The 115,343-nt window shown below is 54.7% G+C and carries 107 protein-coding genes and 3 tRNA genes (1 of these 110 running past the window's edge); 80 read left to right on the top strand and 30 right to left on the bottom strand.

The window, feature by feature from the left end:
• From QLG21_RS01130 to yedD, 10 genes are all read left to right on the top strand, one after another.
• Positions 1-74 carry the final stretch of a tape measure protein gene (locus QLG21_RS01130; RefSeq protein WP_282483700.1) on the top strand. 2,527 nt of this gene lie to the left of the window's left edge, so only the last 74 of its 2,601 coding nucleotides appear in the window; its start codon lies beyond the left edge, outside the window; it ends in the stop codon at positions 72-74.
• Positions 74-571, top strand: a complete 498-nt coding sequence (locus QLG21_RS01125; protein WP_282483699.1) for a hypothetical protein — start codon at positions 74-76, stop codon at positions 569-571. The genes QLG21_RS01130 and QLG21_RS01125 overlap by 1 nt, the downstream gene beginning before the upstream one ends.
• Positions 571-1,041, top strand: a complete 471-nt coding sequence (locus tag QLG21_RS01120; protein ID WP_282483698.1) for a hypothetical protein — start codon at positions 571-573, stop codon at positions 1,039-1,041. The genes QLG21_RS01125 and QLG21_RS01120 overlap by 1 nt, the downstream gene beginning before the upstream one ends.
• Positions 1,004-1,420 (top strand): NlpC/P60 family protein, encoded by a 417-nt coding sequence (locus tag QLG21_RS01115; RefSeq protein WP_282483697.1) that lies wholly within the window; start codon positions 1,004-1,006, stop codon positions 1,418-1,420. Before QLG21_RS01120 ends, QLG21_RS01115 begins: the two co-directional genes overlap by 38 nt.
• Positions 1,407-3,884 (top strand): host specificity factor TipJ family phage tail protein, encoded by a 2,478-nt coding sequence (locus QLG21_RS01110; RefSeq protein WP_282483696.1) that lies wholly within the window; start codon positions 1,407-1,409, stop codon positions 3,882-3,884. The genes QLG21_RS01115 and QLG21_RS01110 overlap by 14 nt, the downstream gene beginning before the upstream one ends.
• A gap of 58 nt (positions 3,885-3,942) precedes the next feature.
• On the top strand, positions 3,943-5,931 hold the full coding sequence (locus QLG21_RS01105) for a hypothetical protein (protein ID WP_282483695.1): 1,989 nt from the start codon (positions 3,943-3,945) through the stop codon (positions 5,929-5,931).
• Between the two features lie 68 nt (positions 5,932-5,999).
• Positions 6,000-7,106 carry an acyltransferase gene (locus QLG21_RS01100; protein ID WP_282483694.1) on the top strand — a complete coding sequence of 369 codons (1,107 nt, stop codon included), beginning with the start codon at positions 6,000-6,002 and terminating at the stop codon, positions 7,104-7,106.
• Positions 7,107-7,321: 215 nt separating this feature from the next.
• Positions 7,322-7,561, top strand: coding sequence for a hypothetical protein (locus QLG21_RS01095; protein ID WP_282483693.1), 240 nt, complete (start codon positions 7,322-7,324; stop codon positions 7,559-7,561).
• Positions 7,561-7,884, top strand: a complete 324-nt coding sequence (locus QLG21_RS01090) for a hypothetical protein (RefSeq protein ID WP_078310102.1) — start codon at positions 7,561-7,563, stop codon at positions 7,882-7,884. The genes QLG21_RS01095 and QLG21_RS01090 overlap by 1 nt, the downstream gene beginning before the upstream one ends.
• A 232-nt stretch (positions 7,885-8,116) precedes the next feature.
• A complete protein-coding gene (yedD, locus tag QLG21_RS01085; RefSeq protein WP_102890552.1) occupies positions 8,117-8,530 on the top strand; it encodes a lipoprotein YedD in 414 nt (137 codons plus the stop codon).
• Between the two features lie 83 nt (positions 8,531-8,613).
• Here yedD and amyA read toward each other — a convergent pair whose 3' ends face one another.
• The 4 genes from amyA to fliD form a co-directional block, all read right to left on the bottom strand.
• Positions 8,614-10,101, bottom strand: coding sequence for an alpha-amylase (gene amyA, locus QLG21_RS01080; protein ID WP_088208196.1), 1,488 nt, complete (start codon positions 10,099-10,101; stop codon positions 8,614-8,616).
• A 103-nt stretch (positions 10,102-10,204) separates the two neighbouring features.
• Complete coding sequence (gene fliT / locus QLG21_RS01075; protein ID WP_137849276.1) at positions 10,205-10,564, bottom strand: flagella biosynthesis regulatory protein FliT; 360 nt, start codon at positions 10,562-10,564, stop codon at positions 10,205-10,207.
• Complete coding sequence (gene fliS, locus QLG21_RS01070; RefSeq protein WP_137849275.1) at positions 10,564-10,974, bottom strand: flagellar export chaperone FliS; 411 nt, start codon at positions 10,972-10,974, stop codon at positions 10,564-10,566. Before fliS ends, fliT begins: the two co-directional genes overlap by 1 nt.
• Positions 10,975-10,998: 24 nt before the next feature.
• Positions 10,999-12,399, bottom strand: a complete 1,401-nt coding sequence (gene fliD / locus QLG21_RS01065) for a flagellar filament capping protein FliD (protein ID WP_282483692.1) — start codon at positions 12,397-12,399, stop codon at positions 10,999-11,001.
• 238 nt (positions 12,400-12,637) lie between these two features.
• Between fliD and QLG21_RS01060 the strand changes: the two genes are divergently transcribed.
• The 3 genes from QLG21_RS01060 to QLG21_RS01050 all read left to right on the top strand — a co-directional run bounded on the left by QLG21_RS01060 (position 12,638) and on the right by QLG21_RS01050 (position 18,480).
• Positions 12,638-13,570, top strand: a complete 933-nt coding sequence (locus QLG21_RS01060; protein ID WP_282483691.1) for a flagellin — start codon at positions 12,638-12,640, stop codon at positions 13,568-13,570.
• Between the two features lie 182 nt (positions 13,571-13,752).
• Positions 13,753-14,685, top strand: coding sequence for a flagellin (locus QLG21_RS01055; protein ID WP_282483690.1), 933 nt, complete (start codon positions 13,753-13,755; stop codon positions 14,683-14,685).
• Positions 14,686-14,964: 279 nt separating this feature from the next.
• Positions 14,965-18,480 (top strand): glycosyltransferase, encoded by a 3,516-nt coding sequence (locus QLG21_RS01050; protein WP_282483689.1) that lies wholly within the window; start codon positions 14,965-14,967, stop codon positions 18,478-18,480.
• Between the two features lie 58 nt (positions 18,481-18,538).
• On the opposite strand, the gene QLG21_RS01045 is transcribed toward QLG21_RS01050, so the two are convergent.
• On the bottom strand, positions 18,539-19,375 hold the full coding sequence (locus QLG21_RS01045; RefSeq protein ID WP_282483688.1) for a methyltransferase domain-containing protein: 837 nt from the start codon (positions 19,373-19,375) through the stop codon (positions 18,539-18,541).
• Between the two features lie 237 nt (positions 19,376-19,612).
• On the opposite strand from QLG21_RS01045, the gene QLG21_RS01040 reads away from it, so the two are divergent.
• The 10 genes from QLG21_RS01040 to sdiA all read left to right on the top strand — a co-directional run bounded on the left by QLG21_RS01040 (position 19,613) and on the right by sdiA (position 28,667).
• Positions 19,613-20,740 carry a DegT/DnrJ/EryC1/StrS family aminotransferase gene (locus QLG21_RS01040; RefSeq protein WP_282483687.1) on the top strand — a complete coding sequence of 376 codons (1,128 nt, stop codon included), beginning with the start codon at positions 19,613-19,615 and terminating at the stop codon, positions 20,738-20,740.
• Between the two features lie 6 nt (positions 20,741-20,746).
• Positions 20,747-21,910: a hypothetical protein gene (locus QLG21_RS01035; protein ID WP_282483686.1), complete on the top strand. Its 1,164-nt coding sequence runs from the start codon at positions 20,747-20,749 to the stop codon at positions 21,908-21,910.
• Positions 21,888-22,667 (top strand): hypothetical protein, encoded by a 780-nt coding sequence (locus tag QLG21_RS01030; protein ID WP_282483685.1) that lies wholly within the window; start codon positions 21,888-21,890, stop codon positions 22,665-22,667. The genes QLG21_RS01035 and QLG21_RS01030 overlap by 23 nt, the downstream gene beginning before the upstream one ends.
• Before the next feature lie 312 nt (positions 22,668-22,979).
• Positions 22,980-23,699: an RNA polymerase sigma factor FliA gene (locus QLG21_RS01025; RefSeq protein ID WP_042320109.1), complete on the top strand. Its 720-nt coding sequence runs from the start codon at positions 22,980-22,982 to the stop codon at positions 23,697-23,699.
• A gap of 53 nt (positions 23,700-23,752) precedes the next feature.
• The gene (gene fliZ / locus QLG21_RS01020) at positions 23,753-24,304 is read left to right on the top strand and encodes a flagella biosynthesis regulatory protein FliZ (protein WP_058610161.1); all 552 of its coding nucleotides are present in this window, start codon (positions 23,753-23,755) and stop codon (positions 24,302-24,304) included.
• 86 nt (positions 24,305-24,390) lie between these two features.
• Positions 24,391-25,191: a cystine ABC transporter substrate-binding protein gene (gene tcyJ / locus QLG21_RS01015; RefSeq protein ID WP_006176124.1), complete on the top strand. Its 801-nt coding sequence runs from the start codon at positions 24,391-24,393 to the stop codon at positions 25,189-25,191.
• A 106-nt stretch (positions 25,192-25,297) separates the two neighbouring features.
• Positions 25,298-26,284 carry a D-cysteine desulfhydrase gene (gene dcyD / locus QLG21_RS01010; RefSeq protein ID WP_137848878.1) on the top strand — a complete coding sequence of 329 codons (987 nt, stop codon included), beginning with the start codon at positions 25,298-25,300 and terminating at the stop codon, positions 26,282-26,284.
• A gap of 21 nt (positions 26,285-26,305) precedes the next feature.
• Positions 26,306-26,974, top strand: coding sequence for a cystine ABC transporter permease (gene tcyL, locus QLG21_RS01005; protein WP_006176122.1), 669 nt, complete (start codon positions 26,306-26,308; stop codon positions 26,972-26,974).
• A complete protein-coding gene (gene tcyN, locus QLG21_RS01000) occupies positions 26,971-27,723 on the top strand; it encodes an L-cystine ABC transporter ATP-binding protein TcyN (protein ID WP_282483684.1) in 753 nt (250 codons plus the stop codon). The genes tcyL and tcyN overlap by 4 nt, the downstream gene beginning before the upstream one ends.
• A 221-nt stretch (positions 27,724-27,944) precedes the next feature.
• Positions 27,945-28,667 (top strand): transcriptional regulator SdiA, encoded by a 723-nt coding sequence (gene sdiA / locus QLG21_RS00995; RefSeq protein ID WP_006176120.1) that lies wholly within the window; start codon positions 27,945-27,947, stop codon positions 28,665-28,667.
• 65 nt (positions 28,668-28,732) lie between these two features.
• Here the strand turns inward: sdiA and QLG21_RS00990 are convergent, their stop codons facing one another.
• Complete coding sequence (locus QLG21_RS00990; RefSeq protein WP_006176119.1) at positions 28,733-28,957, bottom strand: DUF2594 family protein; 225 nt, start codon at positions 28,955-28,957, stop codon at positions 28,733-28,735.
• 467 nt (positions 28,958-29,424) lie between these two features.
• Here QLG21_RS00990 and uvrY point away from each other — a divergent pair, with 467 nt between their 5' ends.
• From uvrY to QLG21_RS00955, 7 genes are all read left to right on the top strand, one after another.
• Entirely contained in the window at positions 29,425-30,081 is a 657-nt protein-coding gene (gene uvrY, locus QLG21_RS00985) for a UvrY/SirA/GacA family response regulator transcription factor (protein WP_006176117.1), read from the top strand.
• Positions 30,078-31,910 (top strand): excinuclease ABC subunit UvrC, encoded by a 1,833-nt coding sequence (gene uvrC / locus QLG21_RS00980; RefSeq protein ID WP_282483683.1) that lies wholly within the window; start codon positions 30,078-30,080, stop codon positions 31,908-31,910. Before uvrY ends, uvrC begins: the two co-directional genes overlap by 4 nt.
• A 56-nt stretch (positions 31,911-31,966) precedes the next feature.
• On the top strand, positions 31,967-32,515 hold the full coding sequence (gene pgsA / locus QLG21_RS00975; RefSeq protein ID WP_006176115.1) for a CDP-diacylglycerol--glycerol-3-phosphate 3-phosphatidyltransferase: 549 nt from the start codon (positions 31,967-31,969) through the stop codon (positions 32,513-32,515).
• Between the two features lie 151 nt (positions 32,516-32,666).
• Positions 32,667-32,742, top strand: a tRNA-Gly gene (locus tag QLG21_RS00970).
• Between the two features lie 51 nt (positions 32,743-32,793).
• Positions 32,794-32,867 (top strand) — tRNA-Cys (locus QLG21_RS00965).
• A gap of 11 nt (positions 32,868-32,878) precedes the next feature.
• Positions 32,879-32,965, top strand: a tRNA-Leu gene (locus QLG21_RS00960).
• A 280-nt stretch (positions 32,966-33,245) separates the two neighbouring features.
• Positions 33,246-34,106 carry an alpha/beta hydrolase gene (locus QLG21_RS00955; protein ID WP_088208239.1) on the top strand — a complete coding sequence of 287 codons (861 nt, stop codon included), beginning with the start codon at positions 33,246-33,248 and terminating at the stop codon, positions 34,104-34,106.
• Between the two features lie 60 nt (positions 34,107-34,166).
• Here the strand turns inward: QLG21_RS00955 and QLG21_RS00950 are convergent, their stop codons facing one another.
• From QLG21_RS00950 to QLG21_RS00930, 5 genes are all read right to left on the bottom strand, one after another.
• Entirely contained in the window at positions 34,167-34,883 is a 717-nt protein-coding gene (locus QLG21_RS00950; protein ID WP_042320101.1) for an ABC transporter ATP-binding protein, read from the bottom strand.
• Positions 34,880-35,755: an ATP-binding cassette domain-containing protein gene (locus QLG21_RS00945; RefSeq protein ID WP_282483682.1), complete on the bottom strand. Its 876-nt coding sequence runs from the start codon at positions 35,753-35,755 to the stop codon at positions 34,880-34,882. Before QLG21_RS00945 ends, QLG21_RS00950 begins: the two co-directional genes overlap by 4 nt.
• Positions 35,752-37,041, bottom strand: a complete 1,290-nt coding sequence (gene livM / locus QLG21_RS00940; protein ID WP_282483681.1) for a high-affinity branched-chain amino acid ABC transporter permease LivM — start codon at positions 37,039-37,041, stop codon at positions 35,752-35,754. Before livM ends, QLG21_RS00945 begins: the two co-directional genes overlap by 4 nt.
• A gap of 11 nt (positions 37,042-37,052) precedes the next feature.
• Entirely contained in the window at positions 37,053-37,967 is a 915-nt protein-coding gene (locus tag QLG21_RS00935) for a branched-chain amino acid ABC transporter permease (RefSeq protein ID WP_058610251.1), read from the bottom strand.
• Between the two features lie 100 nt (positions 37,968-38,067).
• Complete coding sequence (locus QLG21_RS00930; protein WP_282483680.1) at positions 38,068-39,189, bottom strand: branched-chain amino acid ABC transporter substrate-binding protein; 1,122 nt, start codon at positions 39,187-39,189, stop codon at positions 38,068-38,070.
• A 417-nt stretch (positions 39,190-39,606) separates the two neighbouring features.
• On the opposite strand from QLG21_RS00930, the gene QLG21_RS00925 reads away from it, so the two are divergent.
• A complete protein-coding gene (locus QLG21_RS00925) occupies positions 39,607-40,275 on the top strand; it encodes a YecA family protein (protein ID WP_006176107.1) in 669 nt (222 codons plus the stop codon).
• A gap of 32 nt (positions 40,276-40,307) precedes the next feature.
• Here QLG21_RS00925 and tyrP read toward each other — a convergent pair whose 3' ends face one another.
• The gene (tyrP, locus tag QLG21_RS00920) at positions 40,308-41,519 is read right to left on the bottom strand and encodes a tyrosine transporter TyrP (protein ID WP_058610167.1); all 1,212 of its coding nucleotides are present in this window, start codon (positions 41,517-41,519) and stop codon (positions 40,308-40,310) included.
• A 197-nt stretch (positions 41,520-41,716) separates the two neighbouring features.
• Here tyrP and QLG21_RS00915 point away from each other — a divergent pair, with 197 nt between their 5' ends.
• A complete protein-coding gene (locus QLG21_RS00915) occupies positions 41,717-41,953 on the top strand; it encodes a YecH family metal-binding protein (RefSeq protein ID WP_282483679.1) in 237 nt (78 codons plus the stop codon).
• A 36-nt stretch (positions 41,954-41,989) separates the two neighbouring features.
• On the opposite strand, the gene ftnA is transcribed toward QLG21_RS00915, so the two are convergent.
• The 3 genes from ftnA to QLG21_RS00900 all read right to left on the bottom strand — a co-directional run bounded on the left by ftnA (position 41,990) and on the right by QLG21_RS00900 (position 45,291).
• The gene (ftnA, locus tag QLG21_RS00910; RefSeq protein WP_282483678.1) at positions 41,990-42,487 is read right to left on the bottom strand and encodes a non-heme ferritin; all 498 of its coding nucleotides are present in this window, start codon (positions 42,485-42,487) and stop codon (positions 41,990-41,992) included.
• Positions 42,488-42,691: 204 nt separating this feature from the next.
• On the bottom strand, positions 42,692-43,030 hold the full coding sequence (gene yecR / locus QLG21_RS00905; RefSeq protein WP_058610169.1) for a YecR family lipoprotein: 339 nt from the start codon (positions 43,028-43,030) through the stop codon (positions 42,692-42,694).
• A gap of 104 nt (positions 43,031-43,134) precedes the next feature.
• Positions 43,135-45,291, bottom strand: a complete 2,157-nt coding sequence (locus tag QLG21_RS00900; RefSeq protein WP_237658016.1) for an HD domain-containing phosphohydrolase — start codon at positions 45,289-45,291, stop codon at positions 43,135-43,137.
• Between the two features lie 247 nt (positions 45,292-45,538).
• On the opposite strand from QLG21_RS00900, the gene QLG21_RS00895 reads away from it, so the two are divergent.
• The gene (locus tag QLG21_RS00895; protein WP_006176101.1) at positions 45,539-46,177 is read left to right on the top strand and encodes an RpiB/LacA/LacB family sugar-phosphate isomerase; all 639 of its coding nucleotides are present in this window, start codon (positions 45,539-45,541) and stop codon (positions 46,175-46,177) included.
• 37 nt (positions 46,178-46,214) lie between these two features.
• On the opposite strand, the gene QLG21_RS00890 is transcribed toward QLG21_RS00895, so the two are convergent.
• Complete coding sequence (locus tag QLG21_RS00890) at positions 46,215-47,639, bottom strand: MFS transporter (protein ID WP_282483677.1); 1,425 nt, start codon at positions 47,637-47,639, stop codon at positions 46,215-46,217.
• A gap of 212 nt (positions 47,640-47,851) precedes the next feature.
• Here QLG21_RS00890 and azuC point away from each other — a divergent pair, with 212 nt between their 5' ends.
• Positions 47,852-47,935 carry a stress response protein AzuC gene (gene azuC / locus QLG21_RS00885; RefSeq protein ID WP_014832437.1) on the top strand — a complete coding sequence of 28 codons (84 nt, stop codon included), beginning with the start codon at positions 47,852-47,854 and terminating at the stop codon, positions 47,933-47,935.
• A 105-nt stretch (positions 47,936-48,040) separates the two neighbouring features.
• The gene (locus QLG21_RS00880; RefSeq protein ID WP_006176098.1) at positions 48,041-48,292 is read left to right on the top strand and encodes a DUF2766 family protein; all 252 of its coding nucleotides are present in this window, start codon (positions 48,041-48,043) and stop codon (positions 48,290-48,292) included.
• A gap of 81 nt (positions 48,293-48,373) precedes the next feature.
• On the opposite strand, the gene QLG21_RS00875 is transcribed toward QLG21_RS00880, so the two are convergent.
• Together QLG21_RS00875 and QLG21_RS00870 are read right to left on the bottom strand one after the other, a co-directional pair.
• Positions 48,374-49,717 carry an anaerobic C4-dicarboxylate transporter gene (locus tag QLG21_RS00875; RefSeq protein ID WP_282483676.1) on the bottom strand — a complete coding sequence of 448 codons (1,344 nt, stop codon included), beginning with the start codon at positions 49,715-49,717 and terminating at the stop codon, positions 48,374-48,376.
• A gap of 156 nt (positions 49,718-49,873) precedes the next feature.
• Positions 49,874-50,377 carry a non-heme ferritin-like protein gene (locus QLG21_RS00870; protein ID WP_042320087.1) on the bottom strand — a complete coding sequence of 168 codons (504 nt, stop codon included), beginning with the start codon at positions 50,375-50,377 and terminating at the stop codon, positions 49,874-49,876.
• Positions 50,378-50,895: 518 nt separating this feature from the next.
• Between QLG21_RS00870 and QLG21_RS00865 the strand changes: the two genes are divergently transcribed.
• The 6 genes from QLG21_RS00865 (at position 50,896) to otsA (ending at position 57,720) form a co-directional block, all read left to right on the top strand.
• Positions 50,896-51,453: a DJ-1/PfpI family protein gene (locus QLG21_RS00865; protein ID WP_282483675.1), complete on the top strand. Its 558-nt coding sequence runs from the start codon at positions 50,896-50,898 to the stop codon at positions 51,451-51,453.
• Between the two features lie 317 nt (positions 51,454-51,770).
• The gene (gene araF, locus QLG21_RS00860; RefSeq protein ID WP_282483674.1) at positions 51,771-52,760 is read left to right on the top strand and encodes an arabinose ABC transporter substrate-binding protein AraF; all 990 of its coding nucleotides are present in this window, start codon (positions 51,771-51,773) and stop codon (positions 52,758-52,760) included.
• A gap of 71 nt (positions 52,761-52,831) precedes the next feature.
• Positions 52,832-54,346 carry an L-arabinose ABC transporter ATP-binding protein AraG gene (araG, locus tag QLG21_RS00855; RefSeq protein ID WP_006176093.1) on the top strand — a complete coding sequence of 505 codons (1,515 nt, stop codon included), beginning with the start codon at positions 52,832-52,834 and terminating at the stop codon, positions 54,344-54,346.
• A 14-nt stretch (positions 54,347-54,360) separates the two neighbouring features.
• Entirely contained in the window at positions 54,361-55,341 is a 981-nt protein-coding gene (gene araH / locus QLG21_RS00850) for an arabinose ABC transporter permease AraH (protein WP_042320084.1), read from the top strand.
• A 176-nt stretch (positions 55,342-55,517) separates the two neighbouring features.
• Positions 55,518-56,321, top strand: a complete 804-nt coding sequence (gene otsB / locus QLG21_RS00845) for a trehalose-phosphatase (RefSeq protein ID WP_282483673.1) — start codon at positions 55,518-55,520, stop codon at positions 56,319-56,321.
• Entirely contained in the window at positions 56,296-57,720 is a 1,425-nt protein-coding gene (gene otsA, locus QLG21_RS00840; RefSeq protein WP_282483672.1) for an alpha,alpha-trehalose-phosphate synthase, read from the top strand. Before otsB ends, otsA begins: the two co-directional genes overlap by 26 nt.
• 15 nt (positions 57,721-57,735) lie before the next feature.
• On the opposite strand, the gene uspC is transcribed toward otsA, so the two are convergent.
• A complete protein-coding gene (gene uspC, locus QLG21_RS00835; protein WP_282483671.1) occupies positions 57,736-58,164 on the bottom strand; it encodes a universal stress protein UspC in 429 nt (142 codons plus the stop codon).
• Between the two features lie 803 nt (positions 58,165-58,967).
• Between uspC and flhD the strand changes: the two genes are divergently transcribed.
• The 6 genes from flhD to cheW all read left to right on the top strand — a co-directional run bounded on the left by flhD (position 58,968) and on the right by cheW (position 64,394).
• Complete coding sequence (flhD, locus tag QLG21_RS00830) at positions 58,968-59,318, top strand: flagellar transcriptional regulator FlhD (RefSeq protein ID WP_042320082.1); 351 nt, start codon at positions 58,968-58,970, stop codon at positions 59,316-59,318.
• 3 nt (positions 59,319-59,321) lie between these two features.
• Positions 59,322-59,900 (top strand): flagellar transcriptional regulator FlhC, encoded by a 579-nt coding sequence (flhC, locus tag QLG21_RS00825; RefSeq protein ID WP_137848863.1) that lies wholly within the window; start codon positions 59,322-59,324, stop codon positions 59,898-59,900.
• Between the two features lie 122 nt (positions 59,901-60,022).
• Entirely contained in the window at positions 60,023-60,910 is an 888-nt protein-coding gene (gene motA, locus QLG21_RS00820) for a flagellar motor stator protein MotA (protein WP_152081445.1), read from the top strand.
• Positions 60,907-61,836 carry a flagellar motor protein MotB gene (gene motB / locus QLG21_RS00815; RefSeq protein ID WP_137848862.1) on the top strand — a complete coding sequence of 310 codons (930 nt, stop codon included), beginning with the start codon at positions 60,907-60,909 and terminating at the stop codon, positions 61,834-61,836. The genes motA and motB overlap by 4 nt, the downstream gene beginning before the upstream one ends.
• A gap of 4 nt (positions 61,837-61,840) precedes the next feature.
• Positions 61,841-63,871 carry a chemotaxis protein CheA gene (gene cheA, locus QLG21_RS00810; protein WP_282483670.1) on the top strand — a complete coding sequence of 677 codons (2,031 nt, stop codon included), beginning with the start codon at positions 61,841-61,843 and terminating at the stop codon, positions 63,869-63,871.
• A gap of 19 nt (positions 63,872-63,890) precedes the next feature.
• Positions 63,891-64,394 (top strand): chemotaxis protein CheW, encoded by a 504-nt coding sequence (gene cheW / locus QLG21_RS00805; RefSeq protein WP_006176083.1) that lies wholly within the window; start codon positions 63,891-63,893, stop codon positions 64,392-64,394.
• A gap of 95 nt (positions 64,395-64,489) precedes the next feature.
• Here cheW and QLG21_RS00800 read toward each other — a convergent pair whose 3' ends face one another.
• On the bottom strand, positions 64,490-65,749 hold the full coding sequence (locus tag QLG21_RS00800) for a dicarboxylate/amino acid:cation symporter (RefSeq protein ID WP_282483669.1): 1,260 nt from the start codon (positions 65,747-65,749) through the stop codon (positions 64,490-64,492).
• A 426-nt stretch (positions 65,750-66,175) separates the two neighbouring features.
• Between QLG21_RS00800 and QLG21_RS00795 the strand changes: the two genes are divergently transcribed.
• The 16 genes from QLG21_RS00795 (at position 66,176) to QLG21_RS00720 (ending at position 84,552) form a co-directional block, all read left to right on the top strand.
• Entirely contained in the window at positions 66,176-66,748 is a 573-nt protein-coding gene (locus QLG21_RS00795; RefSeq protein ID WP_282483668.1) for a spore coat protein U domain-containing protein, read from the top strand.
• A gap of 12 nt (positions 66,749-66,760) precedes the next feature.
• Positions 66,761-67,309 carry a spore coat U domain-containing protein gene (locus QLG21_RS00790; RefSeq protein ID WP_282483667.1) on the top strand — a complete coding sequence of 183 codons (549 nt, stop codon included), beginning with the start codon at positions 66,761-66,763 and terminating at the stop codon, positions 67,307-67,309.
• 16 nt (positions 67,310-67,325) lie between these two features.
• A complete protein-coding gene (locus QLG21_RS00785) occupies positions 67,326-68,087 on the top strand; it encodes a molecular chaperone (protein ID WP_282483666.1) in 762 nt (253 codons plus the stop codon).
• Positions 68,063-70,447: a fimbria/pilus outer membrane usher protein gene (locus QLG21_RS00780; RefSeq protein WP_282483665.1), complete on the top strand. Its 2,385-nt coding sequence runs from the start codon at positions 68,063-68,065 to the stop codon at positions 70,445-70,447. Before QLG21_RS00785 ends, QLG21_RS00780 begins: the two co-directional genes overlap by 25 nt.
• A complete protein-coding gene (locus tag QLG21_RS00775; protein ID WP_042320074.1) occupies positions 70,444-71,406 on the top strand; it encodes a spore coat U domain-containing protein in 963 nt (320 codons plus the stop codon). The genes QLG21_RS00780 and QLG21_RS00775 overlap by 4 nt, the downstream gene beginning before the upstream one ends.
• Positions 71,407-71,489: 83 nt before the next feature.
• The gene (tar, locus tag QLG21_RS00770; RefSeq protein ID WP_282483664.1) at positions 71,490-73,157 is read left to right on the top strand and encodes a methyl-accepting chemotaxis protein II; all 1,668 of its coding nucleotides are present in this window, start codon (positions 71,490-71,492) and stop codon (positions 73,155-73,157) included.
• A 44-nt stretch (positions 73,158-73,201) separates the two neighbouring features.
• Positions 73,202-74,809, top strand: a complete 1,608-nt coding sequence (gene tap / locus QLG21_RS00765; protein ID WP_282483663.1) for a methyl-accepting chemotaxis protein IV — start codon at positions 73,202-73,204, stop codon at positions 74,807-74,809.
• A 19-nt stretch (positions 74,810-74,828) separates the two neighbouring features.
• Positions 74,829-75,695, top strand: a complete 867-nt coding sequence (gene cheR, locus QLG21_RS00760; RefSeq protein ID WP_058610181.1) for a protein-glutamate O-methyltransferase CheR — start codon at positions 74,829-74,831, stop codon at positions 75,693-75,695.
• Complete coding sequence (locus QLG21_RS00755) at positions 75,692-76,741, top strand: chemotaxis response regulator protein-glutamate methylesterase (RefSeq protein WP_006176073.1); 1,050 nt, start codon at positions 75,692-75,694, stop codon at positions 76,739-76,741. The genes cheR and QLG21_RS00755 overlap by 4 nt, the downstream gene beginning before the upstream one ends.
• A 16-nt stretch (positions 76,742-76,757) precedes the next feature.
• A complete protein-coding gene (cheY, locus tag QLG21_RS00750) occupies positions 76,758-77,147 on the top strand; it encodes a chemotaxis response regulator CheY (protein ID WP_006176072.1) in 390 nt (129 codons plus the stop codon).
• A gap of 10 nt (positions 77,148-77,157) precedes the next feature.
• Positions 77,158-77,802, top strand: a complete 645-nt coding sequence (gene cheZ / locus QLG21_RS00745; RefSeq protein WP_042320066.1) for a protein phosphatase CheZ — start codon at positions 77,158-77,160, stop codon at positions 77,800-77,802.
• A 149-nt stretch (positions 77,803-77,951) separates the two neighbouring features.
• The gene (gene flhB / locus QLG21_RS00740) at positions 77,952-79,100 is read left to right on the top strand and encodes a flagellar biosynthesis protein FlhB (protein WP_058610185.1); all 1,149 of its coding nucleotides are present in this window, start codon (positions 77,952-77,954) and stop codon (positions 79,098-79,100) included.
• Positions 79,093-81,171 carry a flagellar biosynthesis protein FlhA gene (gene flhA, locus QLG21_RS00735; RefSeq protein WP_006176067.1) on the top strand — a complete coding sequence of 693 codons (2,079 nt, stop codon included), beginning with the start codon at positions 79,093-79,095 and terminating at the stop codon, positions 81,169-81,171. Before flhB ends, flhA begins: the two co-directional genes overlap by 8 nt.
• Entirely contained in the window at positions 81,171-81,563 is a 393-nt protein-coding gene (locus QLG21_RS00730; RefSeq protein WP_088208254.1) for a flagellar protein FlhE, read from the top strand. The genes flhA and QLG21_RS00730 overlap by 1 nt, the downstream gene beginning before the upstream one ends.
• A 261-nt stretch (positions 81,564-81,824) precedes the next feature.
• Complete coding sequence (locus QLG21_RS00725; protein WP_282483662.1) at positions 81,825-83,408, top strand: MFS transporter; 1,584 nt, start codon at positions 81,825-81,827, stop codon at positions 83,406-83,408.
• Positions 83,409-83,412: 4 nt separating this feature from the next.
• Positions 83,413-84,552 (top strand): glycoside hydrolase family 105 protein, encoded by a 1,140-nt coding sequence (locus tag QLG21_RS00720; RefSeq protein ID WP_282483870.1) that lies wholly within the window; start codon positions 83,413-83,415, stop codon positions 84,550-84,552.
• A 52-nt stretch (positions 84,553-84,604) separates the two neighbouring features.
• On the opposite strand, the gene argS is transcribed toward QLG21_RS00720, so the two are convergent.
• On the bottom strand, positions 84,605-86,338 hold the full coding sequence (gene argS / locus QLG21_RS00715) for an arginine--tRNA ligase (RefSeq protein ID WP_058610187.1): 1,734 nt from the start codon (positions 86,336-86,338) through the stop codon (positions 84,605-84,607).
• 239 nt (positions 86,339-86,577) lie between these two features.
• Between argS and QLG21_RS00710 the strand changes: the two genes are divergently transcribed.
• Together QLG21_RS00710 and cutC are read left to right on the top strand one after the other, a co-directional pair.
• Entirely contained in the window at positions 86,578-87,147 is a 570-nt protein-coding gene (locus QLG21_RS00710) for a VOC family protein (protein WP_006176060.1), read from the top strand.
• Between the two features lie 69 nt (positions 87,148-87,216).
• Positions 87,217-87,960, top strand: coding sequence for a copper homeostasis protein CutC (gene cutC, locus QLG21_RS00705; protein WP_006176059.1), 744 nt, complete (start codon positions 87,217-87,219; stop codon positions 87,958-87,960).
• Between the two features lie 270 nt (positions 87,961-88,230).
• On the opposite strand, the gene cmoB is transcribed toward cutC, so the two are convergent.
• From cmoB to QLG21_RS00680, 5 genes are read right to left on the bottom strand one after another with little or no spacing between them, the layout of a single operon-like run.
• Entirely contained in the window at positions 88,231-89,202 is a 972-nt protein-coding gene (gene cmoB / locus QLG21_RS00700) for a tRNA 5-methoxyuridine(34)/uridine 5-oxyacetic acid(34) synthase CmoB (protein ID WP_282483661.1), read from the bottom strand.
• Positions 89,199-89,942 (bottom strand): carboxy-S-adenosyl-L-methionine synthase CmoA, encoded by a 744-nt coding sequence (gene cmoA / locus QLG21_RS00695; protein WP_006176056.1) that lies wholly within the window; start codon positions 89,940-89,942, stop codon positions 89,199-89,201. Before cmoA ends, cmoB begins: the two co-directional genes overlap by 4 nt.
• Before the next feature lie 40 nt (positions 89,943-89,982).
• The gene (locus tag QLG21_RS00690; protein ID WP_006176055.1) at positions 89,983-90,378 is read right to left on the bottom strand and encodes an MAPEG family protein; all 396 of its coding nucleotides are present in this window, start codon (positions 90,376-90,378) and stop codon (positions 89,983-89,985) included.
• 51 nt (positions 90,379-90,429) lie between these two features.
• Positions 90,430-91,248 carry a DUF72 domain-containing protein gene (locus QLG21_RS00685; protein ID WP_058610189.1) on the bottom strand — a complete coding sequence of 273 codons (819 nt, stop codon included), beginning with the start codon at positions 91,246-91,248 and terminating at the stop codon, positions 90,430-90,432.
• On the bottom strand, positions 91,245-91,811 hold the full coding sequence (locus tag QLG21_RS00680; protein ID WP_153681706.1) for a hydrolase: 567 nt from the start codon (positions 91,809-91,811) through the stop codon (positions 91,245-91,247). The genes QLG21_RS00685 and QLG21_RS00680 overlap by 4 nt, the downstream gene beginning before the upstream one ends.
• A gap of 264 nt (positions 91,812-92,075) precedes the next feature.
• Here QLG21_RS00680 and aspS point away from each other — a divergent pair, with 264 nt between their 5' ends.
• The 6 genes from aspS to ruvB all read left to right on the top strand — a co-directional run bounded on the left by aspS (position 92,076) and on the right by ruvB (position 97,332).
• A complete protein-coding gene (gene aspS / locus QLG21_RS00675; protein ID WP_006176051.1) occupies positions 92,076-93,848 on the top strand; it encodes an aspartate--tRNA ligase in 1,773 nt (590 codons plus the stop codon).
• 1 nt (position 93,849) lies between these two features.
• Entirely contained in the window at positions 93,850-94,293 is a 444-nt protein-coding gene (nudB, locus tag QLG21_RS00670; protein WP_006176050.1) for a dihydroneopterin triphosphate diphosphatase, read from the top strand.
• 27 nt (positions 94,294-94,320) lie between these two features.
• Positions 94,321-95,061, top strand: coding sequence for a YebC/PmpR family DNA-binding transcriptional regulator (locus QLG21_RS00665; RefSeq protein ID WP_137848846.1), 741 nt, complete (start codon positions 94,321-94,323; stop codon positions 95,059-95,061).
• A 37-nt stretch (positions 95,062-95,098) separates the two neighbouring features.
• Entirely contained in the window at positions 95,099-95,620 is a 522-nt protein-coding gene (gene ruvC, locus QLG21_RS00660; RefSeq protein ID WP_282483660.1) for a crossover junction endodeoxyribonuclease RuvC, read from the top strand.
• Positions 95,621-95,701: 81 nt separating this feature from the next.
• Positions 95,702-96,313 (top strand): Holliday junction branch migration protein RuvA, encoded by a 612-nt coding sequence (gene ruvA / locus QLG21_RS00655; RefSeq protein ID WP_006176047.1) that lies wholly within the window; start codon positions 95,702-95,704, stop codon positions 96,311-96,313.
• A gap of 8 nt (positions 96,314-96,321) precedes the next feature.
• Positions 96,322-97,332: a Holliday junction branch migration DNA helicase RuvB gene (gene ruvB / locus QLG21_RS00650; protein WP_137848845.1), complete on the top strand. Its 1,011-nt coding sequence runs from the start codon at positions 96,322-96,324 to the stop codon at positions 97,330-97,332.
• A 94-nt stretch (positions 97,333-97,426) separates the two neighbouring features.
• On the opposite strand, the gene znuB is transcribed toward ruvB, so the two are convergent.
• Both znuB and znuC read right to left on the bottom strand, forming a co-directional pair.
• Entirely contained in the window at positions 97,427-98,212 is a 786-nt protein-coding gene (gene znuB / locus QLG21_RS00645) for a zinc ABC transporter permease subunit ZnuB (protein WP_282483659.1), read from the bottom strand.
• Complete coding sequence (gene znuC / locus QLG21_RS00640; protein WP_006176044.1) at positions 98,209-98,964, bottom strand: zinc ABC transporter ATP-binding protein ZnuC; 756 nt, start codon at positions 98,962-98,964, stop codon at positions 98,209-98,211. Before znuC ends, znuB begins: the two co-directional genes overlap by 4 nt.
• Before the next feature lie 77 nt (positions 98,965-99,041).
• On the opposite strand from znuC, the gene znuA reads away from it, so the two are divergent.
• The 3 genes from znuA (at position 99,042) to lpxM (ending at position 102,411) form a co-directional block, all read left to right on the top strand.
• Positions 99,042-99,986, top strand: a complete 945-nt coding sequence (znuA, locus tag QLG21_RS00635) for a zinc ABC transporter substrate-binding protein ZnuA (RefSeq protein ID WP_042320059.1) — start codon at positions 99,042-99,044, stop codon at positions 99,984-99,986.
• Positions 99,987-100,001: 15 nt separating this feature from the next.
• Positions 100,002-101,321, top strand: a complete 1,320-nt coding sequence (gene mepM, locus QLG21_RS00630; protein WP_282483658.1) for a murein DD-endopeptidase MepM — start codon at positions 100,002-100,004, stop codon at positions 101,319-101,321.
• Between the two features lie 118 nt (positions 101,322-101,439).
• Positions 101,440-102,411 carry a lauroyl-Kdo(2)-lipid IV(A) myristoyltransferase gene (gene lpxM, locus QLG21_RS00625; protein ID WP_058610194.1) on the top strand — a complete coding sequence of 324 codons (972 nt, stop codon included), beginning with the start codon at positions 101,440-101,442 and terminating at the stop codon, positions 102,409-102,411.
• A 59-nt stretch (positions 102,412-102,470) separates the two neighbouring features.
• Here the strand turns inward: lpxM and pyk are convergent, their stop codons facing one another.
• Both pyk and QLG21_RS00615 read right to left on the bottom strand, forming a co-directional pair.
• Complete coding sequence (pyk, locus tag QLG21_RS00620) at positions 102,471-103,913, bottom strand: pyruvate kinase (RefSeq protein ID WP_006176040.1); 1,443 nt, start codon at positions 103,911-103,913, stop codon at positions 102,471-102,473.
• Positions 103,914-104,035: 122 nt separating this feature from the next.
• On the bottom strand, positions 104,036-104,905 hold the full coding sequence (locus tag QLG21_RS00615) for a MurR/RpiR family transcriptional regulator (RefSeq protein WP_006176039.1): 870 nt from the start codon (positions 104,903-104,905) through the stop codon (positions 104,036-104,038).
• A 358-nt stretch (positions 104,906-105,263) separates the two neighbouring features.
• Between QLG21_RS00615 and zwf the strand changes: the two genes are divergently transcribed.
• The 6 genes from zwf to QLG21_RS00585 all read left to right on the top strand — a co-directional run bounded on the left by zwf (position 105,264) and on the right by QLG21_RS00585 (position 115,251).
• Positions 105,264-106,739: a glucose-6-phosphate dehydrogenase gene (zwf, locus tag QLG21_RS00610; protein ID WP_282483657.1), complete on the top strand. Its 1,476-nt coding sequence runs from the start codon at positions 105,264-105,266 to the stop codon at positions 106,737-106,739.
• 233 nt (positions 106,740-106,972) lie between these two features.
• Positions 106,973-108,784, top strand: a complete 1,812-nt coding sequence (gene edd / locus QLG21_RS00605; RefSeq protein ID WP_282483656.1) for a phosphogluconate dehydratase — start codon at positions 106,973-106,975, stop codon at positions 108,782-108,784.
• Between the two features lie 39 nt (positions 108,785-108,823).
• A complete protein-coding gene (gene kdgA, locus QLG21_RS00600) occupies positions 108,824-109,465 on the top strand; it encodes a bifunctional 4-hydroxy-2-oxoglutarate aldolase/2-dehydro-3-deoxy-phosphogluconate aldolase (protein WP_006176036.1) in 642 nt (213 codons plus the stop codon).
• A 450-nt stretch (positions 109,466-109,915) separates the two neighbouring features.
• Positions 109,916-112,429: a type VI secretion system tip protein VgrG gene (gene vgrG / locus QLG21_RS00595; RefSeq protein WP_282483655.1), complete on the top strand. Its 2,514-nt coding sequence runs from the start codon at positions 109,916-109,918 to the stop codon at positions 112,427-112,429.
• On the top strand, positions 112,426-114,534 hold the full coding sequence (locus QLG21_RS00590; RefSeq protein ID WP_137848840.1) for a DUF3274 domain-containing protein: 2,109 nt from the start codon (positions 112,426-112,428) through the stop codon (positions 114,532-114,534). Before vgrG ends, QLG21_RS00590 begins: the two co-directional genes overlap by 4 nt.
• 9 nt (positions 114,535-114,543) lie before the next feature.
• Complete coding sequence (locus QLG21_RS00585) at positions 114,544-115,251, top strand: hypothetical protein (protein WP_137848839.1); 708 nt, start codon at positions 114,544-114,546, stop codon at positions 115,249-115,251.
• Positions 115,252-115,343: the final 92 nt, after the last annotated feature.

Raw genomic sequence — 115,343 nt, 5'->3', positions numbered from 1 at the left:
ATAATGGCGGGCCGATTAGCAGCGGTATAACCAGCAACTTCAATGTCAAACGCACGCCAAGAGGACAGGGATAATGCCGATAATTGATTACCCTGACTGGCTTCCTCTCGCGCAGAAGGCCAGCAAGAATATGACGCTGGATACCGGGTTCCTGACTGACCAGCCAGCGGTCGGCCCGGCAATTTTCCAGAGCCAGACCGACGATCTGAAAGTGACCTGGTCACTTACCTGGATATTTACCCTGGACCAGGAGAAGGCCTTCCAGCAGTGGCTGCGCAGCCCGAACTACCTCAACCGTGGCCTGAACTGGTTCCGCATGCCGGTTAATATCGGAGGCAGTGGCCTGCAGCTGCAAGAGCTTCACTTCACACAGATGCCGGTGCAAACCAGTATCGACGGCGGGGTGGTGACCTGGACGGGAACCGTTATTGCCAACCATCTCTACAACGCCGACGACGAATTCGACGACATTATTGTTGAGCTGCCGCCGCCGTGGGATTCGTGGCTGGATATCGTTGTCACGGGTTATCCGGATGGGCGCGATCCGGAATCACTACCGAGGGTGCCGTAATGCCGAGCTTCAGGGAGTATAAGCAGCAGCGGCCGACGCGCGGGCTGTACGACACCATCACGTTCTACCATCCATCCTTTGGCTACGTCCGCCTGGTCGATAAGCAGTTCTTCCCGAAGGCACTAGGAGGCCAGACGTACACGCCAGCGCGCTTTGAAATCGAAGAGAGCCAGCAGAGCGGCACTCCGGTGATCGACGCGACGGTGAAGTTAGGGCGGCTTTCGTCGGACATCAAAGCACTGATGAAGCAGTGGAAGGGCGCGGCCAGGCTGGCAGCTATCACGGCCACGCGGCAGATATTCGATAGCGGCGATGTGTCGGTGCCGATAAAGTCCTGGCAGTTATACGTCAAGACGGTGGATATCGATGCTGACTCAGCATCGGTCACCCTGTCAGTCACCAACCCGCTGAACAACAACATCGGAAGGCTCTATGACCCAACGGAATATACCGGCCTGCAGTACCTCTGATTTTGTTCGGAAGGTGATCGGCGTGCCGTGGGCGAACCGGGCCTGCTCGTTCGAGAAAGTCGACTGCTGGGGATTGTGCGTGTTGTATTACCGCCATGTCCTCGGCATTGAGTTGCACCAGACGCCGGACTACGAAGCCGGGGCCGACTTCTTCACATGCTATCAGGGAGATATCGTTTTCTGGCGCCAGGTCGATAAGCCCGTCGAGTGCGGGATATTCGTCGGGTACCGCGGCGCGCAACCGGCGCATGTTGGTCTGGTACTTAACAGACAGGCGCTGCACTCGCGCGGCGAGAACGGAAGCGTGCGCATGGACTCGTTGCTGGTCATTCAGCGGGCATTCACTAAAGTGGAGTTTTTCGAATATGGCGCTGGTTGAGATATCGAATTTTCCAGGAACGCCTAAGCTGCGTTGCAGGGTGCCAAACGGCACCCTTTTTTATGACTGGCTGGCGGCCAATGACGCTACCTTTCACAGCGATCTGCTGATCGTCCGCAACGGCGTAAAGCTGGGCGACGATGATGAGTTGGCGTTTGAACTGACTGAACTGGACACCGTCCAGATTTTCGATCAGCCAAAGGGCATTGTCGGCGACATCCTGAGCCCGATCTTTAAAGTAGTGGGACAGGTATTTTCGTTCCTGGCACCGAAGCCAGCCATCGCAAACACCGGCGGAAACTCTGTCGACTCGCCCAATAATAGCCTGACCGGTCAGACAAACACGGCGCGAGTATATAAAGCCAAACCGGATATTTACGGCCAGATACGTTCATTTCCCGATCTGATTCAGGAATCAGTATTCGAATACGTTCACCAGACGGCTAACGACGGCGGCCTCAAATACGTCACGGAATGGATGTGCATCGGAATCGGTAAATACGATTACGAGTCCGTGCGCTACTCAGAATCCAGCCTGGGCTCTCTGGCAGGCGCTGAATTCCAGTTCTTCCAGCCGGGAGAAGTCATCCCGCAGATCGTCGAGGGGTACGGGTTCGATGACGTAGACGGGCAGGAGGTGCCCGGGCAGAACGAAGCGAGTGATTTTCCGGTAGAGAGCGCCACCGCTAACACAGTGGTTAGCGGAACGTATTCCGGCGGCCAGATAGCGATGAAAATCATTAAGCAGTCAGATTTCGACTATTTCATGGGCCTGGTACTGCCGCACGCCGTAACGTTCACAATCAACGTGACGTACAGCACTGCATCAGGCAACGTTACTACTGACGCGACATTCTCCGGCACGCTGATCTCCGCTGTTGAAACAAACGACGGCGCAGTGGTGAATCCGGTTCGCTGGTACACGTTTACGATGAACCAACTGGATGGGCCGCAGGATATCCCGGCGAACGCCACGATCAACACCACGAAATTCATCCTCAACGATAACGAGGCGCTGGTGGTTGGGCCGTTCTTCTCCCCGGTCGAGTCGACGCAGCTGTGGCTTCACACGCAATCCAGCCTGGGCGGGAAGAAAGAGACCAACTGGAAAGTGGTCATCTGGAAAATCGACGACGACTACAACCAGGTACCGGGAACGCAGCAGACGTTTACGTACCGGCAGACAACGCCGCACCAGTCGACGAGTGAGGTGTTTTATCGCACTGACAAGATCACTCCGACCGGCGGGTTCGGGAAGTACGCGGTCAGCTTCCAGCGAACGGATAACTCCGGCGACGCGTCACTGCTGAAGGTCGAAGAGATCCACAGCATCAACATCAGGACGAATGTGGTTCACCCGACTGACACGCTGGTGCGGGTGAAAGTGAGGGCGACCGAGAACGCGCTGGGTAGCCGTGAGCGCAAATATAACGCGCTGGTGACGCGACATACAATCACATACGACCTCGACACCGAGACTGTGGATTACACGCTGCGGCCGTCTCGCTCGTTCGCTGATGCGGTGGCGCACACCTGGCTGATTATGGGCGAGCAGCCGGTAAGCAGCATTGACCTGTACGGGCTGTACTCGATTGCTGAAAGCCTGCCTGACGAGCGTCTGGGTTACTTCGACTACACATTCGACGACGAGAATGACTCGCTCGGCGATCGCGTGCAGGCGATATGCAATGCAGCGTCGGTCGTGGCGTACTGGGATGACGGCGTACTGACCTTTACTCGGGACCAGAAGGTTGACTACCCGGCGGCCGTTTTCAACCGTGCCAACATGAAGACGGGCGAGTACAAAATGACGTACGAGGCCACGCTACCAGGCGGTTATGACGGCGTGCAAGTCTCCTATGTCCACCCGACCACGAACAACAAGACCTATATCAACTACCGCGTGCTAAACGGCGCAATCGTCGAACAGGAAGCGGAAAACCCCAATAAGTTGGAGATCGTCGGCTTTCGTAATGAGTATCAGGCTCGGGAGCGCGCGCTGCGTGAAACGAAACGTCTGATTTACTCGCGCGTGAAGATGAACGCCAAAGTGTTTGAGGACGGCATTATCCAGGTCGGTAGCGTCATCCAGATGCCTGACATCTACGACAGCAACCAGCAAGGCGGCTACGTCACCGGTCGCTCCGGGAATAACTTCGATACAAGCGAGCCGATCACCTTCAGCGGCTCGATGTATGTGCTGGTGACCGACAGCCTGGGCAACCCTACGCTGCGCTATCCGGCGACGGCTCGCGCCGACACGAAGTACGGCTTCACCGCAGCAATTCCCAGTATTCAGCTCAACATATGGAACGGAGACACTGTGCAACTCCCGTCGCGCTATCTCATAGCTACCGTGGAAGAACTGGACAGCCAACTATGGACGGTCAACAGCATCAAACCGAACACAGATAACACGGTATCTCTGACCGTCGCGGAATACAGCGACGCCATCTACCAATAAGAACCGTCCCCGACCAACCGAACCCGGCCACCGTGCCGGGTTTTTTTATGGAATCAATATGGCTACTACACCAACCAATAATCCCGTACCAAGCGAATCGCCGCGCGACCTGAAATACAACGCCGGGAAAGTTGATGAATTCGTGACCTCGCTGGTTAACACCTATGTTGACCGCTTTGGTAACGAACATTACACCATTGAAGGCCTTCGCTGGCTTGCTCAGCAGGCTATTGCGCAATATGGGTGGATCCTTGTCGACTCGTTCCAGGACGGAGCGGACCTCACACTGCCAAATCAGGCCCTTCGTGACGAAGATAGTGGCGAATACTATCGCTGGGATGGTGCATTACCCAAGCATGTTGATGCCGGGTCAACACCAACTACATCTGGCGGGATTGGCGTTGGTGCATGGATAGGAATTGGTGATGCGAGCCTGCGCGCGATGCTGGCTACGTCTTCCGGTGCGGGCATGATCGGCGGGTTAAATGGTGCTGGAGACCCGTCTACTGTCCAGGGGATTCTTGATGAACACCAGGGCGACATCGATACTATTACCTCTCAGGTGTCATTAACAAGTGGAAGGGTGCAGTATTTATACAATGACAGAAATAAGGTGTTCAGCTCGTCAGAAGTAGATAAGCAATACGCTGCATTCTGCGATTCATGTATTGTGTTAGGGAAGGAAACATTCATTCATCGATGCAGCACTTCGCATCTTGACGATGGTGGGGGTGTATCTTCATTGGTAATAATGCAAAAAGAAAATGGGGAGCTGGCGCAGAAGTTTATAATTGCCCCAATTGCCGGTTATGATTTCCGCGATCCATCCATAATGTATGATCCTGTATCTCGCCGTATAGTTGTATCGGTGCAAGCATTTAACGTTACTGCTGGAACATATAACGGCGGTAGTATATATATTTTCAGTACAGATCTCGCTCTACAATCTTCTTCGTCTGTTGGAGCTACAGGCTACTTTCAGTGGGGAAAGGTTCTTCGCACGCCTGCTGGAAAAATGCTTGTTGCCTGCTATGCAGTTTCCGGCGGTGGTATTCGACTGTATACCAGCAGTGGAAACTTTGACACGCCCACCAGTTTTTCTCTTACCGCAAATATTTTAAATACTGACGCTACTGTTTTTACCACTGAAGTGAGCTTGTTTTACTGGAAAGAATTTCTTGTTGCCGCCGCAAGGACGCAACTGGTATCTGATCAGTCTATTCAAAACCTGCGCTACACATACACCAGGGATTTATCTGGTAGCAGTGGATGGGTAGCTCAATCAGTTCTCCCTGCCGCGTTATGGGTAGCACCAAGGATGGTTCAGATGTCAGACGGAGCACTGTGCATAACCGGAGGATCTATCTTCAGTGGGTTTAGGGGGAGTGTGGCAGCAACCATAACTTATGATTTAACGACTTTCTCAACGACAACAACGATTTTTAGGGTTACAACGGGTAACGGAGGTTACCACGGTGTTATGTTGACTAGGCAAGGACTGGCAATTTACAGCTACATCGAGACAGTGTCTTTAACGAAATCAGATACATTCTTGTGTTATCTGGATGAATCCGTTGTTCAAATGATGGCACGGCAACCATCTGCGCCGTTATCTTTCTTCTCTCCTAATAACGTTACTTATATCGGTGGTCAGCCATTTGGAACAGCCGCTACTACGGGTGGTGGATATGTGACTATCTTTTTGAAAAACACGATTAATAACTGCAGGGGCCTTGTGCTTAACCTGGGTGGGTCGACAGGTGGTAGTGCTCAGAGCGTACTCCTACAAAATAGTGATGGTACTCTCTTTGCAACAATGGGTGGCGTTAACGTATCGTCTACTGGGACATATTACGCATCCCATGCCGGAATCAACATCCCTGCTGGTACATACAGAATTACCATTGCTGGAGCATATGTCGCTACTGGAACGCGGATTAATACAAGCATCGACACCCTACCAGACAATAGAGTATATGGCCTTGTGAATGTTAACGGAACGGCAGCCGCCGCCGCACAGGACGTATTTATAGGATTTGCTGTATAAGACGTGGAGATCTCATACCATTGTTTGTAGAATGTTTGTATCAGCAGCTTCCCAATGGACTATTGGAAATGAGAATCCACAGCATCGACTATCTGAGAGGGCTTATGGCCCTCTCTATACTTTTATACCACCTCACGGCATGGACAGTAGGGGTGCCTCAAGCAGATACTATTCTTGGGAAACTTGGGATTTATGGTGTGTCTATATTCTATATAGTTAGCGGCATGTCGATGTACATCTCATACAAAAGCACTGCGTGGACATTCAAATCAACAGTATCTTTTTTTGTGAGAAGGTTCGCGAGACTTGCGCCTGTTTATTGGATCGCAATGGCGCTTGTGATAGGCCTTGCAGTGATCACCGCTCCGGTGCTACGTATTGATTGGCCGGTATACATTTACAATTTCACATTAACATTTGGCATTTTTGAACCAACTAAATATATGGTCACTGGTGGGTGGTCAATAGGCAACGAGGTTGTCTTTTATTTGTTTTTCCCTGTATTGATATTGACATCAAGAAATCGTTATGCCTTCTTGGCTTCAAACATATTACTGTTCTACTTCTATATTTATTTCTGCTTTATCGCTATAAATCCAGGGTCGAACGTCGGCGCGGAATGGGCTAAATATATCAATCCACTCAATCAAGTGCTTCTGTTCTCTGGGGGAATGGCAATAGCTCATATATCTATGAAACTCAATCCATCGATGCCAAACAGATACAACGCCATGCTGATCGCATTTTTCGCTGTGGCTTTCTGCCTAATCCCGGCAGAGGGAAATCAGATATCTATTATCACTGGATGGAACAGGCTGTTGTTTACATTAATAATCCTTTCTCTGTCATATTTCGTTTTTAACCTGAAGACGAACGAAAAGACGATCATTGAGAAGGCACTCAAGTTTCTTGGTGATGTGTCGTACCCGGTTTATCTTCTTCATGGCATCCTGTTCATTATCACAAGCAAATACATCTTTCCACTGCTTGGAAACATCACGAAAGATGCAAGGCTCGCGTTCTGCCTATTTGTATTTGCTCCAGTTGTGATGCTCATTAGCTATGCAATTTACCGCCTGATCGAGATTCCGGCAATAAGAGCAGCCAAAGCAGTGACAGTCATTGATAAAAGAACACGCATTGTAGAAGTTGAAGCAGGTCAAAAGGCAGCATAAAAAACCCTCGCACCCGCTAAGGTTCGAGGGAAAAGAGTAAAAAGGTTTAATGCACAAGTAGATTAGCACATCATGCCAAAACCCGCTTCTGCGGGTTTTTTTCAACTAAATTTCCAATAATCCCCGCCACTTAAATATCATTTCTCTCGTCTCGCTTGATCTGCACCCATGAGTAATAATACTGTATATATATACAGTTAATTTGTGAGGTGAACATGCCACGCACAGCAGACATTCATGCCGCCTTCGTTGCGGCCATACAGCTCAACCCCAAGGGTTATCGCTACCTGAGCACAGACAGCTTCATTGAAAAGCTACGGGAGTACAACTGGCACTACACGCGCGAAGACGCGAACGCCTGGATAGAGCGCTATCAAAAAGACTTCGCTGACAAGACCACCGACGGCAGCGACAACCGGTACTGGATCTTACGCAACATGGGGAGGGTGCAATAATGGGGTTTGCATCACCTGCTAACGATTACGTCGAGCGCCAACTCTCGCCAGAAGTAATCTGCAATATTGGTGCTGAGAGCAGAGTGCTTGAAACAGATGTTGGCTTTGCCATCATCGAGCCGGCAGCCAAAAGCGCGCCAGGAGATGTTCTGCTCATTTTATGTGAAGGCAGGACCCAGTTCGCCAAGCTCATGGGGCAAGCTCTCATCACCGATGACGGGGAGGCGATAGAAGGGGTAGCGCTGGAGGAGGTTGAGGTGCTGGGCCGGGTATCGTTCTTCATCAATCGCGCGTTTAACGATGACGGGTGCCCGGTGATGTGATGGGGCATATGTGGGGCAAGAAACAGCACTCGTTCTAAGGTGAACTTAGACGACTGATGTTTTCGACGACTGCAACCATCTGTTATTTAGTGCGCTCTTGGACGATCTTTGTCGTTTATGAAAATTACATGGTCATATGATGTCGATGCAGGTGTAGCCCCAACGCATCTTACGCTGGCGGCCTCAACGCTTTAATGCCACAATATTTTTTTCTTCGCACGCGGGAAAGATGATGAAAAAAATAGCATTTGCTGGCGCACTGCTGGCATTGACCGGATGTGTACAGGTCGAGAATTACCAGGACGTGATTAAGCATCCTGCTCCGGCGCAGCTGACGGGGTACTGGCAGTCAAAAGGGCCGCAAAGCAGCATGGTAAGCCCGGAGGCGATTGCCACGCTGGTGGTGACGCAGGAGGGCGATACGCTGGATTGCCGCCAGTGGCAGCGCGTTCTGGCGGTGCCGGGCAAACTGATGCTCCGTTCGGATGACTACTATAACGTGACCCAAAAGCGGGATGTGTATCCGCTTGAGCTTGACGATGGCGTGCTGGAGTATGACGGCATGGAGCTTCACCGGGTTGACCGTCCAACGGTCGAGTGCGCTGACTTCCTCAGCAAACATCCGCTGGAGAGTCAGCTACCTTAGTGTTTTTAGCCGGGTGGCGGCTGCGCCTTACCCGGCCCACAAAACCCTTGCCCGAAAGGTCTTAGCGCCACCCGGCAAAGTATTTACAACGCGTCCTCAATCACCCACACGCTTACGCTTCCGCCATTGCAGGTAAAGGTGCCTTCGCCATCCGCTGCGGTAGTCACCGTCTCTTCCCGGTTGCCAAGAAAATCACGCCAGGTTTTGTTGCCGTAGTTCTCGCCAAGGCAGATCGTCTTCTCACCGTCATCGCCATTGGAAAGGACCACCACGCAGCCGGGGTCGTCTTCGGTTCCACTGCGGCTAAACGCAATGCAGTTGGGATGATCGAAGAACAGGGTTTGTACCCCGTGGGCAAAACGCTGGCGGGCGAGGATCAGCTCGTGAAGCTGTTCAATGACTGGCATCTCAATGTGATACGTCTCGCCGTCACCGCCGGTGTCGTCGTAGGTCGCACCGAACAAATCGGGATAGAACACGCTCGGAACGCCGTTCTCGCGCAGCAGAATAAGCGCATACGCCAGCGGTTTGAACCAGGCTTCTACCGGCGCTTCCAGCGCCTGCAGCGGCTGGGTGTCGTGGTTAGCCACCAGGGTGACGGCGTGGAACGGGTCCGTTTCAACCAGGGTGCCGGTAAAGATCTGGCTCATGTCGTAGTCGCGGCCCATGCGCGACGCTTCGTGGAAATTCATCTGCAGCGGGGCATCGAACAGCATGGTTTTGCCCTCGACCTGATCAATATAGTTCTTCAGCGCGTCGACGTCGTGTGACCAGTATTCTGCCACCACGAACAGCGGTTTTTCCGACACTTCCTGAACGTGTTCAATCCACTCTTTATAGAACCAGGCGGGAATGTGCTTAACCGCATCCAGACGGAAGCCATCGCACTGCGTCTGTTCCATCACCCAGCGTGCCCAGTATTTGATCTCTTCGGTAACGGCACGATTGCGAAAATCGATGTTTTCACCCATCAGGTAGTCGAAGTTACCCATTTCATTATCGACCTGATCGTTCCAGCCATCGCCGGTGTAATCGTTAACGATTTTAAAGATGCCGTCTTCGTTGGGGTTTTCGATATGGTCAATGCCGCTGAAACATTTATAGTCCCAGACGAACTGCGAATACTGCCCCGCGCGAACGGGGAAGCTGTAGCGGGTCCAGGCCTCACACTCGATGATTTCATCGTCAATCTGCGTGCGATCCTCCTGATTCACGCGCTGCACGCGAACAGGCTCTTTCTCGTCTGCCCCCATTTTGTGGTTAACCACCACGTCCAGCAGCACCGCAATGTCGTTGCTTTTCAGGGCGCTGATGGCCTCAAGCAGCTGGGCCTTGTCACCATATTTCGTGGCTACGCTGCCTTTCTGGTCAAACTCGCCAAGGTCGAACAGATCGTACGAGTCGTAGCCCACGGAATAGCCGCCGGATGCGCCTTTATACGCCGGGGGCAGCCAGACCATATTGATGCCGATTTCATTCAGATTTGGGGCTAACGCCGTGACCTCGGGCCATAACTCGCCGCCAGTAGGGTAGTACCAGTGAAAACATTGTAATAGGGTGGGGTTTTTCATCGTCCGTGCTCCAGATTGAGATCATAGAGAGTATGGGCGAGGCGGGAGAAAAACGCGGATGAAATAACAAAATATTATTCATCCGCTTACTGTCATACCCTGATCAGAGGTCGGTAGGGTAAAGAACATTTCCTGATAAACGTCCATAGGTTGCATTCAGATTATGTTGTCTCGATGTCTGTCCAACCAGTGCTCGCAGCTCTTCCATGCGCTGTTGCAGTAAGGTTTTTAGCTCCACTTCATTATCGAGGATTTGTCGTAGAATAGGGCGGATCTGTGCCTGCATGGCCGCAGGAATATCGCTGGCATCCTGAAAAAGAGTAAGCTTTTCGACCGCCGTCAGGTAATCAACTTCGTAAGCAATAAGATCGTCCCACCGTCCGGCTTTGGTCAGTGCGAGCATGGTCGTGCTGGTTTTTAACAACTGCTGATAGTGTTGGAGCAACCCGAGATTGACGTCCATTAGTAATTGTCCCGCATGTTTTGAGAATGGGGGCCTATCTCTTTCCAGGCTTCAGCGATGTTGTTCAGCAACTCCACCACTTCATTAATGGCATCGATGTCATTATGGAGGTTGGCCTGTAAAAGACGCCTTGTCATATAGTCGTAAAGACTATCAAGGTTTGCAGTCAAATCGCCGCCAACATCATGATTAAGACCTGACTGCAAACCGTTGCTGATAATATTGATTGCTTTACTTAAGGCCTGCCCTTTACCGGGAATATCGCCTTGTTCAATCAAAATGGCGGCTTTTTTCATGGCGCTTAATGCGCCATCAAAAAGAAGTACCACCAGTTGATGCGGGCTGGCGCTCAGGACGGCAGATTCAACACCGACCTGGGCGTAAGCCTGAATTCCCGATTTTGTATACATGGTAAAACCTCAATTCATCATTCATTAACTGTTCATGGCATTGAACTGTTGGGTCAGGTAGCTTCCCGTGGAGTCCATCTGCGACACCAACTGACTCAAACTTGTAAACTGCGTTTTGTAGCGCGCCATGGTGGCGGTAATCTGCGCATTGACGCGATCGTACTCTTCGGACAGATTTTTCAGCGTCTTGTTAATACCATCGGTGGCGCTTTTAACCGAACCGTCGTTGCCCAACATGGTTTTCAGCAGGTTGCTGGTTTCCGTGGCGAACCCGGTGGTTTTGCCATCTCCCGACAGGAATGAAACCACGTCGGCCGATTTTTCATTCAGCGCTTTGTTGAGTTTGGTACTGTCTACGGTAAGCTTGCCGGTAAGATCCTGAGTGACGCCGAGCTGAGACAGTAATCCCAGGTTGCCGCCCTGTGAGCTGGAAAGCTTTGAACGAAGCTGCGTTTGAATGCTGCGCAACGTGCCATCACCTAACAGATCACCGTTACTGGTGTCTTGCGTACCGCTGCCCTGATCGACCGAGGTGTACTTCGTCTGATTAGTGATCGTCGTTTGCAGCGAGTTATAAGCATCCACAAACGCCTGGATCGCATCCACCATCGGCTGGTTATCTTTCACCACCGTCAGGGTTTCCGGGTTACCTGTATTCGTTTTAGTCAGGTTAAGCGTCACGCCTTCCGGTGCGTCTGTAATAGTGTTGCTGCTACGGGTGATTTCAATCCCGTTAATTTTCACCACGGCGTCTGACGCTTTAACCTGCTCCGTCATCGCACTGGATGCACCGCTCTCGTCGTAGCTAATGTACTGCGCTAAGGCTGCATCATCGGTTGAGACGGTCATTTTATTCGTCGTACCGCTGTCGCGTGAGGTCAGCGACAGGTAGTAGCTGTTATCGTCCGCTTTAATGATACTTGCGGTAACGCTGCCCTGTTTGGCGTTGATGGCATCGCGCACGTCAGCCAGGCTGGTTTTATCACTCGCCAGCGTCACGGTCATCGGATCTTTCTGGCCCGGCTGGGAGATCGTGATGGTGCGCGAGCTCATGCTGCTGTCGCCAAGATCGGTATCTTTACTCGCCACTTTCGGGCTGAGTAACGATTGCGCCGCGGCAAGCTTGTTTACCTCAACAGAATAGGTTCCTGCTGTCGCGTTATTCGCAAGCGATGCGCTAAACGCAGTATTAGTGCTGGACACTTTTGCCTGAGCAATTGACGACGTATTTTTCAGCGCGTCAGTCGCGGTCTGTAATTTGGTTAATGATGTCTGCACCACGTTCCAGGCCGTCAGCTTTGCTTTATACGAGGTCTGCTGCGTGGTAATCGGCGTCAGCTTGGTTTGCTCTGCTGTTTGTAAGTTGTCATACAGGGTGCTGAGTCCAAGATTGGTACCTGCGCCGAGCGAACTGATACTTGCCATTTTTTCATCCTTTATTGAGACAATCACTGGATGCACTATCGGCAGAAACGAGAAAAAGATTAGCGTTATTTTTTAAATCCAATGCCGGAATAAAGCGGGGGAATATCGGGCAGTTTGCGTCTTTAAAAAAATGATCTTTTTTTCTAAAGATCGAGAAAGGGGTGTCGATAATCTGATTGACGGTGAGAAAGCCGTAGGCAGATGCCTGATATCGACAACTTTTTCAAAGGAATACACCATGGCTGTTATTAATACTAACACCCTGTCTCTGATGACTCAGAACAACCTGACTAAGTCTCAGTCTTCCCTGGGCACCGCGATTGAGCGTCTGTCCTCCGGCCTGCGTATTAACAGCGCGAAAGATGACGCTGCAGGCCAGGCAATCGCCAACCGTTTCACGTCTAACATCAACGGCCTGACCGTTGCTGCACGTAACGCCAACGACGGTATCTCTCTGGCGCAGACCGCTGAAGGCGCGCTGGGCGAAATCAACAACAACCTGCAGCGTATCCGTGACCTGACCGTTCAGGCGCAGAACAGCTCTAACTCCGCATCTGATATCGACTCCATTCAGGCGGAAGTGAACGAGCGTATGAAGGAAGTTAATCGCGTTACGTCCCAGACCGACTTCAACGGCATCAAAGTGCTGAACACCGGTTCCGGCACCAGCAACTACAGCTTCCAGGTTGGCGCGAAAGATGGTGAAACCATCGGCATCACCCTGAGCGCGAGCGACAGCTTCAACCTGGCGGCTGCTGGCGCGTCCGGCGGTGCACTGAACACCAAAACCATGGCATCTGGCGATACCGTTAACGGTACCCAGCGTTCCACTCAGGCTGTGGGCTTTGACGTGTTGAAAGGTGCGGTAACAGGCGGCGCAAGCGGCGCAGCATCTGGCTCCGCTCCGCTGGCAGACATCGATGCGGCGATCAAAGCGGTTGACTCCCAGCGCAGCCTGCTGGGTGCGTCTCAGAACCGTTTCGAGTCCACCATCACCAACCTGAACAATACCGTGAACAACCTGTCTGCTGCCCGCAGCCGTATTCAGGATTCCGACTACGCGACAGAAGTGTCCAACATGTCCCGCGCGCAGATCCTGCAGCAGGCTGGCTCTTCCGTACTGGCTCAGGCCAACCAGGTTCCGCAGACCATGCTGTCCCTGCTGCGTTAAGAGTATTAACGCCACAACAAAAGCGCCGCATGTCGGCGCTTTTTTCGTTTAAAATCAAAGAAAAAAAAGAAAATAAGAACGAAAGTTCTAAAGTTTGCAGAGGCCTTGTCGATAACCTTTATGAAGGCGATGAAGCCCCTGGCCGCATGCCGTAACTCAATACTTTACTAAGGACAACTATTATGGCAGTGATTAATACTAACACTCTGTCGCTGATGACTCAGAACAACCTGAGCAAATCTCAGTCTTCTCTGGGCACCGCGATTGAGCGCCTGTCCTCCGGCCTGCGTATTAACAGCGCGAAAGATGACGCTGCAGGCCAGGCAATCGCCAACCGTTTCACGTCTAACATCAACGGCCTGACCGTTGCTGCACGTAACGCCAACGACGGTATCTCTCTGGCGCAGACCGCTGAAGGCGCGCTGGGCGAAATCAACAACAACCTGCAGCGTATCCGTGACCTGACCGTTCAGGCGCAGAACAGCTCTAACTCCGCATCTGATATCGACTCCATTCAGGCGGAAGTGAACGAGCGTATGAAGGAAGTTAACCGCGTTACGTCCCAGACCGACTTCAACGGCATCAAAGTGCTGAACACCGGTTCCGGCACCAGCAACTACAGCTTCCAGGTTGGTGCAAAAGATGGCGAAACCATCGGCATCACCCTGAGCGCGAGCGACAGCTTCAACCTGGCGGCGGCTGGCGCGTCCGGCGGTGCACTGAACACCAAAACCATGGCATCTGGCGATACCGTTAACGGTACCCAGCGCTCCACTCAGGCTGTGGGCTTTGACGTGCTGAAAGGCTCCGTTACCGGCGGCGCAAGCGGTGCAGCATCTGGCTCCGCTCCGCTGGCAGACATCGATGCGGCGATCAAAGCGGTTGACTCTCAGCGTAGCCTGCTGGGTGCGTCTCAGAACCGTTTCGAGTCCACCATCACCAACCTGAACAACACCGTGAACAACCTGTCCGCTGCCCGCAGCCGTATTCAGGATTCCGACTACGCGACAGAAGTGTCCAACATGTCCCGCGCGCAGATCCTGCAGCAGGCTGGCTCTTCCGTACTGGCTCAGGCCAACCAGGTTCCGCAGACCATGCTGTCCCTGCTGCGTTAATATAAAACGCGTAAAAGCCCCGGCCCTATGGCCGGGGCTTTTTTATGCGTCTTGCTCACAGAAACTCAACGTATTTGGCGTTAAGCCAGCATTCAGCCAGTCTTACGGCCATTTTTCTCTCCAGCCTTAACCGCGATCTACGTCCAGAGACAAACGTCAGGAAACCATGAGTTTTCACCGTGTGTTATCGGGATTGAATCAGTATCAATCCAGTATCGTGCTTATCATAAACGGATGCCGATACCGTGGTGTCCAGGAGCCATCATAGGGAATCTCGTTATGTCGCCATCCACGCTGGTTAGCCTTGTCCTGCCTGCCTATAAGTCATCCTGGTTCGAGGAGGCATTACGGTGTGCTTTCGCGCAAGATTATGACAATATTGAAATCATAGTTTCAGACGATTGCCCCAATAATGACATTTCTGACATTGTCTCCCGGTATCAATCCCTTTCTCCTTTCCCGCTGACTTACATCCGAAACGTACCCGCTCTGGGCGAAGCCAAAAACGTGATGCAATGCATCCGCGAGGCGAAAGGGGAGTACATCAAGTTTCTGTACGATGACGATACGATCGAGCCGCAGTGCGTTTCGTCCCTTGTAAAAGCCTTACAACAATTTCCGTCGGTACGACTCGCGACATCCCGGCGCAGCCGAATTGGTGTGTATGGTGAACGCCTTTGTGATATTGGCGCAACCGTCCCCATCGTGGCGGAAGATTCAATCCTCAATGGCCGGGATATCGTCAGTTACCAGTTACAGGAGATCGTCAATTTCATCGGCGAACCCAGCACGGTGCTGATGTATCGACAGGATTTACTGGATCTTATGGAACAGCCTGATGGGCTGTTTGCGCTTGATGGTTTGGTGATGCATTTCCTTGGCGATCTGACCATCTATATGAAGATCCTTCAGAAAGGGGACGTAGCCTACCTCGTTAAGCCGCTTTCTTCTCTGCGTGTCTCCCGCCAGCAGGTCAGCCAGCTGGGACGTGAACGCGATTCACGCGCAGAGAAAACCCACATTGAATTTCCAAAACGGCTCAAGCTTCTCGACATGGGGGATGAGACCACAACGCCGCTTCGCCATATACGCGTAGCGAGTTTTACGAAGCCCGACCAGTTTGTCCTGCGTGATATCTCCAGCGAGATCCAGGCGGGGATGAAAGAGTCGCAACTCGCCGACTGGTTGCAGCAGCGTCAGGTTCCCACTGCGCAACAAAGCTTGATGGACGAGCGCAATGCAAGCGTGGACGCTGCTGACCTGACCGTAGTGATCTTTGGCGGACGCGGCGCTCAGGATGTTGAGAAGACGCTCGCCTCCCTGATGCACAAACGCTATAGCGGGTTAACGATTCATCCGGTCGTCGTAGGCATGGAAAACGTCGAACATGTTCGCACGTTCCCGGCATCGGTAGGTCTCCATCATGCACTGGAAGAACTGGCTACCGAGCGCCCGCGCGGCTGGTTTATCGCCTTCGAGGCAGGCGGAGAGTTCTATGATTCCGGTTTGACGTCTCTCGCCTCGACGCTTATCGAGGCAGAGTCTCTGTCTGCCATTTATGGCGATGAAATTTTCACCATCGACCAGAAGGTCATTGGGGGTAAATTCAAATCGGATTTCAACCTTGACCTTTTTCTGAGTCAGCCGCAGATGCTGGCACGCAGCTGGTTCCTGCGCGGTGAAACGATCACTCAGTTCGGGATCGACGCCAGCATGGGCGCGGCGTTTGAGTTTGACCTCCTTATTAAGCTTATCGAAAGCCAGGGATTTGCTCCGCTCGGTCATTTGGCGGAGCCGCTGTTCCTGGGGATGAACCCCGCTGCCGCGCCGGATCAGGAACAACGTATCCTGCTGCGTCACCTGCACAATCGCGGCTATGCCGATGCGCAGATCGAGGTCGATATTTTCGGCCATTACCATATCCAGTACGGTCATGCCGATGTGCCTTTGGTCTCAATCATTATTGCTGCAGGGGACCGCGTCGCCCCGCTGGTCACCTGCGTGACCTCGGTTATCGAAAAAACGCAGTGGCCGCATTATGAGATGATTGTGATCGCTGACCAAACGGCACCCTCCGAGGTGACGACCTGGCTCAACGGTCTGGCGGAAATCGATCCTGCCCGGATCAAGGTGTGTTATGCAGAGGATATCACCTCACATGCCCGGGCATACAATCAAGCATCGACGGTGGCGCAAGGGCGATATGTTGCGTTTGTGCATCCGGATCTGGTTATCACGCAACCCGGCTGGCTAAATGCATTGCTCAATCACGGGCAGCGCCCTGAAGTGGGCGTAGTGGGTGGAAAACAGCTTTACGGTGACGGAACGGTTCGCCATGCCGGATATCTGTTGGGGGTCAATGGTGTTGCTGGCGAAGCTTTTTATGGCACGGATGACAGCTTTAAAAGCTACATGGGAAGGCTGCACGCGGATCAAAACTACAGCGCTGTCTCAGGCGATTTCATGCTGGTGGATAAACAGGCTTTCGATGCCGCGGGCGGCATCGATGATGCTTTAGATTCGTTCTGGGACATAGACCTGTGCCTGCGTATTCGTGAGCAGGGCTGGTTTACTGTGTGGACACCATCCGCAACCGTGCTGCGGACGGTTGGGCCGAAAGAGGCACTTTCCGAGCGAGAAAAAACAACCTTGCGCGAGCAAAAGGAACGTGAAGAGGATGAGATGTTTCGGCGCTGGATGCCGATCCTCTGTAACGATCCGGCGTACAACATCAACCTTTCGCTGAGCAGCGAACAGTTTATGGTGAACCCGGACAGTAAGCTTAGCTGGCGGCCCTTATCCTGGAACCCGTTACCGGTTGTGATGCCGCATATGGGTGATTATGCGGGCTGTGGTTACTATCGTATCATTAAGCCGTTTGAATCCATGGTTGAGCATCAGCGTGTCGACGGCAAACTCTCGCCCGGACTGGCGAGCATGCCCGCGCTGGCACGCTACAAACCTGACAGCATCATTATTCAACGGCAATTCACGCCGGAGTTTCAGCAATGGATGCGGGTCGTGAAAAAACGCACCGGGATCTTCAGCGTGTTCGAACTGGATGATTACCTGCCTAATATTCCAGTGAAGAACCAGCACAAGCAGGAATTTGACAGCGATACGTTGAAAAACCTGCGTAAGACGCTCAGTTACATGGATCGTTTTGTGGTTTCGACGCAACCTTTAGCAGATGCTTTTTCACCTTATCATCCTAATATTGTCGTTATGCAAAACAGGGTCTCCGCTGACTGGTGGTCTGGCTTAACCAGCCTTCGCCAGCAGGGTCGCAAGCCCCGGGTAGGCTGGGCAGGGGGATCAAGTCACCGCGGCGATCTGGAAATGATTGCCGACGTGGTAAAAGCTTTCGCCAGTGAAGTGGACTGGATCTTTTTGGGCATGTGTCCGGATAAACTTTTGCCGTACGTGCATGAGTTTCATCATGGCGTGGATATCGAGGTTTATCCGCGCAAGCTCGCATCGCTTAATCTCGATCTGGCGATTGCTCCGGTGGAAGACAATCTGTTCAATGCCTGTAAAAGTAACCTTCGCCTGCTGGAGTATGGGGCATGCGCGATCCCGGTTATTTGTAGCGATGTTGAGTGTTACCGCTCAATAGATGAGGTGACGCGCGTGCGAAACCGCTATAAGGATTGGGCCGACGCGCTGCGTTTCCATCTGGATAATCCTGCGCAGAGTGAGCGAATGGGTAAAGCCCTACAGACCACGATTTTCCGCGACTGGATGCACAATGCCGACAGCGCTGCCCTGTGGGCTAAAGCCTGGTTACCTGATTAATATGTTAAGGGCGGATAATCCGCCCTTTTTTAGGCGCTGCCCCGGCAAGCGAATCGGCCTAACGTGTTTTCCAGTAATCCATAAACCCGTCTTTGCCATAAAACCAACAGGTCTGCAGCTCGTCATTAATCTGCTCGATGCGTGGCTTAACCGTGGCGTAAGGCTCACGTAGCAAGATCCAGCATTTACTTTTAGGGCTATATATCGACGATCTATAACCCCACTGTTCCATCAAAATGTTCATACTTTTATTGGTATGGACAACCGTATGCACTGGAACGTCTGTATAAAACCAGGCGGGATCCTTTGGTATGCGATCAACCACTACGGTGTGGATCAGCAGCGAACCGTTATCCGAGACGAGGTCGTTAACGTCGTCCAGATCCTGCCGGGTAAGCACATGCTCGAACATGGCTGAGTTGATGACCATTGACCAGTTTTTTTTCTGCGGTTCATCGATGTAATGATGCTCCGGATTCCTCACATACTTATCGTAACAGGGAATATCGCGGTTAAAGTACTTGCGTAACAAATGGCTCAGCCTTCCGTAACCTGCGGCATAGTCAAGCACGCTGCTGACATCGACAACATTATGCCGGGCCAGAAGTTCAATCATCAGCGCTTGCTCTATATAGGGCGGTGCGTTGAACCCACTTACACTTCTTCCGCCGGATTCGCTGTGGTGATGGTGATAATCGGTATTGAGTTTTTCCCATCGCTGAAACGGTATTTCTTTATGTGTTTTTGAGCTGAGAAAATGGCATCGTGGGCACTCATAAAAAAGCACAGGAACCAAATCGCGGGTAAGAACATCCATTGAGGGTGCATGGTATTTATCTTTCTGGAAATAAAACTGCATTTCCGAATCACAAATCAGGCAGGTTGGCGTAGTCATAAATTTCCTGTGAGCATCAGTTTGTAGCAAAGAGTGACACAAATGTCGAACACCCAGCGGTGGAGTATCCATCACTTTTAGTCATATTTTTACGGATTGGCGCTGCAGGAAAGGGCTTGCCTGATGGGTAAGTTATCAGTTGGTTTAACCCTGTTTCACCGCGTTTATAGAGCGATTAGCGCGCCTGCAAGAAAATATACTGTCAGGTAGATTAAGCTGATGCTGGGTTGAACTGAAATGAACAAGAATGTGATGGTGACAAGCCCGTTGCTGCCTCCTCTGGAATCGTTTATTCCCTATCTGGAAGAGATTTGGCAAAGCAAAAAACTGACCAACGGTGGGCCATTTCATATTCAACTTGAGCAGGCGCTGACGGAATATCTTGGGGTTGGTCATATGAGCCTGTTTGCAAACGGGACGCTGGCGCTCATGACCGCGCTTCAGGCGCTTCGTATTTCAGGGGAAGTCATTACCACGCCTTATTCATTTGTGGCCACTTCCCATGCGTTGCTGTGGAATAATATCAAACCCGTATTTGTGGATGTCGATCCCGCCACGTGTAACATGGATCCGGCAAAGATTGAGGCGGCAATTACGCCCGCGACCACGGCCATCATGCCGGTGCATTGTTATGGCCTGCCGTGTGACGTTGAGGCGATCCAGCGCATTGCAGACAATTACGGTCTACGGGTTATTTATGATGCAGCCCATGCGTTCGGCGTTAGCGTGGGCGATAACAGCATCCTGAATCACGGCGATCTGTCGGTACTGAGTTTTCACGCCACGAAAGTCTTCAATACCTTCGAAGGGGGCGCGATTATTTGCCCTAATGACAAGGTGAAAAAGCGCATCGATTATCTAAAAAACTTTGGCTTTGCTGATGAAACGACGGTTGTCGCTCCCGGGATTAACGGAAAAATGAATGAGTTCCAGGCCGCTTTTGGTTTGCTGCAGCTGGAACATATTGAAGAGGCCTTGATTAAGCGCAGAGATATTTTTCAAAATTATTATGAAGCGCTGAGTCACATTCCTGGCATCTCTTTTATTCATACCCCTTCCGAGGTTAACTGGAACTACGCGTATTGCCCTGTGTTTATTGATGATAACGTTTTCCCATTGACCCGCGACGAGCTTTACCAGCAACTGAAAGAGCACAACGTATTCACTCGTCGCTATTTTTATCCGTTAATTTCAGAATTCCCGATGTATAAGGGGCTGACATCGTCGCATCCTTCTAATTTGCCGTGCGCGCATCATGTCTCCTCTGGCGTATTGTGTTTACCACTCTATCCCGATCTACAACGTGACGAGATTGAACGGATAATCGGTGTGATTGTAAACCTAAGCCATTCAAGGGCGGCGTGATTTCCTATGGATCAGCGATTCGTTATGTTCAGCGGGGCGAATGAACGCGCAATTATTGCCTGCTGCCGTCATTTCAAACGTGCCGGGGCATGTTTCTCGATTATTTCACGCCCTTCACGCGACAAAATTTTTTATACAGCCTATAAAAACAGGGTCGATGCCCGTCGCACGTTAGACCGATTAGACGCCGATGATATGGTCCGTCAAATCGAAATCCTTCGGAATAACTATCCGGCCGATAAGTTGATTTATGTACCCACGGCTGAATCCGTTAACCGTGTGATGTTAGAGCATCGTGCGAGATTTACCGCGAGCGGATTAACCATTCCGCTTTGTGACGAAAGTCTCTATGCCACACTTTCCGATAAATCCACCTTCAATGCGTTAGCCGCGACGTACGGTATTTTGCTACCGGAACCGCTCGATGTTCCTGATAACACGGGTCTTCCTTGCGTTGCCAAACCAAAACAAGAATTTTCAACCGTGACGGGTGAAAAGATTTATCCCCAGCTGCTGTTTACCCCTCGCGATCTGCAGGATTTTTCATCGAGCCATGCGTCGAGCGACTATTTTTTCCAGAAGTATATCGACGGTGAAAGCTATTATCTTCTGCTGTTCATGTCCGGTGGGATAGTCAAAAAACTGTGGCAAAAAAATTTATTACAGCAGGCCGAAGGCAAATCCATTATCTCTGCCGAAATATGCACCTGCCCGGACGAGGTGGTTGAGTCGCAAATACTCACGTTACTCCAGTCAACGGGTTATGCGGGTTTTATCATGGTCGAAATAATGAGAGAAAAAGAGCAATCTTATCTCATTGAAGCGAATCCCCGCCTGTGGGGTCCCTTTGAGCTGGCCGTTTCTCATGGCTTCAATCCCGCGTGGGTTAGCATGAGCGGTACCTGTCCCGACGCGCCGCACCGTCCCCGGCGCTATCTCTGGCTCAACGGATGGTTGCAGAACCGGGCTTCGGGGAAAAATGTGCGGCTGTTTTTGTCTCCGGGACAATCCCCGGCCAGGTTTATTACGCGGTTGTGCCTGAGCGATATTTACCTACAGCGTGACACGTTACGGCTTTTCGCGCATGAGGGTATAACCGCAGTTAAATCGTTTTTGAAACGTAGGTCTTCTGTTTTACGGAGTGAGCATGTCACAGCCAGCGCTGATTGAGTCATTAAAAACACGATTAAGATCCGAATCAGATTCGGGAAAACATGCGCAGTATCAGGTTTTACCTGCTGAGTTATCACGACTCCTGGGTGGTGATATGCATCAGCCTTCATCTCGTTACGAACAACAGCGTTTCGACTATATCGCGCAGCGGGTTGATTTTAAAAACAAGGTTGTCGCGGATATTGGCTGCAATATGGGTTTTTTCGCCTTTTCCTCGCTGATGGCAGGGGCGAAGAAAGTCATTTGCTATGAGGGAACACGTCCCCATGCTGAGTTTGTTAAAGACTGTGCCACGCTGCTAGGGCGTGAAGCATCTTGCGACGTTCATGCCCGCTATTTTGAATTTATCAATGAGCAACTGGATGTTGATACCGCCATTCTGCTGAACGTATTGCACCATCTGGGCGATGACTACGGCGACTCGCAGTTAAACAGAGAACAGGCCCGAAAAGAAATCATCACGCATCTTAACAGCATGCAGGGTAAATGCCGGACGCTCATATTTCAGTTAGGTTTTAACTGGCGGGGAGACAGGAATTTACCTCTGTTTGCCACGGGCACCAAGGCTGAATTAATAGAGTATGTCACCACCCATACCTCTTCCTGGTGGGATATAGAACACATTGGGATAGCCGTAAATATGAATGGCACAATCGTGTACCAGGATATGAATGACAAAAATATTGCACGGCGGGATGACATGGGTGAGTTTTTAAATCGTCCCGTGTTTATCCTGCGAAGTAAGCAACGCTAAAAAAAGTAGAACGCACCTTCGGGTGGGTTGCATAAGGCGAAATAGCTTCAGGTGGGGATAGTGTGCATTCAGCGCAATGGCATTATCGCTCATCCTGAGGTTATTCAAGGATGTAACGCTAATTAAAAAGGAAAAACGCCGGTTTTACGCCGTGCGTTGACCACCTTTTTTATCCTGCATTTTGTTACATCTCCCTTTTTTACCGGCGCAACTCATAAATAAACTGCTTTTTCACCCACTATTCACCCGATTAAAACCCCTCCAGAATCGGATAATCATGCCGATAACTCAACTAACGCAGGGCTGTTTATCGTGAATTCACTCTATACCGCTGAAGGTGTAATGGATAAACACTCGCTGTGGCAGCGTTATGTCCCGCTGGTGCGTCACGAAGCATTGCGCCTCCAGGTGCGGTTGCCGGCGAGCGTGGAACTGGACGATCTGCTACAGGCGGGCGGTATCGGGTTATTGAATGCAGTTGACCGATACGACGCTCTGCAAGGAACGGCATTTACGACTTACGCAGTTCAGCGTATTCGTGGTGCGATGCTGGACGAGTTGCGCAGCCGCGATTGGGTGCCGCGCAGCGTTCGCCGCAACGCGCGCGAAGTGGCACATGCAATGGGACAGCTGGAACAGGAACTGGGGCGCAACGCGACGGAAACAGAAGTGGCGGAGCGTCTGGGTATTGCTGTTGAAGACTATCGTCAGATGTTGCTCGATACCAATAATAGCCAACTCTTCTCTTACGACGAGTGGCGCGAAGAGCATGGCGACAGTATCGAGCTGGTGACGGATGAGCATCAGCAAGAAAACCCGTTACACCATTTAATGGAAGGTAACTTACGCCAGCGCGTGATGGAAGCGATTGAAGCGTTACCAGAACGTGAACAGCTGGTGTTGACCCTTTATTACCAGGAAGAGCTTAATCTCAAGGAGATTGGCGCGGTGCTGGAAGTAGGGGAGTCGCGGGTTAGCCAGCTGCACAGCCAGGCCATAAAACGCTTACGGACAAAACTGGGTAAGTTGTAGGTGATTCATTCACCTGAAAATGCCGCACAACGTATTGACAACCAGGAGTTATCATGACGGTGCAGCACGCTAAAAGACGGCCTCTAAGCCGCTACCTGAAAGACTTTAAACACAGCCAGACGCATTGCGCCCACTGTAACAAGCTACTCGACCGTATCACGCTGGTACGTCGCGGTGAAATCGTGAATAAAATTGCGATCTCTCGCCTTGATACCTTACTGGATGAAGCCGCCTGGCGCGAAGAGCAAAAAGAGTGGGTAGCGCTTTGCCGTTTCTGTGGCGATCTCCATTGCAAAGAGCAAAGCGACTTCTTTGATATCATCGGCTTCAAACAGTTCCTGTTTGAGCAGACCGAGATGAGCCACGGCACCGTGCGTGAATATGTGGTGCGCCTGCGCCGTCTTGGTCAGCATCTCACTCTGCAGAACCTTTCCCCTGATCTGCTGAAGACCGGTTATCTGGATGAGAATCTGGAGCCATGGTTGCCTGCCACCAGCACCAACAACTACCGCATTGCGCTGCGCAAGTACGCGCAATATAAGGTACAAATGCCGGTGGCGTTACAGCAGAAAGTCCACGCCGAGACAACTTCTGATATATATTAAAAATGAATAAGATGTAGCGCAGTCGCCTTTGACCTTGCAGGCGATTTCTCTACACTACTCAAAAATTCCACTGTATCGGGGTATATATGAAATTAGCACTTCTGGGTCGTCAGGCGCTGATGGGTGTGATGGCCGTTGCGCTGGTCGCAGGGATGAGCGTGAAAACGTTCGCGGCGGAAAATCTGCTGAATAAAGTCAAAGAGCGCGGCACGCTGCTGGTTGGGCTGGAAGGGACCTATCCTCCGTTCAGCTTCCAGGGTGACGACGGTAAACTGACCGGTTTTGAAGTCGAGTTTGCCGAAGAGCTGGCGAAGCACCTGGGCGTCAAAGCCTCTCTCAAACCGACCAAATGGGACGGGATGCTGGCCTCGCTGGACTCTAAACGCATCGATGTGGTGATCAATCAGGTGACCATTTCTGATGAGCGTAAGAAGAAATATGATTTCTCCACGCCGTACACCGTGTCGGGTATCCAGGCGCTGGTGAAGAAAGGTAACGAAGGGACCATTAAGTCCGCGGCTGACCTGAAAGGGAAAAAAGTGGGCGTCGGTCTTGGGACCAACTACGAAGAGTGGCTGCGTCAGAACGTTCAGGGTGTAGATATCCGTACCTATGATGACGACCCGACGAAATATCAGGATCTCCGCGTCGGCCGTATCGATGCCATTCTGGTTGACCGTCTGGCCGCGCTGGACCTGGTGAAGAAAACCAACAATACCCTGGCCGTTGCGGGTGATGCGTTCTCTCGTCAGGAGTCTGGTGTGGCGGTGCGTAAAGGTAACGACGATCTGCTGAAAGCCATCGATGGCGCGATTGCAGAGATGCAAAAAGACGGCAGCCTGAAGGCGCTGTCTGAGAAGTGGTTCGGCGCCGACGTGACCAAATAAGCTTTGTGTGACAAAAAAAGGCGCTTTTAAAAGCGCCTTTTTTATTTATGACGTGACTACGTGCATAATAAAAATATCAATTCTTGTATGCGTTAACGGAGAACCCATGTCACTGCAGAATGTAACGCGCTTCCCCCGCCTGGAATTTATTGGGGCACCCACGCCGCTGGAGTACCTGCCGCGTTTTTCTGACTATTTAGGACGCGATATTTTCATCAAACGGGATGACGTGACGCCAATGGCGATGGGCGGCAACAAGCTGCGCAAGCTGGAATTCCTCGCCGCCGATGCCCTGCGCGAAGGGGCGGATACGCTGATCACCGCCGGGGCCATTCAGTCGAACCACGTTCGCCAGACGGCCGCAGTGGCGGCGAAGCTGGGGCTGCACTGCGTGGCACTGCTGGAAAACCCTATCGGAACACATGCGGAAAACTATCTGACCAACGGCAACCGCCTGCTGCTGGATCTGTTCAACGTGCAGGTTGAAATGGTCGATGCGTTGAACGATCCGAATGCGCAGCTTGAGGAGCTGGCCACGCGGCTGGAAGCTCAGGGGTTTCGGCCCTATGTGATCCCGGTCGGCGGTTCGAATGCACTGGGGGCGCTGGGTTATGTGGAGAGCGCGCTGGAAATCGCGCAGCAGTGTGAAGGCGCAGTGAGCTTATCCTCGGTGGTGGTTGCCTCCGGCAGCGCGGGCACGCATGCCGGGCTGGCGGTCGGACTTGAACAACTGATGCCGGACGTTGAACTGATTGGCGTGACGGTGTCCCGCAGCGTGCCCGAGCAAAAACCGAAGGTCGTTACATTACAGCAGGCGGTGGCTGAGCAGCTAGAGCTGAAGGCAAAAGCCGAGATCCTGCTGTGGGATGACTATTTTGCGCCGGGCTATGGCACGCCAAACGAAGAGGGTATGGAAGCGGTCAAACTGCTGGCGCGTCTGGAAGGTATCCTGCTTGACCCGGTCTACACGGGCAAGGCGATGGCAGGCCTGATTGACGGCATTACCCGCAAGCGCTTTAAGGATGAAGGCCCGATTTTATTCGTACACACGGGCGGAGCGCCCGCGCTGTTTGCCTATCATCCGCATGTTTAAAAATCAGGTCGAAAAATAATAATGCAAGAAAGTATTCAACTGGTTATTGATTCACTGCCCTTTCTGCTGAAGGGAGCGGTGTTTACCCTCCAGCTCAGCATCGGCGGGATGTTCTTCGGCCTGGTGCTCGGGTTTGTGCTGGCATTGATGCGCATGTCTCATGTCCTGCCGATTCGCTGGCTGGCACGGTTCTACATTTCCGTGTTTCGCGGTACGCCGCTTATCGCGCAGCTGTTTATGATTTACTACGGTTTGCCCCAGTTCGGCATCGAGCTTGATCCGATCCCCGCAGCGATGATTGGCCTGTCGCTGAACACCGCGGCATACACCTCCGAAACGCTGCGGGCGGCCATCTCGTCCATCGATAAAGGACAGTGGGAAGCCGCGGCCAGTATCGGGATGACGCCCTGGCAGACGCTGCGAAGGGCGATCCTGCCGCAGGCGGCGCGGGTGGCCTTGCCTCCGCTCAGCAACAGTTTTATCAGCCTGGTGAAAGATACTTCGCTTGCCGCGACGATCCAGGTGCCGGAACTGTTTCGTCAGGCGCAGCTCATCACGTCGCGCACGCTGGAGGTCTTCACCATGTATCTTGCGGCCTCGCTGATTTACTGGGTGATGGCGACCGTGCTCTCCGCGCTGCAGAACTACTTTGAAAACCAGCTTAACCGCCAGGAGCGAGATCCGAAATGAGTGCAATCGACGTTAAAAACCTGGTGAAAAAATTCCACGGTCAGACGGTGCTGCATGGCATCGACCTGGAAGTGGAAGAGGGCGAAGTGGTGGCGATCGTCGGCCCCAGCGGTTCGGGGAAAACCACGCTGTTGCGCAGTATTAATTTACTCGAGCAGCCGGAAGGGGGGACGATCCGCGTGGGTGATATCACCATCGATACCGGGAAACCCTTCGGGCAGCAGAAAGGGCTGATCCGCCGTTTGCGACAGCATGTGGGTTTTGTGTTTCAAAGCTTCAATCTTTTCCCGCACCGCACGGTGCTGGAGAACATCATTGAAGGCCCGGTCATCGTGAAGGGCGAGCCAAAGGAAGAAGCCACGGCCCGCGCGCGTGAGCTGCTGGCAAAAGTGGGGCTGGCAGGAAAAGAGACCAGCTACCCGCGACGTTTGTCCGGCGGACAACAGCAGCGCGTGGCCATTGCCCGTGCGCTGGCGATGCGCCCTGAGGTGATATTATTCGACGAACCTACTTCCGCGCTCGACCCGGAACTGGTGGGGGAGGTGCTGAATACTATCCGTCAGCTGGCACAAGAGAAGCGCACAATGGTGATCGTTACGCATGAAATGAGCTTTGCGCGTGACGTAGCCGACCGGGCCATCTTTATGGATCAGGGCCGCATCGTTGAGCAGGGGCCAGCTAAGCGCTTATTTGCTGACCCTCAGCAGCCGCGAACCCGGCAGTTCCTGGAAAAGTTCCTCATGCAGTAGCATATTGCACTAATTTGCTCCAGAATTTTCCGCTGGAGCAAATTATTCTCCACTGACCTCTTCCGGCAAACTTTTTTATACCATTCAGTTCGGTTAAACCGTATTAAAGCTGAAGGCAATTGCGAATTTGCCGATATTTTGCAGTTATAAATAAGATTTATGTGGTAGTTTATATTCACCATAAGAATGATTATCTTTATCAGGGGCTTCATCTAATAAGTATGAGGGATTCAGACTTTTTCACGTGGCGACGGAAATGCTTCCTTCGCTTTCAGGAGTTGACCTGTGCTGACGAGGTTTATCAGGAACTTCAGCAGCAAACACAGGCGCTCGAATTTGATTACTTCTCACTCTGCGTTCGACATCCGGTGCCGTTTACGCGCCCGAAGATTTCTGTACATTCCAGTTATCCCGATCGGTGGATGGCGCAATATAAGTCTGAGAATTATTTCGCGGTCGATCCAGTGCTTAAACCGGAGAACTTTATCCAGGGCCATTTACCCTGGACCGATGAATTATTCGCGGATGCCCAGGAATTATGGGGCGGGGCGCAGGACCACGGCATTCGCAAAGGCATAACGCAATGTCTGATGCTGCCGAATCATGCGCTCGGGTTCCTTTCGGTCTCCCGAACCAGCCTGCGCGAAAATGCGATCCACCATGAAGAGATCGAACTGCGACTGCAAATGCTGGTGCAAATGGCGCTGACGTCGTTGCTGAGGTTCGAACATGAGACGGTCATGCCGCCCGAAATGAAATTCAGCAAGCGCGAGCGTGAAATCCTGAAGTGGACAGCGGAAGGGAAAACCTCGGCGGAAATAGCCATCATTCTCTCGATTTCGGAGAACACGGTTAATTTCCATCAAAAGAATATGCAGAAGAAATTCAACGCGCCGAACAAAACGCAGATTGCATGCTACGCGGCAGCGACAGGACTGATTTGACTGAAAAAACGTTCTGCGTGGCAGACAAGACAACGGCTGAATGCTTTGCATCCAGCCGTTTTTTATTACTGACGGTAAGCCTGTTTGATCTGCTTAACCGTATTGGCAAATACCTCTGACTCTGCCTGATCTTCCATCTGCGCGATCTGTTTTTCCATTTTAATGATCACACGTCCCGCGTCCGCCTGACCCATGGCCTGTAGCATAAGCGTCAGCAGCGATTTCAGACAGTTTACTTCCTGTGCCAGTTCCTGGTTATTCTCCGCAGTGGCAAATTCAGGTGTGCTCATTTATTTTCCTCAATATAAAACAGCGCGCGAGCGCGACGATGAAAGTTATGGCGCCGGAGTATATCACAAGCTGAGACAAAAAAAGCAGTGGTTGTTTTTTGTACTTTTCCGCATTTTGTTTATTTGCGTAAACAGAACGTCGCAGTAATCTGGCCATCCGCGTAAGACAATTAATTGTTTAGCGCCGGTTCGACTGTCGTTAATTGTTGTTACAAAAAGTTAAGAACTGTTTTTGGGCGAAAGTTATTAACGAATTTTTTGTAACCTTTTGAATACAGATGCTTAAAAATAGACTTAAAAGCCCATTCCATGCGGGTTCGCTTTCCACGTGCTGTACAAGCTAATTTCCAAAAACGAGAGCGTAATCGAATAGCCGCTTTTTTAACGATTTAATCTTGCGAGGAAAACCGTTAATATAAAGGCAATAAGCAGTCAGTAGCGTTATCCCTATTCTGGAGACATTTCCTTTGATCAACGTCCTTCTTGTTGATGACCACGAACTGGTGCGCGCAGGGATACGACGCATTCTTGAAGATATAAAAGGCATCAAAGTGGCCGGTGAGGCCTGCTGTGGCGAAGACGCGGTAAAATGGTGCCGCGCTAACTCGGCAGACGTTGTGCTGATGGATATGAACATGCCCGGTATCGGTGGGCTTGAGGCCACGCGCAAAATTGCCCGCACCTTTGTTGATACCAAAGTCATCATGCTGACCGTGCATACGGAAAACCCGCTTCCTGCCAAAGTGATGCAGGCGGGAGCTGCCGGATACCTGAGTAAAGGCGCCGCACCTCAGGAAGTGGTCAATGCTATCCGTTCTGTTTATGCCGGGCAGCGTTACATCGCGTCGGACATTGCACAACAAATGGCGTTGAGTCAGATTGAACCGGAAAAAACAGCATCGCCCTTTGCCTGTTTGTCTGAGCGCGAATTGCAGATTATGCTAATGATCACTAAAGGTCAGAAGGTGAATGAGATTTCCGAGCAACTGAATCTCAGCCCGAAAACGGTCAACAGCTACCGCTATAGAATGTTCAGTAAACTGAACATTCATGGTGATGTCGAATTGACTCACCTGGCCATTCGTCATGGTCTGTGCAATGCGGAGTCGTTAGTAAGTCAGTGAATGAAGCGTTCGATTCAAAATCATTTCTAAAAACCGTTACGAGCCAGCCTGGCGTCTATCGTATGTATGACGCTGGCGGCACGGTTATCTATGTGGGTAAGGCAAAAGACCTCAAAAAACGCCTTTCCAGCTACTTTCGAAGCAATCTTGCCTCCCGTAAGACCGAAGCGCTGGTCGCATTAATACATAATATTGATGTCACCGTGACCCATACGGAGACCGAAGCGCTGCTGCTTGAACACAACTACATTAAGCTTTATCAGCCGCGCTATAACGTCCTGCTGCGCGATGATAAGTCCTATCCGTTTATCTTCCTGAGCGGAGACACCCACCCACGCCTGGCGATGCACCGTGGTGCCAAACATGCGAAGGGTGAATATTTTGGGCCATTCCCTAACGGCTATGCGGTGCGCGAAACGCTGGCACTGCTGCAAAAAATCTTCCCTATCCGCCAGTGTGAGAATAGCGTCTACCGTAACCGTTCGCGCCCGTGCCTGCAGTACCAGATTGGTCGCTGCCTGGGGCCGTGCGTTGAGGGGCTGGTCAGTGAAGAAGAGTATGCCCAGCAGGTTGAATACGTACGTCTGTTTTTAGCCGGGAAGGACGATCAGGTTCTGACGCAGCTTATTGCGCGCATGGAAAAATCCAGCGGCGCGCTGGAGTTTGAAGAGGCGGGGCGCATCCGCGATCAAATTCAGGCCGTTCGCCGCGTCACCGAGAAACAGTTTGTCTCCAACACCGGTGACGATCTCGACGTGATTGGCGTTGCTTATGATGCCGGTCTGGCCTGCGTGCACGTGCTCTTTATTCGTCAGGGTAAAGTGCTGGGCAGCCGAAGCTATTTCCCGAAGGTACCGGGCGGTACAGAGATGGGGGAAGTGGTCGAGACGTTTGTTGGTCAGTTCTACCTGCAGGGAAGTCAGATGCGAACGCTGCCCTCGGAGATCCTGCTCGACTTTAACCTGGACGATAAAACGCTGCTCTCAGAGTCGCTTTCCAGTCTCGCCGGACGTCGGGTTAACGTTCAGACCAGGCCGCGCGGCGACCGTGCGCGTTATCTGAAGCTCGCCCGAACCAATGCGGCCACCGCCCTGACGACCAAACTTTCTCAGCAGTCGACGGTTCATCAGCGTTTAACCGCGCTGGCGACGCAGTTGAAGCTGCCGGAAATCAAACGTATGGAGTGCTTCGACATCAGTCATACGATGGGTGAACAGACGGTCGCCTCCTGCGTAGTATTCGATGCTAATGGTCCGCTGCGGGCAGAGTATCGCCGCTATAATATTACCGGGATCACCCCGGGTGATGACTATGCGGCGATGAACCAGGTGCTGCGTCGGCGCTACGGCAAAGCCATCGAAGAGAGCAAAATCCCGGACGTTATTCTGATCGACGGCGGGAAAGGGCAGCTCGGCCAGGCAAAGGCGGTTTTTGAATCGCTTGATGTGGAGTGGGACAAAAACCATCCGCTGCTGTTGGGCGTGGCGAAAGGGGCGGACCGCAAAGCCGGGCTGGAGACGCTGTTCTTTGAGCCAGAAGGAGAGGGCTTCAGCCTGCCGCCGGATTCCCCTGCGCTGCACGTGATCCAGCATATCCGCGATGAATCACACGATCACGCGATCAGCGGGCACCGTAAGAAAAGAGCGAAGGTTAAAAACACCAGTACCCTTGAAACCATTGAGGGCGTTGGGCCAAAGCGTCGCCAGATGCTGCTGAAGTATATGGGCGGATTGCAAGGATTACTCAATGCCAGCATGGAAGAAATTGCAAAAGTGCCGGGTATTTCGCAAGGGCTGGCAGAAAAGATCTACTACTCGTTGAAACATTGAGGGCTCTGTAGCAACATAGAGCTAAATTTTACTGACAACAGACAGTTACCGTCATTATGCGATTTAATATCCCTACGTTGCTCACCCTTTTTCGCGTCGTACTTATCCCGTTCTTTGTGCTGGCATTTTACCTGCCGGTGGTATGGGCACCGTTTGCCTGTGCGCTCATCTTCCTCGTGGCGGCGGTCACGGACTGGTTTGACGGTTATCTGGCGCGTCGCTGGAACCAGAGCACGCGGTTTGGCGCTTTCCTCGATCCGGTCGCCGATAAAGTGATGGTTGCAATCGCGATGGTGCTGGTGGCTGAGCATTATCACACCTGGTGGGTAACGCTGCCGGCGGCAACAATGATTGGCCGTGAGATCATCATCTCCGCGCTGCGCGAGTGGATGGCGGAGTTGGGTAAACGCAGCAGCGTGGCGGTATCCTGGATCGGTAAAGTCAAAACCACCGCACAAATGGCTGCGCTGGTATGGATGCTGTGGCGTCCAAACGCCTGGGTTGAGTGGGCAGGAATCGGTCTGCTGTGGGTTGCAGCTGTGCTGACGCTGTGGTCGATGCTGCAATATCTGAACGCTGCACGCGGTGATTTGCTTGAACAGTGATCGTTTCGGCGCAATTTTCAGCAAACGATCCTGAGATGCAAAAATAACGTTGACTCACCACGTCATATCAGTAGAATGCAACGCATCGAACGGCGGCACGGTTTGCCGGACGATAATGAAATCAAGTGGTTAGATATCAACTTGATGACATGCGGGAATAGCTCAGTTGGTAGAGCACGACCTTGCCAAGGTCGGGGTCGCGAGTTCGAGTCTCGTTTCCCGCTCCAGATAAAATGCATCGGCAATCGCGGGTGCAGGTCGAAAGACAGAAGATTTACGGCGCGTTAGCAAAGCGGTTATGTAGCGGATTGCAAATCCGTCTAGTCCGGTTCGACTCCGGAACGCGCCTCCACTTTCTTCCCTGGCCGGATGGTGGAATCGGTAGACACAAGGGATTTAAAATCCCTCGGCGTTCGCGCTGTGTGGGTTCAAGTCCCACTCCGGCTACCATGGGAAAGCAAAGAATAATCAAAGCAATAAGCAGTGTCGTGAAACCGCCCCTAAGGCGGTTTTTTTATATCTTTTTTCCACCGCTTTAATAACTGCACCGCTTTACGTCCTCCTCCAAACCTTATTCCCTTCACCAATAAAAATCCCTGACGCTGAAACATCTCATAATACATATTGTTGATTTATAAACATTTGATTAATCATAACCTGGATGAATGTCAAAAAACGCTCTCGGGCAAACTGATACGCTTTCTGCTCCGATAGTAAGGGAAGTGTATGTATGTTATTGACTAAACATAAATTAAAAGATGATATCGCTGTAACATTACGCCGCCCCGCTGATTCTGTTAAGGCTCCGGTTGTGATCCTTTGCCATGGATTTTGCGGTATTCAGGAAATTTTACTGCCACGCTATGCTGAGGCGTTTACTCAGGCGGGCTTTGCCACCATCACCTTCGATTATCGGGGCTTTGGTGAAAGCGGAGGGGAACGCGGAAGGCTGGTTCCTGCATTGCAAATCGAAGACATTTGTTCGGTTATCGACTGGGCTGAGGCGCAGTCAGAGATCGACGGGCACCGCATAGCGCTGTGGGGCACTTCGCTGGGCGCCTGCCATGTCTTCGCCGCTGCGGTTGAGCGCCCCCGGATCAAAGGCATCATCAGTCAGATGGGCTTTGCGGATGGCGAGGCCATCGTCACTGGCAAGATGGACGAGCAGGAGAAGCAAGGATTTGTCGCAACGCTCGACAAGATGGTGGAAAAACGCGAGCGTCTGGGCAAGGAAATGTTCGTTGCCATTACCAAAGTGCTGGGGGATGAAGAGTCGAAAGCCTTCTTTGAGGCCAATAAAGAGCGCTATCCATCGATGGATATCAAAATCCCGTTCCTCACGGTGTATGAAACGCTCAATTATAAACCGTACCAGAATGCCGAAAAGGTTAACTGCCCAACGCTGGTGGTTGTAGCCGGCAACGATACGGTAAATGAACCGCAACAGGGCGTGGCGTTATATGACTCTGTGAAAGCTGATGATAAAACCTTATACGTTGAAGATGGCGCTAAGCATTACGATTTGTATGATGGCAAGCACTTCGACAATGTGATCAACCAGCAGCTGGCATGGCTCAAAGGCCGCCTGTAAGCGGAGCCAGCCGTTTAATTCAGCCCCGCAACGGCGGGGCTTTCCGCTACCCAAACCGCGTTATGCCCCGCCCAGATACGCCTTCCTGACCTCCTGGTTCCCCAATAACTCTGCGCCGCTGCCGCTTAAACGAATTTGCCCGTTCACCATGACATACCCCCGGTCCGAAAGGGTTAACGCATGGTGGGCGTTCTGCTCGACCAGAAAAATGGTCATCCCGTTACGGGCCAGCTCCCGAAGCGTCTGGAAAATCTGCTTCACGACGATGGGGGCCAGCCCCAGGCTTGGTTCATCCAGCAGCAACAGTCTGGGGCGGCTCATCAGGGCGCGGGCGATGGCTAGCATCTGCTGTTCACCACCGGACAGGGTCATCGCCCGCTGGTTGCGCCGCTCCTTAAGACGCGGGAACAGCTCAAACATGCTTTGCATATCCTGGGCGGCATACTGATTGCCGACAGGGATCGTGCCCATGAGCAGGTTCTCTTCAACGGTCATATCCGGGAAGATGCGCCGTCCCTCAGGTGCCTGCGCAATGCCGCCGGAGGCAACGTAGTGCGTGGACTTGTGGCTAATATCCTCATTGCAAAAAAGGATCTGCCCGTGACGAATACGCGGCTGCCCGAAGATGGACATCAGAAGGGTGGATTTCCCCGCGCCGTTGGCCCCGATCAGCGCCACGGTCTCGCCCTTATTAACCTCAAGAGAGACCTGCTTTAGCGCCTGGATCACGCCGTAATAGACATCGACATTGCGAAACTCCAGCATCGGCTCACTCACAGGCTGACCTCACTTTCGTCGGTGCCGAGGTAGGCGGCAATGACCTTTTCATCATGCTGAATGTGCTCCGGTTTCCCCTGAGCAATCACGTCGCCGTGATCGAGCACAATAATCTCATCGGATATCTCCATCACCATGCCCATGTCATGCTCGATCAGCAATACGGTGATGTCATGATGGTCGCGCAGGAAGCGAATGATATCGCTCAGCTTGTGCGTTTCAACCGGGTTTAACCCGGCGGCCGGTTCGTCCAGACAGATCATTTCCGGGCCGGTGCACATCGCCCGCGCGATTTCGAGGCGGCGCTGCTGGCCGTAAGACATCTCGCCCGCAAGGCGGTTGGCACAATCCACCAGATCCACCACTTCCAGCCAGTAAAAGGCCCGGTCCAGCGCGTCGCTTTCTGCCCGTCGGTAGGCGGGCGTGTTCAGTATCCCGGCCAGAAGATGGCGGTTAACGCGCATATGCTGGGCAACAAGGAGGTTCTCAACCACTGACATTTCGCGAAAAAGACGGATGTTCTGAAACGTGCGCGCCAGCCCGGCACGGTTGACCAGATGCGTACCGCCGAACATCTTATAAAACAGCCGCTGTCCGAGCTGCGCCGGGTTTACCCAGTCGCCGGGCTGAAATTTCTGGCCGAGCACCTGAATGACGTTGGTGGTCTTATGCCGCGTGCTGAACAGAATGTTGCCCCCTGATGCCTTATAAAATCCGGTCAGGCAGTTAAAGACCGTCGTTTTTCCCGCCCCGTTTGGCCCAATCAGGGCGGTGATGGACCCGCGCTGAATAGAAAGGCTGACATCGTTGAGCGCCTTAATCCCGCCAAAATGCATCATCAGGTGTTCCACGCTCAGTATCGTCTCCTTCATGGTGCGACTCCTTTGCGTACCGCATACCCGCTGCGGTTAATGCGGATTAAACCGCGGGGCCGCCAGATCATCATGACCACCATCAGCATGCCAAACAGCAGCACGCGGTACTCGGCAAAGCTGCGCAGCAGCTCCGGGGTGACGGTGAGAACAAAGGCCGCCAGCACCACGCCCACCGTGGAACCCATTCCGCCCAGCACCACAATGGCGAGGATCAGCGCGGATTCAAAGAAGGTGAAAGAGGTGGGGTTCACGAAGCCCTGGTAGGTGGCGAAAAACACCCCGGCGATACCGGCAGTCGATGCCCCCAGCGTAAAGGCCGACAGCTTGACCAGCACGTGATTCAGCCCCATTGACCGGCAGGCGATCTCATCCTCGCGCAGCGCTTCCCACGCCCGGCCAATCGGCATTCGCGTCAGGCGATGCTTGATATACAGCACCAGCAGCACGACAAGAAAAAGCACCGCGTAAATAAAGATGAATTTCATGTTGGGGTTGTAGGTCAGGCCAAAAAATTCGTGGAACGGCACGCCGCCTTCTTTCGCCCGCCGTCCAAATTCAAGGCCGAAAAAGGTGGGAGGAGGGGCAGAAACGCCGTTCGGACCGCCGGTGAACGTCAGCCAGTTATTAAGAACCAGGCGAATAATCTCTCCGAACCCGAGCGTCACGATTGCCAGGTAGTCGCCGTGCATGCGCAGCACCGGGAATCCCAGCAGCGCGCCCGCTGCGGCGGCCATCAGGGCGGCCAAAGGCAGCATCGTCCAGAACCCCAGCCCCAGATACTGATAACCGAGGGCCAGACCATAGGCACCGATGGCATAAAAGGCGACATACCCGAGATCTAACAGCCCGGCCAGCCCGACCACGATGTTCAGCCCAAGGCCGAGCAGCACGTAGATGAGCCCGAGGATCGCCACCGTCAGCACGTATTTGGTCGCGACAAAGGGAAAGCAGATCGCCAGGGCGATAAGCAGGGGAATGATCCAGCGCATCCGGCTTTTGTATTCCGGGGGACGAACGTACACCCCCGCGCTGTCGGCCTCAAAGCGTGCCTGAAAACGTCTGCCGGGGGATGTCCCTAAAAAAACGCTCAGTACAAACCGCCCGAGCATCACGATAGCGACAATCCACACCAGCCGCTGCCATTCGAAGTTGAAGCTGTAGCCGTCCAGCACAACGCCCGCGATGGGGCCGAAAATGATAAGCGCCACCAGGCCAGAGAAGATGGCATCAAGGACGCAGCGTTTAAGGGAAAAACCGTCAGAGGCAACCGTGAGTGTCGTCATTGCTTTCTCTCTTACACTTTGGCTACGACAGGGCGGCCCAGCAGCCCCTGAGGTCGGAAAATCAGGATCACCACCAGTAATCCAAACGAGAATACATCTTTATAATCCGAGTTCACCATCCCGGAGAATTGCGCTTCGGCGACCCCCAGGATCAGCCCGCCCAGCATCGCTCCGGGTAACGAGCCAATGCCGCCGAGCACCGCCGCCGTAAAGGCCTTAATGCCAATCACAAAGCCGACGTAGAAATCAAAGGTGCCGTAGTTCATGGTGATCAACACCCCGGCCAGCCCGGCCATCGCCGCGCCAATCACAAACACCAGCGAGATAATACGGTCGGTGTTAATCCCGAGGATGGAGGCCATTTTGCGATCCTGCTGTACCGCCCGGCACATCCGCCCCAGGCGCGTACTGCTGATTATCCAGGTGAGCAGCAGCATGCCCGCGAACGACGCGATCAGAATGAACACCTTGGTGTAGGTGATCTGAACAAAGCCGTCGCCCAGATGAAACCGCAGCACGCCATCCAGCATCGTCGGCACGCCCTGCTGGCGTGGCCCCTGACTGAGCTGGGCGTAGTTTTGCAGAATAAGGGACATCCCAATGGCGGAGATCAGCGGCGCGAGGCGCGTGGAGTTGCGCAGCGGCCTGTAGGCTATCCGCTCGATGGTCCAGCCGTACACGCCGGTGACGACAATGGTGAAGACCAGCGTGCCGAGGATCAGCAAAGGGAACGACTGCAAGCCGAAGAACGACAGCAGCGCGAGGCCGATGGCGCACAGGTAAGCCGAGATCATATAGACTTCGCCGTGCGCGAAATTAATCATGCCGATGATGCCATAAACCATGGTATAGCCGATGGCGATGAGTCCGTAGACGGAACCGAGGGTTAATCCGTTAATTAACTGCTGCAGGAAGAATGTGCTCATCATTGCGCGCTCGTGTAATAGGCCAGCGCAGCTGGCGCAGCCTGATGTGTCGTTGGCGCCAGCAGGCAGGCCCGCTGGCGTTGAGCGTGACTCCGTCCCGTTACTGAACTTCCTTATATTTTCCTTTGTCATCCCACTGATAAACCACGTAGTCAGAGACCTTCAGGTCGCCTTTGCTATCCCAGGCTTTTTTGCCCATCACCGTCTCCACGGCGTTGGCTTTCAGCCATTCGCTGGCTTTGGCGGAATCGGTCCCTTTTGTGGCGTTGAATGCGGCGGCAATGGCCTGAATAGAGGCATAGGCGTAGAGGGTATAGCCTTCAGGTTCAAACTTAGCGACGCGGAATTTGTCGATAACGGCTTTGCCGTCCGGGATCAGGCGGGGGTCTTTACCAAAGGTCATGTAGATGCCGTTGGTGTACTTCGCTCCTCCGGCCGCCGTGACCATCTCTTCGTTGACGATGCAGTCCCCGGAGAAGAAACTGGCCTGTACGCCTTGCTCACGCATCTGGCGCACCAGCGGACCGGCTTCGGGATGGCACCCGCCGAAGAACACCACGTCTGGTTTTTGCGCACCGATCTTGGTCACCAGCGCGTTAAAGTCTTTTTCGCCGCGCGACAGCCCTTCATACATCACGTCCTTAACGCCGCGTTTTGCCAGCGCCGCTTTGGTCGCATCCGCCAGCCCCTGGCCGTAGGTATCTTTATCGTGGATGATGACCACGCGTTTCGCTTTCAGCTTGTCGATAATGAAATCGCTGGCGACCTGGCCCTGCTGGTCATCGCGCCCGCACATGCGGAACATATCGCTCATGCCGCGTTCAGTAATCAGCGGGTTGGTCGAACCGGGGGTGATAGAGAGGATGCCCGCGTCACTGTATACCTCTGAGGCGGGCATGGTTGACGAGGAGCAGAAGTGCCCGACAACGGCGTTGACTTTATCCTGGTCAACTAGGCGGTTGGCGACGGCGACTGCCTGTTTTGGCTCGCATGCATCATCGCCCTGAACCAGTTTAATTTTCTCGCCGTTGATGCCACCGGCGGCGTTAATATCTTCCGCGGCCTGCGTCGCACCGTGCCAGTATTGATCGCCATAGGTTGCGTTTGGCCCGGTGAACGGGCCAGCAACCCCAATCACGACATCGGCCTGTGCGGAAAATGCCGTCACCAGACAGCCGGCCAGCACGAGAGAAAGGGGACTTCTGATAAATTTCAGCGACATTATGATGTTCCTTAGCATAGAGGTTTTTGCATCAGGTATTAACCCGAACGCCTGATGACGTCGTTAATCCAAAAACAAAAGCAAGAACAAAACGCACGAAATCCAGGCAACACAGCGCGTAATACGGCGAGGTTTCGTTGTGCCAGTTAGCACGCAGAACATTAAGCAAAAACGTTGCCAGAATGGTTAGTCCCTTGACCGGGTTGTGACATGTTGAGTATAGAGTGCCGTTTTATCCCGCCTTGCGGGATGAGGTGAAATTACAGCGGAGATCACATCTCGTTAACACTAAAGCCCATAAGTTGTGCAAGCGTCACGATTTGCACGTTTTTGCAGCAATAAAGGCCTAAACTTCAGATAGGCACGGGCGGCGATATGTGTCAGGATCTTTTCCTTTTTTGATCAGGAGTGTCAGCGATGACTGAAGGCCCATTAAATGAAAGCGAAATGACATGGCTTGAAGAGACCTTAATGTCTTATGGCCATGACGATGCGTCGGTCATTGACGTGTCTGAACTGGACGGTATGCTTACCGCCGTGCTTTCCGGCCCCGTTGTACCTGAACCCGACACCTGGCTGGTGGCGGTATGGGGCGGCGAGAAGTACATTCCGCGCTGGAAAAACGATCGCGAAATGAACCGGTTCATCGATCTCTGCTTTAAGCATATGAACGACATTGCCGAGCGCCTGAGCGAGTACCCGGATCAGTTTGAGCCAATGTTTGGCTTTAACGACGTGGACGGGCAGAGCTTCACCGTGGTTGAAGAGTGGTGTTATGGCTATATGCGCGGTGTGGCCTTAACCGACTGGTCGGCGTTACCTGAAGAGCTAAAAGCCGATCTGGACGTTATCGCCCTGCACGGAACGGAAGAGAACAGCGAGAAGCTGGATGAACTGACCGAAGAGGCGTATTTCGCCAGCATCGAGCGCATCCAGCCTGCGGCGCTGCGCTTGTACAACTACTGGATGGCGAACCCGCAAGAGCCGGAGGCAAAAAAGCCGATCGTCAACGGCACCAAAGTCGGACGTAACGATCCTTGTCCTTGCGGAAGCGGGAAGAAGTTTAAAAGCTGCTGTCTGCATTAATCAAAAAAGGGGCTCACATTGAGCCCCTTTCGTTATCCAACTTCCGGGAGTAGCCCTGCAACGATCAGGAACTGCACCAGAATAATCGCTACGCCACAGGCAAACACCAGACACAGCAGCGGTTTACCGCCCGCCACGCGGTAGCCCTGTTGAGGATGCTGCTCCCGGCTTTTCCAGGCGAGTAGCGACGGCAGCAGCAGGGCCAGTACGGATAACGCGACGCCTGCATACCCCAGCGCCATAACAAACCCGCGCGGGTAGAACAGCGCGAAGGCCAGCGGTGGCAGGAAGGTGATCGCCCCCGTCTGTAAACGTCCGGCAACGCTATTTCGGCGCTGGAACAGATCCGCCAGATAATCGAACAGGCCGAGGGCGACGCCGAGGAATGAGGTCGCCAGCGCCAGGTCGGCGAAAAGATGCACCGCCAGCTCGACGTGTGAAGAGGTCACGACGTTACGCAGAGCCACCAGCAACCCGTTCAGCCCGGCGTGTTCGGCCATCATACCCATAAAGGTGGAGGAATCGATGCTCCCCAGCGTAACCAGCTGCCAGAAAATGTAGGCGATCAGCGGTATGGCACTGCCGATAATAAACACGCGGCGCAGCTTACGGATATCGCCCTGCATATAGCTAACAATGCTGGGCACGCTGCCGTGGAAGCCGAACGAGGTGAAAATGACCGGGATGGCGGACAAGGCCAGCCCTTTTTCAAGAGGTAACGTCAGCAGGTTAACCTTGTGGATATGCGGTGCCAGCAGCACCAGCATGGCAATCAGAAAGAGAATTTTGGCGCTGAACAGAAAGCGATTGAACAGATCGACCAGCGATGTCCCCACGCACACCACGCCGCCGCCGATAAGGGTAAAGAAGATCACGCCGGTTGCGGGTGAAATGTTGAAACCGAACGCGTCGTTAATGCTGGAGGCAATCAGCTCTCCGGCCCCGCTTATGTAGGCGGCGGTCAGGGCATACATCAGGAACATCATGCTAACGCCTGCGATCCACTGACCGTATCGCCCAAGGTAGCGGGCAGCCAGCGAACCCAGACCCGTGTCGGCAGGCACATGCTGATAAACCTCAAGCAGCAGCAGGGCGGTATAGCACATCAGCGCCCAAAGCCCGACCAACAGCAGTAGCGTCACGCTGAATCCCACACCGGCTGCCGCCAGCGGCATCGCCAACATTCCTGCGCCAATGGTGGTTCCGGCGACGATAAAAATACTTCCCAGGGTTCTGTTCTTCACACTTTCCTCTACAGCCATTCGATATCGCGACCCAATCTGCGGCGCAGAGTAAGGGAAAAGTGCCGGCTCGTCAAATCCACGTTACAAGGTGTGTAAAGCATTAATTACAGGCTGATGCGTGAAGCGAAACCTGAGCCAGCGCAAGGCGCGCGTGACGTGGTAAGGGTAGTCTCGCGGTTTCTTTTGAGGAGGTTAAGATGTCAATTCACGGGCACGACGTACTCACGATGATGATTGAGTCAGGTGAGCAGTATTCTGAGCAGAGTCTGACTGAGGCCATCCATGCGCGCTTTGGTGAAGCCGCGCGTTTTCATACCTGTTCGGCATCGGATATGACGGCGTCGGAGTTAGTCGCATTTCTCGCGGCCAGGGGTAAATTTATTCCCGTTGCTGAGGGCTTCTCAACGCACGAAAGTAAAATCTGCCGCCATTAAAACAACGGTGCTGAAGGATCAGCACCGTTTGTGGAATTAATTCTGGGTATCAAGCGTGGAAAGTTCTTTATCAATAAAGTAGAGACCTTCACCCGATTTACCGGCCAGGGATAATTTATCCAGCACCGATTTAAACAGCTTCTCTTCTTCATGCTGCTCAGCAACGTACCACTGCAGGAAATTAAAGGTTGGATAATCCTGAGTGGTCATGGCGGCGTGCGCCAGTTCGTTAATTTTCTGCGTGATCAGCTGCTCGTGCTCGTACGTGGCGCGGAACAGTTCATCCAGCGAGCCATATTCCGCGACCGGCGAGGCCACCGTATCAATACGCGGCAGGCTGCCCGTATCGGTCAGATAGTCAAACAGGCGCTGCATGTGCGTCATCTCTTCCTGCGCGTGACGACGCAGGAACGCGGCGGCACCTTCGAAACTGTGATAGCTACACCAGGCGCTCATCTGTTGATAAAGCAGGGAGGAATAAAGCTCAAGGTTCATTTGGGTATTGAGCTTGTCGATCATTTCAGGTTTAAGCACGGTGCCGCTCCACGTTATTATTCCGGGTTCAGGATGAGCGTCACTATAATTTGTTATTTAAATATTTGCAAAAAGTAAAATAAATAGATTTTTATTAAAAATACGAATGGGAATAACACGCATTGGCACTCGATTAATTTATATTAATGAGAATTGTTTTTGTTCCTGATAAAAGAGTCTGCCAGCGGTCACTGGCAGCAGGAATTAATACCACGGATTAGTGACGCCAGGGTTAATCGCATAGCCCATGCATTTGTACTGAATGGTCACTGTTTCATTCAAGCACAGGGAGCCGCCGATCAGCGTACAGGTTTTAATGGGCTGGCCGTAGGCGGAGGCGGCGGAATATCCCATGCTTTGACAGGCTTTGGTCGCCGTGCCGTGAGTGACATACTCGTCATAATGGGCGTTCTGCAACGGTGCCTGACCGTAGTCCAGACGAACGACGCCGTTAGGCGCATCCAGGCTGCTTACCTGGGCCTGACGGGTTACGCTGCATCCCGCAAGAAGCAAAACTGTACCGGCAACGAAAAGTCTTTTCATGGTTCGCTCTACATGACTGTAAAGAGGTTATCGTACCGATTGATGACCACAGCAATGCCAGGAATAGCCAGCCAAACAGCGCTTTCTCTTTGCAACGAAGGGTATTAGTCGGCCATTTCGTCAAAAATCGTCCTGAACCGCTCATGATGCAGACGGAACAGCGCGACAAGCTGCGGGTCGAAATGCCGTCCGGCCCCCTTGAAGATCACCTCGCACGCCTCTTCGTGAGAAAAACTCGGCTTATAGACCCGCTTTTGCCGCAGGGCGTCATACACGTCGGCCAGAGCGAGGATCCGCGCTTCAAGTGGGATTTGCTCCCCGCGCAGCCCCTCCGGGTAACCGCTGCCATCCCATTTTTCGTGGTGAAAGTGGATAAGATTCTCCGCCACCGCGCCCAGTTCAAGCCCCTGAATAATACGCCAGCCTTTCAGCGTATGGAGCTTCATTTCGGCAAACTCCTCGGCGGTTAGCGGGCCTTGCTTGCGCAGGATGCGGTCTGGCACCGCGATCTTTCCCACGTCGTGTAAAGAAGCAAAGTGCTCAATGTCGCGCACCGTCTGGCCTGAAAGCCCCAGTTCCCGGGCCATTAGCCCGCAGTATTTTGCCACCCGCTGAATATGGCTGCCGGTTTCGTCGTCGTGGGCGCGGTTGACCCTCTCCAGAGCCTGCACCATGTTCCGGTTAACGATACGGCTTTTGCGGATATGGCGGCGCATCATTATCAGCATGCCGAGGCTGAAAAGTGCGGCGATCAGCAAAATCACGCTGATGATTTTAAGCGTGTTCTTCGTCAGGCTCGGGAAGGGGCTATCGTCCGCACGCCGTTCAATCTGCGTTCGGAACTCCGACAGACGATGGATTTGGGTCAGAAGGTGAAACAGTGGATGATCGGGGTCGACCCACGGGCCGATGATGTATTCTGAGCGGGTCACGCCCGCCACCTTTAATACCCCACGAAACAGCTCATTCCCGCGAAGTGTCGTTTCAAGCGAGCTAAGATCGCCGAGGATAAAATCGATTTTGTTATCCTCAATCGCATCGATCAGCTCGTCAATGCTGCGGCGCGTCACCACGATCGCATCGCTGCCAAACCGCTGCGGCAGATAGGTGGCGGCGAAAGATCCCTCCAGCACCCCGACGCGCTGACTGCGAATGCTCTCCTCATCCCATAAAAACGGCCTGCCGATGGCATTGTAGTAGACGTTGTGCCAGACAATGTCCGGGCCAATGCGCCCCCGGGCATGTTCAGCATCGTCACGCTCCGCAATATCCACCAAACGTACCGGCCACGCCTCGCGGGGCAGGTTGCTGGCATAGTTATCGATAAAGGTAACGTCGACCTTAAGACCCAGCAGGTCACGCATATCATTGATTAAGTCGATCGCCGTCCCGTGGTAGCCCCGTCGATCCTTCCAGATAAGCGGCGCGTAATTCTCATTCCCGGGCAGCGTAATCGCTAAGCGGTGATGGTCAATCCACGCCCGTTCGCTGTCGGAGACCACAATGCGGCTGAGCAGATAGTTTCGTTTGCTCTCCTCAAGCGTTCTTTGCAGTTCACCGCTGCGATACGCTTCCCCGATGAACGCGTTAATCTGCTCACGCAAGGGAAGCAGTTCCGGGCTGAACCCCAGCACCACCGGAATACGCAGTTCGGGAAAAGGGTGCGAGATCAGGTAGTGCCGCTGGGTGTTTTCCATCTCTGACGCATCGTTGATATAGAAATCGGCCTGATGTTCGCCGAGCAGTCGGAACGCCTCCTCGCTGGTCTCGACCAGGCGCAGGGAGCGGAACCGCAGGTCCGGGTAGCGTTGCTTCACCCCTTCGAGGGTGGCATCGTCCCGGCGAAACAGCACGCGGGTGTGGTTCAGCTGATCGGCATGGGTGACCGTCATCGACGCGCTGGCCGCAACCACTTCATTATCAAACAGCCGCGCGGAGAGGATTTTTGTCCGGGCGCGTTTTTCGGTGCGTAACACCCCGGCGTAGACGCCGTACTGATTGCTGGCGAAACGCTGTCCAATCTCGCTCCCGGAAAGCGGCTTTAGCACCAGATTAAGTTCCAGCCTGCGGTTAATGGCCTGGATCAGGGAAGGATAAAAACCGCGCAGCTCGCCCTGCGGTGTCCGCCAGGATTCAAAATTATTGGCGTCATAGATCCAGACAGGCACCGGCTCTGCGGCCAGCAGGGCAGTGGGAGTGCCCCAGGAAAAGGCGATGAGCAATAATAAGACGATGCGTGGCGTCCGGCAGCGCAGGTGCACAGGTGATCCCCATGTGGTTTTTATTGTCTTTTGCTGAAGTCTAGCTAACGGCGTGGGGATGGAGTAGGGATTTTTTAACTTTCTGTTAACGCTGCACAGGGCAGCCGGGCATTCTGAAATTGTGAGCGCATCTTTGTTTTTTAAAACAAGTTTTCACTTAATTTGAAAGCGTGTTTGTTTGATAGTAAGGTGAAGATGAAACGCTATCCACTGCGGGAAGACCCGCCACGTATTCAGGAGAGAAAAGATGAAAATTGCACTGATGATGGAAAACAGCCAGGCAGCCAAGAATCCCATCATCCTCAATGAGCTAAAGGCCGTCGCGGACGAAAAAGGCTTCCCTGTCTATAACGTGGGGATGAGCGATGAGAACGATCACCACCTTACCTATATTCACCTGGGCATTATGGCGAGCATTTTGCTCAATTCCAAAGCCGTCGATTTCGTCGTGACGGGCTGCGGTACCGGTCAGGGTGCGCTGATGTCGCTCAACATTCATCCCGGCGTGGTTTGCGGCTACTGCATTGATCCGGCTGATGCCTTCCTTTTTGCCCAGATCAACAACGGCAACGCCCTTGCACTGCCGTTCGCCAAAGGGTTTGGCTGGGGTGCCGAGCTGAACGTGCGTTTCATCTTTGAGAAAGCCTTCACCGGTCGCAACGGCGAAGGGTATCCGCCAGAACGTAAAGAGCCTCAGGTGCGCAACGCCGGGATCCTCAACCAGGTGAAAGCGGCCGTGGTGAAAGAGAACTACCTTGATACACTGCGCGCGATTGACCCTGAGCTGGTGAAAACCGCCGTATCCGGTCAGCGCTTCCAGCAGTGCTTCTTTGAAAACTGCCAGGACAAAGAGATTGAAGCTTTCGTCCGTGGCATTGTGGGCTAACGGTGCTTTACCGGGCGGCGCAACGCTCGCCCGGTTTTCATGACGACGGCTTCGCCGAAACCGCGCTGCCTGCATCTTTTGCCAGGCGCAGCGTGTCAAACATGCCTGCCAGACAAATCACCGCGATAACGACAAACGCCAGCCGAAAGCTGATGCCGGGAACGGCGGCGAGTCCGAAAGCATCGCCAATCTTCTCTCCGATACGAATGCCAATGGCCCCCAGGGTGATACCTAATCCCACCGCAAGCTGCGTGGCGGTTGAAAACAGCGTATTGGCATAGCTCATCTGTGCGGAAGGCACATCGGCAAAAGCGAGGGTGCTCACCGCCGTAAACTGAATGGAGCGGAAGACGCCGCCGAGATAGAGGATCAGCATGATGAGCCAGACGGGGGTTGTGGGGGTAATAAACGCGCAGGCCAGCAGCGCCAGCACGTTCAGCGCGCCGTTGATCAGCAGTAACCGCTTAAACCCGAGGCCGCGAATAAGCGGCGTGGTCGCCGGTTTAATGGTGAGATTGCCGACGAACACCGCCAGCACCAGCAGGCCTGCATGAAAGGCGTCCATCCCGAACCCCACCTGAAACATCAGCGGCAGCAGAAAGGGAACGGCGCTGATCGAGGCGCGAAACAGCGAGCCGCCGTACATCGTGACGCGAAAAGTGGCAACCTGCATCGCCTCGAGTCTTATCATCGGCCACGCGGCGCGGCGGAAATGGCGCAGCGCGACGCTCAGTGTCACCCCGCCAACGATGAACAAACATACCGTCAGTCCCATTCTGACGTGCTCCCCGCCCATCAGTTCCATGGCGTAAACCAGGCTCACCATGGCTACAGTGGTGGCTATAAACCCCGGTGTATCGAACGGACGACGGCTCTCATCCCGCAGATCGGGAATAATTCGCAGCGCCAGAAGAATAGCCGCAATGCCTAACGGGACGTTGATGAAGAAAATCCAGCGCCAGTCAGCAAAGTGGGTGATAAACCCGCCCAGCGGCGGGCCAATAATCGGGGCAACCAGTGCCGGCCAGGTGAGGGTGGCGATGGCGGCGATCAGCTGGTGTTTCGGCGTGATGCGCAGTACGGCCAGGCGTCCGACGGGAACCATCAGCGCGCCGCCCATCCCCTGAAGCACCCGCATCGCCACAAACGCATCAACGGTTGTCGACAGACCGCAAAAAACCGAGGCCAGGGTGAAGATCGCCAGCGCGAGGGCAAAGACCTTGCGCGCACCGAAACGGTCCGCAATCCAGCCGCTGGCGGGGATCAACACCGCCAGGGTAATAAGGTATGCGCTGATCCCGATATTCAGATCCACGGCCTGCACGCCGAAGCTTTTTGCCATGTCCGGCAGGGCGGTGGCAATGACCGTGCCGTCAAGAAACTCCATAAAGAACGCGCCGGCAACTAAAAGCGCCGCAGGCGATAAGCCTCGGTTCGCTTTCCCGGTGATGTTTTCACTCATCCTGTCCTGCCGTATCAAAAAAAATGATAAAAATTTACTGGAATTTATAGAACCATAACTCACGGATTTACCGATGCTTTTTTAACAATCCAGCAGCATTGCGCCCGTTTTTGACTGTGATATGCATCACAAAATCATTGATTTTTGTGATGGTGGTCATATTATAAGCGCAGAGAAAATAACACCTGCATAACACGTTACTGGAGCATCAAATGAAACTGCGCAAAATCCTGAAAAGCATGTGGGCAAACTACTGCAACACCTTCAAAGACGTCCCACCGGGTGCGATGTTCTGATAAAAACCTGCTTCGGCAGGTTTTTTTATGTCTGCTGGCGACGAGAGGGAGATGAAAGGGCGTACGTTTTGCTACTATGGCGGCCTTTAAAAAAGGAGAAACCCCATGTCACAAAACCTGAGCGCCGATCAGGAACTGGTATCTGACGTCGTCGCATGCCAGTTGGTTATCAAACAAATCCTTGATGTGATTGACGTTATCGCGCCGGTAGAAGTGCGCGAGAAGATGTCCACCCAACTGAAAAACATCGATTTCACCAGCCATCCTGCTGCGGCCGATCCGGTCACGCTTCGCGCGATCCAAAAAGCCATCGCGCTGATCGAGTTGCGTTTCACGCCGCAGGGTGAGTCTCACTAAAATAAACCGATGTTTTGAATTTAGAAACCGTTTTCTGCTCAAACAGCGAAGGGCGACGCTGACCGTCGCCCGGAGAAGGATTCAGAAGAACGTTTGTACCAGCAGATAGCTGGCCGCACACGCGCAGCTCACGCCGATAAGTCCAGGCAGAATAAAACTGTGGTTGATGATGAATTTGCCGATGCGGGTCGTTCCTGACCTGTCGAACCCGATGCAGGCCAGATCGCTCGGGTAGGTTGGCAGCACGAAGTAACCATAGGAGGCCGGGAAGAAGGCGATCAGCATTTTCGGATCGATGCCCAGCATCAGCCCCATCGGGGCGACGGCGGTGAGTGCCGCCGCCTGGCTGTTCACCAGCTTCGACACCAGAAACAGGACGATGGCGTAGGTCCACGGATGGCTTTTGACCACCCCCTCCAGCGCCATTTTCAGCTCATCAAGATGCGCCTGAAAGAAGGTGTCGCTCATCCACGCAACGCCAAACACCGAGAAAATGGCGACCATCCCCGCTTTAAAGACCGCACCGTTCGAAATGGCAGAGGCGTTGACCTTGCAGGCTATCAGCATCACCGCCCCGGCAATCAGCATCATCATCTGGATGACGAGGTTCATCGACAGGGCGGTTAATTTGCCTTTTACCTCGAAGGCCGGCCGCAGTTCTGGCAGCGCACCCAGCAGGACAACCACCGCGATCCCGGCAAAGAAGATCCATGTCGACCAGTAGGCCTGTTTTGGAAAACGATGATTCATCAACGTTTCCGTTCCGCCGTAGATAAACTCGCGCTGTTTCGGATCGCTTAACTTTTTCTGAAACTCGGCGTCATCCGCCAAATCTTTACCTCGGCGCAGGCTCCACAGGGCCGCGACGGCTACCCCGAACAGCGATGCGGGAACGGACACCGCCAGGATTTCGAGGATCCCCCACGCGTGCCCAATCCCGTGCTGGGCGCCGAGGATCGACACCAGCGAAACGACGGCTACCGAAACGGGGGAGGCGGTGATCGCCATCTGAGAGGCAATCGATGCCACGGCCATCGGGCGCTCTGGCCGTATCCCTTTTTTCAGCGCGATATCGGCCACAATCGGAAACATGGTGTACACCACGTGCCCGGTGCCGCAGAGAAACGTCAGCGTCCAGGTGGTGAAGGGTGCGAGGAGGGTAATGTGCTGCGGGTGTTTGCGCAAAAGCCGCTCGGCGAACTGCATCATCACGTTCAGGCCGCCCGCAGTTTGCAGCGTGGCGGCGCAACCGATAACGGCCAGAATGGTCAGCATCACGTCGACCGGCGGTTTGCCGGGCTGAAGCCCAAACACGAAACTGAGAATAAACAGGCCAATCCCGCTTATCAGCCCAAGCCCCATCCCGCCGAAGCGGGTGCCGACCAGCAGGCAGAGGATAATGACAACAAACTCAATGGTGATCATGATGCTCCCTCGTCAATGATAAAGTCTCTGGCTAAATCATTACACGAAGCAGGGTTATTCATTGGGAGCGGGATCGGATTTGTTAAATCTTAAAGAAAGCAGGGAGTTGCTGTGAGAGGGGAGCCTGCCCCTATTGCGGGGGCAGGCAATGACGACTCAGTGCTGCTGGCAGGTAACAATGTCGAGCAGGTGACGATCGGTCTGTTCGAGGCACAGACCTTCACGTTTGGCGTTGCGAATCTCATCCGCCAGCGCCTTCAGCAGCATGCCATCCTGCTGCTGCTCTTTGTTCATGTCGCGCAGAAAATTCAGCGTGGTGCTGTCCTGCTGCGCCTTCGCTTCTTCCGCCAGTTTGCTTAAGGTGTCGCAACGCTGCTCATATTCCTGCAGCGTTTTCTGGAAGAGTTCTTCGAGGGAGGCGTAGTGTTCTTCCGTCATTGCGCGCGCGGTGACGATGGGATTTGCCCCGACATCCTTCATAAAGTCGAAGACGCGCATCATATGGGTGACGTTATTCTGCGCCTGGCTACGGAAAAAGGTAGCCGTACCGTTGAGGCTTTTTTCAGAACACCACTCGCTCAGATGAAGATGCAGATTAGAGGCATAAAACTCAAGGTTCATCTGGGCATTCAGTTTTTGAATCATCGTTTGGGTAGCCATACTCATATCCTTATTGATGCTGGGACATAACGTCCGCTGCTTAACCTGACCCGGCAGGTTGTGATACAGACCAAAGAGATCTTATTTTCAGAAACAGGTTTTCTGCTGTGGCGCGTACTGACCGAATGTTCACTTCCTGTGTTCGATATAAAAAGCATAGCCCTGTCGCTGGATTAAGAAAACTCTTAATCACGTGGTGTTAACCTAACATTACAAAGTTTAATATAGTTAAAATTTTTAAACGTGACGGGAAAATTTTAATTTATTAAGTCGTTGATATATAAATATTTTAAAAAATATGGTGGAGATTGTGCTAATTAATAATTTATCTCAGGTTAAAGGGCGCTTTTTTTGAAACCTTATCCAGGTTAATTCTTGAGAATATATTGAGCATGTTCTTATTGAGTCAGATCAGTTTTGTCGCGTTCACCTGAAATGTGATCGTCGCGAAAGTTTGTTCTTGCCAGATGTGGGAAAGTGAAACAATGTTTTAATTGTGAAAACTTCAGAGGTTTGACATGGCAAGAGTTGCAGTTCTGCTGGCACCCGGTTTTGAAGAAGCGGAAGCCATCATCACCATTGATATTCTGCGCCGTTTGGCAATTGACGTCGACACCCTGGCGTGTGCAGAGTCCCGCGCGGTCATGAGTTACCACAACATTCCCATGGTGGCCGACAGCACGCTGTCTGAGCGCCGCGACACCCTGTATGACGCCGTGGTGATCCCCGGCGGGCCGCAGGGCAGCGTGAACCTTGCGGCAGATCGTGAGGTTATCCGTTTCATTTCCCTGCACGATGAGTGTGGAAAGTGGATTTGCCCTCTCTGTTCGGCAGCCGCGCGCGTGCTGGGCGGCAACGGGCTGCTGAAGGGCCGCCGCTACGTCTGCTCCGGCGATTTATGGCAAACGGTTGAAGACGGCGAATACGTTGATGCGCCGGTGGTGGAAGATAAAAATCTGCTGAGCGGCAAAGGTCTGGGCCATGCGTTCGACTTTGCGCTAACGCTGTCTGCTCGCCTGCTGGGCGATGAGGTGCCCGTTCGCGATCACGCTGAGCATATTTACTACGCCTGGTAATGTCCGTGCCGGATGCTACAGGCATCCGGCCTACAGGGACTTCTGAGCTGGTCTTATGGATTATTCTGCTTAACCCCTTCCGATTTGTCAGACAATTCCTGCCGTTTTTATGTCTTTTTTCGCTGAATTTATGTACGCAATTACTGTAATTCTGCGGTGTGATATTGCTCTCTTATGGATGATTAATTTCCCGCTAAAACTATCTGCAGCACGACCGCTTATGACGAGGTAAGCGCTAATGTCTTGTTTTACGTCCGATTAAATAAAAAGCACGCTGTTAATCCCTACAGAAAAGAATATTAAAGCTGGAGTTTACCATGCACAAATTTACTAAAGCGCTGGCGGCCATCGGCCTGGCTGCCGTTATGTCACAATCCGCTATGGCAGAAAATGTAAAACTCGGTTTTCTGGTTAAACAACCTGAAGAACCGTGGTTCCAGACCGAGTGGAAATTCGCCGATAAAGCCGGGAAAGATTTAGGCTTTGAGGTGATCAAAATCGCCGTGCCGGACGGTGAAAAAACGCTGAACGCCATCGACAGCCTGGCGGCCAGCGGCGCGAAAGGGTTCGTTATCTGTACGCCCGATCCTAAGCTTGGGTCCGCGATCGTTGCCAAGGCGCGCGGGTACGACATGAAGGTGATTGCGGTTGATGACCAGTTTGTCAATGCCAAAGGCAAACCGATGGATACCGTCCCGCTGGTGATGATGGCCGCGACTAAAATCGGCGAGCGCCAGGGCCAGGAATTATATAAAGAGATGCAAAAACGCGGCTGGGACGTTAAAGAGACCGGCGTAATGGCCATTACCGCCGACGAGCTGGATACCGCGCGTCGTCGTACTTCCGGCTCTATGGATGCCCTGAAAGCCGCCGGCTTCCCGGAAAAACAGATCTACAAAGTGCCCACCAAATCTAACGATATCCCGGGCGCATTCGATGCGGCGAACTCAATGCTGGTGCAGCATCCGGAGGTTAAACACTGGCTGGTGGTCGGCATGAACGACAACACCGTGTTGGGCGGCGTGCGTGCAACCGAAGGCCAGGGCTTCAAAGCACCTGACGTGATTGGCATTGGTATTAACGGTGTCGATGCCGTCAGCGAGCTGTCGAAAGCGCAGGCGACGGGCTTCTACGGTTCTCTGCTGCCAAGCCCGGACGTTCACGGCTACAAATCCAGCGAGATGCTCTACAACTGGGTGACCAAAGGGGCTGAGCCGCCGAAATTCACCGAAGTGACTGACGTGGTGCTGATCACCCGCGATAACTTCAAAGAGGAGCTGGCGAAAAAAGGACTGGGCGGTAAATAACAGGCTGTGATTGTGCCCCTTACTTACCGTAAGGGGCCTGACGTACACACAACAGGTATCACGGAGTCGTTATGCAACAGTCCTTACCGTATCTCTCTTTTCGCGGCATCGGTAAAACCTTCCCCGGTGTAAACGCGCTGACCGATATCAGCTTCGACTGCTATCCCGGCCAGGTTCACGCCCTGATGGGGGAGAACGGCGCGGGAAAATCCACGCTGCTCAAAATTCTCAGCGGTAACTACACGCCCACCACCGGCACGCTGGCTATTCGCGGCGAAGAGGTCGCCTTTGCCGACACCACGGCGGCGCTCAACGCGGGCGTTGCCATCATCTATCAGGAGCTGCACCTTATTCCTGAGATGACCGTAGCGGAAAATATCTATTTAGGCCAGTTGCCGCATAAAAGCGGCGTGGTCAATCGCTCGCTGCTGAACTATGAAGCGGGCCTGCAGTTAAAACACCTCGGGCTGGACGTCGATCCGCAAACGCCCCTGAAGTATCTCTCCATCGGCCAGTGGCAGATGGTGGAAATCGCCAAAGCGCTGGCGCGTAACGCCAAAATCATCGCCTTTGACGAGCCAACCAGTTCGTTATCCGCGCGGGAAATCGACAATCTTTTCCGGGTGATCCGCGAGCTGCGCAAAGAAGGCCGCATCATTTTGTACGTGTCTCACCGCATGGAGGAGATTTTCGCCTTAAGCGATGCCATCACGGTATTCAAAGATGGCCGCTACGTGCGCACCTTCACCGATATGCAGCAGGTCAACCATGACCAGCTGGTGCAGGCGATGGTCGGGCGCGATCTCGGAGATATTTACCACTGGAAACCGCGCGAGTACGGGCCGGAACGCCTGCGTCTGGACACCGTGAAAGCGCCCGGCGTGCGTACGCCCATTTCGCTTTCGGTGCGCAGCGGTGAAATTGTCGGGCTGTTTGGCCTGGTCGGGGCCGGGCGCAGCGAGCTGCTGAAAGGGCTGTTTGGCGGTACGCGCATTACCCAGGGGCAGATTCTGGTTGACGGGAAAAAAGTCGATATTCAGAAGCCTGCCCACGCCATCACCGCTGGCATCATGCTCTGCCCGGAAGATCGCAAGGCAGAAGGGATTATTCCGGTGCACTCGGTTCGCGACAACATCAATATCTCTGCTCGCCGCAAGTTTATCCGCGCCGGATGCCTGATCAACGACGGCTGGGAGTCGAGCAACGCCGAACACCACATCCGTTCGCTGAATATCAAAACGCCGGGTGCCGAACAGCTGATCATGAACCTTTCAGGCGGAAACCAGCAGAAGGCGATCCTGGGCCGCTGGCTGTCGGAAGACATGAAGGTGATTATGCTCGACGAGCCGACGCGCGGCATCGACGTGGGGGCGAAGCACGAAATCTATAACGTCATTTATGAGCTGGCAAAACGGGGCGTGGCGGTGCTATTCGCCTCAAGCGATCTGCCAGAGGTCCTCGGCGTTGCCGATCGCATCGTTGTGATGCGTGAAGGGGAAATTGCCGGTGAATTGCTGCATGAACAGGCGAATGAACAACTGGCGTTGAGTCTCGCCATGCCTAAAGTTAGCCAGGCTGTCGCCTGAGTAAGGAGTCAATGATGTCCTCTGTTACTACATCCGGAGCGCCGAAGACGGCATTCAGTTTTGGGCGCATCTGGGATCAGTACGGCATGCTGGTGGTCTTTGCCGTGCTGTTCCTCGCCTGCGCCATATTCGTTCCAAACTTCGCTACCTTCATCAATATGAAGGGACTCGGGCTGGCTATCTCGATGTCCGGCATGGTGGCCTGCGGGATGCTGTTTTGTCTGGCCTCCGGCGATTTTGACCTGTCTGTGGCCTCGGTCATTGCCTGTGCGGGGGTGACCGCCGCGGTGGTGATCAACCTGACCGAAAGCCTGTGGATCGGCGTGCTGGCAGGGCTGATGCTGGGCGTGTTGAGCGGTCTGGTGAACGGGTTTGTTATCGCCCGGTTGAAAATCAACGCGCTGATCACCACCCTTGCCACCATGCAGATCGTTCGCGGCCTGGCCTACATTATCTCTGACGGAAAAGCCGTTGGGATTGAAGATGAGCGTTTCTTCACCCTGGGTTATGCCAACTGGCTGGGCCTGCCTGCGCCCATCTGGCTGACCGTTGCCTGCCTGATCCTGTTTGGTTTCCTGCTGAACCGCACCACCTTTGGCCGCAATACCCTGGCGATTGGCGGTAACGAAGAGGCGGCGCGTCTGGCGGGCGTACCTGTGGTGCGCACCAAAATCATCATCTTCGTGCTCTCGGGGCTGGTCTCGGCGGCGGCGGGGATTATTCTGGCCTCGCGCATGACCAGCGGCCAGCCAATGACCTCCATCGGTTATGAGCTGATTGTCATCTCAGCCTGCGTGTTAGGCGGGGTTTCGCTGAAAGGAGGCATCGGAAAAATCTCATATGTGGTGGCGGGGATATTGATTTTGGGGACGGTGGAGAACGCCATGAACCTGTTGAATATTTCACCGTTCTCGCAGTATGTGGTGCGTGGCCTGATCCTGCTGGCAGCCGTGATATTCGACCGTTACAAGCAAAAAGCGAAGCGCACGGTCTGAGTTTTTTCCTGGCGTAAACCTGCTCAACTAATAACCATAGTTGACCCTCCTGCCGCCCCGCCAGTTTTGCTGGCGGGGCGGTTGCTAAATGGCGAGCAACGTCACACTGTCTATACTTACATGGCTATGAAAGGGGGAAAGACGTTTGTCCCTCGTCAACTGTAAGGAGGAAAAGGGTGGCTGACTTGTTAACTGCACCGCCTGTACTATCTGGTAACTATGCCTGGTTTTTTGATCTCGACGGGACGCTCGCCGGGATCCAGCCGCATCCTGACGATGTTGTGGTACCGGATACGGTGTTAGAGGATTTGCATCAGCTCTCGCAGATGAACGCTGGAGCACTGGCATTGATTTCAGGGCGCTCTATGGCTGAGCTGGATATGCTCGCCGGGCCTTACCACTTTCCGCTGGCTGGAGTACACGGAGCGGAGCGCCGCGACATCCATGATCAATTGCATATTGTCTCGCTTCCAGAGGCGTTGATTAACACGCTGCATGCGGAGCTTATCGCGTCGCTGGCACAGCTTCCGGGCACCGAACTGGAAGCCAAAGGCATGGCCTTTGCGCTGCACTATCGCCAGGCACCTCACCATGAAGCGGCGATATTTTCCATTGCCCGTAGCCTGGCTGATGCACACCCTCAGCTTGCGCTCCAGCCGGGTAAATGCGTGGTAGAAATCAAACCTGAAGGGATAAATAAAGGTGCCGCCATTGCTGCATTTATGGCTGAGCCACCGTTTAAAGGCAGGACGCCGGTATTTTTTGGGGATGACCTGACCGATGAGGCCGGGTTCAGTGTGGTAAACCAGGCCGGAGGGATATCTGTCAAAGTCGGCCCTGGAGAAACAAGTGCCAAATGGCGGCTGGAAAGTGTCGCCAGCGTCTGGCAGTGGATATCTGACGTCGCTAACCAGCAACAACAACAAATAGCGCAAAACAACGGGAGAAATCATTATGGGTCGCTTAGTCGTCGTCTCTAATCGCATCGCACCGCCGGATGATAAAAAAGCCAGCGCAGGTGGCCTGGCGGTAGGGGTGTTAGGTGCCCTGAAAGCCGCCGGTGGCCTCTGGTTCGGCTGGAGTGGGGATATCAGTAATGAAGAGAAACCGCTGAAGAAAGTCACGCGCGGCAACATCACCTGGGCCTCGTTCGCCCTGAACGAAAAAGACTATGACGAGTACTACTCGGAGTTTTCCAACGCCGTGCTGTGGCCCGCTTTTCACTATCGTCTGGACCTCGTTAAGTTTCAGCGCGAGGGCTTTGAAGGCTACATGCGGGTGAATGCCCTGCTGGCGGATAAACTGCTGCCTTTAATCGAGGAAGACGATATTTTATGGATCCACGATTATCATCTTTTGCCCTTTGCCAGAGAGCTGCGTAAACGGGGCGTCAATAACCGGATTGGCTTCTTCCTGCATATCCCTTTCCCGACGCCGGAAATCTTCACCGCGCTGCCTCAGCACGACGAGATCCTCGAGGCCCTGGCGGATTACGATCTGCTCGGCTTCCAGACTGAAAACGACAGGCTGGCCTTCCTCGACAGCATTTCGGGTAAAACGCGTCTGGTAACGCGCGAGGGCAAATCCCACACCGCATGGGGCAAAGCTTTCCACACCGAGGTTTATCCTATCGGGATTGAGCCTGACGAGATTGCCGAACAGGCGTCAGGGCCGCTGCCGCCAAAACTGGCGCAGCTGAAGAACGAACTCAAGCATGTGAAAAACATCTTTTCGGTAGAGCGCCTGGATTACTCCAAAGGGCTGCCGGAGCGTTTCCTGGCCTACGAGACCCTGCTGGAAAAATTCCCGCACCACCACGGTAAAATCCGCTATACCCAGATTGCGCCAACCTCGCGCGGCGAAGTGCAGGCCTATCAGGATATTCGTCACCAGTTAGAAACCGAAGCCGGACGGATCAACGGCCGCTACGGGCAACTAGGCTGGACGCCGCTGTTCTATCTCAATCAGCACTTCGATCGTAAGATCCTGATGAAGGTCTTCCGCTATGCGGATGTCGGCCTGGTTACGCCGCTACGTGACGGGATGAATCTGGTGGCAAAAGAGTATGTCGCAGCACAAGATCCTGCCGACCCTGGCGTGCTGGTGCTGTCGCAATTTGCCGGTGCGGCCAATGAGCTCACCTCTGCGCTTATCGTCAACCCTTATGATCGGGATGACGTCGCCAATGCGCTGGATCGCGCCCTGACGATGCCGCTGACGGAACGTATTTCACGCCACGCTGAGATGATGGAAACCATTCGCAAGAATGATATCAATCACTGGCAGGCGCGGTTCATTGAGGATTTGCGCGCCATTACCCCGCAGGACAGCGAGGGACATCTGCAAAAAAAGATCGCGACCTTCCCTAAACTGGCGTGATTATTCTCGGGGGCATTAACTGCCCCCGAGAGGCACCAGCAAAACATCTACCAGACTTGAGCCAACAATTGATTTCGCCGAGCAGGCAGCCCGGGAAAAAAAGCTCTGGTTATGATTCCCGCAAATTACTAAATCAATATTTTGATGACGACACATGCTCAGTATGTGTTCGTTTAATTCGCCTGTGGCAATGACGGTTTCCTGAACCGGATAATTCGCTTTCTCCACCAGTTCCCGCAGAAAGGCTTTTGTTTCCTCCTGCAGCACGTCGCGAATATCTTCGAGCATTGGGGCGGCCATCTGATTATACATTTCCGGCTCGGCGGCAAGGGTGATCAGGCTGATGCGGGCGTTGTTAGGCCGGGCGATAGAGACCGCGCGGGCAACAAGCTGGTGGCTTTCCGGGGAAACAGCAACGGAAACAAGAAGATGGGAGTAACTCATCACACACTCCTTTGGCGGCTGAGAAACGGTATATATTCAGCATTACCGCGAAACTCCCGAGTCTGCAAGAGGGGACCATGTCATTAGTGTGACGCTTATCATAATTATTCATTAATTATTCTTATAAGAAGAATAACTGAAAAGTATGTCTAAATGAAAAAAATTAACAACTTAATACAAATCACAAAATTAAATGCTTGTTCAGTTAAATCATTCTGAAACGTTATTAACGCATTCGGGATAATTGCTGTCTGATACTACCTGCGCGGCCAGGTGTGTTAAATCACTGATTAATAAAGATAACCAATATCGTACCTGACGTGGTAGACGATTTTAACATTACTGCAACCTTAAGAGCATCAAAAAGTACTTCTTCACACCCATTTGTTCACACTTCTGCATGAGTATTCGATCATAAAGAATATAAAACAGTGTGATTTGCTCAATTGTTAACCAACTTACAAGTCTCGCTGATGGGTTTATGGAGTATATTCACTCAATTTATGTGACGCAGATCACATTTTTTTTAAAATTCGGGGGAGGCTGGATTGTATGTGGCAAAACTGACGAGTAGAGTTTGCGTCGAATTAGGAAAAATCTTAGTTATTTGTAAGAAATGATAAAAGGCGTAAGCGATGCGTAAAGACGTGTCGGGGTCACTGCGCGTTTTACTGCATAAGCATACAAATCTTAATTCAACTATGCATTTGGCCTTTTCTTTTATACCGGGTGATTTCCCGGCGACATCACGGGGTGCGGTCTGTCCGCATAAAAATAATAGTTGGTTATTCGGGATGGGAAAAATGCATACATCCGAGTTGCTAAAACATATCTATGACATCAACTTGTCGTATTTATTGCTTGCACAGCGTTTGATTAGTCAGGACAAAGCATCCGCAATGTTTCGTCTGGGTATTAACGAAGAGATGGCCACCATGTTGGGCGGATTAACGCTCCCGCAAATGGTAAAACTGGCAGAGACCAATCAGCTTGTTTGCCAGTTCCGCTTTGACAGTCCGCAGACCATTACGCGTCTGACCCAGGATTCCCGCGTTGACGATCTCCAGCAGATCCACACCGGTATTCTTCTTTCCACCCGCTTGCTCACCGAAATCAGCCAGCCTGATGACGCTGCCCGTAAGAAAAGGGCATAAAAAATGAGCGAGAAAAGCATTGTTCAGGAAGCCCGTGACATACAGCTGGCAATGGAACTCATTACGCTGGGTGCGCGTTTACAAATGCTGGAAAGCGAAACGCAGCTGAGCCGTGGCCGTCTTATTAAACTGTATAAAGAGTTACGTGGTAGCCCACCGCCGAAAGGCATGCTGCCGTTTTCGACCGACTGGTTTATGACCTGGGAGCAGAACATTCATGCGTCTATGTTCTGCAACGCATGGCAGTATCTTCTGAAGACGGGGCTGTGCACCGGCGTCGACGCCGTGATCAAAGCCTATAAGCTTTACCTTGAGCAATGCCCACAGCAGGAAGAAGGTCCTCTGCTGGCGCTAACCCGCGCATGGACGCTGGTGCGTTTTGTTGAAAGCGGAATGCTGCAACTGTCGCGCTGCAACTGCTGCGACGGCAATTTTATCACCCATGCACATCAGCCCGTAGGCAGCTTTGCCTGCAGTTTATGTCAGCCGCCTTCCAGGGCAGTAAAAAGACGTAAACTTTCCCGGGATGCTGCCGATATTATTCCACAACTGCTGGATGAACAGATCGAACACGCTGTTTAACCCGACCTTGTGGGCAAGATTCCAGCAGCGGTAAGTCATTACCGCTGCTTTTTTTTACCCGCATTTTGGGCACACTGTCGAAATGAACGTCCTGCCATAGTCACTAGCGGAAGGATGATGTCGTGCTTATCTTATTAGGTTACCTGGTAGTTCTCGGTACAGTTTTCGGCGGTTACATGATGACCGGCGGGCACCTTGGAGCACTCTATCAACCGGCTGAACTTATTATCATCGGCGGCGCAGGGATAGGGGCTTTTATCGTTGGCAACAACGGTAAATCGATCAAGGGGACGCTGAAAGCTATTCCACTGCTGTTCCGTCGCTCGAAATACACCAAAAGCATGTACATGGATCTGCTGGCACTGCTCTATCGCCTGATGGCGAAGTCGCGTCAGCAGGGGATGTTCTCGCTGGAGCGTGATATCGAAAACCCGAAAGAGAGCGAAATCTTCGCCAGCTACCCGCGTATTCTGGCCGATGCCATGATGCTGGATTTCATCGTCGATTACCTGCGCCTGATCATCAGCGGCAACATGAACACCTTCGAAATCGAAGCGCTGATGGACGAAGAGATCGAGACCCACGAAAGTGAATCCGAAGTGCCGGCGAACAGCCTGGCGCTGGTGGGTGACTCGCTGCCTGCATTCGGTATCGTCGCGGCGGTAATGGGCGTGGTTCACGCGCTGGCCTCGGCGGATCGCCCGGCGGCGGAGTTGGGGGCGCTGATCGCCCACGCTATGGTGGGCACTTTCCTCGGTATTTTACTGGCGTACGGTTTTATCTCCCCGCTGGCCAGCGTGCTGCGCCAGAAAAGCGCCGAAACCACCAAAATGATGCAGTGCGTGAAGATCACCTTGCTCTCCAACCTCAACGGTTACGCGCCGCCTATCGCCGTGGAATTCGGGCGTAAAACCCTGTACTCCAGCGAACGTCCGTCGTTCATCGAGCTGGAAGAACATGTGCGCGCGGTGAAAAATCCAAACCAACAGACGACCACTGAGGACGCATGAAAAACCAGTCCCATCCGATCGTCATCGTAAAAAAGCGCAAGCATAAGGGGCACGGGCACGGCTCGCACGGCTCCTGGAAAATTGCTTACGCCGATTTTATGACCGCCATGATGGCCTTTTTTCTGGTGATGTGGCTGATCTCCATCTCCAGCCCGAAAGAGCTGATTCAGATTGCGGAATATTTCAGAACACCGCTGGCGACGGCAGTGACCGGTGGGCAGCGTATTTCTAACAGTGACAGCCCCATTCCGGGCGGCGGCGATGATTACACCCAGCAAAAGGGTGAGGTGAAAAAAGAGCCGAACATCGACGAGCTGAAAAAACGGATGGAGCAGGCGCGCCTGAAAAAAGTGCGCGGGGATCTGGATCAGCTGATTGAGGCCGATCCGAAGCTGCGCGCGTTACGTCCGCACCTGAAGATTGACCTGGTGCAGGAAGGGCTGCGCATTCAGATCATCGACAGCCAGAACCGCCCGATGTTCAAAACCGGCAGCGCGGAAGTGGAACCCTATATGCGCGACATTCTGCGGGCGATTGCGCCGGTGCTGAACGGCATCCCGAACCGGGTCAGCCTCTCCGGGCACACGGATGATTTCCCCTATGCCAGTGGCGAAAAAGGGTACAGCAACTGGGAGCTTTCTGCCGATCGTGCCAACGCCTCGCGTCGCGAGCTGGTGGCGGGTGGGCTTGATGATGGCAAGGTCCTGCGCGTGGTCGGCATGGCAGCAACCATGCGCCTCACCGACCGCGGGCCGGATGACGCCATCAACCGTCGTATCAGTCTTTTAGTGCTGAACCAGCAGGCGGAGCAGGCCATCCTGCATGAAAACGCCGAAAGTCAGAATGAGTCACTGGACGATTTAAAACAGCCTGGGGCCGTCCCTTCGGCTGCCGTTCCAACATCGCCACCAGCCAATCCGAGGTGATAGCGTGAGCATGGATATTAGCGATTTTTACCAGACATTCTTTGATGAAGCCGACGAGTTATTGGCTGATATGGAGCAACACCTGCTGGATCTGGTGCCTGAAGCACCGGATTCAGAGCAGCTGAATGCCATCTTCCGGGCAGCGCACTCCATTAAAGGCGGCGCCGGAACCTTTGGTTTTACCATCCTGCAGGAAACGACCCATTTAATGGAAAACCTGCTCGATGAAGCACGACGCGGTGAGATGCAGCTCAATACCGATATTATCAACCTGTTTTTGGAAACCAAAGATATTATGCAGGAACAGCTCGACGCCTATAAAAGTTCGACAGAGCCTGATGCAGCAAGCTTTGAATACATCTGCAATGCGCTTCGCCAGCTTGCGCTGGAAGCAAAAGGCGAGGCCGCCGCGCCTGCCGTCCCTGCTGCGAAACTGAGCGTTGTCGATGCGGTTTCGCCAGCCGATGCCACGCCTGCCGCCGGGCAGCCCGCAAAATTGCGCGTGGTTCTCTCTCGTCTGAAAGAGAATGAAGTCAATCTGCTGGAAGAAGAGCTGGGTAACCTGGCGACCTTAAGCAACGTGGTGAAAGGCAAAGACAGCCTGGCGGCGACGCTGGACGACGGGATCGACCAGGACGACATCGTGGCGGTCCTGTGCTTTGTTATCGAAGCCGACCAGATTGCCTTTGAAACCGAAACGCCCGTTGCTGACGCCCCGGCGCCAGTGGAAGAGGGTGTTGCTGAGGTCGCTGCGCCTGCAGTAGTGCCTGCAGCGCCTGCGCTGAAAGCCGTGCCGAAAGAGCCGGCAGCGCCTGGCCGCGGTGAAAAGCCCGCGGCGCGCTCCAGCGAATCCACCAGCATCCGCGTGGCCGTTGAGAAGGTCGACCAGCTGATTAACCTGGTGGGCGAACTGGTGATCACCCAGTCCATGCTGGCCCAGCGCTCTAACGAGCTGGACCCGGTCACCCATGGCGATCTCATCACCAGTATGGGCCAGTTACAACGTAACGCTCGCGATCTGCAGGAATCGGTGATGTCCATCCGTATGATGCCGATGGAGTATGTCTTTAGCCGCTTCCCGCGCCTGGTGCGCGATCTGGCCGGTAAGCTCAACAAGCAGATTGAGCTGACGCTGATGGGCAGCTCAACCGAACTGGATAAGAGCCTGATCGAACGCATTATCGATCCGCTGACGCACCTGGTGCGTAACAGTCTTGACCACGGTATTGAACTGCCGGAAAACCGCATCGCAGCGGGGAAATCTCCGGTGGGCAACCTGATCCTTTCTGCGGAACACCAGGGCGGTAACATCTGCATCGAAGTGACCGACGACGGTGCCGGTCTGAACCGTGAGCGTATCCTGGCGAAAGCGGTATCGCAGGGCATGGCGGTGAACGAAAACATGACCGATGAAGAGGTCGGCATGCTGATCTTCGCGCCGGGCTTCTCCACCGCCGAGCAGGTGACGGATGTCTCCGGGCGTGGCGTGGGCATGGACGTGGTGAAACGTAACATCCAGGAGATGGGCGGCCACGTCGAGATCAAGTCTAAGCAGGGGGCCGGCACCACCATCCGCATCCTGCTGCCGCTGACGCTGGCGATCCTCGACGGCATGTCCGTTAAGGTGGCCGACGAGGTCTTTATCCTGCCGCTGAACGCGGTGATGGAGTCGCTGCAGCCGCGCGAAGAAGATCTGCATCCGCTGGCGGGCGGCGAGCGCGTGCTCGAAGTGCGCGGGGAGTACCTGCCGCTGGTCGAGCTGTGGAAAGTATTTGAAGTGGACGGTGCAAAAACCGAGGCCACGCAGGGCATTGTGGTGATTTTGCAAAGCGCCGGTCGCCGCTATGCGCTGCTGGTCGATCAGCTGATTGGTCAGCACCAGGTGGTGGTGAAGAACCTCGAAAGCAACTATCGCAAAGTGCCAGGCATTTCTGCTGCCACCATTCTCGGGGATGGCAGCGTGGCGCTGATCGTCGATGTGTCGGCGCTTCAGGGATTAAATCGTGAACAACGTGTGGCGTACACAGCCGCCTGATTAAGTAGAAGGTAAAAACATGACCGGTATGAGTAATGTAACGAAACTGGCGGGCGAGCCATCAGGACAGGAATTCCTGGTTTTCACGTTAGGTGATGAAGAGTACGGTATCGACATCCTTAAGGTGCAGGAGATCCGCGGTTACGATCAGGTTACGCGCATTGCCAACACGCCTGCTTTTATCAAGGGCGTGACTAACCTGCGCGGCGTCATCGTGCCTATCGTTGACCTGCGCGTGAAGTTCAGCCAGGGCGACGTAGAATACAACGATAATACCGTGGTGATTGTGCTGAACCTCGGCCAGCGCGTGGTGGGGATTGTGGTTGATGGTGTATCCGATGTACTGTCGCTCACCGCCGATCAAATCCGTCCGGCACCGGAGTTTGCGGTCACGCTGTCCACCGAATACCTGACGGGGCTGGGCGCGCTCGGCGAACGTATGCTGATTCTGGTGAACATTGAGAAGCTGCTGAACAGCGATGAGATGGCGCTGCTGGATATCGCGGCGAGCCACGTGGCCTAAAACGATACCGGGTGGCGCTCACGCTTACCCGGCTTATACGTTCGAGCATTTTTAGGCCGGGTAAGGCGAAGCCGCCACCCGGCTTTTTTACACCCTTACGCTTCCTGTTCCACCAGCTCAGCTTCCGCTTCCCGCGCACCTTCGTTTTGCGACAGCATCGCCGTGGCAATCCCGTTCCCCAGCACGTTAATGGCTGAACGCCCCATATCGAGGAAGTGATCGATACCCATCAGCAGCAGAATACCGGCAACCGGAATATTGAAGCTCGGGATCGTTGCGGCCAGCACCACCAGCGAAGAACGCGGTACGCCCGCGATCCCTTTCGAGGCCAGCATCAGGGTCAGCATCAGCACTGTCACTTCCGTAAAGCTCAGGTGAATATTGTAAGCCTGGGCGATAAACATTGAGGCAAACGAGCAGTACACCATCGATCCCACCAGGTTAAAGGAGTAACCGATCGGCAGGACGAACGAGGCGATATTGCGCGAGCAGCCAAAACGTTCCAGCTGTTCCAGCGTTTTTGGGTATGCCGCTTCAGAACTGCTGGTGGTAAACGCCACCAGCACCGGATCTTTCAGCATGCTGACCAGGCGAAATACCTCTTTTTTCAGCACCATATAGCCCACCGCCAGCAGCACCAGGCAGGTGAGGAGGATAGCCACATAGTAGCCGCCGATGAACGAGGCATAGTTCAGCAAGATCCCAAGCCCCTGGGTGGCAATCACCGAAGAGATGGCCGCAAAAATAGCCAGCGGGGCGACGTACATGACGTAGCCGGTGACCTTCAGCATGATATGCGAGACCACATCAAGCGCGGCAACCAGCGGAGCGTTGAATTTTTGCCCCAGCGACGCGCCACCAATGCCGAAGAACAGCGAGAACACGACAATTTGCAGGATCTCGTTATCCGCCATCGCCCCGGCGATGCTGGTCGGGATGGTGTGGGAGAGAAAAGCTTTCAGCGTCATGCCGCCCACCGCCAGACCGGTATCCACCGCTTCTGTCGGAATGGTGAGATTCAGGCCGCTGCCGGGACGTTCCAGGGTGACGATAAATAACCCCACCAGAATAGACAGCACGGAGGAGCTGATAAACCAGACCATCGCTTTACCGCCGACGCGCCCGATGGTTGAGGTTTCGCCGAGCTTCATGATCCCGACCGTTAAGGTGCTGAACACCAGCGGCGCAATCACCATTTTAATCAGCCGCAGGAAAATATCGGTCAGCAGCGTAATGTTCTCCGACCAGGCTTTTACCGCCTCCGCTGGCGCATATTCATGAATAACCGCCCCTGAAAGAATACCCGCCAGCATGAATATCACGATGAAGAGCGTGAGTTTGTTTGCACTTGCCACGAAAAGACCCTCTGTGTGCTTAGGTTTCACCGGCGCTTATGCATATAAATTTTTTATTTAAGCGCAGGAAAAGATTCGGCACATAAATTGGATTAAAGCGGAGGGAGTTACAACTCCTTTTTAATTTTTATTAAATTAGTTGTGAAACGCCTGACGATATATTGTGATGCACATCACACTATAGGCGATATATCCTCGGGAAATGACTATAAAAACTCTGCATGAAGAATGTAATCGTTTGTATTTAAATGAAATAGTCTGTCAATACGGCAAAGGTATGGGGGTAAATGGCAAAAGTGGTTGAAGCGAACGCCATAAACTAAATTCTCCATAACCCCCTCGGTGGAATGTTAAGCGGGGCTAACATATTGAGTGCATTAAATAAAATGCGGAAAGCGAATGGCGACATCTTCTGGAGGGTGGTCAATGAAAAGAATACGCCTTTTAATCTGTGCAGGTACGCTGCTGTCAATTATCCCGGCCCATCAGGCGCTGGCGGTCACCAGTAACGGCACTATCGGCGCAACGCTGACTCTCACGAATGGCTGCCTGATTAACGGCTCGCCTACGCAAAACGGCATCAACTTCGGGACCCTGGATTTCGGGACCCATCCCGCAACGTTTTCCACGCTCACCACGCAGTTGACCGGTGCCAGCGGGGGCAACACCTTCACCATTCAATGTACGACCGCCAGCTATACGGTGGCGATCACCGGTAATACCAACTCCACCGCGCCCGGCAGCGTTGTGGGGACGCCAGGCACGCCTGCACGCTATCTGATCAACTCCGCGAATGCGGCACAGGGCGTGGCCTACAGCCTCTACAGCGACAGCGGGTTCAACAACGCTATTGCCAACAACGCGGCGTTGCCCGTCGCCTCAACGGCAAACGGGATCGACAGCTATACCCTGTACGGGCGGATCACCGGCGGGGGCAACAGCGTGACCGTCGTGCCGGGCACCTATACCGATACCATTAACGTTAGCGTGACTTACTAGTCCAAAGCAGCCATGAGGGCATCCTTGCTGTGTCTGCGCAAACGCGCAGAGGGGATCGTGCAGCCATTTTTTGCGCTTCTTGTTGGTGTGCTGACGGTGCCTTCTGCCGGGGCAGTCACGTCACAATCGTTCAGGGTGAGCGCGACGATTGTGCCGGGCTGCTCGGTGACTACCGGCACGGGCGGGGTGTTAGGCACGCTTGATTTCGGCACGCACACCGGCGTTGAGCGTGCGTCGGTGAACACCAGCTTCGTCCCCAACGGCGCGTTGTCTATTGCCTGCACGCCGGGAGTGGCGCTGAGCATGAGCATCAATGGCGGGCAAAACTACGCTTCGGTGCGTCGGATGACGCGCAGCGGCGGGGCCGATGTGGTGGGCTACCGCCTCTACAGCAGCAGCTCTCTGGCTGCGAACAGTGAAATAGGGGTCAACCAGGCGATTCCGGTGACCTATACCAACAGCAATAACATTGCGCTGCCGCTTTTTGGCGTGGCGCTTCTGACCGGGTTTAGCCCGGCAGGTACGTATTCAGATCAACTCACCGTGACCTTGTCATGGTGAAAAGGGAGAACGTTCGATGAAGCCATTTTTCAGGCAACTTTGCCTGGTGAGTATGTTTGGGATGTCGGCCGTTGCGACGGGGCAGGCTCACGCCGCAGCGACGATTCTGTTATGGCCCATCGACCCCTGGCTTCCCGCCGACGCCAACGCAACGGAACTGTGGATCCAGAATCAGGGTAACAGCGCCACGACAATGCAGGTGCGCATCGTGCGCTGGAAACAGGAAGGCGGATACGAACGCTATACCGCCCAGCAGGAGGTGGTCGCCAGCCCGCCGATTGTCACCATTGGCAAGGGCAGTAAGCAGCTTATCCGCCTGATTAAACAGGGCACTATCCCGTTGGGCGTCGAGCAAGCCTACCGGATCATCGTGGACGAACTCCCCCAGCCTGGCGCCAAAGCCGAACCGACCATCGGGCTAAAACTGCAGATGCGCTATTCCATTCCGCTGTTCGTGTACGGGCAGGGGATCCCGACCATCAAAGAGGGCGCACACCATGCGCTGGTGGATACCCGAAACCTGAGCTGGCGCATCAGGCAGGACGGGGGCCAGCCCGAGCTTGAGGTCCGTAATCGGGGGGATGTACACGTCAGGCTAAGCCAGGTCGCACTGGAGCAGGGCGGCCAGAAACGTACGGTTGCGGACGGGCTGCTGGGCTATGTCCTGCCGAACAGCACGCGTAGCTGGCCGATCCCGGCGGGAATACGCCAGCCGAACCAGATGAGTGCGCAAATTAATGCCAGGGATACGCAATGGCAGTCGACGCCCGTCAACTGAAACCGACGATGATGATCCTGCTTTGCGTCAGTACCAGCGTCTGGGCCGAACCCGGCGATGACAGTTTACCGCCTCCTCCTGAAGCACAGGCGATAAACAGCGAGGCGGTATTCCAGCTCTCTCTCGTGTTGAACCACTACGACACGGGACTGGTGGTGCCCGTCACGCAGCGGGAAGGGGCGTTTTATATTTCCAGCGCCGATTTGCTGCGCGCCGGTCTTCCGCCGGAGCATGTCCCCACGGGTGAGGTGAATCTTTCCACGCTCTCGCAGGTGCGGGTGGAGTACGACAGCGCCGCACAACGTCTTTTATTGTCGGTACCCCGCGACTGGGTTGCCGCGCGCGTGACCTCTTTTGGCGGAGGAAACGCCCAGAGCAAGCCCCACTATGGCCGCGGGGCGCTGCTGAACTACGACTTTTACACCAACCACACGGGCAACATCGGCGGCCAGGCCTCGATATGGCACGAATTTCGTTACTTCGATGAGAACGGCTCGTTCTCTTCTACGGGCTATGCCCGGGAAGATTTTAGCGGTAATAACGGACAGCAGGAGGGGTACGTCCGCTACGACACCACGCTGCTTGTCACCAATGAAGATGAAGCCACCACCTGGAGCGTGGGGGATGTGATCAGCGATGCCCTGAGCTGGAGCACCAGCGTGCGCATGGGCGGCATTAGCTATGGCCGGGATTTCTCACTGCGCCCGGATCTGGTGACCTGGCCGCTGCCGGCGTTCTCGGGGGAAGCGGCGGTGCCCACCTCCGTCGATCTGTTTATCAACGGCTACCGCTCCGGCTCCACGCAGCTGCAGCCGGGGCCGTTTACCCTGACCAATCTGCCTTATATCAACGGCGCGGGCGACGCGGTGCTGATCACCACCGATGCGCTGGGCCGCCAGGTGAGCACCACGCTGCCGTTTTACGTCACCAGCGATTTACTCAAACAGGGGCTGAGCGACGGCGCGGTCACGCTGGGCAGCCTGCGACGCAACTACGGGATCAAGAATTTTGACTATGGCCCGGCTGCGGGAAGCGGCTCATATCGCTATGGGCTGACGGACTGGTTAACCCTGGAAGGCCATGGCGAAGCGGCAGAAGATCTGGCGCTCACCGGCGCGGGAACCGTGCTTAAGCTGGGGCGTTTTGGCGTGGTAAACTCGTCATATACCCGCAGCCGAATGCGTGGGGACAGCGGCGGACAAGTTGGCTGGGGGTACCAGTACAGCACCAGCGCATTCAGCGTGGCGACCCAGCACTCCCGGCGTGATCAGAAATTTGGCAACCTGGCGCTGTATGACCAGCCCACCGTCTACGATACAAATGACAAACCCATCGCCAGCTTCAGCCGCAATACCGACCAGTATTCTTTGACCTTCAACATGGGACAATACGGCAATATCGGCGCCGCATGGATAGGCGTTGAGAGCTTCGACAATCAAAAAACCGAGCTGCTGAACCTCTCCTGGAGCCGCAACCTGTGGGGTGCCAGCAGTATCTATCTGGCCGCCAGCCGCGACCAGCAGCAGGGAGACTGGACCTTTGCGCTGTCGTTGCAGGTGCCGCTGGGCGAGCGGGACAGCGCCGCCGTCACCTTCGAGAAAACGCCCGATTCGGGCAGTACGCAGCGCATCAATTATAACCATTCCATGCCGTCCGACGGTGGATTTGGCTGGAACATGGCGTGGGCCAACCAGTCGCAGTCCAGAAGCTATCAGCAGGCGACGCTGGGCTGGCGCAACAATAACATCGAGCTGCAGGGCGGCGGTTACGGTGAGAAGGATATGATGACCTGGTGGGGCGAGGCGATGGGCTCGCTGGTGCTGATGGACGGCGAGCTGTTTGCGGCCAATAAAATCAACGATGCGTTCGTGGTGATCAGTACCGATGGTCATCCGGACGTGCCGGTAAACTATGAAAACCAGCCGGTAGGCAAAACCAATAACAACGGTTATCTGCTGGTGAGCGGCGTGTCGGCCTACTATCCGGCCAGCTACAGCATCGATACCCTGAACCTTCCGGCCGATACCCGGCTGAAAGAAACCGAGCGTCGCATCGCTATCCGCCGCCACAGCGGCTATCTGGTGGACTTCCCGATGGAGCAGGAGCGGGTGGCGAGCGTCATTCTGCACGATGCGCGCGGCCAGGCGATCCCGGTGGGAAGCCAGGTGAGACGCGCGTCGCGCAGTAGCGCCGTGGTGGGATACGACGGCATTGCCTGGCTTGAGAACCTCAGCGATGTGAACGCGCTCGACGTGACCCTGCCTGACGGAAAACAGTGCACCGCCACGTTGACCGTCGGCGCGAACCCGCAACACAAGCTGCAAACCTACGGCCCGCTGGTCTGCCGGGAGGCACCGTGATGCGCCTGCTGCTGGGGCTCCTGCTGCTGTTTTCCGGCGGCAGCTGGGCCGCCTGTACCGTCAGCACGGTCAATGCCTCCTTTGGCAGCGTCACCTCGTTTGCCCTTAGCGGGACGGGGGAAGTGCAAACTACCGGTACGCTGGTGGTCGCCTGCGATGCAGTGCTTAATTTGCTGACTAACGATTCAGTGACGCTGAACTACACCACCGCCTCGGTCTCCGGCAGCAGTCGGGCTACCATGAAGCGCACCGACAACGCCACCATCACCGATGTGATCCCCACGCGCCTGTGTGGCCTGTCCGGCTGCGCGACCAGCAGTGAAGTGCAGATTGGCAAAGCCTACACCTGGAGCGGCAACTCGCTGCTCAGCCTGCTGGGGGCGAAGCAGTACAATATTCCGCTCTATTTCCGCACGGTGCCCGGGCAAAACGTCTCGGCAGGGCCGTATCAGGTTCTGCTTACCTTCAGCATCAACTACAACGTCTGCTCGGTTGGCGCTGTTGGACTCTGCCTGACGCCGCAAACCGGCACGGCGACGACCAGTATTTTGCTCAACATGAACGTCACCAATGATTGCAGCACGATGTCCACGCCGGACGTCAGTTTCAACAGCGCGCCGCTGGTGCAAAATTTCCCGACCGTCTCGCAGGCCATCGCGGTCACCTGCACCAAAGGCAGCACGTACACCATCGGCATTAACAATGGTGCAAACGCCCTGAACAACGTGCGCAGGATGGTCAGCGGCAGCAACTATATGAGTTATGACATCTACAAAGAGGCCACCACCAATCGCTGGGGCGGCAGCGGGACCGAGCGCTGGGCCAGCGCGGCTTCCTCGCAGGTCAGCTCCGATGGGCTTCTGCGTACCTATAACTACACTGCAAAAGTGCTCACCAACCAGGCAACACCCCCTGCCGGAACCTACAGCGACACCCTGATCGTTGACGTCGCCTTCTGAGTCCCGCTTTTCCCTTTCGCAAATGTAAAGTTCCTGCGGCCTGTGCCGATAACACCGTTAATAAATCTAAGAGAAGGTGTTGTATGTTGAACCGTATCCGCGTTGTCACACTGCTGATGATGGTGCTGGTCATTTTCGCACTTCTTCAGCTCGTTTCTGGTGGGCTATTTTTTTCGTCGTTAAAACAGAATCAGGCGAGTTTTGCCGCCTCGAATGACCTGCGCATGCAGCAAAGTGAGCTCACCTCGACCTGGGATTTAATGCTGCAAACGCGCATCAACCTGAGCCGCTCGTCTGCACGTATGATGATGGACCCCGCCAACCAGCAGAGCAGCGCGAAAACGGATCTGCTGAAAAACGCGCGTACCACCCTTGCCGACGCCGCGAAACACTACGAAGCCTTTAAACAGATTGCGCCGCAGCCTGCGATGGAGCAGGTGAGCCAGAATATTGATGAAAAATACGCGGCCTACTTTGCCGGGCTAACCGAACTGGTGCAGTTCCTGGAGAACGGCAACATGGACGCCTATTTTGCGCAGCCTACCCAGGGTATGCAAAACGCCCTTGGTGCGGCGCTCGGCGAGTATGCCAAAGCCAGCAGCGAGCTGTATCACACGGCGTTTACTGAAAGTCAGAACGACTATCGCTTTGCCAAAGCACAGATGGCGGTGCTGGCCCTGGCGCTGGCGATCGTGCTGGTGGCGGTGTGGTACGGCATCCGACACATCCTGCTTAACCCGCTGAGCCGCGTGATTAGCCATATTCGCGACATCGCCAGCGGCGACCTGACCAAAACGCTGACCGTTTCCGGGCGCAATGAGATCGGCGAGCTGGCCAGCAGCGTCGACCATATGCAGCGCTCGTTAATCGATACCGTCGCCAACGTGCGCGAAGGTTCCGAGGCGATTTACACCGGTACCAGCGAAATCGCGACGGGCAATAATGACCTCTCATCCCGCACCGAACAGCAGGCATCCGCCCTCGAAGAGACAGCGGCCAGCATGGAACAACTCACCGCCACCGTGAAGCAGAATGCCGATAACGCCCGTCAGGCCTCTAAGCTTGCCGAAAGCGCTTCCGAAACGGCGCAGCGCGGCGGACGCGTGGTGGATGGCGTCGTGAAAACGATGCACGACATCGCCGACAGCTCGAAGAAAATCGCCGATATCACCAGCGTTATCGACGGCATCGCCTTCCAGACCAACATCCTGGCGCTTAACGCGGCGGTAGAAGCGGCGCGTGCGGGCGAGCAGGGCCGCGGTTTTGCGGTGGTTGCAGGCGAAGTGCGCAACCTGGCGAGCCGCAGCGCCAACGCCGCGAAAGAGATCAAAGCGTTAATTGAAGATTCAGTCTCCCGCGTGGATACCGGCTCGGTGCTGGTGGAAAGCGCGGGGGAGACCATGAATGACATCGTGAATGCCGTCACCCGCGTGACGGACATCATGGGTGAAATCGCCTCTGCATCGGATGAGCAGAGTCGGGGTATTGACCAGGTCGCCATGGCGGTATCGGAAATGGATCGTGTGACACAGCAAAACGCCGCGCTGGTGCAGGAGTCCGCCGCGGCGGCCGCTGCGCTGGAGGACCAGGCGAGCCGTCTCAAGATGGCCGTCTCGGCGTTTCGTCTTACTTCCAAAACACAACACCCGGCCAGCTCGCGTGCGTTGCTCAGCGAGTCAGCCCCTGTGACGGTGGCGTCTCGCCCTCGCGCAGCGGTAGCCGGACAAGATGAAAACTGGGAAACATTTTGACTGACAATTGAACCGCGGCTGCTGGCCGCTTGATGGGAGCGTGGATGTTAAATCGTATTCGTATCTCGACCACTCTGTTTTTGATTCTGATACTGAGTGGTGTTTTGCAGGTTGGCAGTAACGGGTTGTCTTTTTGGGCGTTTCGCGATGGTTATCAGAATTTGCAGGAAGTCGAGACGAGTAATCAGCAGCGCTCCGCACTGGCACAAACGCGTGCCGTGCTTTTGCAGGCAAGCACTGCGCTGAACAAGGCGGGAACCTTAACGGCGCTGAGCTATCCGCCGGGTGATATCAAGGCGCTGATGGTGACGGCGCGCGACAGCCTTAAACAGGCCAACGCGCAGTTTAGCGTCTTCACCTCGCAGGAAACGGTCAGTGAGAAAGGCAAGGCGCTGAAGGCCGCGATGCAGAAGAACTTCACCGCGTGGCATACGGATCTGGAGCACCAGGCGACCTGGCTTGAGAACAACCAGCTTTCTGACTTCCTGACCGCGCCGGTGCAGGAGTCGCAGGCGGCGTTTGACGGCAGTTTTAACGCCTGGCAGCAGGACATTAACCAGTTTGTTGAACGTGCCGGAACCGACAGCCGTAAAAGCTACCACATGTCGGGGGCCATTTTTGCCGCGGTGGTGATCCTGGCGGCACTTCTGACCGGTGGCGCGCTGCTCTGGTCGCGCCGGATGATCGTGCAACCGCTGGCGATCATCAGCAGCCACTTTGACAGCATTGCGAAGGGCAACCTGGCCCGCCCGGTGGCGGTGTACGGGAAGAACGAAATTTCAGCGATTTTTGCCAGCCTCAAGGCCATGCAAGGGGCGCTGCGGGAAACGGTAAGCGAGGTGCGGCAGGGCAGTTACGCCATGCACACCGGGATCTCAGAGATAGCGGCGGGCAACAACGATCTCTCTTCCCGTACCGAGCAGCAGGCGGCCTCGCTGGCGCAGACGGCGGCCAGCATGGAACAGCTGACAGCGACGGTAAGCCAGAACGCCGACAACGCGCGTCAGGCGTCGGATCTGTCAAAACAGGCGGCAACCACGGCGAAGAAAGGGGGCGATCAGGCATCTCACGTTGCCAGCACCATGCAGGAGATTGCCGCCAGCTCACAAAAGATTGGCGACATCATTAGCGTGATCGATGGTATCGCTTTCCAGACCAATATCCTGGCGCTCAACGCCGCCGTGGAGGCTGCGCGGGCAGGCGAGCAGGGGCGTGGGTTTGCCGTGGTCGCCGGCGAAGTACGCAACCTGGCGAGCCGCAGTGCGAACGCGGCGAAAGAGATCAAGGGGCTGATTGAAGAGTCGGTCTCACGCGTTCAGCAAGGCTCCGCGCTGGTGGATACGGCGGCGCAGACCATGAACGAGATCGTCACCTCCGTCACCCGGGTGAACGACATCATGGGCGAAATTGCCTCCGCGTCCGATGAACAACGTCGTGGCATTGAGCAAGTTGCCCAGGCGGTGAGTCAGATGGATCAGGTGACACAGCAGAACGCCTCGCTGGTAGAAGAAGCGGCCGCCGCCACCGATCAGCTGGCCAATCAGGCAGATCATCTGACCGGGCTGGTGGCGGTATTTACGGTTAAAGAGCACGTTGAAACAGAAGCAGAAACAGATGTCGGACGGTCGCAGGCCGTACCGGTTGTATCCTGAAAGTAATATAGAAGGCGCTATGACATCACCCATGCCCTCAGGGCAAACGTCATTATTGCAGCAGATGACACAGCGCCTCGCGCTGTCCGACGCGCATTTTCGTCGGATATGTCAGTTGATCTACCAGCGTGCGGGAATTGTGCTTGCGGATCATAAGCGAGACATGGTTTACAACCGACTGGTGCGGCGCTTGCGCACGCTCGGGCTGGATGATTTTGGTCGCTATCTGAGCATGCTCGAAGCGAACCAGAACAGCGCTGAATGGCAGGCCTTTATTAACTCATTAACCACTAACCTGACCGCGTTTTTCCGCGAAGCGCATCACTTCCCGGTGCTGGCGGAGCACGCGCGCCGTCGTACCGGGGAGTACCGCGTCTGGAGTGCGGCGGCGTCTACCGGCGAGGAGCCGTATTCGCTGGCGATCACCCTGGCCGATACGCTCGGCATGGCGCCGGGGCGCTGGAAAGTGTACGCCAGCGACATCGACACCGAGGTGCTGGAAAAAGCGCGCAACGGCGTCTATCGCCAGGACGAACTGAAAACCCTGTCACCGCAGCAGTTACAGCGCTATTTCATGCGCGGTACCGGCCCGCACGAAGGGCTGGTGCGCGTTCGTCAGGAGCTGGCGAACTGCGTTGAGTTTGCGCCGGTCAACCTGCTGGACAAGCAGTACAACGTGCCGGGGCCGTTTGACGCCATCTTTTGCCGTAACGTGATGATTTATTTTGATAAAACGACGCAACAGGAGATTCTGCGTCGCTTTGTTCCGTTGCTCAAGCCTGACGGTTTACTGTTTGCCGGGCACTCGGAAAACTTTAGCAACCTCGCGCGCGAGTTTAGCCTCCGTGGGCAGACGGTTTATGCGCTGAGTAAGGAAAAAGCATGAGTAAAATCAGGGTATTGTCCGTTGATGATTCGGCGCTGATGCGCCAGATCATGACGGAAATCATCAATAGCCACAGCGATATGGAAATGGTGGCGACAGCGCCCGATCCGCTGGTCGCGCGGGATTTAATCAAAAAATATAACCCCGACGTGCTGACGCTGGATGTCGAAATGCCGCGCATGGACGGCATCGATTTTCTGGAAAAACTGATGCGCCTGCGCCCGATGCCGGTGGTGATGGTCTCGTCCCTGACGGGAAAAGGCTCAGAGATCACCCTGCGTGCGCTGGAGCTGGGAGCGGTGGACTTTGTCACCAAGCCGCAGCTGGGCATCCGCGAAGGGATGCTGGCGTACAGCGAGCTGATTGCGGAAAAAATTCGCACCGCGTCGCGCGCGAAGCTGGCCGCCCATAAACCGATGGCGGCCCCGGTGACCCTGAAAGCAGGCCCGCTACTCAGCTCGGAAAAACTGCTGGTGATTGGCGCGTCAACCGGGGGAACAGAGGCAATTCGCCATGTACTCCAGCCATTGCCGCTTTCAAGCCCGGGTATTCTGATTACCCAGCACATGCCGCCAGGCTTTACCCGCTCGTTCGCCGAACGCCTGAACAAGCTGTGTCAAATCAGCGTGAAAGAGGCGGAAGACGGCGAGCGCGTGCTGCCGGGCCATGCGTACATTGCCCCGGGGGATAAGCATATGGAGCTGGCGCGCAGTGGCGCGAACTATCAAATCAAAATTCATGACGGGCCGCCGGTTAACCGGCACCGTCCGTCGGTGGATGTGCTGTTTCATTCGGTGGCGAAACATGCGGGGCGCAACGCCGTTGGGGTCATCCTGACGGGGATGGGCAACGACGGTGCCGCCGGAATGCTTGCGATGCACCAGGCAGGTGCCTGGACCATCGCGCAGAATGAAGCAAGTTGTGTGGTGTTCGGCATGCCGCGCGAGGCCATCAATATGGGTGGCGTGAGCGAAGTGGTCGATCTTAGCCAGGTAAGCCAGCAGATGCTGGCGAAAATCAGTGCCGGACAGGCAATACGTATTTAATGAGGAGTGTAGTTTTATGGCGGACAAAGAGCTCAGATTTTTGGTTGTGGATGACTTTTCCACCATGCGTCGCATCGTGCGCAACCTGCTGAAAGAGCTGGGCTTCAACAACGTTGAAGAAGCAGAAGACGGCGTGGATGCGCTGAACAAACTGCAGGCTGGCGGGTTTGGTTTTGTTATCTCCGACTGGAACATGCCTAACATGGATGGTCTGGAACTGCTGAAAACGATCCGCGCGGACGCCGCTATGGCCTCTCTGCCCGTATTGATGGTGACCGCAGAAGCCAAGAAAGAGAACATCATTGCTGCGGCACAGGCAGGCGCAAGCGGCTATGTGGTGAAACCGTTCACCGCTGCAACCCTGGAAGAGAAGCTCGGCAAGATCTTCGAGAAACTCGGCATGTGAGGTGATGGTTATGATGCAACCTGCTATGAAACCCGTTGAAGAACATTCGCCCAGCGATATCATTGCCCGCATCGGCAGCCTGACGCGCATGCTGCGCGACAGCCTGCGTGAACTGGGGCTGGATCAGGCCATTGCCGAAGCGGCGGAAGCGATTCCGGACGCGCGCGATCGTCTGGACTATGTGGTGCAGATGACTGCTCAGGCGGCAGAACGTGCGCTGAACAGCGTTGAAGCGTCACAGCCGCATCAGGATGCGATGGAGAAGGGCGCGAAGGCGCTGACCAAGCGCTGGGACGAATGGTTCGAGAACCCTATCGAACTGGCGGATGCCCGCGAACTGGTGACCGATACCCGCCAGTACCTGGGGGATGTGCCGGGCCACACCAGCTTCACCAACGCCCAGCTTCTGGACATCATGATGGCGCAGGATTTCCAGGACCTTACCGGTCAGGTGATCAAACGCATGATGGATGTGATTCAGGAGATTGAGCGTCAGCTGCTGATGGTGCTGCTGGAGAACATGCCAGAACCGGCTGCGCGTCCAAAGCGCGACAATGAAAGCCTGCTTAACGGCCCACAGCTCGACGCAACCAAAGCGGGCGTGGTGGCAAGCCAGGATCAGGTCGACGACCTGCTGGACAGCCTCGGCTTCTGACGGCCTTTCGTCTCAGGTTGTGCGAGCAGCCTGAGACGATTCCCACCCGGAATCACCGAAAAGAGCCCGAATAAACGGGCTTTTCCCGCCATTGGATTCTTTCTGCGCTGGCATGATACCCGTGACTTAATGGGCTGCGAGCAGGCACTGTGGCAGAAGATAACGACGACAAAACGGAAGCCCCCACACCCCACCGACTTGAAAAAGCGCGTGAGGAAGGGCAAGTCCCCCGATCCCGAGAACTGACATCCCTGCTGATACTGGTGGTGGGCGTGTGCATTATCTGGTGGGGAGGGGAGTCGTTCGCCCGCAGGCTGGCGGGGATGCTCTCTGCCGGGTTACGTTTTGACCACAGCATGGTTAACGATCCCAACCTGATCCTGAGTCAAATTATTCTGCTGGTGAAAAATGCCATGATTGCGCTGCTTCCGCTAATTTCCGGAGTGGTACTGGTGGCGCTGGTCTCGCCGGTGCTGCTTGGCGGGCTGGTCTTTAGCGGCAAATCGCTGCAACCCAAATTTTCCAAGCTCAACCCGCTGCCGGGGATCGCCAAAATGTTTTCTGCCCAGACGGGCGCGGAGCTGGTAAAGGCGATCCTGAAATCGGCCCTGATGGGCAGCACCGCCGGGTTTTTCCTCTGGCACCACTGGCCTGAAATGATGCGCCTTATCAGCGAATCCCCCTTCAACGCCATGAACAATGCGATGAACCTGGTGGGGTTGTGCGCCCTGCTGGTGGTGCTCAGCATCATTCCGATGGTGGGGTTTGACGTCATCTTCCAGATGTACAGCCACTTCAAAAAACTGCGCATGTCGCGCCAGGATATCCGCGACGAATACAAACAGATGGAAGGCGACCCGCACGTTAAGGGGCGTATCCGCCAGATGCAGCGCGCGGCTGCCCGTCGCCGCATGATGGAAGATGTCCCGAAAGCCGATGTCATTGTGACCAACCCCACCCACTACTCGGTGGCGCTGCGCTACGACGAAAACAAAATGAGCGCGCCGAAGGTGGTGGCAAAAGGGGCGGGCCTGATTGCGCTACGTATACGTGAAATCGGCACGGAAAACCGTGTTCCCATTCTTGAAGCGCCTCCGCTGGCGCGTGCGTTGTACCGCCATGCGGAGATTGGACAACAGATCCCCGGCCAACTCTACGCCGCTGTCGCGGAAGTGCTGGCCTGGGTATGGCAGCTGAAGCGCTGGCGTTTAGCCGGTGGTCAGCGGCCTGTGAAACCTGAGAACCTACCGGTGCCTGAAGCGCTGGATTTTTTGAACGAGAAGGACACTGATGGCTAATCTGGTGGCAATGTTGCGCCTGCCCGGCAACCTGAAATCGACCCAATGGCAGATCCTTGCCGGACCGATTCTGATCCTGCTAATTCTGTCGATGATGGTGCTGCCGCTGCCGGCATTCATCCTCGATCTGCTGTTCACATTCAACATTGCGCTGTCCATCATGGTACTGCTGGTGGCGATGTTCACCCAGCGCACCCTGGAGTTCGCGGCGTTCCCGACCATTCTGCTGTTTACCACGCTGCTGCGCCTGGCGCTGAACGTGGCATCCACCCGTATTATCCTGATGGAAGGGCATACCGGCGCGGCGGCGGCGGGTAAGGTCGTTGAGGCGTTCGGCCACTTCCTCGTGGGCGGCAATTTCGCCATCGGTATTGTGGTGTTCGTCATTCTGGTGATCATCAACTTTATGGTCATCACCAAAGGTGCCGGGCGTATCGCAGAAGTGGGCGCGCGTTTCGTCCTGGACGGGATGCCGGGCAAACAGATGGCGATCGACGCCGACCTGAACGCCGGACTGATCGCCGAAGATGAGGCCAAAAAGCGCCGCTCGGAGGTGACGCAGGAGGCGGACTTCTACGGCTCAATGGACGGTGCGAGTAAGTTCGTGCGCGGAGATGCCATCGCCGGCATCCTGATCATGGTGATTAACGTCGTGGGCGGCCTGCTGGTGGGTGTTTTGCAGCACGGCATGGACATGGGCCACGCGGCAGAAAGCTACACGCTGCTGACCATTGGTGACGGCCTGGTTGCGCAGATCCCGGCGCTGGTGATCTCAACCGCAGCGGGCGTTATCGTCACCCGCGTCAGCACCGATCAGGACGTGGGCGAGCAGATGGTGGGGCAGTTGTTCAGCAACCCGCGCGTAATGCTGCTGGCTGCTGCGGTACTGGGCCTCCTGGGCCTGGTGCCGGGAATGCCGAACCTGGTGTTCCTGCTGTTTACCGCCGCGCTGCTGGGCCTGGCCTGGTGGATGCGCGGGCGTGAAATGACGCCTGCCGCCGAACCTGCGCCGGTCAAAATGCCGGAAAACACGCAGGCGGTGGAGGCGACCTGGAACGACGTGCAGCTGGAAGATTCGCTGGGCATGGAGGTGGGTTATCGCCTGATCCCGATGGTCGATTTCCAGCAGGACGGCGAGCTGCTGGGCCGCATTCGCAGTATTCGTAAGAAATTCGCTCAGGACATGGGCTTCCTGCCGCCGGTTGTTCATATTCGTGACAACATGGATCTTCCGCCTGCGCGCTATCGCATCCTGATGAAAGGGGTGGAGATTGGCAGCGGGGATGCCTACCCTGGCCGCTGGCTGGCGATCAACCCCGGCACGGCGGCGGGCACGCTGCCCGGAGAGCAGACTATCGACCCGGCCTTCGGGCTGGCGGCAATCTGGATCGAGAGCGCGCTGAAAGAGCAGGCGCAGATCCAGGGCTACACGGTGGTGGAAGCCAGTACCGTGGTGGCGACCCATCTTAACCATCTTATCGGCCAGTTCTCCGCCGAACTGTTTGGCCGTCAGGAGGCGCAGCAGTTACTGGATCGCGTTACCCAGGAGATGCCGAAGCTGACCGAAGACCTGGTGCCTGGCGTGCTGACGCTGACAACCCTGCACAAGGTGCTGCAAAACCTGCTCGACGAAAAGGTGCCGATCCGCGACATGCGTACCATTCTGGAAACCCTGGCCGAGCATGCGCCGCTTCAGAGCGACCCGCACGAGCTGACGGCAGTGGTGCGTGTGGCGCTGGGCCGCGCGATTACCCAGCAGTGGTTCCCGGGTACCGGCGAAGTGCAGGTTATCGGCCTCGATACGCCGCTCGAACGTCTGCTTTTACAGGCCTTGCAGGGCGGTGGCGGGCTGGAGCCGGGTCTCGCCGACCGTCTGCTGGCCCAGACGCAGGAGGCGCTGGCGCGCCAGGAGATGCTGGGTGCGCCGCCGGTTCTGCTGGTTAACCACGCGCTGCGTCCGCTGCTGTCTCGCTTCCTGCGTCGTAGCCTGAATCAGCTGGTCGTGCTGTCAAACCTTGAGCTGTCGGACAATCGCCATATTCGCATGACGGCGACCATAGGAGGGAACTGATGGGGAAGTGGCTATGGATCATGCTTTTCCCGCTGGTGGCGCAGGCCGCTGGCGAAGGGTCGTGGCAGGCCAGCAGCGTTGGCGTGACGCTGAACCATCGCGGGGAGGCAATGTCCTCACGTCCGCTGGCACCCCCTGAACCGGCCTCCGGCCTGATGACCCTGGTGGTGTGGGATTACACGCTGATCGGCCCAACGCCTGCCGGGCTGCGGGTGCGTCTGTGCTCCCAGACGCGCTGTACCGAAATCGACGGTGAAAATGGCACGACCCAGGCGTTCAACGGCGTACCGGCGGTGGAACCATTACGCTTTATCTGGGAAGTGCCGGGCGGTGGGCGTTTAATCCCGGCGCTGAAGGTTCAGCGTACGTCCGTCATCGTTAACTACCGCTAACTGCCTGTCTTTTAGCCAGCCATGGCGCGATTCTGATGGCTGGCTCGCAAAAATGACCTCGCCTTTTGATGCAATAGAAACGCTGTTTTATAAATCAGTGACACGCGTGACGACACTCTTTGCATTTTTGCCATCCGCGACGAAGCGATGGCAGAAACAGAAAGGTTTCAACAGGTCGATACTTTTACTGTAGCCGTGTAAAAACTCCCGGACGAGGTTTGCTTACAGGGAGTCTCCTAAAACTGATTAGGGCTGACGGCAATGAAAACACGTAAAATCGGACTCGCAAATTATCTTGCTTATGGGTCAGGTGATTTCCTCGGGGCAGGGACGACTGCGCTGACGGCTGCCTGGCTTTTATATTTTTATACGACCTTCTGCGGACTTTCCCCTATCGAGGCGACCTTTATCTTTGCTGCGGCAAGGGTGCTGGATGCCGTTGTCAGCCCGCTGATGGGCTTTATGACCGATAACTTTGGCACCACCTGGCTCGGCAAACGCTTTGGCCGCCGTAAGTTCTTTATCCTGCTGGGTATTCCGTGCGTGTTCAGCTACTCCCTGATGTGGGTCGGGGATATGAGCTTCTGGTACTACCTGCTGACCTACCTGGTGTTTGATATTGTCTACACCATGATTCTGGTGCCGTACGAAACGCTGGTGCCGGAAATGACCGATGACTTCAAACAGAAAACCAAGTTCTCCGGCGCGCGTATCTCTATGGCGCAGATGTCCGCCATTCTGGCCTCCTTCCTGCCGGGTATTCTGCTGACCCACTTCGGTAAAGACAACGCCGTCTCCTTCTTCTATGCAAGCCTGGTCTTCTCCGTGCTGTGCGCGCTGATGCTGATTTTCGTCTGGTTCTTCACCTGGGAGCGCCCGCGTGAGGAGTGGTCAGAAGCGGCACTGCGCGCCGAAGAAGAGAAGAAAAAGCTGACGCTCGGGCAGAGCCTCAACCGCCTTTTCGTCGAGTTAAGTTCGACCCTGCGCATCAAAATTTTCCGCCAGCATCTGGGGATGTATCTGGGCGGCTACATCGCGCAGGACGTGTTCAACGCCGTCTTCACCTATTACGTGGTGTTCGTGCTGATGCAGGAGGCGTCAATGGCCTCTAACCTGCTGGGCACCATGGCGATTTTCCAGTTCATCGCCGTGATAGCGATGATCCCGCTGTGCATCCGTTTTGGTCCTGCGCCGTCTTACCGGATGGTGGTGGTGCTCTTTGGTCTGGCCTCGCTCTCCTACGCGATGCTCTATTACGCCGGGCTGAGCGATATCTACTCGCTGCTGTTGCTGGTCTCGGCCGTGGCCGGTCTGGGGCGCGGGGGCATCAACTACGTTCCGTGGAACACTTACACCTACATTGCTGACGTGGATGAAGTGATCACCGGCCAGCGCCGTGAAGGGATTTTTGCCGGGATCATGACCCTGACCCGTAAAGCCTCCCAGGCCGGTGCGGTGATGCTGGTGGGTATCGTGATGCAGATGTCCGGCTTTGTGAGCGGGCAGAAGGTGCAGCCTGCCGAAGTGAGCCACACCATTCTGATGATCCTGAGCGTGGGAACCATTCTGGTACTGTTCTGCGGCTTCCTGGTTTCCCTGCGCTTCAGACTGAATTTGCAGACGCACAGCACGCTGCGCGAAGAGACCGCCAAAATGCGCGAGACGGGTCGCGCCATGCCGGAGACAGCCACGCCGCAGGCCCGCGCAACCGTCGAGATGCTGGCCGGTATGCCGTACGAATCGCTGTGGGGCAATAACAACATCGGTTATCTGAATCGCAATAAGCCGGCGGCGCCTTCGCTGAAGGATCGCGCGGTACTGAATTCGACATACAACAGAGGTTAAGATGATGAAAGTTTGGCCTGTCAAACATAGCCCATTACTGTGTCAGCCAGCGCGTTTTATCGCGCGGGATGAACTGAAATCGTTGATTCACAAGGTGACCCATAACCTGGTGAACATCCACGACAAAACCGGCGAGTTTCTGCTGCGGCTGGACGACGGGCGCGTGATCGATACCAAAGGCTGGGCAGGCTGGGAGTGGACGCACGGCGTGGGGCTGTACGGAATCTGGCAGTACTACTGCCAGACCGGCGACGAGACGATGCGCGACATTATTGACGGCTGGTTTGACGCGCGTTTTGCCGAAGGCGCGACCACCAAAAACGTCAATACCATGTCGCCGTTCCTGACCCTGGCCTACCGCTATGAAGAGACGCGCAATCCGGCCTGGCTGCCGTGGCTGGAGAGCTGGGCGGAGTGGGCGATGAATGAGATGCCACGTACCGAGCATGGCGGTATGCAGCACATCACGCTGGCGGAAGAGAACCACCAGCAGATGTGGGACGACACGCTGATGATGACGGTGCTACCGCTGGCGAAAATCGGCAAGCTGCTCAACAAACCGGAGTACGTGGAAGAGGCGGTGTATCAGTTCCTGCTGCACGTCCAGAACCTGATGGACAGGGAAACCGGCCTGTGGTTCCACGGCTGGAACTACGACGGCAACCACAACTTTGCCCGTGCCCGCTGGGCGCGCGGCAACAGCTGGCTGACTATCGTCATCCCGGACTTCCTTGAGCTGGTCGATCTGCCTGAAAACAACGCTGTGCGTCGGTATCTGGTGCAGGTGCTGAATGCACAAATTGCGGCGCTGGCGAAATGTCAGGATGACAGCGGGCTGTGGCATACGTTGCTCGACGATCCGGACTCGTATCTGGAGGCGTCGGCCACGGCAGGGTTTGCCTACGGGATCCTCAAAGCGGTGCGTAAGCGCTATGTCGGAGCGGAGTATGCGGAGGTCGCCGATAAAGCGATTCGCGGTATCGTGAACAATATCTCGCCGGAAGGGGAGCTGCTGCAAACGTCGTTCGGGACGGGGATGGGCAGCGATCTCGAGTTCTACCGGCAGATCCCGCTGACGTCGATGCCGTACGGGCAGGCGATGGCGATTTTGTGTTTAACGGAATATTTGCGAAAGTACTTCTGATAATAAAAAACCCGGCCATGGCCGGGTTTCTTTTTTTACATACGTTCTGCTTTTACATACGTTCTACGGTTTCGATACCCAGGGTATCCAGACCCAGCTTCAGGGTCTTCGCCGTAAGCTGCGCCAGCTTCAGGCGGCTGTTGCGTACCGAGTCGCTCTCTGCCGACAGGATAGGGCAGTGCTCGTAGAAGCCAGAGAACAGGCCCGCGAGATCGTACAGATAGGAACACATCACGTGCGGGGTGCCGTCACGCGCGACAACCGCCAGCGTCTCTTCGAACTGCAGCAGACGCGCGGCCAGTTGCGCTTCACGATCTTCCGTGATGGCGACCGTGGCGTTAGCCAGCGCGCTTTCGTCGATATTGGCTTTGCGGAACACCGAGAGCACGCGGGTGTAAGCGTACTGCATGTACGGTGCCGTGTTACCTTCAAACGCCAGCATGTTATCCCAGTCGAAGATGTAGTCGGTGGTGCGGTTCTTGGAGAGATCCGCGTATTTCACCGCACCGATACCGACGGCGTTCGCCAGTTTTTCCAGCTCATCGGCAGGCATGTCCGGGTTCTTCTCGGCCACCAGACGGCGGGCGCGTTCCAGCGCTTCGTCCAGCAGGTCAGAAAGCTTAACCGTGCCACCGGCGCGGGTTTTGAACGGCTTGCCGTCTTTGCCCAGCATCATGCCGAACATGTGGTGTTCCAGCGGAACGGAATCAGGCACGTAGCCCGCTTTACGCACGATAGTCCACGCCTGCATCAGGTGCTGGTGCTGACGGGAATCGATGTAGTACAGCACGCGGTCGGCGTGCAGGGTTTCGTAGCGGTATTTTGCGCAGGCGATATCGGTAGTGGTGTAGAGGTAGCCGCCATCCTTTTTCTGGATGATCACGCCCATTGGTTCGCCTTCCTTGTTTTTGTACTCATCAAGGAACACCACCGTTGCGCCTTCGCTCTCAACCGCCAGGTTTTTGGCTTTCAGATCCGCCACAATACCCGGCAGCATTGGGTTGTACAGGCTTTCACCCATCACGTCATCACGGGTCAGCGTGACGTTCAGGCGGTTGTAGGTGAGCTGGTTCTGGGACATGGTGATATCCACCAGCTTGCGCCACATCTCGAGGAAGTATTGATCGCCGCCCTGCAGTTTTACTACGTAGCTGCGCGCGCGTTCGGCGAAGGCTTCGTCTTCATCGTAGTGCTTTTTGGCTTCACGGTAGAACCCTTCCAGGTCTGCCAGCGCCATTTCACCCGCATTTTCCTGCTGCTGTTTTTCCAGGTAAGCAATCAGCATGCCGAACTGTGTACCCCAGTCGCCCACGTGGTTCGCACGGATCACCTTGTGGCCGAGGAACTCGTTGGTGCGCACGGCGGCATCACCGATGATGGTGGAACGCAGGTGGCCCACGTGCATCTCTTTCGCCACGTTCGGGGCGGAGTAGTCGATCACGATGGTCTGCGGCTCTGGCTGGGAAACACCCAGACGGTCAGATTTCAGGGCCGCGTCAACGTGGCTTGCCAGGAACGCAGGCTCCAGGAAGATATTGATAAAGCCCGGGCCGGCAATTTCGGTTTTGCTGGCAATGCCGGTGAGATCCAGATGCGTCAGTACCTGCTCAGCGAGCTGTCGCGGTGGCATGCCCAGTTTTTTAGCCACTGCCATCACGCCGTTAGCCTGATAGTCGCCAAACTGTACTTTTGCTGACTGACGAACCTGCGGTTCGCAATCCGCAGGCGCACCTGCGGCAATCAGTGCCTGACTGACTTTTTCTGAGAGAAGAGCCTGAATATTCACCTGGATACCTTACGTTTTTGCTGCGGGTTAACATCCACCCACACCAGTTAAAGAATTTAGGGCGCGAGTATACTGCAAATGCCCGCGTGCGTCAGCCCTGCGGGGGCTGAAGATTGCTCAGAATCCAGGCTAAGAAGGTGTGCATAATCATGCAGTAATAAAAACCCCGAATCTGCGGTTGGTTGACGGCAGGCAACAGAGTAAATTAGCGGCTTTGCGACCCGATAAGAGACTGACCTATGGCGAACTGGCACTCCATTGACGAACTGCATGATATTTCCGCTGATTTACCGCGCTTCACCCAGGCGTTCACAGAACTTGCCACCCGCCTCGGTCTGGATATTGCACCGCTTGAGGCCGATCACATCTCTTTACGCTGCCATCAGAACGCGACGGCCGAGCGCTGGCGTCGTGGATTTGAACAGTGCGGCGAGCTGCTTTCTGAAAACATCATTAACGGGCGGCCAATTTGTCTGTTCAAACTGCATGAACCGGTCTGTGTGGCGCACTGGCGCTTCACGGTGGTGGAACTGCCCTGGCCGGGTGAAAAACGCTATCCGCACGAAGGCTGGGAGCATATCGAAATTGTTCTGCCGGGCGAGCCTGACGGCCTGAATGCCCGTGCGCTGGCGCTATTATCTGACGAAGGCTTAAGCAAGCCGGGGATCTTTGTCAAAACAAGTTCTCCGAAAGGCGAACGCGAGCGTTTGCCTAACCCGACGCTGGCGGTCACCGACGGGCAGGTGACGGTGAAGTTTCATCCGTGGACGATAGAGCAGATTGTCGCCAGCGAAGCATCAGAGTTGTGACGCTACGCGAAGACCCCGTGCGGTGAGCGTGTCACGATAGCGTGTTGAATCGATTTTAGGGAGGAAAAGATGGCGCTGCTGGAGATTTGTTGTTACAGCGTGGAGTGTGCCGTTACGGCGCAAAAGCACGGGGCCGATCGCATTGAACTCTGTGCGGCACCGAAAGAGGGCGGGCTGACGCCGTCGTACGGCGTGCTGAAATCTGCCCGCCGGGACGTTACGATCCCGGTACACCCGATCGTCCGCCCGCGCGGCGGTGATTTTTGTTACACGGCGGGTGAATTCAGTGCCATGCTTGATGATATCGCCCTCGTGCGCGACCTGGGGTTCCCTGGGCTGGTGACCGGCCTGCTTGATGAAGACGGCAATGTCGATCTTCCCCGCATGCGCCAGGTGATGGCGGCCGCAAAGGGTATGGCCGTCACCTTTCATCGCGCGTTTGATATGTGTAAAGCACCTCTTCAAGCCTTTGATACGCTGGCGGAACTTGGCGTAGCCCGCGTTCTGACGTCCGGCCAGCAAGCATCAGCTGAAAAAGGACTGCAATTAATTACGGAACTAAAAGCACATTCCGGTGTTCCAATCATTATGGCGGGCGCAGGAGTACGCGCCAGCAATCTGGAACTGTTTTTAAATGCAGGGGTAGAAGAGCTTCACAGCTCAGCGGGGAAATGGATACCGTCACCTATGCGTTATCGCAATACAGGGTTGTCTATGTCGACGGATGCTGAAGCGGATGAGTACTCGCGCTACGGTGTAGATGGAGAGTCGGTTGCGGTAATGAAATCGCTGATTGAACGTCATCACGTGTAGCAACGTACCGATTTTTACCGCGCATCATGTCGCCCAATATGATGCTTGCTTGTACCAGGCCCCTGCAATTTCAACAGGGGCCTTTTTTTCTCCGTCATATTTCAAGCCGCAGCGGCGTTGGACGCCTCGCTCACCCCAGTCACTTGCCGATGTAAGCTCCCGGGGATTCGCTGCGTTGCCGCCTTGCTGCAACGTGAAATATTTTGGAGAAAATAGTGCCCGATGAGGCGAGTAGGCCGGGTAAGGCGTAGCCGCCACCCGGCATCAAGGCTACGGCTTTGTCGCTATCAACACCGCGCGCATCGGTGCCGGATAGCCTTCGACGGTCTTGCTGTGGTCGTCCGGGTCGAGGAACTGCTCCAGCGATTCGGTGATCATCCAGTCGGTGCGGCGCTGCTCTTCGATGGAGGTCACGCAGACATCCGCAATACGCACATCCACAAACCCGCACTTCTCGAGCCAGTTTTTCAGCGCCAGCGCGGACGGAATAAAGTAGACGTTTCGCATCTGCGCATAACGATCGCCCGGGACCAGCACGGTGTGCTCGTCGCCTTCCACCACCAGCGTTTCCAGCACCAGTTCGCCACCGCTGACCAGCTGATCCTTCAGCTGCCACAGGTGCTCCAGCGGGGAGCGACGGTGATACAGCACGCCCATGGAGAACACCGTGTCGAACGCTTTCAGGGCAGGGAGTTGCTCAATGCCCAGCGGCAGCAGGTGGGCGCGCTGGTCGTTGCCCAGCAGTTTACGCACCGCTTCGAACTGGCACAGGAACAACTGCATCGGGTCGATACCCACCGCCAGGTGCGCGCCTGCGCCAATCATGCGCCACATGTGATAGCCGCTGCCACAGCCGACGTCCAGGATCGTGCGCCCGGTGAGGTCCGACAGGTGGGGCAGAACGCGATCCCATTTCCAGTCAGAACGCCATTCGGTATTAATGTTCACGCCATACAGCGAGAACGGCCCTTTGCGCCACGGCATCAGGTTACGTATCAGCGTTTCAATACGGTTTCGTTGCCCCTCAGACAGCGGTGCGTCGCTTTCCGCGGTGACGCTGTGCAGCAGGTCCAGACGGTGCGGGGTCAGCTCCGGCAGAAACTCCACCGCGTTAGACCACTGTTTCAGCAGGCCGTGCTGCTGGTCCCGCTGCCAGGTAGCGATCTGCGCAGGCAGGGTTTCCAGCCAGTGGGAGAGATGATTTTTCGCAATCAGCTGATAGAAATTGCCGAACTCGATCATGCGACATCCTCAGCTTTCAGGGCGACCAGCGAGCCAAAGTTAAAGCACTGGAACCACAGTTCGCTATGCTCAAACCCTGACTGACGCAGTCGGGCTTTGTGTGTTTCAACGGAATCCGTGAGCATGACGTTTTCGAGCATGCTGCGCTTCTGGCTGATCTCCAGCTCGCTGTAGCCGTTCGCACGTTTAAAATCGTGGTGCATATTGAACAGCAGTTCGCCTACGTCCTTGTCTTCAAAGCTAAACTTCTCCGAGAGCACCAGCGCGCCGCCCGGATTCAGACCCTGATAAATTTTATCCAGCAACAGCTGGCGGTCTTCAGGCACCAGGAACTGCAGGGTAAAATTCAGTACCACCATCGACGCATTCGAGATGTCGATATCGCGAATATCACCTTCCACAACTTCTACCGGTGTCGGGGCTTTATAGGCGTCGATGTGTCGGCGGCAGCGCTCCACCATGGCAGGCGAGTTGTCGACGGCAATGATTTTGCATCCGTCATGGCGAACGTTACGACGTACCGACAGCGTTGCCGCGCCGAGCGAACAGCCCAGGTCATAGACCTGCGTGCCGGGTTGAACGAAGCGTTCAGCCAGCATGCCGATCATCGAGATGATATTGGAATATCCGGGAACAGAGCGCTGGATCATATCCGGGAAGACTTCGGCTACCCGTTCATCAAAGGTCCAGTCGCCCAGGCTGGCGATAGGCGCAGAAAAAAGCGTGTCGCGATCTGACATAACGTAAAAATCCGGGAAAAATAAAGGGGCGTATTGTGCGCTAACGCAAGGAGAAAACCAACTCCCACGGCATATACCAAAGGTTAGCCAGCACCATCAGCAAAAGCGACGCCCATGTCGCGCTCATGCCGGAACGACGCCAGCGGAACAGGCGCTGGTGGAAGCCGTAGTAGTGCATCAACCGGCCCGCAATCAGCAGTAAACCACAGACGTGAACCATCCAGGTCTCCGCACCGTTCATCTCCATAAACAGCAGCATAATTAATGCTACGGGGATGTACTCGACCGCATTGCCGTGAATGCGGATAGCGCTTTGCAGTTCAGAGAACCCACCGTCACCGTAGGAGACCCGGTATTGCATTCTCAGGCGCACAACATCAAATGAAAACTTAATCAGCAGTAATGCACCTAACACCGCATACAGCGCGCTGACCATACTAACTCCCTGTTTTTGGCAGATGGTACGTCTCTATGATAGGGGGTGATTTCAGAAAAGAGAAGATTGTTGTGGAATGGCGGGGGCGCTGCCGACAGACGGAACCGCAGCCTGCAAGGCCTGCCAGAGAGCATCGACCAGTTCAGGGGCCTGGGCGATGTCAGGGGTGTGTAAAAACAGATACGGCGTGGTGGTTTGCTCCCATTTCGGCAACGTTTGCAGCCAGACGCTAAACAATTCACGATTTTGCTGCATGTTATCGCTGCCGATAAACCGGACCATCGGGTTAGCGGCGGTCAGCACCGCATGCACCGGGACTTTGGGCTTTTTACGCTGGGCGTCAATAATGGCTTCACTGTGGGGGATGGCGCTGTGTACCGGTCTGGAATCGAGAATGACGCGGTTAATGCCCCGGTCGTGCAGCCCGCGGTTCAGCGCTTTCTCCGCCTCGCCTTTGGCAAAGAACTCGGGATGCCTGACCTCTACACCGTAGGTGAATTCCCGGGGCAGGGCATCAAGAAACTGCCACAGCGCAGGCAGATCGCGCGGGCCAAAGACCGCGGGAAGCTGGAGCCAGTACTGCCCGATGCGGTTAGCCAGCGGCGACATCCGGGTGAAAAACTCTTCGGTTAAATCACCGCAGTTGCGCAGGGCGGCGGTGTGCGAGATGGTTGCCGGGAATTTAAAGCAGAAGCGAAACGCGTCGGTGGTCTGCTCGCGCCAGCGCGCGACAATTTCGGCGCGAGGCAGGGCATAAAGCGTGGTATTTCCCTCCACGCAGTTGAAGTGTCGGGCATACTCTTCAAGGCTGGTGATGCCAAGGCGCACCCACTTCGGGTGCGACCACTGAGGCAGGCCCACGTACATCATAGCGCGTTAATAATCTCGTCCGTGCTGCGCACGCGGCCAATGCGCGGGAAGATGTGGGTCATGCTGCCCTGATGCTGTTCAGAAGAGGCGGCGCTACAGGCATCCTCAGCGATGACCAGGTTAAAACCCAGCTCCCAGGCGTTGCGCGCGGTGGATTCCACGCCGATATTGGTGGAGATCCCGCACAGGATGATGGTGTCGATCCCGCGGCGGCGCAGCTGCAGCTCAAGATCGGTACCGTAGAACGCGCCCCACTGGCGTTTGGTGACTTCAAGGTCGCTGTCGCGTTTACCGAGAGACTCTGGATAGGTCCACCAGTTTTCCGGCAGCGCGTGCGCCGGGGCCTGCGCGTCGACAGGCTGCTTCAGCGCTTCGGCGAAGTCGGCTGACCAGCCTACGCGCACCATGACCACGGGCGCACCGCTGGCGCGGCATTTTTCCGCCAGGCGAGCGGCACGGCTCACCACCTCGTCAGCAGTATGCGGACCACCGGCAAAAGGGAGGATCCCTTCCTGCAAATCAATGACGACAAGTGCAGTTTTGGTGGCATCAAGTGTGAACATAGTAACTCCAGTTAAATGAATCGCTTTGGTTACACCTTACGACGTTATTCACTGTTATCGGGCGGATAATTTTGTTAATTTTTGTGAGAATGCGCAATTAGAGCGCAGCAAACCACCGTCAGACCGTGCTTCGCTCTTATCGTCGGGCGGAATTTCCAGTATAATAGCCGCCTTTTTTCATCCAGTTGTGACATACAGAAAGCTGCGACATAGTAGCCTGTACATCAGGCAACATTTAGCCTGCGGCTAATTAAGGGATATCTCATGCGTACAGAATATTGCGGGCAGCTGCGTCAGTCCCACGTCGGGCAGCAGGTTACCCTGTGTGGTTGGGTCAATCGCCGTCGCGATCTCGGTAGCCTTATCTTTATTGATATGCGCGACCGCGAAGGTATTGTTCAGGTGTTCTTCGATCCCGATCGCGCAGAGGCGTTGAAGCTGGCGTCTGAGCTGCGTAATGAGTTCTGCATCCAGGTGACCGGCACCGTGCGTGCGCGTGACGAGAAAAACGTTAATGCAGAGATGGCGACGGGCGCAGTTGAAGTGCTGGCCTCCGATCTGGTCATCATCAACCGTGCCGAAGCGCTGCCGCTGGACTCCAACCACGTCAACACCGAAGAAGCACGCCTGAAATACCGCTACCTGGATCTGCGTCGCCCGGAAATGGCTCAGCGCCTGAAGACCCGTGCGAAAATCACCAGCCTGGTGCGCCGCTTTATGGATGACCACGGTTTCCTGGATATCGAAACTCCGATGCTGACCAAAGCCACGCCGGAAGGCGCGCGCGATTACCTGGTCCCGTCCCGGGTTCATAAAGGCAAGTTCTACGCGCTGCCGCAGTCTCCTCAGCTGTTCAAACAGCTGCTGATGATGTCCGGTTTCGATCGATACTATCAGATTGTAAAATGCTTCCGCGACGAAGACCTGCGTGCTGACCGTCAGCCAGAATTTACCCAGATCGATGTGGAAACCTCCTTCATGACCGCCGAGCAGGTGCGTGAAGTGATGGAAGCGCTGGTGCGCGGCCTGTGGAACGACGTCAAAGGCGTTGAGCTGGGCGACTTCCCTGTCATGACCTTCGCCGAAGCCGAGCGTCGCTACGGCTCCGACAAACCAGACCTGCGTAACCCGATGGAGCTGGTGGACGTGGCGGACCTGGTGAAATCCGTTGAGTTCGCGGTCTTTGCTGGCCCGGCTAACGATGCCAAAGGCCGCGTGGCTGCCCTGCGCGTACCGGGCGGTGCCAGCTTAAGCCGTAAGCAGATTGACGACTACGGCAATTTCATCAAAATCTACGGCGCGAAAGGCCTGGCCTATATTAAAGTGACCGAACGCGCGAAAGGCCTGGACGGTATCACCAGCCCGGTGGCGAAGTTCCTGAACGCGGACATTGTAGAAGCGATCCTTGAGCGCACTGGCGCGCAGGACGGCGATATGATCTTCTTCGGCGCAGACAACAAAAAAGTCGTTGCGGATGCGATGGGCGCGCTGCGTCTGAAGCTCGGCAAAGACCTGAGTCTGACCGACGAAACCAAATGGGCACCGCTGTGGGTTATCGACTTCCCGATGTTTGAAGACGACGGCGAAGGCGGCCTGACCGCAATGCACCACCCGTTCACCTCGCCAAAAGACATGACGGCGGCAGAGCTGAAAGCGGCCCCGGAAGAGGCGGTAGCGAACGCCTATGACATGGTCATCAACGGCTACGAAGTGGGCGGGGGTTCCGTGCGTATTCACAGCGGCGAGATGCAGCAGACCGTGTTCGGTATTCTGGGCATTAACGAGCAGGAGCAGCGCGAGAAGTTCGGCTTCCTGCTGGACGCCCTGAAATACGGTACGCCGCCGCACGCGGGTCTGGCATTCGGTCTTGACCGTCTGACCATGCTGCTGACCGGCACCGACAACATTCGCGATGTTATCGCCTTCCCGAAAACCACGGCTGCTGCGTGTCTGATGACCGAAGCACCAAGCTTTGCTAACCCGGCTTCACTGGCTGAGTTAGGCATTGAAGTGGTGAAGAAGGACGAGAAAAACTGATATGGCATATAAGCGTCCCGTTTCTGTTCTGGTGGTCATTTATGCAGAAGATACGAAGCGGGTGCTGATGTTGCAGCGGCGTGACGACCCTGATTTCTGGCAGTCGGTTACCGGCAGCCTGGAAGAGGGGGAGACCGCGTCGCAGGCCGCCGCGCGTGAAGTAAAGGAAGAGGTCACTATTGACGTTGCCAGTGAGCAACTGACCCTGAAGGACTGTCAGCGCACGGTGGAGTTTGAAATTTTTAGCCATTTACGTCATCGCTATGCGCCGGGGATTGAGCGCAATACGGAATCGTGGTTCTGTCTCGCGCTCCCCCACGAACGGGAGATCGTGTTCACGGAACACCTGACCTACCGCTGGGTGAACGCGACGGATGCCGCCGCGCTGACCAAGTCGTGGAGCAACCGGCAGGCGATTGAAGAATTTGTAATTAACGCTGCCTGAGAAGGCGCGATTTTTGGAGAACTTTTTATGGCAGGTCATAGTAAGTGGGCCAACACCAAACACCGTAAAGCGGCACAGGATGCCAAGCGCGGTAAAATCTTTACCAAAATCATTCGTGAGCTGGTAACGGCAGCACGTCTGGGCGGCGGCGATGCGGGTTCCAACCCACGTCTGCGCGCGGCCATCGATAAAGCATTGTCGAACAACATGACGCGTGACACCCTGAACCGTGCTATCGCACGCGGCGTGGGCGGTGATGAAGACGCGAACATGGAAACCATCATTTATGAAGGTTACGGCCCTGGCGGTACTGCGGTCATGGTGGAATGCCTGTCCGACAACCGTAACCGTACCGTTGCCGAAGTGCGCCATGCGTTCACCAAAACCGGTGGCAACCTGGGTACCGACGGCTCTGTGGCTTACCTGTTCAGCAAAAAAGGCGTGATCTCGTTTGAGAAAGGCGATGAAGATGTGATCATGGAAGCTGCGCTGGAAGCGGGTGCGGAAGACGTGGTGACCTACGACGACGGCGCTATCGACGTGTATACCGCGTGGGAAGAGATGGGTGCCGTGCGTGACGCGCTGGAAGCGGCGGGCCTGAAAGCGGACAACGCTGAAGTCTCTATGATCCCGTCTACCAAAGCAGACATGGATGCTGAAACGGCACCAAAACTGCTGCGTCTGATCGACATGCTTGAAGATTGCGACGACGTGCAGGAAGTGTACCACAACGGTGAAATCTCTGATGAGGTGGCGGCAACGCTGTAATGGCGTGGCTTAACCTTGTCGTAAGTGGAGACGCGCGATGTCGATAATCCTTGGGATTGACCCCGGCTCGCGCATCACCGGTTATGGCGTCATCCGTCAGGTTGGACGCCAGTTAACCTACCTGGGCAGCGGCTGCATTCGCACAAAGGTCGACGATCTGCCATCACGCCTGAAGCTGATTTATGCAGGCGTATCGGAGATTATCACCCAGTTCCAGCCTGACTATTTCGCCATCGAGCAGGTCTTTATGGCGAAAAACGCCGATTCAGCACTCAAGCTGGGCCAGGCTCGCGGTGTGGCAATTGTTGCCGCCGTGAACCAGGATTTGCCCGTGTTCGAGTATGCGGCAAGACAGGTCAAGCAGACGGTGGTCGGCATAGGTAGCGCGGAAAAAAGCCAGGTGCAGCACATGGTGCGTACCTTGCTGAAGCTTACCGCCAACCCGCAGGCCGATGCCGCCGATGCGCTGGCGATTGCAATAACCCATTGCCACGTCAGCCAGAACGCAATGCAGATGAGCGAGTCGCGGCTTAATCTGGCGAGAGGCAGGTTACGATAATAGTAAATCAGGCTGGATGTTTATCCAGCCTTTTTTTATTATGTCGCCAGTCAAACATTTTCCAGAACGCAGGAGCGTCATGTGATAGGCAGACTCAGAGGCATCATCCTTGAAAAACAACCCCCGTTAGTGCTGCTGGAAGTGGGTGGCGTGGGCTATGAAGTCCATATGCCGATGACCTGCTTCTATGAGCTGCCTGACGCAGGTAAAGAGGCGATAGTTTTTACGCAGTTCGTGGTGCGTGAAGATGCTCAGCTGCTCTATGGTTTCAACAACAAACAAGAGCGGATGCTGTTCCGTGAGTTAATAAAAACCAACGGCGTGGGTCCAAAGCTGGCGCTGGCGATCCTGTCCGGGATGTCTGCGCCGCAGTTTGTGAATGCCGTTGAGCGTGAAGATCCCGCCGCGCTGATTAAGCTGCCGGGCATCGGTAAAAAAACCGCAGAACGCCTGATTGTCGAAATGAAAGACCGCTTCAAAGGCCTGCATGGCGATCTGTTTACCCCTGCCGCTGACCTGGTACTCACCTCGCCGGGCGCGCCGTCATCGGATGATGCGGAACAGGAAGCAGTTGCCGCGCTGGTGGCGCTGGGCTATAAACCTCAGGAAGCCAGCCGTATGGTAAGTAAAGTGGCCAAACCGGATGCCGGCAGTGAAACTCTGATTCGTGAAGCGCTGCGCGCTGCATTGTGAGGTAAAGGATGATTGAAGCAGACCGTCTGGTATCGGCCGTCAGCAGTGTGCCAGAAGATGTGGTGGACCGTGCGATCCGCCCCAAATTGCTGGATGAATATATCGGCCAGCCGCAGGTTCGCTCTCAGATGGAAATCTTCATCCAGGCGGCCAAACTGCGCGGCGACGCGCTCGATCACCTGTTGATTTTTGGCCCGCCGGGGTTAGGGAAAACCACGCTGGCGAACATTGTCGCCAACGAAATGGGCGTCAACCTGCGCACCACTTCCGGCCCGGTGCTGGAGAAAGCGGGCGATCTCGCGGCGATGCTCACCAACCTCGAACCGCACGATGTCCTGTTTATCGATGAGATCCACCGTCTGTCACCGGTGGTGGAAGAGGTGCTCTATCCGGCGATGGAAGATTATCAGCTGGATATCATGATCGGCGAAGGCCCGGCGGCGCGCTCAATCAAGATTGACCTGCCGCCGTTCACCCTGATTGGCGCAACCACCCGCGCAGGCTCCCTGACGTCGCCCCTGCGTGACCGCTTCGGCATTGTTCAGCGTCTGGAGTTTTACCAGGTGCCGGATCTCCAGCACATCGTGGGGCGCAGCGCGCGCTTTATGGGGCTGGAGATGAGCGAAGAAGGGGCTTACGAGGTGGCGAAACGCTCCCGTGGCACGCCGCGAATCGCTAACCGTCTGCTGCGTCGCGTGCGTGATTTCGCCGAAGTGAAGCACGATGGTTCGATCTCAGCCGATATTGCAGCCCAGGCGCTGGATATGCTGAATGTCGATGCGGAAGGCTTTGACTACATGGACCGTAAGCTGCTGCTGGCGATCCTGGATAAATTCTTTGGTGGGCCGGTGGGGCTGGATAACCTTGCCGCGGCAATCGGGGAAGAGCGTGAAACGATTGAGGACGTGCTTGAGCCGTATCTGATCCAGCAGGGGTTCTTACAGCGCACCCCGCGCGGGCGAATGGCGACGGTGCGGGCATGGGATCATTTCGGGATTACCCCGCCAGCAATGCCGTAAATCATGCCGGATGGCGGCTTCGCCTAATCCGGCTTACGGATATTCTGTTGATTTTGTCGCCCCGGTAAGCGAAGCGTCACCGGGGACATACTGACTACTGCGCGGTCTTTTTCATCATACTGAAGATAAATAACACTGCCGCACTCAATACCACAGAAGGGCCTGCTGGCGTGTCGTAGAACGCGGAGAAGGTTAACCCGCCCGTTACCGCAATCATCCCGATAACCACCGCAATGCCTGCCATCTGCTCCGGCGTACGGGCAAAACGACGCGCGGTGGCGGCGGGGATAATCAGCAGGGACGTAATGATCAACGCACCAACAAACTTCATGGCCACGCCGATGGTTAACGCCGTGACCAGCATCAGCAGCAGCTTCACGCGCTGAAGCTTAACCCCATCGACGAAGGCCAGATCCGGGCTGATGGTCATCGCCAGAAGATTGCGCCACTGCCAGAAGAGGATCCCCAGCACAACCACCACGCCAATGGCGATCGAGATCAGGTCTTCCGGCGTCACCGCGAGGAGATCGCCGAACAGGTAGGCCATCAAATCCACGCGGATGTTCGACATCAGGCTCACGACGACCAGACCCAGCGACAGGGCGCTGTGCGCCATAATGCCGAGCAGCGTATCAATAGCGAGGTGAGGGCGTTTTTCCAGCCAGACCAGCCCGGCGGCCAGCAGCAGCGTGACCACTATCACGGCGTAAAACGGATTGATATTCAGCAGCAAGCCAAAGGCCACGCCCAGCAACGAGGCGTGTGCCAGGGTATCGCCGAAGTAAGACATTCTGCGCCAGACAACGAATGAGCCTAAAGGCCCGGCGGCGCAGGCAAGCATAACCCCGGCCAGCCAGCCGGGCAGTAACAGTTCAATCATGAGTGTCCATTTCCCCGACGCAGGACAATTCGTCCCTGTAAATCATGGCGGTGGTTGTGATTATGGCGATAAATGCCCAGCTGCTCGGCACCCCGGTGTCCAAACATTGAGATAAATTCCGGGTGCATTGAAACGACCTCTGGCGTGCCGGAGCAGCAGATGTGATGGTTCAGACACAGTACTTCGTCGGTCTTCGCCATCACCAGATGCAGATCGTGCGATACCATGAGTACCGCGCAGTTTAGCTCGCGGCGCAGTTGGTCGATCAGATCGTAGAGGGCAACCTGGCCATTGACGTCAACGCCCTGCGTCGGTTCATCAAGCACCAGCAGCTGCGGGCTACTTAACAATGCCCGCGCCAGCAAGACGCGCTGGGTTTCGCCGCCCGAGAGTTTTTGCAGGGGGGCGTCAATCAGATGACCGGCCTGGACACGTTTGAGCGCCGGCAGAATATCATCTTTACGCGTACCGGGACGAAGGCGCAAAAAGCGGCTGACCGTCAGCGGCAGGGTCGCGTCCAGGTGTAATTTCTGCGGCACATAGCCAATACGCAGCTGTCCGTCGCGCTTGATAACCCCTTCATCAGGTGCTATCAGTCCAAGCACCACGCGCACAAGCGTCGATTTACCCGCGCCGTTGGGGCCGAGCAGCGTTAAAATTTTACCGGGCTTCAGGTCAAGCGACACGTCAGAGAGGACGCGGCGCTGACCAAAAGAGACCGAAATTTTTTCGAGAGAAACCAAAGTCGTCATGTCAATTTACGCTTGCAGAAGTCGTGAAATGTTATAATATCACATTCCCCACATTCATTACGATGATTAGTCGCATTATGTTACAGAAAAATACGCTTCTTTTCGCAGCATTATCCGCTGCCCTTTGGGGTACAACAGCACAAGATGTTAACGCCGCTGTTGTCGCTTCGCTTAAACCGCTTGGATTTATCGCGTCTGCCATTGCTGATGGCGTCACGGAGACACAGGTGTTACTGCCTGACGGTGCCTCTGAGCATGACTATTCTTTGCGTCCTTCTGATGTAAAACGCTTACAAAACGCGGACTTAGTTGTGTGGATTGGTCCCGAGATGGAAGCCTTCATGCAGAAGACGGCTAAACAGGTGCCTGCGCAGAAACAGGTCACCATTGCTGAACTTGCTGGCGTGAAACCGTTGCTCATGAAAGGGTCTGACGACGATGGCGACGAACACGGTCACGATCATGCTCACGGCGAAAAAGGTGACGGCGATCACCATCATGGTGAATACAACATGCACCTGTGGCTTTCCCCTGAGATAGCGCGCCTGTCCGCGGTTGCAATCCACGACAAATTAGTGGAACTTATGCCGCAAAGTCGAGCCAAACTTGACGCCAACCTGAAGGATTTTGAGGCACAATTAGCCGCAACCGATAAACAGGTGGGTAACGAGCTCGCGCCGCTGAAAGGAAAAGGGTATTTCGTTTTTCATGACGCCTACGGCTATTACGAAAAACACTACGGTCTGACCCCGCTGGGGCATTTCACCGTCAACCCGGAAATTCAGCCTGGTGCGCAGCGTTTACATGAAATCAGAACACAGTTGGTTGAGCAAAAAGCGACATGCGTTTTTGCTGAGCCACAGTTCAGGCCAGCGGTCGTAGAAGCCGTGGCCAGGGGAACATCCGTGCGCATGGGTACCCTTGACCCGCTAGGAACGAACATCCAGTTGAGCAAAGCGAGCTATTCGCAGTTCCTCAGCCAACTGGCGAACCAGTATGCGAGCTGCCTGAAAGGAGATTAACGAGGAAGTGAATACGTGCAACAGATAGCCCGCTCTGTCGCCCTGGCATTTAACAATTTGCCTCGACCCCATCGCGTTATGCTGGGGTCGCTTACGGTTCTCACCTTAGCGGTCGCCGTCTGGCGGCCCTATGTTTACCACCCGAGTTCTGCCCCTATCATCAAAACCATCGAGCTTGAAAAGAGTGAAATTCGTTCTCTTCTGCCTGAAGCCAGCGAGCCTATCGATCAGGCTGCGCAGGAAGATGAAGCGATCCCTCAGGATGAGCTGGATGATAAAATCGCCAATGAAGCAGGCATTCACGAATATGTCGTGTCGACGGGCGATACGCTAAGCAGCGTGCTCAACCAGTACGGCATCGAGATGGGTGATATCAGCCAGCTCGCGGCCTCGGATAAAGAGTTACGCAACCTCAAGATTGGTCAACAACTCTCATGGACGCTAACCGCAGACGGTGATTTACAGCGCCTGACGTGGGAAATGTCGCGCCGTGAAACGCGCACCTACGATCGCACTGCAAACGGTTTTAAGATGACCAGCGAAATGCAGCAGGGCGACTGGGTCAACAGCGTGATGAAAGGCACCGTTGGAGGGAGCTTTGTCGCTGCGGCACGGGATGCCGGCCTGACCAGCGCTGAAATCAGCTCGGTTATCAAAGCCATGCAGTGGCAGATGGACTTCCGCAAACTGAAAAAAGGCGATGAGTTCTCTGTGCTGATGTCTCGCGAGATGCTTGACGGCAAACGCGAACAGAGCCAACTGCTTGGCGTGCGTCTGCGTTCTGCGGGCAAAGATTATTATGCTATTCGCGCCGAAGACGGTAAGTTCTACGACCGTAACGGGACAGGCCTTGCGAAAGGTTTCCTGCGTTTCCCGACCGCGAAACAGTTCCGCGTCTCCTCCAACTTTAACCCGCGTCGTCTGAACCCGGTCACGGGCCGCATTGCGCCGCACCGTGGCGTGGACTTCGCGATGCCGCAGGGCACGCCGGTACTGGCGGTGGGCGACGGTGAGGTCGTTATGGCCAAACGCAGCGGCGCGGCCGGCTATTACGTGGCGGTTCGTCATGGTCGTACCTATACCACACGCTATATGCACCTGCGTAAGCTGCTGGTCAAACCGGGTCAGAAAGTGAAGCGCGGAGACCGCATTGCGCTATCGGGCAATACCGGGCGTTCAACCGGGCCGCACCTGCACTATGAAGTGTGGATCAACCAGCAGGCGGTGAATCCGCTGACGGCGAAACTGCCGCGCACGGAAGGCCTGACGGGTAAAGATCGTACCGACTACCTGGCGCAGGTCAAAGAGGTGATGCCACAGCTGCGCTTCGACTAAGCCCTCTGTTTTACCGCAAAGCCGGCTCCCTGTGCGCCGGCTTTTTCTTTTGTGCGCGGGCCGCAGCCTCGCTACACTATCTGAATAATTTTTTGCGTCACCGGACCCTGGAATCAGCATGGAAACTAAAAAAAACAATATTGAATACATTCCTGAGTATGAAAAATCTTTCCGCCATCCGCGAAACTGGGGAGCCTGGCTTGGCGTTTATGCGTTTGCGGGGATAGCGTTGCTCCCGGCATCCGTGCGCGACCCGTTCCTGGGTACGGTCGGTCGCCTGGCTGGTCGCATGGGCAAAAGCGCGCGTCGCCGTGCGCAGATTAATCTTCTGTACTGTTTCCCGGAAAAGAGCGAGGCCGAGCGCGAGGCAATCATTGATGCCATGTATACCACCGCGCCGCAGGCGATGGCGATGATGGCCGAGCTGGCGCTGAAAGGGCCGGAGAAGGTCCTGCCGCGCGTCGACTGGAAAGGGATGGACATCATCGAGGAAATGCGTCGCAACGACGAGAAGGTGATTTTCCTGGTGCCTCACGGCTGGGGAGTGGACATTCCCGCGATGCTGATGGCTTCTCAGGGGCAGAAGATGGCGGCCATGTTCCACAACCAGGGCAATAAGATTTTTGATTTTGTCTGGAACACCGTGCGCCGTCGCTTTGGGGGGCGCCTGCATGCGCGTAACGACGGTATCAAGCCGTTTATCCAGTCCGTGCGTCAGGGCTACTGGGGTTACTATCTGCCGGATCAGGATCATGGACCCGAGCATAGCGAGTTCGTGGATTTCTTCGCCACCTATAAAGCGACATTACCGGCGATTGGTCGCCTGATGAAAGTGTGCCGCGCGCGTGTGATCCCGCTGTTCCCCGTTTATGACGGCAAAACGCATCGTCTGAGCATAGAAGTACGTCCGCCGATGGATGACTTACTGACCGCCGACGACACGACCATTGCGCGCCGCATGAACGAAGAGGTGGAGTTGCTGGTGGGGCCGCATAAAGAACAGTACACCTGGATACTCAAGCTGCTCAAAACGCGTAAGCCTGGGGAAATCGAGCCGTATAAACGCAAAGAGCTTTTCCCTAAGAAGTAAATCGCCCTTCGCATTGACCCTCTCCCTGCAGGGAGAGGGTTTCGTCCTTGCCGTCGCGATTACTCGACCGTCATAACGCGGGTGGTGTTGGTGGAGCCGATGGTGCTCATGACATCACCCTGGGTCACGATCACGATATCGCCGGACACCAGATAGCCTTTATCGCGCAGCAGGTTCACCGCATCGTTAGCCGCCGCAACGCCGTCGTTGGCGCTGTCGAAGTGCACCGGCGTAACGCCGCGATAGAGCGCCGTGAGGTTCAGCGTGCGCTCGTGGCGAGACATCGCAAAGATAGGCAAGCCGGAGCTGATACGGGAGGTCATCAGTGCGGTACGGCCAGACTCCGTCATGGTGATGATCGCGGTCACCCCTTTCAGGTGGTTGGCGGCATACATCGCGGACATCGCAATCGCTTCTTCCACGTTGTCGAACTGAATATCCAGACGGTGTTTGGAGACGTTGATGCTTGGGATTTTTTCAGCACCCAGGCAGACGCGCGCCATAGCGGCCACGGTTTCAGCAGGATACTGACCTGCAGCGGTTTCCGCTGACAGCATAACCGCATCGGTACCGTCGAGCACGGCGTTCGCCACGTCCATCACTTCCGCACGGGTCGGCATTGGGTTAGTGATCATCGACTCCATCATCTGGGTCGCGGTGATCACCGCACGGTTCAGTTGGCGCGCACGGCGGATCAGCGCTTTCTGGATACCGACGAGTTCAGGGTCGCCAATTTCCACGCCCAGGTCGCCACGGGCAACCATCACCACGTCAGAGGCCAGAATGACATCGTCCATCGCATCCTGGTCGCACACCGCTTCAGCGCGTTCGACTTTAGCCACGATTTTAGCGTCGCAACCCGCATCGCGTGCCAGACGACGCGCGTAGTTCAGATCTTCGCCGCAGCGCGGGAAGGAGACGGCCAGATAGTCAACGCCAATCTGCGCGGCTGTCACGATATCGGCTTTGTCTTTTTCGGTCAGCGCTTCCGCTGAAAGGCCGCCACCGAGCTTGTTGATGCCTTTGTTGTTGGAGAGTGGGCCGCCAACGGTGACTTCGGTAAACACCTTCATGCCCTGAACTTCCAGCACTTTAAGCTGCACGCGACCGTCGTCGAGCAGCAGGATGTCGCCAGGCACCACGTCTGCAGGCAGGCCTTTGTAATCGATACCGACTTTCTCTTTGTCGCCTTCGCCTTTGCTCAGGTTGGCATCAAGCAGGAACTTATCGCCAATATTGAGGAAGACTTTCCCTTCTTTGAAGGTGGATACGCGAATTTTTGGACCCTGCAGGTCACCGAGGATGGCAACGTGACGGCCCAGTTTAGCCGCGATTTCGCGGACTTTGTCAGCACGTAGTTTATGGTCTTCTGGTGTACCGTGAGAGAAGTTCATACGCACCACGTTGGCGCCTGCGGCAATAATTTTTTCGAGGTTATTGTCGCGATCGGTGGCCGGGCCTAAGGTGGTTACGATCTTGGTTCTGCGAAGCCTTCTGGACATGTAATACTCCGTTGACTGAAACAACTTTGGTGTTGCGTGAACAATAAATCGGCCTTCATTCTGCTGCAAAGCATCAGAGAACTGACCGGTTGCCGTGAATCGTACAACGTCATTTTTGACTTTTAAGGGGTGTTACTCTTTATAAGCAGTTCTTTATCAAAACGCGATTCCTTCAGCGCTTCCTTGACCCGCTTCAAGTTATCCCTGAATTTTGCCCCCCGGCGGAGGGTAAAACCGGTCGCCAGCACGTCAATTACCGTCAACTGAGCCAGGCGAGAGACCATTGGCATGTACATGTCGGTGTCTTCTGGCACATCAAGGGTAATGGCAAGCGTGGCCTCACGCGCCAGCGGCGTGCCCGCCGTCGTCAGCGCAATCACCATGGCATCGTTTTCACGTGCCAGTTGCGCCAGCTCGACCTGACTTTTTGTGCGTCCGGTGTGTGAGATGAGAACCACGACATCATCTTCGCTACAATTCATACAGCTCATGCGTTGCAGCACAATGTCATCGGAATAGATAACCGGCACGTTGAAGCGGAAAAACTTGTTCATCGCGTCGTGCGCCACGGCGGCGGAAGAGCCCAGCCCGAAAAAGGCGATGCGCTTGGCCTGCGTCAGTAAATCCACCGCGCGATTCACCGAAGCCATCTCTAACGACTGACGGACGTGGTCCAGCGTGGCCATGGCCGACTCGAAAATTTTTGCTGTATACGCATCAACGCTGTCGTCTTCATCCACATTGCGATTAACATACGGGGTGCCGTTTGCCAGACTTTGGGCGAGATGCAGTTTAAAATCAGGGAAGCCGCGCGTTTCCAGGCTACGGCAGAATCGGTTAACCGTCGGTTCGCTGACGCCCGATTCCTGTGCCAGAGCGGCGATGCTTGAATGAATCGCCTGAGCGGGCGAAGCGAGAATGACTTCAGCCACTTTTCGCTCGGATTTGCTAAGGTGTTCCAGTTGGAACTGGATTTTTTCCAGCATGTTCATTATTAACAAGACGCTCGTGAGGGCAGAAACGATTTCATTAATCGATGAAATCACGAATCGATTTCGTCGATATTACCCCTGTGACTTCCCTAAAGGGTAACAGTCGATAAGAAATGATGTTGTTTTTTTTCATTACTTGATCGCTGTCGGGTTTTACAGCGGTCAATGAGTACAAAGAATCAACGGTTTTCGCACCATTACTGCGTCACCTGCCGCAGACTGGCGAAAAATCGCGGTATCGCACGCGACGTTAAGCGCTAATGGTTTCGGGAATGACGTAAAAGCAGTACAGTGCATTGTAATAAAATTACAACGATACCTGGCAGAAGCACCGGGTATTCCAACTGAGGAGAATGACATGGCGGTAACGCAAACAGCCCAGGCATGTGACCTGGTCATTTTCGGCGCGAAAGGCGATCTTGCACGCCGTAAATTGCTGCCTTCCCTGTATCAACTGGAGAAAGCGGGCCAACTTCACCCGGATACCCGTATCCTGGGCGTGGGGCGCGCCGACTGGGACAAGGACGCTTATACCAAAGTCGTGCGTGAAGCGCTCGAAACGTTCATGAAAGAGAAAGTCGACGAACGTTTGTGGGATACGCTGAGCGGACGCCTTGATTTCTGCAACCTGGACGTGAATGACGTGAGCGCGTTTAGCCGTTTAGGTGAGATGCTGGACCAGGAAAACCGCGTCACCATCAACTATTTCGCGATGCCGCCAAGCACCTTCGGCGCTATCTGCCGCGGTCTGGGCGAGGCAAACCTCAATGCCAAGCCTGCGCGCGTGGTAATGGAAAAACCGCTGGGCACGTCACTGGCTACCTCTCGTGAGATCAACGATCAGGTGGGAGAGTATTTCGAAGAGTGCCAGGTTTACCGTATCGACCACTATCTGGGTAAAGAGACCGTTCTGAACCTGCTGGCGCTGCGTTTCGCCAACTCACTGTTTGTGAACAACTGGGATAACCGCACCATCGACCACGTGGAGATCACCGTGGCTGAAGAGGTGGGTATCGAAGGTCGCTGGGGTTACTTTGACCAGGCCGGCCAGATGCGCGACATGATCCAGAACCACCTGCTGCAGATCCTCTGCATGATCGCCATGTCGCCGCCGTCAGACCTGACGGCTGACAGCATCCGCGATGCCAAAGTAAAAGTGCTCAAATCACTGCGTCGCATTGACCGCTCCAACGTGCGTGAGAAAACCGTTCGCGGTCAGTACACCGCAGGCTTTGCGCAGGGCAAAAAAGTGCCTGGCTACCTGGAAGAAGAGGGTGCGAACAAAGCCAGTAACACCGAAACCTTTGTGGCGATCCGCGTTGATATTGATGACTGGCGCTGGGCTGGGGTGCCGTTCTACCTGCGTACCGGTAAACGTCTGCCGACGAAATGCTCTGAAGTGGTGGTGTATTTCAAGAACCCGGAACTGAACCTGTTCAAAGAGTCCTGGCAGGAGCTGCCGCAGAACAAGCTGACCATTCGTCTGCAGCCAGACGAGGGCGTGGATATCCAGATCCTCAATAAAGTCCCGGGGCTGGATCACAAGCATAACCTGCAGACCACCAAGCTGGACCTGAGCTACTCCGAAACCTTCAACGAAACGCACCTCGCGGATGCTTACGAGCGCCTGCTGCTGGAAACCATGCGTGGTATCCAGGCGCTGTTCGTGCGTCGTGATGAGGTTGAAGAGGCGTGGAAATGGGTCGACTCCATCACCGAAGCCTGGGCTGCCGATCAGGATGCGCCAAAACCGTATCAGGCGGGCACCTGGGGCCCGGTTGCCTCCGTTGCGATGATCACCCGCGATGGTCGTTCCTGGAACGAGTTTGAGTAAGAATTCCTCTAACCCTGAGGTGTTATTTTACCGGTAACATGATCTAACACAGTTAGTGGCACAATTTTTAATCTTTTAAGCTCCGCGTGGATTCACCCGCGGAGCTTTTTTTATTACACTGCCGGAAGTGATTTTGCCCCTGAGCTCCGGACGCCAAGCGTTTCAGCGCTGTTAACAGCCGCAAGAGATAGTGCAAACTCCCGAGCCCGGCCAGATAAATTAGAGGAGCTTCTATGAATCCGACATTGTTACGCGTAACACAGCGCATTGCCGAGCGCTCGAAAGAGACCCGTTCGGCCTACCTCGCCCGCATTCAACAGGCCAAAAGTAACACCGTACATCGCTCTCAGCTCGCCTGCGGCAATCTGGCCCACGGTTTTGCGGCGTGTCAGCCTGACGATAAAGACTCGCTGAAAAGCATGCTGCGTAACAATATCGCCATCATTACCTCCTATAACGACATGCTGTCTGCGCACCAGCCGTATGAGGTCTACCCAAATATCATTCGTAAAGCGCTGCACAGCGTCAACGCGGTGGGGCAGGTGGCTGGTGGCGTACCGGCAATGTGCGATGGCGTCACGCAGGGCCAGGATGGGATGGAGCTGTCCCTGTTGAGCCGCGAAGTGATCGCCATGTCGGCGGCCGTCGGCTTATCCCATAACATGTTTGATGGCGCGCTCTACCTCGGCGTGTGTGACAAAATCGTCCCGGGCCTGGCGATGGCGGCGCTGTCCTTCGGTCATCTGCCTGCGATCTTCGTGCCGTCAGGCCCAATGGCGAGCGGCCTGCCGAACAAAGAAAAAGTGCGTATTCGCCAGCTCTATGCCGAGGGCAAAGCCGATCGTCAGGCGCTGCTCGAAGCCGAGGCCGCCTCCTATCACGCCCCTGGAACCTGCACCTTCTACGGAACGGCCAACACCAACCAGATGGTGGTGGAGTTTATGGGTATGCAGCTTCCGGGGTCGTCCTTCATTCAGCCGGATGCACCGCTGCGTCAGGCGCTGACCGAAGCCGCAGCGCGCCAGGTAACGCGCCTGACCGGAAACGGCAACGAATGGATGCCGCTGGGCAAAATGGTTGACGAGAAGGTTATCGTTAACGGCATCGTTGCGCTGCTGGCAACCGGCGGCTCGACCAACCACACCATGCACCTGGTGGCGATGGCGCGCGCGGCAGGCATTCTGATCAACTGGGATGATTTCTCTGACATCTCCTCCGTCGTGCCGCTGATGGCGCGCCTCTACCCGAATGGCCCGGCTGATATCAACCACTTCCAGGCTGCCGGTGGTGTACCTGTGCTGATGCGCGAGTTGCTGAAGGGCGGGCTGCTGCATGAAGACGTGAACACGGTAGCAGGCTTCGGTTTGCAGCGTTACACCCTGGAGCCATGGCTGAACAACGGCGAGCTGGACTGGCGCGAAGGGGCGACGGCTTCTCTCGACGCGAACGTCATCGCGACGTTTGAACAGCCATTCTCGCCACACGGCGGCACCAAAGTGCTGAGCGGCAACCTGGGCCGCGCGGTGATGAAGACCTCTGCCGTACCGGAAGAGAACCAGATTATCGAAGCGCCAGCCGTGGTGTTTGAAAGCCAGCATGACGTATTGCCTGCTTTCGATGCCGGTCTTCTGGATAAGCATTGCGTCGTGGTGGTCCGTCATCAGGGGCCAAAAGCGAACGGTATGCCAGAATTGCATAAACTTATGCCGCCGCTTGGTGTATTATTGGACCGCCGTTTCAAAATTGCGTTAGTGACCGATGGACGCCTCTCCGGGGCATCAGGTAAAGTACCTTCAGCGATCCACGTGACCCCGGAAGCCTACGACGGCGGCTTGCTGGCGAAGGTCCGTGATGGCGACATCATTCGCGTTAACGGCCAGACGGGTGAGTTAACCCTGCTGGTGGATGAGGCCGAGCTGGCGGCACGTAAGCCGCATATTCCTGACCTGAGCGCGTCACGCGTGGGCACCGGGCGTGAAATGTTTGGTGCGCTGCGTGAGAAACTTTCCGGCGCGGAGCAGGGCGCAACCTGTATTACGTTTTAAGACGACTTGATTTTAACGATCTGGCGAGAGAAGACTCTGATGAAAAACTGGAAAACAAGTGCAGAAGCAATCCTGACAACAGGCCCGGTAGTGCCGGTTATCGTGGTGAACAAACTGGAGCACGCCGTTCCGATGGCGAAAGCGCTGGTTGCAGGCGGTGTTCGTGTTCTGGAAGTGACGCTGCGTACCGCATGTGCGATGGACGCGATTCGCGCTATCGCCAAAGAAGTACCGGATGCCATTATTGGCGCGGGTACCGTGCTGAACGCGCAGCAGCTGGCGGACGTTACCGAAGCGGGGGCACAGTTTGCCATTAGCCCGGGCCTGACTGAGCCACTGCTGAAAGCGGCAACCGAAGGCACCATTCCACTGATCCCGGGCATCAGCACCGTTTCTGAACTGATGCTGGGCATGGACTACGGTCTGAAAGAGTTTAAATTCTTCCCGGCGGAAGCCAACGGCGGCACCAAAGCGCTGCAGGCAATTGCAGGCCCGTTCTCACAGGTTCGCTTCTGCCCGACCGGCGGTATCTCACCGGCGAACTACCGTGACTACCTGGCGCTGAAAAGCGTGCTGTGCATCGGCGGTTCCTGGCTGGTTCCGGCGGATGCGCTGGAAGCAGGAGACTGGGATCGCATCACGAAGCTTGCTCGCGAAGCGGTTGAAGGCGCGAAGCAGTAAGCTATCTGCCGTAAGAAAAACGGGCCAGATGGCCTGATGCTGGTCACTTAATGTGGCCAGCAGTCTTCATGCATTTTCTCACTCCTCAGGTCACATTGTTCCTGCAATAGTGGCAATATTACCTGTGCGCCTGTCCGTGAAATATATTCCTTTTTTCGAAATCTCCGTATCACGTCACGGAAATGCAAATAAACCAACAATCAGCGATGAATGATAATTGTGTAAAGCTGTCATCATTTCTCGTAAATAAGGTATGTTTAACTGCTAATGGTATGATTTTTTATATACTGATTTAATTTGTTGTGTGATTGTTTTTTGTCTTTTCTATATGCTTAATGAATATTTTGGCAATTAAGAACCCATTTTAATTTGAAGGTGGATGTTTTAATGTTCGCTGAGTGGGTGTAATGTTTTAGATAAACACGCCGTTTGTTAAAAGGACATTTAACTATGACAGGGCTATCTGAGACGGTTCAATTGCATGATACGTTAAATCGCTATTTATTGTATTTTCCTCGTAGCAAAAATGTTATTTGCGATGTTCATTCTTTTACAGGAAAAGAAGCATTAAGCAAGCCATATCATTATACCATTCGCTTTACCAGTCCCGATCAAAACATTTCTATCGATGCCGTTCTTAACCAGATTGCCGAATTTATTTTGCGCGCACCGAATCCGAAGGCTGCCTGGCAAGGGGAAACGCCCTGGCTGCCGGTTCGCCAAATTAATGGCACGATCACTCAATTCTCCCGCCTTACATCTTCAGGAGATGAAGCACTGTATGAATGCGTACTGGAGCATGAGCTGGCGTTGATGGATAAAAGTTACCGTTCTGCCGTGTATATAAACATGACCGTACCGGAACTGGTGGCGAGCCTGATGAAAGACAGCGGACACTTTGACGGCTACAACATTGATTTTGACCATCTGCATCACAGTTACCCCCGAAGAGAAATGCTTATTCAGTGGAAAGAAACCGATCTGCAATTTATCCGTCGGTTACTGGCAGAGGTTGGGATCTGGTTCCGTTTTGAAAATCACGACAACGTGAAGACGGAAACGGTCGTTATTTTTGGGGATTCTGACTATCGCTACCGCTTCCATGATAAACCGCTGCCTTATGTCAGAAATTCAGGCATGACCAGTTACGACGAATACATTACCGATCTTGAAGAACATTACGACCTGGTTCCAAAAAATGTGTTGGTTCGCACTTACAACTACCGTGAATCGCGATCGCCGCAGTCAGATAAGACCATCAAATTGAATGATATACCTGACGATATAACCTCAGGACAACACTATCATTACGGCGATCACTATTTTGCTGACGGCGATTTTTACGGCGAAGAGGCAGAAACCGCAACCTTTTACGCCCGGTTGCGTTATGAACGCCTGCTGAACAGGCAGACTACTCTGGGGGCAACAACCAGCGACCCTGAACTCCAGCCAGGCATTATGTTTTATCCCACAGGACCTGTTCCTGAGGGGTTTAAAACCGGGTTTGTCATTACCGAAATGACCATTAGCAGCAGCCGTGCAGAGCATTATCGCGCCGTTTTGTCAGGGGGCCCCCATATCCACGGTTATTGCTATCGTCCTGAATCGTTATCCCGACCGGTAATAGCCGGAACGGTGCCTGCCAGAGTGATGGCTATTGGCAGTGATAAAACCTATGCCGGCCTTGATGCCACAGGGCGCTACCGGGTGAAGTTTGATTTTGATCTGGATGAAAAACGTGAGGGATTTGAAAGCGCTCTGGTACGCCTCGGCCGATCGTATGCAGGCGACACCTTTGGTTTCCATTTTCCATTGCTCGAGGGAACTGAAGTTGCTGTGGGTTTTGAAGGTGGCGATCCGGACAGGCCCTTTATCGCTCATGCCATGCACGACGGCAGCCACCCGGATTTGGTTACAAACCGCAACGATACGCGAAATGTGATCCGCACGGCGGCGTCGAACAAAATCCGTCTTGAGGATCGTCGCGGACAGGAACATATCAAGATCGCTACAGAGTATGGCAAAGGGCAAGTCAGCGTTGGGCATCTGGTGGATGCTGAAGGGAAAAAGCGCGGAGAGGGTATAGAGGCCCGCACCGACGACTGGATGGCGCTGCGAGCCTCCAAAGGGGTAATGATTACCACCGAGGCCCAGCCGCGCGCGGCGGGCAAACAGCTTGATATGACCGCTGCCATTGCTCAACTGGAAAAAGCCTTATCGCTGGCAATGACCCTGCAACAAAGTGCGTTAACGGCAGGTGCAGGCAATGTGGAAACCGATCGGCAAAGGGCGCTCAGCCAGACGCTGAGCAACCTCACGGGACCGGGCATTCTTTCGTATGGCATGAACGGGATTGCACTCGTGACTCCGGATAGCCTGCAACTTTCAGCCGGGGATGACCTTATTGCAACGGCGCAAAGCAACGCCAGCATGAATGTGGTGAAAAAATTCTCGCTGGCTGTGGGGGAGAAGCTATCGCTGTTTGCCCGCAAACTCGGCATACAGATTATTGCCGGTGCGGGGGATATTACGACGCAGGCGCAGCGTGGAGGTATGCACATGCTGTCGCAACAGGATTTCACGCTGGCGAGCACTGCCGGAAAGATGAACGGTAGTGCTAAAGAAGGCATGCAATTTGTCTGCGGCGGGGGTGGGATCCGCATTAGTCCGAGTGGGTTGGTCACGATTTTCTCACCGACAGGTATCGAATTGAAAGCGCCGAGCCTGAAATACGAGGGCCCGGAAAGTGCGTCGATACAACCGCCAGCCTTTGACAAAGGTGCGTTCAAACTCCGTTACAAGCTGCATGCGGGTGATGACCCGGAGCAGATTCTGGCAAACAAAAAATTCAGGCTAACAAATTCGGCTGGTCAGGTGGTGGAAGGGGTAACGGACAACCGCGGTCAGTCACCGCTGCTTGATGCCGACGACCTCGACAGTTACAAAATGGAGTTGTTGGAATGAAGGATACGAAGATAAAACCGTATGCTCCGAGGATCGTCTCTGAAGGCGACATCCCGGTACACAAAAACCTGGGAGAAGTTGCCCAGACGCGCAACGTCGGGGTGCCTCGCCCTATGCCGGGTATCGTTATTCTTGTCCATGGAGTGAATGACGTGGGTGAGGCCTACCAGAACCAGGAGAGGGGCATTCTTGCAGGGTTGGGAAAACGGCTTAACCGCCAGGATTTTTACGCCCACGAATGGAAGGACTACAGGATCATCACCCCCGGTCGATCTCCCATTATACCGTTTTACTGGGGGTATAAGCCTGTCACGCATGATGACTACAGGGCGGATCAGAAACGTTACCGGGAAGAAGTCGGCAAATTAAGCCACAGCGCTCATCTGCCCTATGACGCTTATCAGGAAGATAACGAGAACAATAAAAAAGTTCTGGGAAATGACGGGCAAGGACCGTTTAAGTATCAGAACGATAACTTTAAAAACGCATTAGATACGAATTTTGCCAAGGGGGGCGGGACGTTTGCTAATGCAACAACCAATATTCCCGATATGTTAGGACCGGGAGCGGGTGGCATAGCGCTGGCGGCCGCAGGGTTTGCCACGTTGTACATGAACGGTGGCGATTATACGCACCCGATTTTCCCGAATCCGCACCGCATTTATCAGTTTTTTGCTGCTCAGCGCCTGGCCGATTTGATTATCCAGATTAGAAGTGAGCCTGTCACAGCGAAGGATGTTATTAACATTGTGTCGCACAGTCAGGGTACGATCATTACCATGCTGGCAAATATGCTCGTCAAGCAGGCAAATTTCGTTCCGGTTAACTGTACCATCCTTAATCATTCGCCGTATTCGCTTGAAGGCCGCCTCAGTGAGGATTTACAACCCGGTCATCACCAGACAGCGTTTGCCCGTCAGGAGACGTTCAAAAACTTCTGCGCTTTAATGGCTACGCAGTATAAAGACGGTGAACTGTCTGATGCTGACCTCCTGGCGATGGAAGCCGACTGTACGTTACGTAAACCTTCTGATAATCCATTGCGAAAGGAGATTAAATACCGACGCGACAATAATGGCAAAGTGTATAACTATTGGTGTCCGCAAGATGGCACCGTCTCACTGCAAAATATTCAGGGCTTTGGCTGGAGAGGCATACCTGCTCAAATTGCAAGCAATATTCCCAACCTTCGTCAGAGGGCGTTCTGCCAGCACCGCTGGGTGGGGCGCCTGGAGACTGAGCTGTTCAGTATGGCCCCGGAACGTAAAGGTGATTTCTGCACCACACCTGTGATGAACGCGAGTTATTCATATAATGACGTGGTGATTAACGGAGAAGAGTTACCCGAGCCGTTTATATTCAAGCTACAGGGTCAGGATAACCATCCTGATAACGATCCGAAAACCTCTGACGAACCCTACTCAACTTATATCGATCCGGACAGTCCGGACGCTTACATTTCCTACTCTGCCAAAGCCTATGCAATTAAACGTACAGCGTCGGCAACGTATGTGGTTAATAGCTATCAAAGTATTGGCTGGCGTCCCGGTCATGTATTGACGCCTTATGAGCGAGAGGTTGAGAGCATTGAACGCAAGCATAAGGTTATTCATGGTGAGGTGTCAGGTTCAAAAGATTTTCAATTGCTCACTCTGACCTGGCTCAAAACACCAGAAGAATTACAGGCTGAATGGCAGAAAATCGATCCGGTTGGTTACAGCCAGCACTCATCTATTGTAATGAGTGAATTCGCACCTTCACATGCGATGGCGTTTGATCTGGCAATTGGGCAGTGCAAATCATTCGATTACCAGGCGGGAAAATTCTGGGAAGGGTTATTACATCGTGCGGACTGGCGTGATCCGCAGAATAGTTATCAACCTGCTACTGAATATCACCGAAGCGGAAAATTACCTGAAACACAAACCAAATTTTACATGAATAAACCCGATGAGGTGCTACCTAAAGGAGAGTATGGCGTGAAAAATCAGTTTAACCATGCCACAACTATAAAGCCGTCAGGAGATGTGGCCAAGGGAAATCAGGTAGTAGCAAATCTGCAATGGGATATGCCGAAGCCCATGAGTGATAATCAACTAGCTTAAGGATTAAGCATGAAAAAATTATTTATAAGACTTGTGTCCACTGCTATCCTTTTTGTGACCGGTTGCCAGGCGAAAGAACCGCCAACGCAGATAGTTTATCGTTTTGATGAACATCGTTACCTCGAGCTCAAAGGATGGGACTGCGAAGGGGAACTCTGGTATACGGATACTCAACTGGGTATTCATACCGAACCAGTCAGTCAATTTTATCGAATTTTTACCAAAAAATTTATTCATCCTTCAGAACGCTATATTGCCATACCAACCTGGGATGACCCAGGAACAATAATATCAAAAGATTATGGTAAAACATGGTTCCCCCAGTTTTTTTCGGTAGGTCCCAACGAACCTGATGGTACTAATCAACCATATTATGACGATATAATCTCTTTCACCGTCGTCAACGATCAAGGTTTTTTGCAGACCAGGCACCGACTGTATATGTCCTCAAAACCCTTTGAAGATCCTCGGATTCTGCCCGGCGGGCCGGGGATTACCTATACCGTGGATGATGGAATGGGCAATAAAGTAAATGGGGTGCTGGAACCTCATTCTTCGGGTTGGGCCTGGGGGACAGTCTATTTGACGAAACAAGGACTGGCACACAGCACGCAACAATTTAAGACCAACTGGCAAGATTTACCCGACAGCGTTCCCGAAGTGAAGGGATATACCGGCTGGGATCATATGCGATGTGATATCAATGCGGGGCGATAACTGATGAAAGGATTCTGTATCGTTCTTGCAGCTACAACCGTTTGGCTGGCGACAGGTTGCCAGGCGAAAGAGCCACCGACGCAGGTGGTTTA

It is taken from the genome of Enterobacter sp. V87_3 (genome assembly GCF_029967835.1).
In the GTDB taxonomy this organism is placed as follows: domain Bacteria; phylum Pseudomonadota; class Gammaproteobacteria; order Enterobacterales; family Enterobacteriaceae; genus Enterobacter; species Enterobacter cancerogenus.
This window is presented reverse-complemented; position numbering and strand designations above follow the sequence as displayed.

What these genes read in the sequence shown, in the direction of transcription:
- QLG21_RS01125 (WP_282483699.1), top strand. Translation starts at nt 74, where the DNA reads ATGCCGATAATTGATTACCCTGACTGGCTTCCTCTCGCGCAGAAGGCC.
- QLG21_RS01120 (WP_282483698.1), top strand. Translation starts at nt 571, where the DNA reads ATGCCGAGCTTCAGGGAGTATAAGCAGCAGCGGCCGACGCGCGGGCTG.
- QLG21_RS01115 (WP_282483697.1), top strand. Translation starts at nt 1,004, where the DNA reads ATGACCCAACGGAATATACCGGCCTGCAGTACCTCTGATTTTGTTCGG.
- QLG21_RS01110 (WP_282483696.1), top strand. Translation starts at nt 1,407, where the DNA reads ATGGCGCTGGTTGAGATATCGAATTTTCCAGGAACGCCTAAGCTGCGT.
- QLG21_RS01105 (WP_282483695.1), top strand. Translation starts at nt 3,943, where the DNA reads ATGGCTACTACACCAACCAATAATCCCGTACCAAGCGAATCGCCGCGC.
- QLG21_RS01100 (WP_282483694.1), top strand. Translation starts at nt 6,000, where the DNA reads ATGAGAATCCACAGCATCGACTATCTGAGAGGGCTTATGGCCCTCTCT.
- QLG21_RS01095 (WP_282483693.1), top strand. Translation starts at nt 7,322, where the DNA reads ATGCCACGCACAGCAGACATTCATGCCGCCTTCGTTGCGGCCATACAG.
- QLG21_RS01090 (WP_078310102.1), top strand. Translation starts at nt 7,561, where the DNA reads ATGGGGTTTGCATCACCTGCTAACGATTACGTCGAGCGCCAACTCTCG.
- yedD (WP_102890552.1), top strand. Translation starts at nt 8,117, where the DNA reads ATGAAAAAAATAGCATTTGCTGGCGCACTGCTGGCATTGACCGGATGT.
- amyA (WP_088208196.1), bottom strand. Translation starts at nt 10,101, where the DNA reads ATGAAAAACCCCACCCTATTACAATGTTTTCACTGGTACTACCCTACT.
- fliT (WP_137849276.1), bottom strand. Translation starts at nt 10,564, where the DNA reads ATGGACGTCAATCTCGGGTTGCTCCAACACTATCAGCAGTTGTTAAAA.
- fliS (WP_137849275.1), bottom strand. Translation starts at nt 10,974, where the DNA reads ATGTATACAAAATCGGGAATTCAGGCTTACGCCCAGGTCGGTGTTGAA.
- fliD (WP_282483692.1), bottom strand. Translation starts at nt 12,399, where the DNA reads ATGGCAAGTATCAGTTCGCTCGGCGCAGGTACCAATCTTGGACTCAGC.
- QLG21_RS01060 (WP_282483691.1), top strand. Translation starts at nt 12,638, where the DNA reads ATGGCTGTTATTAATACTAACACCCTGTCTCTGATGACTCAGAACAAC.
- QLG21_RS01055 (WP_282483690.1), top strand. Translation starts at nt 13,753, where the DNA reads ATGGCAGTGATTAATACTAACACTCTGTCGCTGATGACTCAGAACAAC.
- QLG21_RS01050 (WP_282483689.1), top strand. Translation starts at nt 14,965, where the DNA reads ATGTCGCCATCCACGCTGGTTAGCCTTGTCCTGCCTGCCTATAAGTCA.
- QLG21_RS01045 (WP_282483688.1), bottom strand. Translation starts at nt 19,375, where the DNA reads ATGACTACGCCAACCTGCCTGATTTGTGATTCGGAAATGCAGTTTTAT.
- QLG21_RS01040 (WP_282483687.1), top strand. Translation starts at nt 19,613, where the DNA reads ATGAACAAGAATGTGATGGTGACAAGCCCGTTGCTGCCTCCTCTGGAA.
- QLG21_RS01035 (WP_282483686.1), top strand. Translation starts at nt 20,747, where the DNA reads ATGGATCAGCGATTCGTTATGTTCAGCGGGGCGAATGAACGCGCAATT.
- QLG21_RS01030 (WP_282483685.1), top strand. Translation starts at nt 21,888, where the DNA reads ATGTCACAGCCAGCGCTGATTGAGTCATTAAAAACACGATTAAGATCC.
- fliZ (WP_058610161.1), top strand. Translation starts at nt 23,753, where the DNA reads ATGACGGTGCAGCACGCTAAAAGACGGCCTCTAAGCCGCTACCTGAAA.
- tcyJ (WP_006176124.1), top strand. Translation starts at nt 24,391, where the DNA reads ATGAAATTAGCACTTCTGGGTCGTCAGGCGCTGATGGGTGTGATGGCC.
- dcyD (WP_137848878.1), top strand. Translation starts at nt 25,298, where the DNA reads ATGTCACTGCAGAATGTAACGCGCTTCCCCCGCCTGGAATTTATTGGG.
- tcyL (WP_006176122.1), top strand. Translation starts at nt 26,306, where the DNA reads ATGCAAGAAAGTATTCAACTGGTTATTGATTCACTGCCCTTTCTGCTG.
- tcyN (WP_282483684.1), top strand. Translation starts at nt 26,971, where the DNA reads ATGAGTGCAATCGACGTTAAAAACCTGGTGAAAAAATTCCACGGTCAG.
- sdiA (WP_006176120.1), top strand. Translation starts at nt 27,945, where the DNA reads ATGAGGGATTCAGACTTTTTCACGTGGCGACGGAAATGCTTCCTTCGC.
- QLG21_RS00990 (WP_006176119.1), bottom strand. Translation starts at nt 28,957, where the DNA reads ATGAGCACACCTGAATTTGCCACTGCGGAGAATAACCAGGAACTGGCA.
- pgsA (WP_006176115.1), top strand. Translation starts at nt 31,967, where the DNA reads ATGCGATTTAATATCCCTACGTTGCTCACCCTTTTTCGCGTCGTACTT.
- QLG21_RS00955 (WP_088208239.1), top strand. Translation starts at nt 33,246, where the DNA reads ATGTTATTGACTAAACATAAATTAAAAGATGATATCGCTGTAACATTA.
- QLG21_RS00945 (WP_282483682.1), bottom strand. Translation starts at nt 35,755, where the DNA reads ATGAAGGAGACGATACTGAGCGTGGAACACCTGATGATGCATTTTGGC.
- livM (WP_282483681.1), bottom strand. Translation starts at nt 37,041, where the DNA reads ATGACGACACTCACGGTTGCCTCTGACGGTTTTTCCCTTAAACGCTGC.
- QLG21_RS00935 (WP_058610251.1), bottom strand. Translation starts at nt 37,967, where the DNA reads ATGAGCACATTCTTCCTGCAGCAGTTAATTAACGGATTAACCCTCGGT.
- QLG21_RS00930 (WP_282483680.1), bottom strand. Translation starts at nt 39,189, where the DNA reads ATGTCGCTGAAATTTATCAGAAGTCCCCTTTCTCTCGTGCTGGCCGGC.
- QLG21_RS00925 (WP_006176107.1), top strand. Translation starts at nt 39,607, where the DNA reads ATGACTGAAGGCCCATTAAATGAAAGCGAAATGACATGGCTTGAAGAG.
- QLG21_RS00915 (WP_282483679.1), top strand. Translation starts at nt 41,717, where the DNA reads ATGTCAATTCACGGGCACGACGTACTCACGATGATGATTGAGTCAGGT.
- yecR (WP_058610169.1), bottom strand. Translation starts at nt 43,030, where the DNA reads ATGAAAAGACTTTTCGTTGCCGGTACAGTTTTGCTTCTTGCGGGATGC.
- QLG21_RS00895 (WP_006176101.1), top strand. Translation starts at nt 45,539, where the DNA reads ATGAAAATTGCACTGATGATGGAAAACAGCCAGGCAGCCAAGAATCCC.
- QLG21_RS00890 (WP_282483677.1), bottom strand. Translation starts at nt 47,639, where the DNA reads ATGAGTGAAAACATCACCGGGAAAGCGAACCGAGGCTTATCGCCTGCG.
- azuC (WP_014832437.1), top strand. Translation starts at nt 47,852, where the DNA reads ATGAAACTGCGCAAAATCCTGAAAAGCATGTGGGCAAACTACTGCAAC.
- QLG21_RS00880 (WP_006176098.1), top strand. Translation starts at nt 48,041, where the DNA reads ATGTCACAAAACCTGAGCGCCGATCAGGAACTGGTATCTGACGTCGTC.
- QLG21_RS00875 (WP_282483676.1), bottom strand. Translation starts at nt 49,717, where the DNA reads ATGATCACCATTGAGTTTGTTGTCATTATCCTCTGCCTGCTGGTCGGC.
- QLG21_RS00870 (WP_042320087.1), bottom strand. Translation starts at nt 50,377, where the DNA reads ATGGCTACCCAAACGATGATTCAAAAACTGAATGCCCAGATGAACCTT.
- QLG21_RS00865 (WP_282483675.1), top strand. Translation starts at nt 50,896, where the DNA reads ATGGCAAGAGTTGCAGTTCTGCTGGCACCCGGTTTTGAAGAAGCGGAA.
- araF (WP_282483674.1), top strand. Translation starts at nt 51,771, where the DNA reads ATGCACAAATTTACTAAAGCGCTGGCGGCCATCGGCCTGGCTGCCGTT.
- araG (WP_006176093.1), top strand. Translation starts at nt 52,832, where the DNA reads ATGCAACAGTCCTTACCGTATCTCTCTTTTCGCGGCATCGGTAAAACC.
- araH (WP_042320084.1), top strand. Translation starts at nt 54,361, where the DNA reads ATGTCCTCTGTTACTACATCCGGAGCGCCGAAGACGGCATTCAGTTTT.
- otsA (WP_282483672.1), top strand. Translation starts at nt 56,296, where the DNA reads ATGGGTCGCTTAGTCGTCGTCTCTAATCGCATCGCACCGCCGGATGAT.
- uspC (WP_282483671.1), bottom strand. Translation starts at nt 58,164, where the DNA reads ATGAGTTACTCCCATCTTCTTGTTTCCGTTGCTGTTTCCCCGGAAAGC.
- flhD (WP_042320082.1), top strand. Translation starts at nt 58,968, where the DNA reads ATGCATACATCCGAGTTGCTAAAACATATCTATGACATCAACTTGTCG.
- flhC (WP_137848863.1), top strand. Translation starts at nt 59,322, where the DNA reads ATGAGCGAGAAAAGCATTGTTCAGGAAGCCCGTGACATACAGCTGGCA.
- motB (WP_137848862.1), top strand. Translation starts at nt 60,907, where the DNA reads ATGAAAAACCAGTCCCATCCGATCGTCATCGTAAAAAAGCGCAAGCAT.
- cheW (WP_006176083.1), top strand. Translation starts at nt 63,891, where the DNA reads ATGACCGGTATGAGTAATGTAACGAAACTGGCGGGCGAGCCATCAGGA.
- QLG21_RS00795 (WP_282483668.1), top strand. Translation starts at nt 66,176, where the DNA reads ATGAAAAGAATACGCCTTTTAATCTGTGCAGGTACGCTGCTGTCAATT.
- QLG21_RS00790 (WP_282483667.1), top strand. Translation starts at nt 66,761, where the DNA reads ATGAGGGCATCCTTGCTGTGTCTGCGCAAACGCGCAGAGGGGATCGTG.
- QLG21_RS00785 (WP_282483666.1), top strand. Translation starts at nt 67,326, where the DNA reads ATGAAGCCATTTTTCAGGCAACTTTGCCTGGTGAGTATGTTTGGGATG.
- QLG21_RS00780 (WP_282483665.1), top strand. Translation starts at nt 68,063, where the DNA reads ATGGCAGTCGACGCCCGTCAACTGAAACCGACGATGATGATCCTGCTT.
- tar (WP_282483664.1), top strand. Translation starts at nt 71,490, where the DNA reads ATGTTGAACCGTATCCGCGTTGTCACACTGCTGATGATGGTGCTGGTC.
- tap (WP_282483663.1), top strand. Translation starts at nt 73,202, where the DNA reads ATGTTAAATCGTATTCGTATCTCGACCACTCTGTTTTTGATTCTGATA.
- cheR (WP_058610181.1), top strand. Translation starts at nt 74,829, where the DNA reads ATGACATCACCCATGCCCTCAGGGCAAACGTCATTATTGCAGCAGATG.
- QLG21_RS00755 (WP_006176073.1), top strand. Translation starts at nt 75,692, where the DNA reads ATGAGTAAAATCAGGGTATTGTCCGTTGATGATTCGGCGCTGATGCGC.
- cheY (WP_006176072.1), top strand. Translation starts at nt 76,758, where the DNA reads ATGGCGGACAAAGAGCTCAGATTTTTGGTTGTGGATGACTTTTCCACC.
- cheZ (WP_042320066.1), top strand. Translation starts at nt 77,158, where the DNA reads ATGATGCAACCTGCTATGAAACCCGTTGAAGAACATTCGCCCAGCGAT.
- flhA (WP_006176067.1), top strand. Translation starts at nt 79,093, where the DNA reads ATGGCTAATCTGGTGGCAATGTTGCGCCTGCCCGGCAACCTGAAATCG.
- QLG21_RS00730 (WP_088208254.1), top strand. Translation starts at nt 81,171, where the DNA reads ATGGGGAAGTGGCTATGGATCATGCTTTTCCCGCTGGTGGCGCAGGCC.
- QLG21_RS00725 (WP_282483662.1), top strand. Translation starts at nt 81,825, where the DNA reads ATGAAAACACGTAAAATCGGACTCGCAAATTATCTTGCTTATGGGTCA.
- QLG21_RS00720 (WP_282483870.1), top strand. Translation starts at nt 83,413, where the DNA reads ATGAAAGTTTGGCCTGTCAAACATAGCCCATTACTGTGTCAGCCAGCG.
- QLG21_RS00710 (WP_006176060.1), top strand. Translation starts at nt 86,578, where the DNA reads ATGGCGAACTGGCACTCCATTGACGAACTGCATGATATTTCCGCTGAT.
- cutC (WP_006176059.1), top strand. Translation starts at nt 87,217, where the DNA reads ATGGCGCTGCTGGAGATTTGTTGTTACAGCGTGGAGTGTGCCGTTACG.
- cmoB (WP_282483661.1), bottom strand. Translation starts at nt 89,202, where the DNA reads ATGATCGAGTTCGGCAATTTCTATCAGCTGATTGCGAAAAATCATCTC.
- cmoA (WP_006176056.1), bottom strand. Translation starts at nt 89,942, where the DNA reads ATGTCAGATCGCGACACGCTTTTTTCTGCGCCTATCGCCAGCCTGGGC.
- QLG21_RS00690 (WP_006176055.1), bottom strand. Translation starts at nt 90,378, where the DNA reads ATGGTCAGCGCGCTGTATGCGGTGTTAGGTGCATTACTGCTGATTAAG.
- QLG21_RS00685 (WP_058610189.1), bottom strand. Translation starts at nt 91,248, where the DNA reads ATGATGTACGTGGGCCTGCCTCAGTGGTCGCACCCGAAGTGGGTGCGC.
- QLG21_RS00680 (WP_153681706.1), bottom strand. Translation starts at nt 91,811, where the DNA reads ATGTTCACACTTGATGCCACCAAAACTGCACTTGTCGTCATTGATTTG.
- aspS (WP_006176051.1), top strand. Translation starts at nt 92,076, where the DNA reads ATGCGTACAGAATATTGCGGGCAGCTGCGTCAGTCCCACGTCGGGCAG.
- nudB (WP_006176050.1), top strand. Translation starts at nt 93,850, where the DNA reads ATGGCATATAAGCGTCCCGTTTCTGTTCTGGTGGTCATTTATGCAGAA.
- QLG21_RS00665 (WP_137848846.1), top strand. Translation starts at nt 94,321, where the DNA reads ATGGCAGGTCATAGTAAGTGGGCCAACACCAAACACCGTAAAGCGGCA.
- ruvC (WP_282483660.1), top strand. Translation starts at nt 95,099, where the DNA reads ATGTCGATAATCCTTGGGATTGACCCCGGCTCGCGCATCACCGGTTAT.
- ruvB (WP_137848845.1), top strand. Translation starts at nt 96,322, where the DNA reads ATGATTGAAGCAGACCGTCTGGTATCGGCCGTCAGCAGTGTGCCAGAA.
- znuB (WP_282483659.1), bottom strand. Translation starts at nt 98,212, where the DNA reads ATGATTGAACTGTTACTGCCCGGCTGGCTGGCCGGGGTTATGCTTGCC.
- znuC (WP_006176044.1), bottom strand. Translation starts at nt 98,964, where the DNA reads ATGACGACTTTGGTTTCTCTCGAAAAAATTTCGGTCTCTTTTGGTCAG.
- znuA (WP_042320059.1), top strand. Translation starts at nt 99,042, where the DNA reads ATGTTACAGAAAAATACGCTTCTTTTCGCAGCATTATCCGCTGCCCTT.
- lpxM (WP_058610194.1), top strand. Translation starts at nt 101,440, where the DNA reads ATGGAAACTAAAAAAAACAATATTGAATACATTCCTGAGTATGAAAAA.
- pyk (WP_006176040.1), bottom strand. Translation starts at nt 103,913, where the DNA reads ATGTCCAGAAGGCTTCGCAGAACCAAGATCGTAACCACCTTAGGCCCG.
- QLG21_RS00615 (WP_006176039.1), bottom strand. Translation starts at nt 104,905, where the DNA reads ATGAACATGCTGGAAAAAATCCAGTTCCAACTGGAACACCTTAGCAAA.
- zwf (WP_282483657.1), top strand. Translation starts at nt 105,264, where the DNA reads ATGGCGGTAACGCAAACAGCCCAGGCATGTGACCTGGTCATTTTCGGC.
- edd (WP_282483656.1), top strand. Translation starts at nt 106,973, where the DNA reads ATGAATCCGACATTGTTACGCGTAACACAGCGCATTGCCGAGCGCTCG.
- kdgA (WP_006176036.1), top strand. Translation starts at nt 108,824, where the DNA reads ATGAAAAACTGGAAAACAAGTGCAGAAGCAATCCTGACAACAGGCCCG.
- vgrG (WP_282483655.1), top strand. Translation starts at nt 109,916, where the DNA reads ATGACAGGGCTATCTGAGACGGTTCAATTGCATGATACGTTAAATCGC.
- QLG21_RS00590 (WP_137848840.1), top strand. Translation starts at nt 112,426, where the DNA reads ATGAAGGATACGAAGATAAAACCGTATGCTCCGAGGATCGTCTCTGAA.
- QLG21_RS00585 (WP_137848839.1), top strand. Translation starts at nt 114,544, where the DNA reads ATGAAAAAATTATTTATAAGACTTGTGTCCACTGCTATCCTTTTTGTG.